Origin of the sequence: Rhodococcus sp. IEGM1339 (assembly GCF_050321925.1) — a bacterium.
Lineage (GTDB): Bacteria > Actinomycetota > Actinomycetes > Mycobacteriales > Mycobacteriaceae > Rhodococcus > Rhodococcus pyridinivorans.
Genome location: NZ_JBNQFT010000020.1, coordinates 1 through 94782, shown reverse-complemented (window position 1 = coordinate 94782; position 94782 = coordinate 1). Strand labels below are relative to the sequence as shown.

The 94782-nt window shown below is 66.8% G+C and carries 86 protein-coding genes and 9 pseudogenes; 48 read left to right on the top strand and 47 right to left on the bottom strand.

Features of this window, described 5'->3' with window-relative positions:
* Positions 1-102: 102 nt before the first annotated feature.
* The gene (locus ACQR3U_RS17685) at positions 103-366 is read right to left on the bottom strand and encodes a GlsB/YeaQ/YmgE family stress response membrane protein (protein WP_094980498.1); all 264 of its coding nucleotides are present in this window, start codon (positions 364-366) and stop codon (positions 103-105) included.
* Between the two features lie 193 nt (positions 367-559).
* On the opposite strand from ACQR3U_RS17685, the gene ACQR3U_RS17680 reads away from it, so the two are divergent.
* From ACQR3U_RS17680 to ACQR3U_RS17665, 4 genes are all read left to right on the top strand, one after another.
* Positions 560-1933, top strand: a complete 1374-nt coding sequence (locus ACQR3U_RS17680; protein WP_230811012.1) for a cytochrome P450 — start codon at positions 560-562, stop codon at positions 1931-1933.
* Positions 1934-1987: 54 nt separating this feature from the next.
* Positions 1988-2464, top strand: a complete 477-nt coding sequence (locus tag ACQR3U_RS17675; RefSeq protein WP_230811013.1) for an SRPBCC family protein — start codon at positions 1988-1990, stop codon at positions 2462-2464.
* A 115-nt stretch (positions 2465-2579) separates the two neighbouring features.
* Positions 2580-2720: a hypothetical protein gene (locus tag ACQR3U_RS17670; protein WP_006552001.1), complete on the top strand. Its 141-nt coding sequence runs from the start codon at positions 2580-2582 to the stop codon at positions 2718-2720.
* A 27-nt stretch (positions 2721-2747) separates the two neighbouring features.
* A complete protein-coding gene (locus tag ACQR3U_RS17665) occupies positions 2748-3152 on the top strand; it encodes a hypothetical protein (RefSeq protein WP_230811014.1) in 405 nt (134 codons plus the stop codon).
* Positions 3153-3281: 129 nt separating this feature from the next.
* Here the strand turns inward: ACQR3U_RS17665 and ACQR3U_RS17660 are convergent, their stop codons facing one another.
* From ACQR3U_RS17660 to ACQR3U_RS17645, 4 genes are all read right to left on the bottom strand, one after another.
* Positions 3282-4769, bottom strand: a complete 1488-nt coding sequence (locus ACQR3U_RS17660; RefSeq protein ID WP_230811015.1) for an NAD-dependent succinate-semialdehyde dehydrogenase — start codon at positions 4767-4769, stop codon at positions 3282-3284.
* Positions 4766-7774 carry an FAD-binding and (Fe-S)-binding domain-containing protein gene (locus ACQR3U_RS17655; protein WP_230811016.1) on the bottom strand — a complete coding sequence of 1003 codons (3009 nt, stop codon included), beginning with the start codon at positions 7772-7774 and terminating at the stop codon, positions 4766-4768. The genes ACQR3U_RS17660 and ACQR3U_RS17655 overlap by 4 nt, the downstream gene beginning before the upstream one ends.
* 273 nt (positions 7775-8047) lie before the next feature.
* Positions 8048-9526, bottom strand: a complete 1479-nt coding sequence (locus ACQR3U_RS17650) for an aldehyde dehydrogenase family protein (RefSeq protein WP_064060971.1) — start codon at positions 9524-9526, stop codon at positions 8048-8050.
* A gap of 400 nt (positions 9527-9926) precedes the next feature.
* Positions 9927-10844: a LysR substrate-binding domain-containing protein gene (locus ACQR3U_RS17645; RefSeq protein ID WP_230811017.1), complete on the bottom strand. Its 918-nt coding sequence runs from the start codon at positions 10842-10844 to the stop codon at positions 9927-9929.
* Between the two features lie 87 nt (positions 10845-10931).
* On the opposite strand from ACQR3U_RS17645, the gene mqo reads away from it, so the two are divergent.
* Positions 10932-12437, top strand: a complete 1506-nt coding sequence (gene mqo / locus ACQR3U_RS17640) for a malate dehydrogenase (quinone) (protein WP_372477684.1) — start codon at positions 10932-10934, stop codon at positions 12435-12437.
* Between the two features lie 9 nt (positions 12438-12446).
* On the opposite strand, the gene ACQR3U_RS17635 is transcribed toward mqo, so the two are convergent.
* The gene (locus tag ACQR3U_RS17635; protein WP_230811019.1) at positions 12447-13523 is read right to left on the bottom strand and encodes an alkene reductase; all 1077 of its coding nucleotides are present in this window, start codon (positions 13521-13523) and stop codon (positions 12447-12449) included.
* An 81-nt stretch (positions 13524-13604) separates the two neighbouring features.
* Complete coding sequence (locus ACQR3U_RS17630; RefSeq protein ID WP_217579813.1) at positions 13605-14567, bottom strand: helix-turn-helix transcriptional regulator; 963 nt, start codon at positions 14565-14567, stop codon at positions 13605-13607.
* Positions 14568-14667: 100 nt separating this feature from the next.
* Between ACQR3U_RS17630 and ACQR3U_RS17625 the strand changes: the two genes are divergently transcribed.
* Complete coding sequence (locus ACQR3U_RS17625; protein WP_230811020.1) at positions 14668-15216, top strand: DinB family protein; 549 nt, start codon at positions 14668-14670, stop codon at positions 15214-15216.
* Positions 15217-15229: 13 nt separating this feature from the next.
* On the opposite strand, the gene ACQR3U_RS17620 is transcribed toward ACQR3U_RS17625, so the two are convergent.
* The 6 genes and pseudogenes from ACQR3U_RS17620 to ACQR3U_RS17595 all read right to left on the bottom strand — a co-directional run.
* The gene (locus tag ACQR3U_RS17620; protein ID WP_230811021.1) at positions 15230-15610 is read right to left on the bottom strand and encodes a helix-turn-helix domain-containing protein; all 381 of its coding nucleotides are present in this window, start codon (positions 15608-15610) and stop codon (positions 15230-15232) included.
* 216 nt (positions 15611-15826) lie between these two features.
* A complete protein-coding gene (locus ACQR3U_RS17615) occupies positions 15827-17290 on the bottom strand; it encodes an Hsp70 family protein (RefSeq protein ID WP_230811022.1) in 1464 nt (487 codons plus the stop codon).
* 124 nt (positions 17291-17414) lie between these two features.
* Entirely contained in the window at positions 17415-17618 is a 204-nt protein-coding gene (locus ACQR3U_RS17610; RefSeq protein ID WP_024100896.1) for a zinc-ribbon domain-containing protein, read from the bottom strand.
* A gap of 133 nt (positions 17619-17751) precedes the next feature.
* Complete coding sequence (locus tag ACQR3U_RS17605; RefSeq protein ID WP_230811023.1) at positions 17752-19158, bottom strand: cytochrome P450; 1407 nt, start codon at positions 19156-19158, stop codon at positions 17752-17754.
* Between the two features lie 64 nt (positions 19159-19222).
* Positions 19223-19993, bottom strand: coding sequence for a hypothetical protein (locus ACQR3U_RS17600; RefSeq protein ID WP_019289378.1), 771 nt, complete (start codon positions 19991-19993; stop codon positions 19223-19225).
* Between the two features lie 295 nt (positions 19994-20288).
* A pseudogene (locus ACQR3U_RS17595) lies at positions 20289-20792 on the bottom strand (DUF2470 domain-containing protein); the annotation flags it as partial.
* 49 nt (positions 20793-20841) lie between these two features.
* Between ACQR3U_RS17595 and ACQR3U_RS17590 the strand changes: the two are divergent.
* Positions 20842-21291, top strand: a complete 450-nt coding sequence (locus tag ACQR3U_RS17590) for a cupin domain-containing protein (protein ID WP_033098208.1) — start codon at positions 20842-20844, stop codon at positions 21289-21291.
* 568 nt (positions 21292-21859) lie between these two features.
* Positions 21860-24118, top strand: coding sequence for an NADP-dependent isocitrate dehydrogenase (locus tag ACQR3U_RS17585; RefSeq protein ID WP_230811024.1), 2259 nt, complete (start codon positions 21860-21862; stop codon positions 24116-24118).
* Positions 24119-24194: 76 nt separating this feature from the next.
* Here ACQR3U_RS17585 and ACQR3U_RS17580 read toward each other — a convergent pair whose 3' ends face one another.
* The 3 genes from ACQR3U_RS17580 to ACQR3U_RS17570 form a co-directional block, all read right to left on the bottom strand.
* Positions 24195-24779 (bottom strand): PadR family transcriptional regulator, encoded by a 585-nt coding sequence (locus tag ACQR3U_RS17580; RefSeq protein ID WP_006552020.1) that lies wholly within the window; start codon positions 24777-24779, stop codon positions 24195-24197.
* Between the two features lie 19 nt (positions 24780-24798).
* Positions 24799-25788: an NAD(P)H-dependent flavin oxidoreductase gene (locus ACQR3U_RS17575; RefSeq protein ID WP_019289383.1), complete on the bottom strand. Its 990-nt coding sequence runs from the start codon at positions 25786-25788 to the stop codon at positions 24799-24801.
* A gap of 187 nt (positions 25789-25975) precedes the next feature.
* On the bottom strand, positions 25976-27064 hold the full coding sequence (locus tag ACQR3U_RS17570; protein WP_230811025.1) for a helix-turn-helix transcriptional regulator: 1089 nt from the start codon (positions 27062-27064) through the stop codon (positions 25976-25978).
* Between the two features lie 87 nt (positions 27065-27151).
* Here ACQR3U_RS17570 and ACQR3U_RS17565 point away from each other — a divergent pair, with 87 nt between their 5' ends.
* Together ACQR3U_RS17565 and ACQR3U_RS17560 are read left to right on the top strand one after the other, a co-directional pair.
* A complete protein-coding gene (locus ACQR3U_RS17565) occupies positions 27152-27610 on the top strand; it encodes a hypothetical protein (protein ID WP_039587265.1) in 459 nt (152 codons plus the stop codon).
* Entirely contained in the window at positions 27607-28011 is a 405-nt protein-coding gene (locus tag ACQR3U_RS17560) for a DUF1304 domain-containing protein (RefSeq protein ID WP_230811026.1), read from the top strand. Before ACQR3U_RS17565 ends, ACQR3U_RS17560 begins: the two co-directional genes overlap by 4 nt.
* 161 nt (positions 28012-28172) lie before the next feature.
* Here the strand turns inward: ACQR3U_RS17560 and ACQR3U_RS17555 are convergent, their stop codons facing one another.
* Positions 28173-29144 (bottom strand): pirin family protein, encoded by a 972-nt coding sequence (locus ACQR3U_RS17555; protein ID WP_230811027.1) that lies wholly within the window; start codon positions 29142-29144, stop codon positions 28173-28175.
* Between the two features lie 144 nt (positions 29145-29288).
* Here ACQR3U_RS17555 and ACQR3U_RS17550 point away from each other — a divergent pair, with 144 nt between their 5' ends.
* The 3 genes from ACQR3U_RS17550 to ACQR3U_RS17540 all read left to right on the top strand — a co-directional run bounded on the left by ACQR3U_RS17550 (position 29289) and on the right by ACQR3U_RS17540 (position 31710).
* Positions 29289-30128: a MerR family transcriptional regulator gene (locus ACQR3U_RS17550; RefSeq protein WP_039587267.1), complete on the top strand. Its 840-nt coding sequence runs from the start codon at positions 29289-29291 to the stop codon at positions 30126-30128.
* Positions 30125-30961, top strand: coding sequence for a hypothetical protein (locus tag ACQR3U_RS17545; protein WP_006552029.1), 837 nt, complete (start codon positions 30125-30127; stop codon positions 30959-30961). Before ACQR3U_RS17550 ends, ACQR3U_RS17545 begins: the two co-directional genes overlap by 4 nt.
* A gap of 152 nt (positions 30962-31113) precedes the next feature.
* Positions 31114-31710, top strand: coding sequence for an oxygenase MpaB family protein (locus tag ACQR3U_RS17540; RefSeq protein WP_332108758.1), 597 nt, complete (start codon positions 31114-31116; stop codon positions 31708-31710).
* A 7-nt stretch (positions 31711-31717) separates the two neighbouring features.
* Here the strand turns inward: ACQR3U_RS17540 and ACQR3U_RS17535 are convergent, their stop codons facing one another.
* Positions 31718-33025 carry an alpha-hydroxy-acid oxidizing protein gene (locus ACQR3U_RS17535; protein WP_230811029.1) on the bottom strand — a complete coding sequence of 436 codons (1308 nt, stop codon included), beginning with the start codon at positions 33023-33025 and terminating at the stop codon, positions 31718-31720.
* A gap of 129 nt (positions 33026-33154) precedes the next feature.
* On the opposite strand from ACQR3U_RS17535, the gene ACQR3U_RS17530 reads away from it, so the two are divergent.
* From ACQR3U_RS17530 to ACQR3U_RS17515, 4 genes and pseudogenes are all read left to right on the top strand, one after another.
* A complete protein-coding gene (locus ACQR3U_RS17530) occupies positions 33155-33820 on the top strand; it encodes a class I SAM-dependent methyltransferase (protein WP_230811030.1) in 666 nt (221 codons plus the stop codon).
* Between the two features lie 178 nt (positions 33821-33998).
* Positions 33999-34847: pseudogene (rsgA, locus tag ACQR3U_RS17525) on the top strand (ribosome small subunit-dependent GTPase A); the annotation flags it as partial.
* Positions 34848-35573: 726 nt separating this feature from the next.
* Complete coding sequence (locus ACQR3U_RS17520) at positions 35574-36383, top strand: glycoside hydrolase family 19 protein (RefSeq protein WP_230811032.1); 810 nt, start codon at positions 35574-35576, stop codon at positions 36381-36383.
* 58 nt (positions 36384-36441) lie between these two features.
* Positions 36442-36993: a dihydrofolate reductase family protein gene (locus tag ACQR3U_RS17515; protein WP_230811033.1), complete on the top strand. Its 552-nt coding sequence runs from the start codon at positions 36442-36444 to the stop codon at positions 36991-36993.
* A 69-nt stretch (positions 36994-37062) separates the two neighbouring features.
* Here ACQR3U_RS17515 and ACQR3U_RS17510 read toward each other — a convergent pair whose 3' ends face one another.
* The 11 genes from ACQR3U_RS17510 to ACQR3U_RS17460 form a co-directional block, all read right to left on the bottom strand.
* Complete coding sequence (locus tag ACQR3U_RS17510) at positions 37063-37767, bottom strand: DUF899 domain-containing protein (RefSeq protein ID WP_064852875.1); 705 nt, start codon at positions 37765-37767, stop codon at positions 37063-37065.
* A 123-nt stretch (positions 37768-37890) separates the two neighbouring features.
* A complete protein-coding gene (locus tag ACQR3U_RS17505) occupies positions 37891-38823 on the bottom strand; it encodes an energy-coupling factor ABC transporter permease (RefSeq protein WP_037216621.1) in 933 nt (310 codons plus the stop codon).
* Positions 38810-39541, bottom strand: coding sequence for an urease accessory protein UreD (locus tag ACQR3U_RS17500; RefSeq protein ID WP_230811034.1), 732 nt, complete (start codon positions 39539-39541; stop codon positions 38810-38812). The genes ACQR3U_RS17505 and ACQR3U_RS17500 overlap by 14 nt, the downstream gene beginning before the upstream one ends.
* Positions 39542-39543: 2 nt before the next feature.
* Entirely contained in the window at positions 39544-40302 is a 759-nt protein-coding gene (gene ureG / locus ACQR3U_RS17495) for an urease accessory protein UreG (RefSeq protein ID WP_230811035.1), read from the bottom strand.
* Positions 40295-40990, bottom strand: coding sequence for an urease accessory protein UreF (locus ACQR3U_RS17490; protein WP_230811036.1), 696 nt, complete (start codon positions 40988-40990; stop codon positions 40295-40297). Before ACQR3U_RS17490 ends, ureG begins: the two co-directional genes overlap by 8 nt.
* Complete coding sequence (locus ACQR3U_RS17485; RefSeq protein ID WP_230811037.1) at positions 40990-42690, bottom strand: urease subunit alpha; 1701 nt, start codon at positions 42688-42690, stop codon at positions 40990-40992. Before ACQR3U_RS17485 ends, ACQR3U_RS17490 begins: the two co-directional genes overlap by 1 nt.
* Positions 42691-42694: 4 nt before the next feature.
* Positions 42695-43024 carry an urease subunit beta gene (gene ureB, locus ACQR3U_RS17480; RefSeq protein WP_024100932.1) on the bottom strand — a complete coding sequence of 110 codons (330 nt, stop codon included), beginning with the start codon at positions 43022-43024 and terminating at the stop codon, positions 42695-42697.
* Between the two features lie 12 nt (positions 43025-43036).
* Positions 43037-43339, bottom strand: coding sequence for an urease subunit gamma (locus ACQR3U_RS17475; RefSeq protein WP_006552043.1), 303 nt, complete (start codon positions 43337-43339; stop codon positions 43037-43039).
* Positions 43340-43590: 251 nt separating this feature from the next.
* A complete protein-coding gene (locus ACQR3U_RS17470) occupies positions 43591-44769 on the bottom strand; it encodes a CaiB/BaiF CoA transferase family protein (protein ID WP_230811038.1) in 1179 nt (392 codons plus the stop codon).
* Positions 44766-46496 carry an acyl-CoA dehydrogenase family protein gene (locus tag ACQR3U_RS17465; RefSeq protein ID WP_230811039.1) on the bottom strand — a complete coding sequence of 577 codons (1731 nt, stop codon included), beginning with the start codon at positions 46494-46496 and terminating at the stop codon, positions 44766-44768. The genes ACQR3U_RS17470 and ACQR3U_RS17465 overlap by 4 nt, the downstream gene beginning before the upstream one ends.
* Before the next feature lie 15 nt (positions 46497-46511).
* A complete protein-coding gene (locus ACQR3U_RS17460; protein ID WP_230811070.1) occupies positions 46512-47831 on the bottom strand; it encodes an MFS transporter in 1320 nt (439 codons plus the stop codon).
* A 183-nt stretch (positions 47832-48014) separates the two neighbouring features.
* Here ACQR3U_RS17460 and ACQR3U_RS17455 point away from each other — a divergent pair, with 183 nt between their 5' ends.
* Positions 48015-48893, top strand: a complete 879-nt coding sequence (locus ACQR3U_RS17455; protein WP_230811040.1) for a LysR family transcriptional regulator — start codon at positions 48015-48017, stop codon at positions 48891-48893.
* 236 nt (positions 48894-49129) lie between these two features.
* Here the strand turns inward: ACQR3U_RS17455 and ACQR3U_RS17450 are convergent, their stop codons facing one another.
* On the bottom strand, positions 49130-49429 hold the full coding sequence (locus tag ACQR3U_RS17450) for a hypothetical protein (protein WP_006552048.1): 300 nt from the start codon (positions 49427-49429) through the stop codon (positions 49130-49132).
* Positions 49430-49728: 299 nt separating this feature from the next.
* Here ACQR3U_RS17450 and ACQR3U_RS17445 point away from each other — a divergent pair, with 299 nt between their 5' ends.
* Entirely contained in the window at positions 49729-50574 is an 846-nt protein-coding gene (locus ACQR3U_RS17445; protein ID WP_230811041.1) for an alpha/beta fold hydrolase, read from the top strand.
* A gap of 4 nt (positions 50575-50578) precedes the next feature.
* On the opposite strand, the gene ACQR3U_RS17440 is transcribed toward ACQR3U_RS17445, so the two are convergent.
* Positions 50579-50980: a TIGR03668 family PPOX class F420-dependent oxidoreductase gene (locus tag ACQR3U_RS17440; protein WP_024100938.1), complete on the bottom strand. Its 402-nt coding sequence runs from the start codon at positions 50978-50980 to the stop codon at positions 50579-50581.
* 5 nt (positions 50981-50985) lie between these two features.
* On the bottom strand, positions 50986-51972 hold the full coding sequence (ligD, locus tag ACQR3U_RS17435) for a non-homologous end-joining DNA ligase (protein WP_230811042.1): 987 nt from the start codon (positions 51970-51972) through the stop codon (positions 50986-50988).
* A gap of 105 nt (positions 51973-52077) precedes the next feature.
* On the opposite strand from ligD, the gene ACQR3U_RS17430 reads away from it, so the two are divergent.
* Together ACQR3U_RS17430 and ACQR3U_RS17425 are read left to right on the top strand one after the other, a co-directional pair.
* Positions 52078-53013 (top strand): formylglycine-generating enzyme family protein, encoded by a 936-nt coding sequence (locus ACQR3U_RS17430; RefSeq protein ID WP_230811043.1) that lies wholly within the window; start codon positions 52078-52080, stop codon positions 53011-53013.
* 88 nt (positions 53014-53101) lie between these two features.
* Positions 53102-53362 (top strand): annotated as a pseudogene (locus ACQR3U_RS17425) (arylsulfatase); the annotation flags it as partial.
* Between the two features lie 61 nt (positions 53363-53423).
* Here ACQR3U_RS17425 and tnpA read toward each other — a convergent pair.
* Positions 53424-53858, bottom strand: coding sequence for an IS200/IS605 family transposase (tnpA, locus tag ACQR3U_RS17420; RefSeq protein WP_230811044.1), 435 nt, complete (start codon positions 53856-53858; stop codon positions 53424-53426).
* Positions 53859-53874: 16 nt separating this feature from the next.
* On the opposite strand from tnpA, the gene ACQR3U_RS17415 reads away from it, so the two are divergent.
* Positions 53875-55029 carry an RNA-guided endonuclease TnpB family protein gene (locus tag ACQR3U_RS17415; RefSeq protein WP_317752419.1) on the top strand — a complete coding sequence of 385 codons (1155 nt, stop codon included), beginning with the start codon at positions 53875-53877 and terminating at the stop codon, positions 55027-55029.
* 91 nt (positions 55030-55120) lie between these two features.
* Positions 55121-55435 (top strand): annotated as a pseudogene (locus ACQR3U_RS17410) (arylsulfatase); the annotation flags it as partial.
* A 63-nt stretch (positions 55436-55498) separates the two neighbouring features.
* Here ACQR3U_RS17410 and ACQR3U_RS17405 read toward each other — a convergent pair.
* Together ACQR3U_RS17405 and ACQR3U_RS17400 are read right to left on the bottom strand one after the other, a co-directional pair.
* Entirely contained in the window at positions 55499-56329 is an 831-nt protein-coding gene (locus ACQR3U_RS17405; RefSeq protein WP_230811046.1) for an aldo/keto reductase, read from the bottom strand.
* A 39-nt stretch (positions 56330-56368) separates the two neighbouring features.
* Positions 56369-57595, bottom strand: coding sequence for an MFS transporter (locus tag ACQR3U_RS17400; RefSeq protein ID WP_230811047.1), 1227 nt, complete (start codon positions 57593-57595; stop codon positions 56369-56371).
* 162 nt (positions 57596-57757) lie between these two features.
* Here ACQR3U_RS17400 and ACQR3U_RS17395 point away from each other — a divergent pair, with 162 nt between their 5' ends.
* The 4 genes and pseudogenes from ACQR3U_RS17395 to ACQR3U_RS17380 all read left to right on the top strand — a co-directional run bounded on the left by ACQR3U_RS17395 (position 57758) and on the right by ACQR3U_RS17380 (position 62067).
* Positions 57758-58249 carry a MarR family winged helix-turn-helix transcriptional regulator gene (locus ACQR3U_RS17395; protein ID WP_006552056.1) on the top strand — a complete coding sequence of 164 codons (492 nt, stop codon included), beginning with the start codon at positions 57758-57760 and terminating at the stop codon, positions 58247-58249.
* 193 nt (positions 58250-58442) lie between these two features.
* A complete protein-coding gene (locus ACQR3U_RS17390) occupies positions 58443-59147 on the top strand; it encodes a universal stress protein (RefSeq protein WP_230811048.1) in 705 nt (234 codons plus the stop codon).
* 428 nt (positions 59148-59575) lie between these two features.
* Positions 59576-60802: a Na+/H+ antiporter NhaA gene (nhaA, locus tag ACQR3U_RS17385; protein WP_230811049.1), complete on the top strand. Its 1227-nt coding sequence runs from the start codon at positions 59576-59578 to the stop codon at positions 60800-60802.
* A pseudogene (locus ACQR3U_RS17380) lies at positions 60799-62067 on the top strand (glycosyltransferase family 87 protein). Before nhaA ends, ACQR3U_RS17380 begins: the two are co-directional and overlap by 4 nt.
* Here ACQR3U_RS17380 and ACQR3U_RS17375 read toward each other — a convergent pair.
* Together ACQR3U_RS17375 and ACQR3U_RS17370 are read right to left on the bottom strand one after the other, a co-directional pair.
* A complete protein-coding gene (locus ACQR3U_RS17375) occupies positions 62040-62750 on the bottom strand; it encodes a FadR/GntR family transcriptional regulator (protein ID WP_230811050.1) in 711 nt (236 codons plus the stop codon). The pseudogene ACQR3U_RS17380 and the gene ACQR3U_RS17375 sit on opposite strands and share 28 nt — an antisense overlap.
* A 26-nt stretch (positions 62751-62776) precedes the next feature.
* Positions 62777-64522: an L-lactate permease gene (locus ACQR3U_RS17370; RefSeq protein ID WP_230811051.1), complete on the bottom strand. Its 1746-nt coding sequence runs from the start codon at positions 64520-64522 to the stop codon at positions 62777-62779.
* A gap of 200 nt (positions 64523-64722) precedes the next feature.
* Between ACQR3U_RS17370 and ACQR3U_RS17365 the strand changes: the two genes are divergently transcribed.
* From ACQR3U_RS17365 to ACQR3U_RS17350, 4 genes are read left to right on the top strand one after another with little or no spacing between them, the layout of a single operon-like run.
* The gene (locus tag ACQR3U_RS17365) at positions 64723-65487 is read left to right on the top strand and encodes a (Fe-S)-binding protein (RefSeq protein ID WP_024100947.1); all 765 of its coding nucleotides are present in this window, start codon (positions 64723-64725) and stop codon (positions 65485-65487) included.
* Complete coding sequence (locus ACQR3U_RS17360; protein ID WP_230811052.1) at positions 65484-66986, top strand: LutB/LldF family L-lactate oxidation iron-sulfur protein; 1503 nt, start codon at positions 65484-65486, stop codon at positions 66984-66986. The genes ACQR3U_RS17365 and ACQR3U_RS17360 overlap by 4 nt, the downstream gene beginning before the upstream one ends.
* Positions 66983-67606 carry a LutC/YkgG family protein gene (locus tag ACQR3U_RS17355; RefSeq protein ID WP_230811053.1) on the top strand — a complete coding sequence of 208 codons (624 nt, stop codon included), beginning with the start codon at positions 66983-66985 and terminating at the stop codon, positions 67604-67606. The genes ACQR3U_RS17360 and ACQR3U_RS17355 overlap by 4 nt, the downstream gene beginning before the upstream one ends.
* Complete coding sequence (locus ACQR3U_RS17350; RefSeq protein WP_006552065.1) at positions 67603-67866, top strand: WhiB family transcriptional regulator; 264 nt, start codon at positions 67603-67605, stop codon at positions 67864-67866. Before ACQR3U_RS17355 ends, ACQR3U_RS17350 begins: the two co-directional genes overlap by 4 nt.
* A 502-nt stretch (positions 67867-68368) precedes the next feature.
* On the opposite strand, the gene ACQR3U_RS17345 is transcribed toward ACQR3U_RS17350, so the two are convergent.
* Entirely contained in the window at positions 68369-68971 is a 603-nt protein-coding gene (locus tag ACQR3U_RS17345) for a hypothetical protein (RefSeq protein WP_230811054.1), read from the bottom strand.
* Between ACQR3U_RS17345 and ACQR3U_RS17340 the strand changes: the two are divergent.
* The 3 genes and pseudogenes from ACQR3U_RS17340 to ACQR3U_RS17330 all read left to right on the top strand — a co-directional run.
* Positions 68878-69300 (top strand): annotated as a pseudogene (locus ACQR3U_RS17340) (PadR family transcriptional regulator); the annotation flags it as partial. The gene ACQR3U_RS17345 and the pseudogene ACQR3U_RS17340 sit on opposite strands and share 94 nt — an antisense overlap.
* Before the next feature lie 9 nt (positions 69301-69309).
* Positions 69310-69750, top strand: a complete 441-nt coding sequence (locus tag ACQR3U_RS17335) for a hypothetical protein (protein WP_230811072.1) — start codon at positions 69310-69312, stop codon at positions 69748-69750.
* Positions 69751-69827: 77 nt separating this feature from the next.
* Positions 69828-71316: pseudogene (locus ACQR3U_RS17330) on the top strand (DHA2 family efflux MFS transporter permease subunit).
* A gap of 97 nt (positions 71317-71413) precedes the next feature.
* Here the strand turns inward: ACQR3U_RS17330 and ACQR3U_RS17325 are convergent.
* The gene (locus ACQR3U_RS17325) at positions 71414-71737 is read right to left on the bottom strand and encodes a pyrimidine/purine nucleoside phosphorylase (protein WP_019289422.1); all 324 of its coding nucleotides are present in this window, start codon (positions 71735-71737) and stop codon (positions 71414-71416) included.
* A 230-nt stretch (positions 71738-71967) separates the two neighbouring features.
* Positions 71968-72618 (bottom strand): CGNR zinc finger domain-containing protein, encoded by a 651-nt coding sequence (locus tag ACQR3U_RS17320; protein ID WP_230811055.1) that lies wholly within the window; start codon positions 72616-72618, stop codon positions 71968-71970.
* Positions 72619-72724: 106 nt separating this feature from the next.
* Here ACQR3U_RS17320 and ACQR3U_RS17315 point away from each other — a divergent pair, with 106 nt between their 5' ends.
* Positions 72725-73291: an HPP family protein gene (locus tag ACQR3U_RS17315; protein WP_230811056.1), complete on the top strand. Its 567-nt coding sequence runs from the start codon at positions 72725-72727 to the stop codon at positions 73289-73291.
* Here ACQR3U_RS17315 and ACQR3U_RS17310 read toward each other — a convergent pair.
* A complete protein-coding gene (locus tag ACQR3U_RS17310; RefSeq protein WP_230811057.1) occupies positions 73245-74444 on the bottom strand; it encodes a zinc-binding dehydrogenase in 1200 nt (399 codons plus the stop codon). The two genes, ACQR3U_RS17315 and ACQR3U_RS17310, sit on opposite strands and share 47 nt — an antisense overlap.
* A 285-nt stretch (positions 74445-74729) precedes the next feature.
* The gene (locus ACQR3U_RS17305) at positions 74730-75167 is read right to left on the bottom strand and encodes an amphi-Trp domain-containing protein (protein ID WP_064061003.1); all 438 of its coding nucleotides are present in this window, start codon (positions 75165-75167) and stop codon (positions 74730-74732) included.
* A 667-nt stretch (positions 75168-75834) separates the two neighbouring features.
* Here ACQR3U_RS17305 and ACQR3U_RS17300 point away from each other — a divergent pair.
* The 11 genes and pseudogenes from ACQR3U_RS17300 to ACQR3U_RS17250 all read left to right on the top strand — a co-directional run bounded on the left by ACQR3U_RS17300 (position 75835) and on the right by ACQR3U_RS17250 (position 88520).
* On the top strand, positions 75835-77550 hold the full coding sequence (locus tag ACQR3U_RS17300; protein WP_269572359.1) for an acyclic terpene utilization AtuA family protein: 1716 nt from the start codon (positions 75835-75837) through the stop codon (positions 77548-77550).
* Entirely contained in the window at positions 77547-79145 is a 1599-nt protein-coding gene (locus tag ACQR3U_RS17295) for an acyl-CoA carboxylase subunit beta (RefSeq protein WP_230811058.1), read from the top strand. The genes ACQR3U_RS17300 and ACQR3U_RS17295 overlap by 4 nt, the downstream gene beginning before the upstream one ends.
* A 7-nt stretch (positions 79146-79152) precedes the next feature.
* Positions 79153-81189, top strand: a pseudogene (locus ACQR3U_RS17290) (acetyl/propionyl/methylcrotonyl-CoA carboxylase subunit alpha).
* Positions 81186-81962, top strand: coding sequence for an enoyl-CoA hydratase family protein (locus ACQR3U_RS17285; RefSeq protein ID WP_230811059.1), 777 nt, complete (start codon positions 81186-81188; stop codon positions 81960-81962). The pseudogene ACQR3U_RS17290 and the gene ACQR3U_RS17285 overlap by 4 nt, the downstream one beginning before the upstream one ends.
* Positions 81947-82294 carry a hypothetical protein gene (locus tag ACQR3U_RS17280; protein ID WP_230811060.1) on the top strand — a complete coding sequence of 116 codons (348 nt, stop codon included), beginning with the start codon at positions 81947-81949 and terminating at the stop codon, positions 82292-82294. The genes ACQR3U_RS17285 and ACQR3U_RS17280 overlap by 16 nt, the downstream gene beginning before the upstream one ends.
* Positions 82295-82327: 33 nt before the next feature.
* Positions 82328-82831, top strand: a complete 504-nt coding sequence (locus tag ACQR3U_RS17275) for a hypothetical protein (protein ID WP_230811061.1) — start codon at positions 82328-82330, stop codon at positions 82829-82831.
* 9 nt (positions 82832-82840) lie between these two features.
* Positions 82841-83221, top strand: coding sequence for a hypothetical protein (locus ACQR3U_RS17270; RefSeq protein ID WP_230811062.1), 381 nt, complete (start codon positions 82841-82843; stop codon positions 83219-83221).
* Positions 83222-83277: 56 nt separating this feature from the next.
* Positions 83278-83688: a LapA family protein gene (locus ACQR3U_RS17265; protein ID WP_072740514.1), complete on the top strand. Its 411-nt coding sequence runs from the start codon at positions 83278-83280 to the stop codon at positions 83686-83688.
* Between the two features lie 79 nt (positions 83689-83767).
* The gene (locus ACQR3U_RS17260; protein WP_230811063.1) at positions 83768-84922 is read left to right on the top strand and encodes a carboxylate-amine ligase; all 1155 of its coding nucleotides are present in this window, start codon (positions 83768-83770) and stop codon (positions 84920-84922) included.
* A gap of 73 nt (positions 84923-84995) precedes the next feature.
* Positions 84996-86309, top strand: a pseudogene (locus ACQR3U_RS17255) (IS1380 family transposase); the annotation flags it as partial.
* A 729-nt stretch (positions 86310-87038) separates the two neighbouring features.
* The gene (locus ACQR3U_RS17250) at positions 87039-88520 is read left to right on the top strand and encodes a glyceraldehyde-3-phosphate dehydrogenase (protein WP_230811064.1); all 1482 of its coding nucleotides are present in this window, start codon (positions 87039-87041) and stop codon (positions 88518-88520) included.
* A 248-nt stretch (positions 88521-88768) separates the two neighbouring features.
* Here the strand turns inward: ACQR3U_RS17250 and ACQR3U_RS17245 are convergent, their stop codons facing one another.
* The 3 genes from ACQR3U_RS17245 to ACQR3U_RS17235 form a co-directional block, all read right to left on the bottom strand.
* Positions 88769-89527 carry a cutinase family protein gene (locus ACQR3U_RS17245; RefSeq protein ID WP_019289445.1) on the bottom strand — a complete coding sequence of 253 codons (759 nt, stop codon included), beginning with the start codon at positions 89525-89527 and terminating at the stop codon, positions 88769-88771.
* A gap of 139 nt (positions 89528-89666) precedes the next feature.
* Positions 89667-90566, bottom strand: a complete 900-nt coding sequence (locus tag ACQR3U_RS17240) for an alpha/beta fold hydrolase (protein ID WP_230811065.1) — start codon at positions 90564-90566, stop codon at positions 89667-89669.
* Positions 90563-91246, bottom strand: a complete 684-nt coding sequence (locus tag ACQR3U_RS17235; RefSeq protein ID WP_006552081.1) for a TetR/AcrR family transcriptional regulator — start codon at positions 91244-91246, stop codon at positions 90563-90565. Before ACQR3U_RS17235 ends, ACQR3U_RS17240 begins: the two co-directional genes overlap by 4 nt.
* Positions 91247-91376: 130 nt before the next feature.
* Here ACQR3U_RS17235 and ACQR3U_RS17230 point away from each other — a divergent pair, with 130 nt between their 5' ends.
* On the top strand, positions 91377-92024 hold the full coding sequence (locus ACQR3U_RS17230; protein WP_230811066.1) for a pyridoxamine 5'-phosphate oxidase family protein: 648 nt from the start codon (positions 91377-91379) through the stop codon (positions 92022-92024).
* 27 nt (positions 92025-92051) lie between these two features.
* Here the strand turns inward: ACQR3U_RS17230 and ACQR3U_RS17225 are convergent, their stop codons facing one another.
* Positions 92052-93335, bottom strand: coding sequence for a competence/damage-inducible protein A (locus ACQR3U_RS17225; protein WP_230811067.1), 1284 nt, complete (start codon positions 93333-93335; stop codon positions 92052-92054).
* A gap of 76 nt (positions 93336-93411) precedes the next feature.
* Entirely contained in the window at positions 93412-94287 is an 876-nt protein-coding gene (locus ACQR3U_RS17220) for a hypothetical protein (RefSeq protein WP_230811068.1), read from the bottom strand.
* Positions 94288-94344: 57 nt separating this feature from the next.
* On the opposite strand from ACQR3U_RS17220, the gene ACQR3U_RS17215 reads away from it, so the two are divergent.
* The gene (locus ACQR3U_RS17215; RefSeq protein ID WP_230811069.1) at positions 94345-94707 is read left to right on the top strand and encodes a hypothetical protein; all 363 of its coding nucleotides are present in this window, start codon (positions 94345-94347) and stop codon (positions 94705-94707) included.
* The last annotated feature ends 75 nt before the right edge of the window (positions 94708-94782 follow it).

The following is a 94782-nucleotide window of genomic DNA, read 5'->3' as shown; positions in this document are numbered from 1 at the left end:
GACACCACATCCGACAACCGCCGATCCGAGACCGGCTTCACCCATCCACTCCGAGGCACACCTCATCGTAACGCAAACCCCCCTAACTGAACGGTATTGCAGCTAGGCCTGACGCGACCGGGACTTCCAGGCCGACCAGACAGCGGTCACGATGATCGCGCCGGCGAGGGAGCCGATGATCCCGCTGGGGCGTAATTCGAGTCCGTCACCTGCGAGAAGGCTGATGAGTAGACCGCCGATGAACGAACCCCCGACGCCCGCGACCAACGCGAGAGTCCAGTCGATCCCGGTCCCGGACCTGCCCACGACGAGCTGTGCCACCGCGCCGACGAGCAGCCCGAACAGAATGATTCCGATGATCAACATTGCGCGAGTACAAGTGGACATCCTCACGCGGACCCCGCTTTACGTCTCGAAAGTGCAATTCGAGATCCGGTCTTCCCACGGGTCAAACTGTTGTTACATGCGAGCCTGCCCTTCGAGTTCAGCAAGGTTGCGGTTGCGCAATGACTCGGTAGTGGGTCTGGTGTGACCGTCCGAGGCGGACCACACTCGGAGAATGGCCAGGACAAGCGCACAGGCCCAGGATTTTCCGATTGCGCCCGACGTGCCGATGCATTTGATCGACCGCATCCGGGCACTCCGACATCTCGATACCGGTCCCGAGAAATTCCGTGATGCAGGCGGGCCGGTCACCCTCGTACATATCGGTCCTGCCCGGTGGGCGCCGACCTTCGCTATCGTCACCTCACCGCAGGGCGCCCACGATGTTCTCGGCGGTTTCGACGGTTCCTTCGACAAGGAAATGACCGTCCACGTCGAGGGACGGGTGTGGGTCGGCGACAATCTCTTCAATCTTCCTCACGATTCGTGGGTGCCGCACCGTCGTGCGTTGCAGCCTTTGTTCACCAAGAAGCACGTAGCGGTCTACGCCGACCGGATCGCCGAGGTCGCCGACACGATGGCGGCAGTGTGGAGCGAGGGCGGGTCGATCGATCTCGACACCGAAACCCGGCGACTCACCCTGCGTGTCCTTGGCCGGTCACTCTTCGGAACGGATCTCAGCGAGAAATCCGAAGCTGTCGGAGTTCCACTCGGACAGGTGGTGCAATTCGTGGGACGACGTGCCCTGCAACCGATACGAACCCCGACATGGCTGCCGACACGTGCCCGTCATCGTTTCCGTGTTTCGTTGGCTGTTGTCACCGAAACGCTCGACGAGGCGATGGACGCCGCGCGGAGCGGTGCTGGCAATGGCGCCGAATTGATCAAGCTGTTCTTCGAGCTCACCGATCCGGTCACTGGCAGAGCGTTCAGCGACGAGAAGATCCGTGACGAGTTGCTCGCGTTTCTCTTCGCGGGTCACGACACCACCGCGACCACTCTCGCCTACAGCTTGTGGCAGCTCGGCCGCAATCGCGAGATGCAGGAGCGGGTGGCGCGGGAGGCTGCAGCCATCGGAGACCGCCTGTTGCGCGCGAGCGATATCGGGGATCTGCCCTACACCGTCCAGATAGTCCATGAGTCACTGAGGATGTGTCCGCCCGCAGCGACGGCCGCGCGAATGGCAATGCGCGACGTGGAGGTCGACGGTTACCGTATCCCTGCCGGGACGAATACGATCGTCGGCACCTACGCGCTCCACCATGATCCGTCGCTCTGGGACGAGCCGGAGAAATTCGACCCGGATCGGTTCGCCCCCGGGCAATCGGTAGACAGGTCGCGGTGGCAGTATCTGCCGTTCGGTGGTGGCCCACGCACCTGCATCGGAGATCATTTCGCCATGCTCGAAGCAATCCTGGGCCTCGCCAGTGTGGTGCGAAAACTCGAGGTGGAATCCCTTCACGACGATTTTCCGGTAAAGACGCCGTTCACCTTGGTCGCGGCCGGACCCGTGCCCGCGCGTGTGGGGACCAGAGCCGTCGCTGCGTAGTCGTCGGCAAAGGCAGGCAGGTGCGTCGCGCCGCACTGATCGGGACAGGGCAGGATGGTGGCCATGCAGACGACACCCCTGACCTTCGAGTCCTCCGTTGTCGTTTCCGCCACCCCCGACGAGGTGTACGCCCTCGTCTCCGACGTCACCCGCACGGGTGAATGGTCGCCCGTCTGCGCGGAGTGCTGGTGGGACGAAGGGCAGGGCCCCGAGGTCGGTTCCTTCTTCACCGGCCGGAACGTCACCCCCGAACGCATCTGGGAGGCCCGGTCGAAGGTCGTCGTCGCCTCCCCGGGCCGCGAATTCGCATGGTCGGTCGGCCCGGGCCTCGTGCGCTGGAGCTACGTCATCAAGCCCGCGGACGCCGGCACGGAACTCACGGAGACCTGGGAGTTCACCGAAGCCGGGCAGAAATTATTCCACGAGAAGTTGGGGGCGGAGGCACCTGCCCGGATCGCCGCGCGGGAGCAGGCCGCCCGCAGCGGAATTCCGGCGACCCTGGACGCGATCAAGCGCATCATCGAGGGCTGACCCGGGACGCTCGTCGATCATCGAGGGATCGCCGGGCGCCTCCGTGCCGAGGGGCGAACGGTGAACACCGCGACCTTCGGGTGCACCAGGCTCGGTACGTGGTGGGCGCAGTGTCGTGCGCTGCGAGGCCGGGATCGGATTCGAGGGGTCGGCTGCGACACGTAGCAGCCTGATCGCCGAAGTGCGGGTCACCGAGGAACTCCCCACCGGCGGACTGGGTGTCGGCCTGGGCATCCAGAAGGCCGATTCGCGCTAGGAGGCCCTGCGCGATCTGATCGACGAGGTGCTCCGCGTCGACGATGCCGGCTCACCGATCGCGGCGTTGATCTCCGGCCTCGACGTCGCCTGCGACCTCGGTGAGGGACACCCGCTGCTGGGACGACGCATGCCGGATCTCGACGTCATTGCCGAGGAGAAGCCGGTTCGAGTGTTCGGGCTCGCCCACTTCTGCTGCAATTCGACGGTCCACCAATCGATTCCGGGCATCGTCCTGAATGCGTCGACCTCGTGTGGGCGCGTTACGACGCCGCTTGGGGATTGTCGTTGCTCGGTGAGGGGACGCGCCGTCGGCTGTGCTCGTGCACCCGTATGGGCACGTGGCATGGGTGGGGGCTCGACGGACGGTCTCGACGCCGCGCTCGCGAAGTGGTTCGGCACTGCGGCCGGCCGACCAGGAACCGTTGCGTGAGCAGGTGATTCCTGACCTACGCGGGTAGACCGTACCGACCTTGCGCGCCGAACAGGGCTTCGCGCGCGTTGCAGTTGCGTCGAAACACGGTTCGGCGCGCAAGGATCGGCGGCGCAGTGAGACCATGCGTCACCGACGAGGAACAGCGACGTACTTGACCCCGAGGAACTCGTCGATACCGATGGTGCTTCCCTCACGTCCGAGACCCGATGCCTTGATGCCGCCGAACGGTGCCGCGGGGTTGGACACGATGCCGGTGTTCAGCCCGACCATGCCGACCTCGAGCGCTTCGCTGACACGGAAACTGCGGTCGACATCCTGGGTGAAGATGTATCCGGCCAGTCCCCAGGGCGTGTTGTTGGCGATCTCGACGACCTCGTCCTCGGTATCGAAGACGACGATGGGCGCGACCGGCCCGAAGATCTCCTCGCTCATCAACGCGGCGTCCTTCGACACGTCGGCGAGGACGGTGGGTGGGTAGAAGTAGCCGGGTCCCTCGGGCCGGCTGCCGCCACACACCACGCGCGCTCCACGTTCGACGGCATCGGCGACGAGACGTTCCACCTTCGTCAGAGCCTTCTCCTCGACCAGCGGACCGACTTGGGTGCCCTCGACCAGGCCGTCCCCGACGGCGAGGGCATCCATACGGGCAGCGAGCTTCTCGGTGAACCGATCGGCGACCGCGCGGTGCACGAAGATGCGGTTCGCGGCGGTGCAGGCCTCACCCATGTTGCGCATCTTCGCGGCGAGCGCGCCGTCGACGGCCCGGTCGAGATCGGCGTCCTCGAACACGATGAGCGGGGCATTTCCGCCCAGCTCCATCGAGCTGCGCATCACGTGCTGGGATGCCTGTTCGAGCAGCCGGATGCCCACCGCGGTCGAACCGGTGAAACTGATCTTGCGTGCGATACCGCTGGACATCCAGGTCGAGACGACCTCCCCGGGTGCGGTGGTGGGCACGACGTTCAGCACACCCTTGGGCACACCGGCCTCGACGAGCACGTCGACCAGGGCCAGCGAGGTCAACGGCGTCAGCTCCGAGGGTTTGAAGACGATGGTGCATCCGGCTGCGATGGCGGGTCCGATCTTGCGGGTACCCATGGCGAGCGGGAAGTTCCACGGCGTGACGAGGACGCACGGTCCCACCGGCTCCTTGGACACCAGGATGCGGGTCGCGCCGTCGCCGGTGCTGGTCACATCGCCGCCGATGCGGACGGCTTCCTCGGAGAACCACCGGAAGAACTCCGCGGCGTAGGCGACCTCGCCCTTCGCCTCGGCGAAGGGTTTGCCCATCTCGGTGGTCATGATGGTCGCGAACTCGTCCTGCCGTTCCAGGATGAGCTCGTAGGCCCGGCGAAGGATCACGCTGCGTTCGCGCGGAGCGGTCTTCGCCCAGTGCTTCTGCACGCGAGCACAGGTCTCGACGGCACGCCGGGCGTCGTCGGCGTTGCCGTTCGCGACGGTCGCGATGACCTCCTCGGTCGCCGGGGCGACGACCTCGAATCGTTCGCCGGTGGTCGACTCGACCCACTCACCGTCGATGAACAATTCTGTGCTGACGCGGGACACTGCGTCGGAGACGCCCACCCGTGTCCCGACGATCGTTGCATCGGTCATGCGCTTTCCTCCTCGGAGATGGCGTTGTTCATCGGCATTCGTGGCCCGGGGTCGAGAAGTTCTGCGAGATGTTGCCCCGGGGCGGACACGTCGATCTGCGCAACCTGCATCGCGCATGAGAAGCCGTCGGTGACCACCGCGGAGTCGTCGTCGGCCGCGCGCAGTGCCGGGGCGAGGGAGGTCTCGGCGACCTTCATGCTGATGTCGTGGTGTTGTTTCTCGAATCCGAAGTTTCCTGCCACGCCGCAGCATCCGACTGCGTCGCGGACGTCGTCGACTCCCGCTGCGGTCAGGATCCGGCGATGGCTTCCGGCGCCGAACACGGAGTACTCGTGGCAATGGGTCTGCAGCACTATCTCGTTCGGTAGCGGTTGTGCAGGGGCGGGTGTCCAGCCGTTGCGCACCATGGTGTCCAGATAGGACGCGAAGCTGTGGACCCGTGCGGCGACGCGACGCGCAGCCTCGGTGGGCACCAGCTCGGGCAGGTCCTTGCGCAGGGCGGCGGCGCAACTCGGCTCGACGACGACGATCGGCCGGTCGGTGCCGTCGTCCAGTGTGCGGGCGGCGTGGGAGAGCTTCTTCTTCGCGGTGTCGAGCTGGCCGGTGGAGATCCACGTCAGTCCGCAGCACGCGTCTGCGGAGCAGCTCATCACCTGCTGATCCGCCGAGGCGAGCACGCGGGCGGCGGCACCGGCGACCTCCGGCCGCAACCCGCGAGTGAAGGTGTCGACGAACAGCACCACCGGCGTCGAACCGGACCGGCCACGTAGTGCGCCGCGCACGGCCTTCTTCCAGGCCCGCCGGGAGGCGAAGGGCGGAAATACCCGGTCGGGGGAAATGCCGCCGAGCGCGGCGGCGCGCTTGGCGAGAGAAGTGCGCAGGACCGCGTTGACCAGCGGTGCTGCCAACCCCGTGAGGCGGAGCCAGCGTGGCAGCCACCCCAGCGAATAGTGCGACACCGGTCGTCGTGTGCCGTCGTAGTAGTGCGAGAAGAACTCGGATTTGTAGGTGGCCATGTCGACGCCGGCCGGGCAGTCGGTCGAGCAGGCCTTGCACGACAGGCACAGATCGAGTGCCTCACGCACTTCCTCGGATTTCCACCCTTGCTCGATTGTGCGGGCGCCGCGCACCATCTCCTGCAGGACCCGGGCCCGGCCCCGAGTGGAGTCCTTCTCGTCGCGGGTCGCGCGGTAGCTCGGGCACATCACGCCACCGGAGTCGGCCCGGCATCGTCCGACGCCGATGCAGCCCTGGACGGCGTGCACCCACGGGGCGGGGGTGTGTTGCGGCCGCGCGCCGTCGGGACGGACCGCCTCGATCGGGTGCAGGTCGTAGTGGGTACGCCAGGTGCGTTCGGGAACGTCCGCCAACGCCAGATCGTCATCGATCCGCGCCGGGTCGGTCAGCGATCCCGGGTTCAGGATGCCTTGCGGGTCCCAGATCGTGCGGAAGGCGCGGAATGCGCTCATCATCCGCGCGGAGTACATCACCGGCAGCAGTTCCGAGCGGGCACGGCCGTCTCCGTGTTCTCCGGAGAGCGATCCGCCGTGACGGACCACCAGCCGCGCGGCCTCGTGCGTGAACTCGCGGAAGACCTGTCGGCCTTCCTCGGTGCGCAGGTCGTAGGTGATGCGGATGTGCATGCAGCCGGCGCCGAAGTGCCCGTACATCACGCCCTGCAGGCCGTGCCGGTCGAGCAGTGCGCGGAAGTCCTCGAGGTAATCGGCGAGGTTCTCCGGCGCGACAGCGGAATCCTCCCAGCCCGGCCAGGATTCGCCGCCGGATGCCAGGCGGGAGGACAGTCCGGCGCCGTCCTCGCGCACCCGCCACAGGGAAGCACGCTCGGTGGTGTCGGCCGCGAGGCGGCCGTCGACGAGGCGGCCGTTCCGGCGAAGTTTGTCGAGCAGTGCGTCGGCGGCCGCGGCCACGGAGTCCGGGTCGTCACCGTCCAGGTCGACGTAGAGCCAGGCGTTTCCCACCGGGAGTCCGAGGACGGAGTTCTCGCCCCGACGCAGCCGCATGGTCTCGACGATCGCCGCGTCGACACCCTCGACTGCCGCAGGCGAGAACTCCAGGATGGTTCCGATGTCGCGGGCCGCGTCGACGACATCGTCGTAGCCGAGGCAGACCAGCAACGCGCTGGACGGGCGGGGAACCAGCTCGACGCGGGCACCGACGATCACCGCGCAGGTTCCCTCGGATCCGACGAGCGCACGGGCGACGTCGAACCGCTTCTCCGGCAACAGATGATCGAGGTGGTAACCCGAGACCTGCCGTTGGATCCTCCCGAGTTCGGTGCGGAACTCGAACAGGTGCTCGCCTGCCAGCGCGGTGAGCTCGGCGTCGAGCTGCTGCGCGCGCGCCGCAGCGGCCGCGTCGTCGGGATCGGTGGCACGCAGACCTTGCTGCGCCGCGGTGAGCCGGAACCCGTCGGCGGTGACGAGGTCGATCTCGTGGACGTGATCGGACATGCGGCCGTAGCGCACCGAGTGGTTGCCGCAGGCGTCGTTGCCCAGCGCGCCACCGACCGTGGCCCGGTTCTTCGAGGAGGGATCGGGGGCGAAGGTCGTCCGGCCCGAGGACGCGTCCTCGGCCACCCGCGTGAGGGTCGCGAGCACGACGCCCGGTTCGACGTCGGCGACACCGGCCGTCTCGTCGATCTCGAGGATGCGGTTCATGTGCCGGGAGAAGTCGACGATCACACCGGGGCCGACGGCATTGCCCGCCATCGAGGTCCCGCCCCCTCGGCTGACCAACGGAATCCCGGTGTCGCCGCAGACGGTCACCACCGCCACGACGTCGTCCACCGACCGAGGAAAGACCACGGCCGAAGGTGGCACCCGGTAGTTGGAGGCGTCGTAAGAGTACTCGGCCCGTCGACGCGTGGAGGTGTCGACCGGGACGCCCAGTGTCCGGAGTCTGTCGGCGAGGACACGAATCCGGACGTCCTCGTCCGTGCAGGAGACGCTGGGGCGCTGTCCTATGTCGAGCTGGTCGTCGTTCATCGCGTGCGCCGCGTCAGGATCGGGGACCGCAGAGAATATGGGCGCGTCGGTTCGGGAACTCCATCGGCCGCCTCCGGGTTTGTAGGATTGTCAACAATCCTGCCATGAACGGAGCCTACAAAGAGGAGGCAGCGAACGCAACGGCACGCCGGCCCGGGCGTTCTCACCGTCAACCGAGGAGGCTTCTGTGACAGCTTGCCGTCTGCACCCCGAGGCTGGGCAGGGTGCAGACGGCAGAATGCTGTATCGGAGTCGGAGGGCGCTGCGGCGTGCCTACACCAGCCGAGTCACGCCGATGGTGTGATCTGTGGTGAACTCCTCGATCGCCCACTCGCCGTTGAATCGTCCGAGACCGGAGTTGCGTTCGCCACCGAATGCCACGTGTGCCTCGTCCTGAACGGTCATCTCGTTGATGAACGTCATGCCCGCCTCGACCCGATGCGCGAATTGCAGTCCCCGGTCGATGTTCTGCGTGAAGACCGCGCTGGACAGACCGAATTCGTGGTCGTTGGCCAGTTCGAGGGCGTGTGCTTCGTCATCGGCGCGTAGGACCGCGACCATCGGGCCGAAGATCTCCTCGCGGGCGATCTCCATATCGGACGTGACGTCGACGAACACGTGCGGAGGCACGACCCGGCCGTCGATCTCCCCACCGAGCGCAACGCGTGCTCCGGCGTCCCGGGCCTGCTCGATCTTCTCCTCGAGGCCCTTCAACTGCGAATCGTTGATGACGGGCCCGACCAAAGTGCCGTCTGCGGACGGATCGCCGTAGGACACGGCCTGCGCGGCTCGGGTGAACCGATCGAGGAAATCGTCGTACACCGGCGCCTGCACGATGATGCGATTCACGGCCATGCAGATCTGTCCGGAATGCAGGAACGACCCGGTCACCGCTGCCTCGACGGCCGCGTCGAGATCGGCGTCGTCGAGGACCACCAGGGGTGCGTTGCCGCCCAATTCGAGTGCCACCTTCTTGAGGTGCTTACCGCCGGTGGCGACCGCACCGACCTGCTTGCCGACCGGTGTCGAGCCGGTGAAGGAGATCAACCGCGGGACGGGATGCTCGACGAAAGCATCGCCGATCTCAGAACCGGAGCCGATCACCACCGACAACACTCCCGCCGGGAGGCCTGCTTCCTCGAAGATCCGCGCGATCAACAGGCCGCCGGTCACCGGAGTGTCCGAGGCCGGCTTGATCACCGCGGCATTGCCCAACGCCAACGCCGGTGCCACCGATCGCTGCGACAGGTGCAGCGGGAAATTCCACGGGCTGATCACCCCGACCACTCCGATGGGCTTTCGGTACACCCGCATCTCACGGTTCGGGGTGTTCGAATCGAAGATCGATCCGTGGACCCGGGACGGGAACGACGCCGCCTCCTGCGTGATGCCGATGGCCAGGGAGACCTCGGTATCGGCCTTGATCCGCGTCGAGCCGGACTCGGCGACCAGCCAGTCGATGATCTCGGCTCGGCGCTGCTCGAGGATCTGTGCGGCGCGACGCAGGACCGTGGCGCGCTCGGCGGGAGCGGTCGCGGCCCACTCGGTCTGTGCTGCCCGGGCAGCGGTGTAGGCGGCGTCGACGTCTTGGGCGGAAGCGAGGCGGATCGTGGCGACCACGCTGTCGTCGAACGGGTTGGTGTCGGTCAGGACGCGGTCGGAGCGTCCCTCGCGCCACTGCCCATCGATGAACTGGGAGGCGACCGGTTGCCCGGCGAACGTGGCACTGGAACCGAGATCTGTTGCTGTCATGGAGAACTCCTCGACGGTAGGTAGGTCAGAGAAAGGCGACGACGGGCTCGGGGGTCGATGTGTCTGCCGAATCGTCGAATGTGGTGTCGATCTGCCCGAGCGGATCGGTCTTCACCGGCCGACCGAACGGGAACCGCCCCAGCGTCGGCCGGAGCACGTCGCAGATCGTTACCGGCTCCTGCCCGGATGGCGCAGATCGAACATGTTTTCACAGTGCGCCGCCTTGCTGGTGGTAGGCAGCGGCGTCGGGTACCACTGTTTGCGGGCGATCGCATCTGTGTGGCATACCCCGCCGGCGACCATTCGAACCCGGACTTGCGCCTTGTCGGGACCGGCGACGCAGGAGATGGCGCACGGCTCGCGAAGCTGTGCGCCATGTCTTGCGTTCGATGGACGATACCTACGAATCGAGCCGGCGACCGTCGAATCTATCGGCGTGCCCGGCGATGTGAGCGTGCAGTCGCGCGACCGCCGGGGACGGCGTCCTCGTCCCGGTCGTCAATCCGATGGTGCGATTCGCGATTCCGGCGACCGGCACGGTGACGATTCCGGGCACAGGCGTTTCCGAGCGAGGCAGCAGTGCGACACCGAGGCCCTGGGCGACCAGTGCCCGGATCGTTTCGAACTCGCTGATCTCGAACGCGATGTACGGTTCGAATTCTGCTTCGTCGCAAGCTGATTCGAGTTCTCTGCGGATGTGATAGTCGGGTGGGCTGGCGATGAAGTGATCGTCCGCGAGATCGCGCAGGTCGAGGCGGGCACGGCCGGCGAGTCGATGGCTGCTCGGGAGGTGGAGCAACAGTCGCTGTTGCGCGAGCACGGTGACCGGCAGATCCTCCGGTGGAGGGATGATGACGGCGAGATCGAGCCGGCCGTCGCGAACCATCTCCGCGAGCTCTTCACCGTGTGCCTGGACCAGATGCAACCGGACGCCGGGGGCCAGTCGGTGGAACTCGGCCAGCAACGACGGGATGCTCACCGGCCCGAGGGTGAGCGGGAACCCGAAGCGGACGAGGCCGTGGTCGGGATCGGCGTGCTCACGCACCGTGGTGATCGCACCGTCGAGTTCGCGGACCAGATGCCGGGTGCGTTCGTGCAACTCCCTCCCGGCAGTCGTCAGCACGACCCCTCGCCCGGACTGCTGGAACAACGTCACACCCACTGCCTTCTCGAGTGCCCGGATGCGGCGACTGACGGAAGACTGGGGAACGTCGAGCAGATCCGCCGCGCGCGTGATGTGACCTTCGCGCGCCGCGGCGTCGAAGGCGACGAGCAGCGGGGCGACCATTGCGGTCTCGGGCGTCACATACCAATCCACATCTGCATGGTACTGCCTGCAAGATCTCATTGGACGGATGAATCGGAAGGGGGCACGCTGAAGGTCGACAACGGCGAAAGCAGGTGAATGATGGTGGATCGGAGGCATTCTGCCGACGGAGCACAGTACGGCGACCAGGAGTACGACGCCGTCCTGATCGGCGGCGGCATCATGTCGGCAACACTGGGTGCACTGCTGACACGGCTCGAACCCGATCGGTCGATCCTCGTCCTGGAACGACTCGACGAGGTCGCGGCCGAGAGCAGCGCCCCATGGAACAACGCGGGCACCGGCCACGCAGGTCTGTGCGAACTGAACTACATGCCCGATCCCGCGGATTCGACCCGGTCCGAGGAGATCGGCGGACAGTTCCGGATCTCACGGCAGTTCTGGCAGTCCCTCGACGACCCGGGCGAGGCGACGTTCGTGAACGTGACACCGCATATGAACGTCGTCTTCGGCGAACGCGATGTGGACTATCTGCGACAGCGGCACGCCACCCTGCAACGCTCGCCGCTGTTCTCGGCCATGGAGTACAGCGAGGACCCCGACGCGATCGCGCGGTGGGCACCGCTGGTGATGGCCGGTCGCTCGGGCTCCGAACCGGTCGCCGCCACGCGCTACGAGGCGGGCACCGACGTCGACTTCGGTGCCCTGACACACCGACTGCTGTCGGACGCGCGTCGTCGTGGCGTCGAGCTTCGTACCGGACACGAGGTCACACGACTGCGCCGCGCCGCCAACGGGCGGTGGACCGTCTCCGGGCACACGAAGACGGGACGGTTCTCGGTCCGATCCCGGTTCGTGTTCGTCGGCGCCGGCGGGTACGCCCTGAAACTCTTGCAGAAGGCCAGGATCCCGGAGGTGCGAGGTTTCGCCGTCTTTCCCATCGGCGCGCAGTTCCTGCGCACCGGCGAGCCCGACGTGGTGTCCCAGCATGCAGCGAAGGTCTATAGCCAGGCCGACGTGGGAGCACCACCGATGTCGGTGCCGCATCTCGACAAGCGGGTCGTCGACGGCCGCGAGTGGTTGATGTTCGGGCCGTACGCCACGTTCAGCACGAGATTGCTCACACGCGGCCGGCTCACCGATCTGCTCACCACCCTGCGCCTGCACAACATCGCCCCGTTGGTGGCGGTGGGCCTGCAGAATCTGTCGCTGGTGCGCTATCTCGTCGGCCAGCTGCTCGCGTCCCGCGCGCGGAAGTTCCGGCAGCTGCAGCGATTCTGTCCCGAGGCGCGGGAGTCCGACTGGGAGTTGATCGACGCGGGGCAACGAGCTCAGCTCGTCAAACCCGATCGTCGCAGGGTCGGGGTCCTGACCTTCGGCACCGAGGTCGTGGCGAGCGCGGACGGCAGCATCGCCGGGTTGCTCGGGGCGTCGCCCGGCGCTTCGATCGCTCCGTCGGCGATGATCGAGCTGCTGAGCGCGTGTTTCCCGGATGATGTGGCGCGCTGGCGGCCGGTGCTCGAACGGATGATGCCCGACCTGTCTCGGGAGACCGAAACGACCTCGCGCGCCGAACCGAGGCTCGCCCGCGCTACAGCAGCGGCGAGAAACGGTTCGGCGCGCAAGGATCCGAGCGCCTCGTAGGGCTTACGCTCAGACGGTCTGCAGGAACGGGTAGTCGGTGTACCCCTCGGCTCCGGATGCATAGAACAGCTCCGGACGCGGTGCGTTCTCCGGATGCCCGTCCCGCCAGCGCTCGGCCAGGTCGGGATTGGCGATCAGCGCGCGGCCGACGGCCACGGCGTCGGCGTGCGAATCGTCGATCAGCTGCACGGCCTCGTCACGCGTGGTCGGCGAGCCGAAACCGCTGTTGGCGATCACCTTGCCGCCGAAACGCTTCCGGAGCTCCTGCGCCAGATCTCCGGTCGGCTCCTTGTGCAGGACCGACAGATACGCCAGGCCCAGGGGCTGCAGGGCGTCGACCAGAGAGCCGTAGACAGCACGCACATCGTCGCGATCGGTCTCGACTGCGTCCTGGATGTTGTGCTCGGGAGAGATCCGCAACCCGACACGTCCGGCGCCGACTGCCGCCGACACGGCCTTCACGACTTCGACGACGAGGCGGATCCGGTTCTCCACCGAACCGCCGTACTCGTCGACCCGCACATTCGATGCAGGGGAGAGGAATTCGTGCAACAGGTAGCCGTTGGCGCTGTGGACCTCGACGCCGTCGAATCCGGCATCGATCGCGCGGCGAGCCGAGGCGACGAAATCATCGACGACGGACGGGATCTCGTCGATGGTCAGCGCGTGCGGCGTAGGGTAGGGCTGCTTGCCCTGCTCGGTGTGCACCTGGCCGTCGATGGCGATCGCGCTCGGCCCGACGACACGCCGGCCACCGTTGACGTCGGGATGCGTGACGCGGCCGCCGTGCATCAACTGCAGCACGACGCGTCCGTCGCGCTCGTGCACGGCATCCGCGACGCGACGCCAGCCGGCGACCTGCTCGTCGGTGACGATGCCGGGCTGACCGACGAAGGCCTGCGATTCGAAGTTCACATAGGTTCCCTCGGTGATGATCAGGCCGGCACTCGCCCGCTGACGGTAGTGCTCGACGATCAGGTCTCCGGGTACACCGGCCGAACCACCACGCAGGCGGGTCAGCGGGGCCATGACGATGCGGTTCGCGAGTTCGAGGTCTCCGAGGGCTACGGGTGTGAACAGATCCATGGGTGGCGCAACCACCCCCACCCCCGACGGCATTCCGATGCCCGGCCGATTGTGGGATGTGTCATAGTGCCGGATGGATGGTCACTTCGAGTGTTCGTCGGCGGTGACCAGCCGATTCGACCAGTTCTCCAGGTACTCGACGAACTCCGGTGGCGACGCGCCGAGCAGCCGCCCACCGGACATACCCACGGCGAATACCGCCCAGTCCATGCTGTCGGCGTCCACCTCGATCCGGCACCGTTCGGAGTCGATCGCGATCACCTCCGCCCACTGACCGATCCGGCGGCGCACCTCGTGCTCCGACGCCTCCAGTTCGGCGCTGACCTTCACCTGGGAGCGGCTGCGGATGCCGCGTTCGACGAAGGCCGCGGCGTCGCCGCCGGGCAGCTCGCGTTGTCGGAAACGCATCCCGGTGGCCGTGGTCTCGGCCATGCGGTCGAGGCGGAAGCTGCGCCAGTCACCGCGGTCGAGGTCGTAGCCGACGAGATACCAGCGTCGCCCGAGGGAGACGAGCTGCCGGGGTTCGACGCGCCGGCCCGTCGCGGTGCCATCGGCGGCGGTGTACTCGAAGACGATGCGTTCGTCGTCGCGGCAGGCGCGCGCGACGGTGACGAGTTGCTGCGAATCGGTCGCGCGGGTCGCCCAGGGGATATCGGCGGAGACCGTCGCCCCATCGATCGCCTCCACCTGGCGTCGCAGTCGCGGCGGCATCACCTGGATGACCTTGGCCAGCGCGCGCACGGAGATCTCGGCGATCCCGGTGATCGAGGTCTGGGCCGCGGTGAGTAGGCCGACCGCGAGCGCGACCGCTTCGTCGTCGTCGAGAGCCAGTGGTGGCAACGACGCGCCCGGCGCGAGCTGATACCCACCGCCGACCCCGCGATCGGACCGCACCGGATATCCGAGATCGCGGAGCCGTTCGATGTCGCGGCGCAGGGTGCGCAACGAGACGCCCATCCGGTCGGCGAGTTCGGCGCCGAGCCAGTAGCGGTGGGTCTGCAACAGCGACAGAAGCCGCAGGATGCGGGAGCTCGTGTCGGACATGACCTCATTCTTCCGCACCTGCCGACCTATAAGTGACGGGAACTGGCACCAATGGCTCGTAGCGTAGATCTTGCCGGATCACGACGACGAGGAGCACCCGATGACCGAGAGCACCACCACCCGGAACGCCACCCCGACCCTCGACCAGGAACGCCGGGATCTGCTGTCGAGCCTCGCCCACGCTCGGCACTTCCTGCGGTTCACGGCCCGCGATCTCACCACCGAACAGGCGTCGCAGCGAACGACGGTGAGCAACTTGACGATCGGTGGTCTCATCAAGCACGTCACCGAGGTCGAGCAGGGTTGGGCGGATTTCCTCGTGGTCGGAGCCGACTACATGGAGAAGGATTTCACCGAGTGGACCGAAGAGGATTTCGCCGAACGCGACAAGGACTTCCAGCTGCAGCCCGGTGAGACCCTCGAAGGTGCGCTGCGCGCTTACGACGAGGTGGCGGCCCGAACCGACGAGTTGGTGCGCACGCTGCCGTCGCTGGACGTCGTCCACGAACTCCCCAAGGCCCCCTGGAACATCGAGGACGCCTGGTCGGTGCGTCGCGCGCTGCTGCACATCGTCGCCGAGACGACGCAGCACGCCGGACACGCCGACATCATCCGCGAGTCCCTCGACGGATCGAAGTCGATGGGATGAACCGGAGGTCGCGCTAGCGCCGGCCGGTGTCGCGCATCAACTCGGCGAGCTCCGTGCGGTCGGAGACGCCGAGTTCGGTGCACGCCCGGTAGATGTGCCCCTCGACGGTGCCGACCGGCGCCACGAGCCGGTCGGCGATCTGCCGGTTGGACAGCCCGGCGGTGACCATGGCGGCGAACTCCCGTTCCCGGCTGGTCAGGGGGAGTGGGCGGGCCGCTTCGTCCAGCGCAGGCGACGAGGCGTGATCGCATCGCGCAGCCAGTGCCGCGGCCGCGGCGGCGGCTTCGACGGACCGTTGGGTGTCGACGTGGTCGCGGTACGCGATCGGGGCCAGGACGTGGGCATCGGCCGCGTCGGCGAGTGCCCCCAGCGCCTCGAAGGTCTCCGCGGCCACGGTCGGCCCCCGGCCGTCCGCCTCCGCGGAAGCGGATCCTGCCGCCCGCGTCGCCGGTTCGCACCGGACCCGAGACGAACCGGTTCCATATCGCGCGACTGATTCATATCGCGCGACTGATTCCTAGTCCGCAGGTTGCCCGGTGGTGGCAGCGACTGCTGCCTCATCCGGAACCGGAGACGGCGCGCCGCACCGCGGCGGTCTCCGGCTGATTGATCAGAACCCGGGAATGCTGGGCAGCTGCGGGAGCTGGATCTGCGGAGGCGGCGGCAGCGTCGGCAGCTCGAACTGGGGGAGCCCGGGGACCATTGGGGCCGGCTCCGGTTCGAGTGACGGCACCGAGGTGTCGGCTGCCGCATCGTCCTGCGCGCCGGTGGTGATGGGGACCTGCGCGGAGGTCTCCGCCGTCGTCTGCGGCCGGTAGGTGGTGCGGGTCTCGCTGCGATCGATGGCCGTCGACTGCTCGTCCGACACTGCCGGGACGGTTTCCGGCGCGGGCGATGCGTCCGTGGTGGTCATGGGCCGCGGTTCCGCTGCCGGTGGCTCCTGCGTCTCCTGGTGCGTGGAGGTGGGCTGCGGATGGCGACCGGAATTCTGCAGCAGGTCGACACCGAGGCCGATCGCCGCTGCGACGACGACGGCACCACCGGCGAGCAGGAGGCGTCGACGGTTCCGCGGCTGCGCGGGCGTCTCGGTCTCCTGCCGGATGTCGGGGGCAGCGAAGCTTGCGGTCGGTGCGTCCGGCGCGACCAGCTGCGGGGCGAACTGTGCGGTCTCGGTGAACTCCGTCGGCGCAGCGAACTCCGCCGTCTCGACGACCTTCGCAGTGTCCGGGCGGGCGAGGAGCGCCGCGCCTTCCGCCGCCACGAGTTCGGGCTGCGAGGGCACGATCACCGAAATGTCGAGCCACGACTCCATCACGGCGGTGACCAGTGGAATGTTCGCTCCGCCTCCGATGAGCACCGCGGCGTCGGGAGTGCGTCCCGAGCGGCGGATGACGTCGAGGGTGAGGCGGGCCGAGGCCTTCACGGGTCCGTCGATGAGCGAATCGAAGCTGGCCTGCGAGAGCAGTAGCAGACCCCCCTCGCCGGGCATGCACACCGCGTCCTTCGAGGACAGCTGCTCCTTCGCGTCGCGGCACCGGGCGGTGAGGGCCCGCTGCGCCGCCATGTCGGCCGGCTCGGCGAAGCGCTGCAGTTCGACGTGGTGGTCGTAGATCAGGTGGTCGACGAGGTCGCCGCTGATCCGGTCCGAGCGTGCCGTGCTCAATGCGATGCGGGTGCCCCGATCGACGACGGTGACGGTGAGGCCCGAGCTGCCGAGGTCGTAGAACACGAGTGTCTCGTGGTCGTCGAGATCTCCTGTGGTTTCCAGCATTTCGAGCGCGGCGGTCACTTCCGGGACGAGCCGGAAGTTGTCGATGTCCAGGCGGCTCATCGCGCCCTGGACGAAATCGGCCTGCGTCTCGTTCTGGTAGGCGACGCCGATGGCGCGCACCTGCTCGATCTCGTCGGTTTCGGCGAGCATCGTCTCGATGGACTCCGCGGCCAGCTCGGCCGGCCGGTCGAGCAGGGCGGGCATCGAGCGGGATCCGAAGACGGGGCTGTCGAGGCTCCCGGTGTCACGTCGCGCAAAGCGCACCGCGCTGGCACCGACCGAGACACCGAGAACTGTAGTCACGACGCCGACTATAACGGTTCGGTCACGGTCTGCACGCAGGAGGCGGGCGGTGCCTGGATGACGGCACGTCTCCGAACGGCAGCCGAGGACGTTCGTGGCCTTCGCCGATCCCGACTGACCGGGCTCACATCTCCACGGCGGTACCGCAGATCCCGCACTGCTCCAACTGTCGGCGGCCCCACCGCGCGACCGGCACGAAGAACAGCGTGAACTGCTTGGACTCCCGGATCCGGAGCCACTGCGTGGTGTTGTGGCAGCGCGGACACGTCCGGTTCTGCCCTGGACCGAGATTCTGTCGCTTGGTGCCGAAGCCGAAGAGAAGGAACATCGTCCGAGCATAGAGCGATGACGTGTGGTCTTTCAGTGCATGATCGGAAGGGTCGCCGTGCTCGTCGCCACCGATCGGCCAGCCTCTGTCGACGACCCGACCGCCGGCCCGATTGCCGGGGCGACGCGACGGATCAGGCGGGGGAGAGCCGCACCCGTAGGTCACGGGGCTTCAATGTGATCGCCTCGTGAACGTCGAGTTCGTAGCCCGGTTCCGGAGCGAAGTCGTACCGCCGGATCAGCGACGCGAGCGTGAGCACCGCCTCGTGCAGCGCGAACTGCCGACCGATACAGGCCCGGATGCCGGTGCCCCACGGTTTGAAGATGTGCGCCGGCCGTTTGCGCACGGCCGCGGGCTCGAACCGGTCCGGGTCGAACCGCTCGGGATCGTCGCCCCACAGCGGGTCGCGGTGCAGTTGCGGCAACAGCACGAACACCCACGAACCCTTCGGCAGCGGCCGTCCGCCGAGGGTGGTCTCACCGCGTACCTTGCGGAAATAACCCGGGGCGGCCGGCCACAACCGCAGCGTCTCGTCCACCACCCGCCGCACATACCGCAGCTTGGCGACCTGCTCGTACCCGATCCGGCCGTCGGCACCTACGACCTCGGTGATCTCGTCGCGTGCCTTCGCCACCACCTCGGGATGTCGGCTCAGGAAATGGACCGCGAACCCCAGGGTGGCCGCGGTGGTCTCGTTACCCGCGACCAGGAAGGTCAGCACCTGATTGCGGATCGATTCACGGTCGAGCTGCTCGCCGGAGTCGGGATCGACGGTGTGCATCATCAGGTCCAGCAGATCGCCGTGCTGCTCGCCGGAGCGCATCCGCTCCTCGACGATGCGATCGACCGTCTCCTGCATCAGCGCGATGTCGTGTTCATGCTGCTCCCTGGCACTGCGGCCGAACAGTGTCCGGAGGATGGGGATGTCGTTCGACGAACGGTTGATGTACTCGAGCGCCCGGCTCATCGCCGCGATGAACGGATCGGGTTCAGTGCGGCCGAACGAGTCGAAGTCGTAGCTGAAGCCGCACCGGCCGATAACGTCGAAGGTCAGCGACGTCATGCTCTTCGGCACGTCCACATACTCGCCGTCGGCCGCTGCGCTGTCCCAGCTGTCGACCAGTCGGTCGACGACGGTGAGCATCGAGTCGTGATAGCCACGCATCGCGGCCTGGCTGAAGCCAGGCCCGAGGATGTTGTGGGCTTTGCTCCAGTTCGGTTCGGAGTTGAACGCGGTGAACAGTCCGTCGCCGGCGATGACGCGAAGCTTGCGCAGCGGCTTGCCGAGGAACTTCGCCCACTTCTCCTCGTCGTTGACCTCGCGCACCAGATCGGCGCCCGAGACCACGATCAACCGGTGCTGCAGGATCTTGCGTTCGAAGATCCCACCGAGTTCCTGTGCCATCTGCATCTCACGCTGAACCGGCTTGGCCACGTCGATGCTGAGCAGATCACCCACCAGCGGCAGTCTCCATCGCGGCTGTGGAATCGGCTGCGCGCCGGTCGTCATGGTGATGCTCGTCGTAGTCGGTGACCCCATTCTGCGAGTGTGCATCAGCCTCCACGGGACGATTCGGGCGGCCTCACCGCGACGCCCAAGAGGATCAGAACAATCGCGGAGTCGCGTGCGACCCGTCCCGGGCTTCGCAGATTCGGGCGTGCCACCGGTCGACGAGCCACATCTCGACCATCTCCGGACGCGTGGCGATCAACGACGCCCACATGTTGAGGAGTTCGAGGTACCGGTGATAGCGCCGCAGCGTGAAGTCGGCGACCGACGGATCCTCGAGCCACCCTTCGTGGATGAGCGTCGACACCGCGTGCTGATCGAGAAGTTGCGCCGGGCCCGCCTCGGTCCGCACCTCGACCGCCCACAGATAGGTCGCCAGGAGCGATACGCCGACGCCGGGGGTGTCCGGCCATCCGGACCAGGTCTGCCGCGCGGTGTCGGGTAGCGACTTGGTCTTCGCGCAGTAGTCGAGGACTCCCTTGATCTTGGTGAACCGGTCCCGGTCCTTCGGGGCGTGTGCGTCGCGGACGTCCGGAAAACGTCGGGCACCGCGTCGTCGCGGATGTGCGCTGCGCCAGGCCGCGCACAGGAACAACAGCCCCAGACCGGCGTGGTCGGCTTCGATCAGTTCACTGTCGAGGCGGAGGTCGTTGCGTTGGACGATCGCGTCGCCGTCGTCGATGATCCGTCCGTCGAGATTCCGTCCCCGGAGGCGGATATCGTGCCCGGTCCGTTCGAGGTGGCTGTTCCACCATTTGAGGTCGACAGTGACGCCCTCGTCGAGCACCTGCAGGTCGAACGAGCGTGCCCGGCACCACTCGGAGCACGCTTGCGGAGGCTCGAACCCCTGGTCGTACGGATGCATTCTGTGGACATTGCCACGAGTGGGCGGCGATTCCCGGGCAGGACACGCGTGTGGGGCCGACCTGTTCCCCGCCTGTAGCAGCACGTGGGCCGCCACGACCGTCCGAGGATATCGGTAGACCGGAACGACGCGGCGAAGAGAGCGTGAACCGCATGAGACCCTTCGATGTCACCGACGCCCTCGCGCTCGCCGCCCGGCACGACCTGCACCTGTCGGCGTCACGGTGAACGAGGCGGGACTCGACTACCGTGTCGCCCTCGCCGCCGACGTCGATGCAGACGGACGTGTCCACGACGGTCTGGCGGTGCGCCGCGCGAGCAAAAGCAACTGTTGCTGAGCGCAATTCGTAGTCGGAGTCGGGCGGTGACAGATAGCCGGCATGCGTCATGGCTCGCCCACGCGGCGTGGTGACATCGAGGTCGAGGCCGTATCGGTCGGCTCCGACACAGGTTGCCGCCTCCGCATCCGGGAACCCGCCGAGCTTCCGGGCCATCGCCAGCAGCGCGTCGGCGTGATCGTCGTTGAGATGCGCGATCGCACGAGCTGCCGACGGGGTCACAGAATCCGGCAATGCTTCGGCATAGTCCTCGGCGGTGGCCGGATCCATCCGCCCGTACCCACCGACCCAGCGCACGCGCCGAACCCGAAGAACCCAGAGCGTGAAGTCGCTGAAATCGATGTACACGCGGGTCCCGGGGACAGCGGCCAGGTGGGCTTCGCGCGCGGCGGCCAGTTCCTCGCCTTCGGGCCGCTCGACGTACCCGGCGACAGTGACGCGGGTGCAGGCGAGCGGGTCGCAATGCGAGCTGTCCTGCAGCAGTGTCGTGTAGACGGTAGCGTCCGTGCGCATGAAGCGCTCTGTGCAGGGTGTACTCGCGGCGACGGCATGTGCAGTAGCGGTGGCGATACCCGGGTGGGCCTACGCCACTCCGAGCGAGGGCATCTCAGGGGTGACATGGGTGGACATCGAGGTGCCACCGGGACTGCTGCCGTTCGTACCCGACGGCGTGCACGCCGTGGCTCGGGAGATCACCATCGAACCGGGCGGTAGCACCGGTTGGCACTATCACGATGGTCCCGTGCTCGGCATCGTGCGGGCCGGCACCTTGACGCATCCTGAAGGAGACTGCGAGCCTGTCACGTTCGAGACCGGTGATTTCATCAACGAACCCTCGGGTCCGGACCATCTGCACGTCGGTCGCAATCTCGGCACGGAACCGGTGATCCTCGACGTGGTGTACCTCGTGCCGATCGGGTCGCCGCTGTTCGAGGATGTTCCCGCGCCCGCCTGCGATTGATGTCGGAGTAGTGGCGGGCTCCTGTCGGTAAACGCTCGGGTCGAGTCGTCGGCGAGAAATGTGAAGTACTTCATCGGGACGCAGGCGTGCGGTTCCCTCTCGGGTCCGCGGTCGTCTCCCCCAAGCAACGATCGACGAACCTCGATTCTCGACGGAACGATCGTCCTCGCCGACAGCATCTTCCGGCGTCGGCATTCGAGCCGCGATCGGGCGGACGAGGGATCGCAGTCCGGTTCGACAACGGAATCGCTTGTGACAGTAGTCTTCCCACTGCTTGTGAAGACTTCTTTCCTGACGGCGATGCTGTGCGCCGGTCGCACCCGCGTTACGACAGGTCGAGGGGCCATCGAAGCGGTGGCTCGCAGGACTGCGGCGTTCTCGGTCGCGAGCGGACATGAGGTCGACGGTTGGGCGCCCGAGGGGCCGTCGAAGCCTGTCGGCGGAGTTCGAGTTACCGGCGAGTAAATGTCGTTCTCGAGTTCTCGCACGTAGCCTGATACCCGATGCAATCCCGCACGCGGAGCATTTCGTGAGGCGGACCGGACCGACGTAGGGAGTCGAGACAAGAATGAGCGCCGACAAGCAGTCGACCATTATCTATACGTTGACCGACGAGGCGCCGTTGCTTGCGACCTACGCCTTCCTGCCGATCGTGCGTACCTTCGCTGGAGCCGCGGGCATCGAGGTCGAGACCAGCGACATCTCGGTGCCGGCGCGGATCCTGGCCGAGTTCCCCGAGCACCTCACGGAAGAGCAGCGCGTCCCGGACAACCTGGCCGAGCTGGGTCGTCTGACGCAACTGCCCGAGACCAACATCATCAAGCTGCCCAACATCAGTGCGTCCGTGCCGCAGCTCCTGGCTGCCATCAAGGAACTGCAGAGCAAGGGCTACCAGGTCCCGGATTTCCCGGACGCCCCGAAGACGGACGAAGAGCGTGCCATCCGGGAGCGCTACGGCAAGATTCTCGGCAGTGCGGTCAACCCTGTCCTGCGTGAGGGCAACTCCGATCGGCGCGCACCCCGGGCGGTGAAGGAGTACGCCCGTAAACACCCGCACAGCATGGGCGAGTGGTCGATGGCCTCACGCAGCCACGTCGCGCACATGCGGCACGGCGACTTCTACCACGGCGAGAAGTCGATGACGCTGGACCGGGCGCGCAAGGTCCGGATGGAGCTGGTCACCAAGGAGGGCGAGACGATCGTCCTCAAACCCGAAGTGGAGCTGGGTGAGGGCGACATCATGGACAGCATGTTCATGAGCAAGAAGGCGTTGCTCGAGTTCTACGAGGAGCAGATGGAGGATGCGCGCAAGACGGGCGTGATGTTCTCCCTTCACGTCAAGGCGACGATGATGAAGGTCTCGCACCCCATTGTCTTCGGCCACGCGGTGAAGACCTTCTACAAGGACGCCTTCGCCAAGCATCAGAAGCTGTTCGACGAATTGGGCGTCAACGTCAACAACGGTCTCGGCGACCTGTACGACAAGATCGAGACGCTGCCCAGTACGCAGCGCGACGAAATCAAGCAGGACCTGCACAACTGCCATGAGCACCGTCCCGAATTGGCCATGGTCGATTCCGCACGCGGCATCTCCAACTTCCATTCCCCCAGCGATGTCATCGTGGATGCCTCGATGCCCGCAATGATTCGCTCGGGCGGCAAGATGTACGGCGCCGACGGACGACCCAAGGACGTCAAGGCGGTCATGCCGGAGTCCACGTTCGCGCGCATCTACCAGGAGATCATCAACTTCTGTAAGACCAACGGCGCGTTCGACCCGACGACCATGGGTACCGTTCCCAACGTCGGTCTCATGGCGCAGAAGGCCGAGGAGTACGGCTCGCACGACAAGACCTTCGAAGTTCCGGAGGCGGGCGAGGCCAACTTCGTCGATGCCGAGACCGGTGAGGTGCTGCTCACCCAGCACGTCGAGGCGGGTGACATCTGGCGCATGTGCACCGTCAAGGACGCGCCGATCCGCGACTGGGTCAAGCTCGCGGTCACCCGGGCACGCAACTCCGGTATGCCGGTCCTGTTCTGGCTCGACCCGTACCGCCCCCACGAGAACGAGTTGATCAAGAAGGTCGAGCTGTACCTGCAGGATCATGACACCGATGGCCTCGACATCCACATCATGTCGCAGGTGCGCTCGATGCGGTACACGCTGGAGCGGCTGAACCGCGGAATGGACACCATCGCCGCGACCGGCAACATCCTGCGTGACTACCTCACCGACCTGTTCCCCATCCTCGAGCTCGGTACGAGCGCCAAGATGCTGTCGATCGTGCCGCTGATGGCGGGTGGCGGCCTCTACGAGACGGGCGCCGGCGGGTCGGCGCCCAAGCACGTCAAGCAGTTGGTGGAGGAGAACCACCTGCGCTGGGATTCGCTCGGTGAGTTCCTGGCGTTGGCCGTAAGCCTGGAGGACCTCGGCATCAAGACCGGCAACGAGCGCGCCAAGATCGTGGCGAACGCGCTCGATGCAGCGACCGGCAAGCTGCTGGAGACGAACAAGAGCCCGTCGCGCAAGGTCGGCGAGCTCGACAACCGGGGCAGCCAGTTCTACCTCGCGATGTACTGGGCACAGGAGCTTGCCGCGCAGACCGAGGATCCGGAACTCGCAGAACAGTTCGCCCCGCTGGCCGAGGCACTGGCCAGGGACGAGGGCACGATCGTGCGAGAGTTGAACGAGGTGCAGGGCGCGCCGGTCGACATCGGCGGCTACTACCGGCCGGACAGGGACAAGACCGTGGCCGTGATGCGGCCGAGTCGGACCTTGATCACCGCGCTGACGGCAGTCGACCCTGAGGCCGGAAACGCACCGTGACAGGTAGACCTGCCTCCGTGTAGACAAGCCGACCTCCCTCGCGTGGTACGCCTCGGCCCGGTTCTCGTGTTCCGGTCTACGGGACCGTTCCGCTGCGGTCGGCGGAGGAATCCGGTGTCGGGTCGAGCCGGTCGATCGTGTCGAGCGCCTCGTCCAGCCAGGTCAGCCACGTTTCTTCGAGGAGGATGCCGAGGCGGAGCACGAGATGTTGCAGGGTGCTCCGCGCGTCGCCCCGGACCTCGACGAAGTCGCGTTGCTCGATGGCGCGATACTGCTCGAGCATCGCCGTCCGGTAGGCGCGTTGATGTTCCAGCGCGGGACGCGCGGCGTCGGGATCGTCGAGCGCCGCGGCCGCGCGCAGGCGCACGGAGACACCGGAGCGCACCACGTCCGGATCCTCGATCTCGGAGATCCAGCCGCGCAGCAGTCGGCGACCGTCCGCTGTGATGGTGAAACGTCGGGGCTGACCGCGACCGGGTTTTCCGTCCGTCGGGACTTCACGGATCAGGTCGCCCGCCCGCATCCGGTCCAGTTCTCGGTAGATCTGCTGGTGGGTCGCGGGCCAGAAGTACCCGATCGACCGGTCGAAGCGCCGCGTCAGTTCCAGTCCGGTGCTGTCGCGCTCGACCAGTGCGGTGAGGATGGCGAACCTGAGAGACACCGCGTCAGCCTAGGTCACGCTATCCGGCGTCGATCATGGCGACTCGGCGTCGTTCGAGGGACGTCCACGCCAGCTCGTACTCGTCGCGGAGTCGTTGGACGAGCTCGCGGGCGGGGACGACGGACTCGATCGCGCCGAGGCCCTGGCCGGCGCCCCAGATGTCGCGCCAGGCCTTGGCGCCGGTGTTGCCACCGGACCCGAAGTTCATGGCGGACGGATCGGACTCGGGGAGGTCGTCGGGGTCGAGTCCGGCGGCGACGATGCTTCCCCGCAGGTAGTTGCCGTGCACGCCGGTGAACAGGTTGCTGTAGACGATGTCCTTGGCGGTGCTGTCGACGATCATGTTCTTGTAGTCGTCGGCGCTGCGGGCCTCCTCGGTGGCGAGGAAGGCTGTGCCGGCGTAGGCGAGGTCGGCACCGGCGGCCTGGGCAGCGAGGATCGAGCGGCCGTGGGCGATGGAGCCGGACAGCAGCAGGGGGCCGTCGAACCACCGGCGGATCTCCTGGAGCAATGCGAACGGTGACTGCGTCCCGGCGTGGCCGCCGGCGCCTGCGGCGACGGCGACGATGCCGTCCGCGCCCTTGTCGATCGCCTTGTGCGCGAACTCGTTCGAGATCACGTCGTGGAGGACGATGCCGCCGTAGGAGTGAACAGCCTCGTTGACCTCCTCTCGGGCACCGAGCGAGGTGATCACAATGGGGACCCGATGCTCGACGATCACCTCGAGGTCCTGCTCGAGTCGCTCGTTGGAGCGGTGCACGATCTGGTTGACGGCGAACGGCGCGACGTACTCCTCGGGGTGGCGCACCGCGTAGTCGGCGTTGCTCTCGGTGATCTGCTGCAGCCAGTCGACAAGCATCGACTGGGGACGGGCGTTGAGTGCCGGGAACGATCCGACGACTCCGGCCTGGCACTGGGCGGACACCAGTTCCGGTCCCGACGCGATGAACATCGGGGAAGCGACCAGGGGCAGGCTCAGCGGGCCGGACAGGATCGGTGGCAGCGTCATGGTGTGTTCCTTCTTCGTCTAGGGCGGTCCCTCTCACGCCAGACTATGTGCAACAAGGTGCAAAAAACAACGGGCCGACGTCACCTGCTCTGGAACAGAGGGATTTCGGGCGTGGCGGCTGCATGCACCGAGTGGCACTGTGGCATACAACGAGCAACCCCGCTCAATGTGTAGTGAGCGTGATCGCTCAGTGCGCGGACCTGATCGTCGGCGTGTATGGGGGCGACAGGGACGGTCGGGGCATCTGCCGGCCGGCCAACCGAGCGACGAGTTCCGCGCGACTACCCGCCCCCGTCTTCGCATAGACGGATCTGAGATGGTCGTGCACCGTGTTCGGCGTGATGCCCCGGTGTCGAGCGATCTCGGCCGTCGACAGTCCGTTCAGCACGTCGGTGCACACTTCGCACTCGCGGGCGGTCAGCGCGTACGCGGCGAACAGCATGTCTGTGAGTTCACTGTCGGCCGCGGGTTCGATGGTGACCGCCGTGCGGGCCTCGTCGCCGTCGGCGCTCAACGGCGCCGCACGGACGACGATCCAGCCTCCGCCGTCGTTGCGGATACGTGCCCGGAACACCCCGGTCGTACTCGCCCGAGCCCCGAATGTTGCCGCCCGCAACAGCAGCGCCAGTCGCACCGGACCGGCGAGCCGATCCTCCCAGATCCGCGCCGCGACCGTCGATGCGACCGGCTCACCCGCGGGATCCGTCACGATCACGGCAGGACCGGGATCGGCTCCGGGGCGTGCGTGCAGGGTGTGGACGGCGGCCACCCGGGTCGCAACCGCCACCGCCGGTGCGGTCATTGTCAGGAACTCCAGTTCCCGATCCGTGAAGTCCGGACCCGAGCGGACGAAACCGGCCGCTCCCCAACACAACCCGTCCACTGTGAAGACGACTCGCACCTCGCGGTCGAGTCCGAGTGGACGCCATACCGCAGCGTTCCGGAGGCTGTGGGCGACTTCGGTCGACGGTAGATCCGAGGCCCGCACCACTGTTCGTCCACTGCGGGCGATGTCTGCGAAGGTTGCGGGATCGTGTCCACCGCATTCCGATTCCGCGAGCAGTGGCTCGTACTCACCGGGAATGCGGTTGCGCCCACTGGTCATCGAACCGAACGCCAGGGTCAGGGGATCGAACAGTGCCCAGCACGTCAAGTCGCTGCGTACGGTGCGATCGACCAGTTCGATGGCACGCTGGTGCAGTGCGGTGACGCCGACGCCGGTGCCCGCGAACTCCAGGATCTCGCGGCGTAGGCGCTCCGCCCGCACTTCGAGCATGAACCCAGTATGCGCTGGATCCGGAAGACGGAGCATCCCCGATTCAGGGGATGGTCCGGCTGTTTCCGGATCCATAGCGTCGCAGTTGTGTCCACGATCGATCTCCAACGTGCCAGTACGGGCGGGCAATTGTCGGTGCCGGATGCCGTCGTCACCGTGCTGTCGTCCGGTGAACAGACCGGCGACGCCTACGAGCTCATGCTGGTCGAGGCGCCCTGCAGCAGCCCACCGCCGCTGCACTCCGAGCCCTGGCCCAAGACCTACCACCTCCTGCGCGGCCGGATCCTCGTCCTCCTCGACGGCGAGGGCTGCGAACTCGCCGCCGGTGACACGCTCACCATCGCGGCGGGAACGATGAACAGCTTCTCGGTGCTCACCGACGACGCGGCCTTTCTCCTCGTCTGCTCCGGGACCGGGATGAGCGGTTTCTTCACCGACCTCGACGCGCTGGGGGAGGAGCACCTGCCCGAGGATGCACTGATGAGCAGGTTCGGGCAGATCGCCACCCGTTACGGAATCCGATTCGCCGAGGAGGTCTCGCCATGATCGTCGTTGCGCAACTCGCGGCCCTGGTCGCTGCCGCGGTGCACCTGATGGTCTTCGTGTGGGAGACGATCCTGTTTCGCCGTCCGAGCATCCACTGGGGCGTGTTCCGCGTCCCCGCTGCGGATGTTCCACCGGTGCGGATGTGGGCGTTCAACGTCGGCTTCTACAACCTCTTCCTCGGATCCGGAGCGCTCGCCGGCATGATCCTGTGGTGGACCGGGCACGAAACCCCGGGCCGCACCCTCGTCGTCTACACGTGCGCGTTCATGTTCCTGGCCGGCATGGCATTGTTCGCCTCGGACCGGATGGCGATGAGCCGTCGACGAGGTACCGGGGTGGTGGGGTCGCTGTGTCAGAGCGTGCCGTCGCTGGTCGCGCTCGTAGCGCTGGCGCTGGCGTAGAAGCGGCGCGGCCGACGATTTGGTGTTCTCGACCTCGCTCAGCGCGGTCGAGAACACCGGATTCGTGGCATGCGTGAGGATGAACCCGGTGCACGGTAGCCGACTTGGGTGGCTTCAACCCCGATCTCCGGGGTCGAAGCCACCCTAACGCAACTACCCATCTAGGCATTTTCGTCCGACGGGCGCACGGCGGGAATGGAACCGAATCGCCCGGCCTGGAAGTCCTCCATCGCCTCGATGATCTCGGCGCGGGTGTTCATGACGAACGGACCCGCCATGACGACGCGTTCACGAATCGGCTTGCCACCGAGCACGAACACCTCGAGGGCGTCGGTGCGCGAATCCTGTGTCGCGGCAGCAGAGATGGTCAGGCTTTCACCCCTACCGAAGACGGCGGTCTGTCCGGTCCGGATCGGGCGGTGTTCCGGTCCGACCGCGCCATCACCGGCGAGCACGTATGTCAGGGCGTTGAATTCGGGGTTCCACGGCAGGGTGACGCTTGCTCCCGGCGCCACGGTCGCGTGCAGCAGGGTGATCGGTGTGTGCGTCGAACCGGGGCCACGGTGCCCGTCGAGTTCTCCGGCGATCACCCGGATGAGCGCGCCGCCGTCGGCCGAGGACAGCAGGGCGACCGCGCCGCCGCCGATGTCCTGATACCGCGGGGCGACGAACTTCTCGGCCTTGGGCAGGTTCACCCACAGCTGCACGCCGTGGAACAGTCCACCGCTGACCACGAGATGTTCCGGTGGTGCTTCGATGTGCAGAATGCCGCTGCCGGCGGTCATCCACTGGGTGTCGCCGCCACCGATCGTGCCGCCGCCTCCGTGGGAGTCGCGGTGCTGCATGATGCCGTCGATCATGTAGGTGACGGTCTCGAAACCGCGGTGCGGATGCCAGGGGGTGCCCTTCGGTTCGCCGGGCGCGTAGTTCACCTCACCCATCTGATCCATGTGGATGAAAGGATCGAGGTACTTCGTCTCGATGCCCGCGAACGCACGGCGGACCGGGAAGCCTTCGCCTTCGAAGCCGCGCGGTGCAATGGTCACGGACAGGACGGGGCGCGAGAGTGCGTCGGGTGCGGGCTCTTCGACGCGAGGAAGAGCGAGAACGTTGTCGACGGTTACGGCAGGCACGGTAACCCCTCTCGGTCATGTAGTTGATCTGTCAACTATCTTACTGCACTCAACCGCAGTCCTTCTCGGGTTGTTCCCACCCCGATGTGCGCCGCCGCATTCATGGCTTGACCCTGACGTAGCGTCAGGGTCGATGCTGAAGCCATGAGGATCAGCGACTTGGCCCAGGCCGCGGGAACCACCGTTCGCGCCGTTCGGCACTACCACCGGCTCGGGCTCATGCCCGAACCCCCACGGGCACCCAACGGATACCGAGACTACGAACTCGCCGACCTGGTGCGTCTGCTGCGCATCCGCTGGCTCGCCCAGTCGGGTGTTCCACTGGGTGCGGTGGCGACCGTCCTCGGCGGCCACTTCACCGACGGCAGCGACCGAGATGCCGAGTCCGATCTCACCGCAGACCTCGAATCGCTGCTCGAGGCGGCAGACAATCAGATCCGGACGCTGCAGGTCAAACGTGAGGCACTCGCCGCGATTCTCGAGCGTCACCGCGCCGGCGACCGGCTCTCGCCCCTGCCGTCACCGATCGTCGACGCGTTCGACGAACTCATCGACGGCGAAGACGACCCGCACACCCGGACGCTGTTCGTCCGCGAACGCGACAGCTGGGAGATGCTCGCACTCACCGGGCAGGCCTCACCGGAGTATCTCGACGCCATGCGAACCCTGCTCGACGACCCCGAACAACGGCACGCCATGGTCGCCGTCTACCGACGCTTCGGTGCACTTGCCGGACAAGATCCCACCGCGGCAGCCGACGAGGTCAGCGCCGTCATCGACGGCATGACCGCCTTGCTCGACGACATCCCGATCATGGCGGAGGTGCTCGGTTCGTGGGCAGCCGAGGCGGCAACTGCCCTCGAATCGAACACCGAGGTGCTCGCCGAGTTCCTTCCGGACCCGGCCCAGCAGGCCGTCGCGATCGGGTTCGTCCGGCGCGTCGCCGCACAGTCGGGACCGCAGCAGGACGGAGCGCGGGCATGACTGAGCGCACCGTCCGGCTCGTCCACCGAGCCGCTCTCGTCCTCACCGTGGTGGTGGCCTGTACGAACGCCCTCCTCGTTGCACTGGGCATCCTCACACCGGTGACAGCACTGAAGGTCTGGCTCGGATTCGAGCTACCTCTGGGAATCCTGGTGCTGATCGTCGGCGCACTGCGGGTTCGAATCCTGCGCCGATCCGGAACACCGTGGGCGGGGGTGCTCGACGAACTCGTCGGCCGCGTGCCCGGGGCCCTGATCCGCGCAGAGTTGAGAAGCTACCGCGCATTGTGGTTCCTGATACGAGGACGTCGGGTCGGCGCCGGACCTGAGGTGACGACGATCGGTTACACCCGCGGCACGATGAGCGTGCCGATCGCGTGGCTCGTGGCGTCGGTCATCGAAATCGCGGTGGTCCACATACTCGTGCCGTGGGAATGGCTGCGCTGGACGTTGCTGATCGTCTCGGTGTACTCGCTTCTTCCTCTCGCAGGGTGGCTCGCGGATCGTGTCGTCAACCCGCATCTTCTGACACGGGACGGCCTCGTCCTGCGCTCCGGACATCAGGTCGTGGCACGTATCGACGCCGACAACCTGCAGCGATGTATCCCGCGCCATCGCTTCCAGCCGGCGGAGACGGGTGTGGACGGCGAGGTGCTGTTCCTGCCCGGTCCCGACGGCACCAATCTCGATCTCGTCCTCGCGGAACCCGTCGAGGCCCTCTTGCCGGCCTTCTTCGAACATCGCCGCCGTCCAGCGCTCGTGAACCGGTTCGCGATCCATGTCGACGATCCCGCAGCGGCGCGCCGAGTGCTCGACGCCGCGCTCCTCGCCTGACGAGACGAGGGTGAAATCGCGGTGCTGGCACGTGACTTCGCGACGACCACGCGTTTGTCGCCGATACGCTGGGCCGGCTCGCGATCGACAGCCCGGCCGCGGAGCGGTTACGGGACACGACGGGGGTGTTCCTGCGAACCGGCGGAAGTTATGTGCAGACCTCCGAGGAACTCGTCCTCCACCGCAACACCGTGAAGTACCGGCTGCACACCGGCACGACGTTGCGCGCAGACGAGCCCGTATGGATCGACTGGACTCACAACGCTCTCGCGTTCGCGCTGCTGCGTGGTGCGGAGGCTTTCGGCCTCGACCTGGCCCCCGCCGAACAGGACAAGTTCGTCGTCGAACAGCACATCGCCGCAGAGCTCGTCGGCGCAGACCCGGCCCGTCTTCCCGCCACCCGCGCCGACCTCGAGGCGTACGTCGACGAGCAGCGCCACTGGTTGTCGCTGTCGCTCGCCGCCGCCGAGGTGACGCACGCGCTCCGGAAGCCGAACCTGTGGGGCAATCCGGTGAAGGTGTTCACCTTCGTCGTCATGCAGGACGACATGTTGTCGCTGCTGCCGGAGTGGGCGCGCCTGATGTACGGCATCGAGGGCCGCCCGATGAACCTGGGCGCCGCCGCGCGCACCACCAAGCGGCTCATCGGCATCGCCCGCAAGAACGAGTCGTACGACAGGATGGTCGCCGAGATCACCACGCGCATCGACGAGACCCCGTACCGCAAGGTGCGTGCGCGCAAGGCCTGACCCTGTTTCAGAAGGAGGGATTCGGCCGGACGAACCGTTCGTCGATATCGGCGACCGAACGGGCACCGGTCAATGCCATGGTGAGGTCGAACTCGGCGATCACGTTGCGGACCACCTCCTCGACGCCCTGCCGACCCGCGATCGCCAGTCCGTACATGTAGGGCCGGCCGAGGAGTACGGCGTCCGCGCCGAGCGCGAGCGCGACGAAGACATCGGCGCCGCTTCGGATCCCGCTGTCCAGCAACACGGTCGGCTCCCGGCCGATCGCGGCACGGATGTCGAGCAGAGCATCGAGTGAGGCGATCGATCCGTCGACCTGGCGTCCACCGTGGTTCGACACGACGAGGGCGTCGACGTCGAGGTCGACGGCGCGACGCGCGTCGTCCGGATGCAGAATTCCCTTGAGTACGATGGGAAGTCGCGTCCGATCCCGCAACGTCGCCAGATGCTCCCAGCTCAGTCCCGGATTGGAGTAGATGTCGAGGAAGGTCTCCGCGGCGGCGCGCGGTGCGGGGGAGCGGAGATTGTCGAGGAATCGACCCGGATGGTTGCGGGTCATCGACAGCAGTGTGCGGATCGCGCCGAACGTGACATCGGGTCGCTCCGTCAGCGTGTCGCGGGCGGCGTCGATCCGCTGCCGGACGATGTCGAGGAAGCGGGGATCCGAGGTGTACTGGGCGATGCCCTCGCCGCGTGCGAACGGCAACGACCCGAGATTCAGGTCCTGCGGACGCCATCCCAGCATCGTCGTGTCGAGGGTGACAACGACGGCCTCGGCGCCCGCCGCTTCGGCCCGCCGCAGCAGGCTGTCGACGAGATCCTCGTCGGAACTCCAGTACAGCTGGAACCAGCGGGACGCAGAGCCCATTGCGGCAGCGCAGTCCTCCATGGAATTGCAGCCCTGATTGGAGAAGATGTACGGCACGCCGGTCGCGGCGGCCGCCCGCGCGATCGCCAGGTCGCTGTCCGCGGCGATCAATGCTCCCGCGCCGATCGGTGCCAGCAACAGCGGTGAGGACAGCGACGTGCCTGCCGCGGTCGTACTCAGGTCGCGTTCGGTGACTCCGTGGGCCATGCGCGGGACGATCGCCCATCGGTCGAACGCACGCCGATTGTTGCGCATCGTGCGTCCCTCGCCGGCGCCGCCCGCGACATACGCCCAGGCCCGCTTCGAACTCGCGCGTCGCGCGGCGTGTTCGAGATCGCCGAAGGACGTCGGGACGGCCGGACGCCGGCCCAGCGCGCCGTTGCGGTACACGGCCCCCTGACGTTCCCGGCCGGGGCCGGCGGGTGCAGATGCGGCAGTTTCGGTCACGAGTGAGTTCCCCTCTCGAACGGTGGCGCTTGTCGATCCTTCCTCACGAACCCGGCCGAGTGAACCGGTTACCGGTGTCGAATTCGGAATCGGTGCGGTGGATCCGGCGGCGGGCGTACCGTCGGATCCATGACCGAGGACGGCCAGGTTGCACCGTGGGACGACATCTACCGGGGCGTCGCCGAAGGGTTTTCGGGCCCCGTACCCTGGAACATCGGCGAACCCCAGCCCGAGATCGCCCGATTGATCGACGAGGGCGGATTCCGTAGCGACGTGCTGGACGCAGGCTGTGGGCATGCCGAGACCTCCCTCCGTCTGGCGGCACAGGGATACACCGTGGTCGGTCTCGACCTGTCGCCCACAGCCATCGAGGCCGCTCGGGCCGCGGCGGCGGAGCGGGGCCTGACGACCGCGACCTTCCAGGTGGCCGACATCAGCTCGTTCACGGGTTTCGACGGCCGGTTCGCGACGATCGTCGACAGCACCCTGTTCCATTCGCTGCCCGTGGACCGGCGCCGTGCCTACCTGAGCGCCGTCACCCGTGCCACTGCTCCGAACGCGTCCTTCTTCGTCCTTGCCTTTTCGAAGGACGCCTTCCCCGAAGAGGGCCAGGGACCCAATCCCGTGACGGACGACGAGCTACGCGACGTGGTTGCCGAGTTCTGGACCGTTGACGACGTGCGGCCGGCCTTCATCCACGCATTTCTCGGCGACGAAGAGGCTGCCGCGTGGCAACGCGACGACAAGGGCCGTTCGATGCTCCCGGCCTGGTTGCTGTCGGCCCACCGCGATTGAGCGGTGCACGCGGAAGTTCGATTGCATTGCCGGGGTGCGAAGTTCACCATCGGATCTGTCGGAGCGGACCACCCGCGCCTCGTCATGATCCAGGAGTCACCGTGCACCCCGATGTCCCACCCGGAACCGATCCGCTGGTCGGGTACGGACAGCGCGCCACCACGTCTGCACCGGCGACTGGGTGATCGTGCGCGAACCGGCCACCGAAGGCGATATGACCGGCGGGGTCTGTGCGGTGATGCCGCGTACCGGCGCGATTCGTCGTGCCGACGCGTCGGGGCGTTCGGAAGAGCAGGTTCTCGCTGCCAACGTCGACACCGTCGTGGTGACGGTCGCATCCGACAACCTCGATCTCGATCGCATGGAACGTCTGCTGGCGCTGGCCTGGGACAGCGGCGCGCAACCGGTAGTCGCCCTGACGAAGGTCGACATCGCCACCGAAGCAGTATTCGAGCAGGTCGCCGTGGTCGCACCCGGAGCGAGCGTGGTCGAGGTCTGTGCGCCGAATCGATCCGGCCTGAATGAACTGCGCGAGGTGCTCCACGGCACCGTCGTGTTCGTCGGAGCGTCCGGCGCCGGGAAATCGACGCTGGTCAACGCGCTGTGCGGTCGCGACATCCAGGCGACGGCACCGGTGCGCCAGGGCGACGGCAAGGGCCGGCACACCACGACCGATCGGGAGATGTTCCCTTTGGGCGGCGGCGTGACCCTCATCGACACTCCGGGGTTGCGGGGTATCGGGATGTGGGACGCCGGTGCCGGCATCGCCTCCGCCTTCCCCGAGATCGATGAGCTCGCTCAGTACTGCCGCTTCGCGGACTGTGCGCACGAGACCGAACCGGGATGCGCGGTTCGTGCCGCTGTCGACCGCGGCGACCTCGATGCCCGGCGAGTGGAGAGTCATCGCAAACTGCGACGTGAGAACGAATGGATCGCGGCCCGGTCCGATGCCCGATTGCGGCACGAGCGAACCCGTGAGATCAAGGTGATGAGCCGCGCGATCCGGGCGTACTACCGCGACCGCTGAGTGTTCTCGGCGCGGCATACAGGGCGGTCGGTACCGCTCCGCGCAGTTCGCGCGATGAACCGGGGCTTGCTACTGCAGCACGCCGCGCCGACCCGCTTCAGCGCGCTGATCATGGAAGACCCGACCGAACGGTCGGGGTCTTCGACCTGTGTGAACATACCAATCGGTACTTCCTGCTCGGGTCGTCGTATTGTGAACGCGGACGGTCTCGGTCGGCGTGCAGCTACGCGTTATCGAGGTGTGTCGTCGGACACGAAATGATTACGACCCGGCTCGGGGGTGTACACCTCCTCGGTCGAATCGAACCGGTCTGTTCCCGAGGGGGGCGACCCATCGCGGCCTCGATTCGACCATCTGCGGGACGAACCTTCGGCGCGTGCGGTTTCGTGATCGAAGGTGCTGCTGCGCAACTAATTCGGTGAGAGTGCAGCGATCCTCGGTGGACAAGGGGCAGGATCGGCCAGGTACCGCTCCGGCAGGTTCTCGCTGGGCCGGCCGGATGCGATCGCCGCAATGATCGACTTCCGAGTATGGCACGCACCACTTTTATTGGTTCGGATGGCGTCGGCCACGATCGCTTGAAAACCTCTCGACCTGCGACGTTACCTGGTTGTGACCTGATGGTCGCGTGTTGGCCCTCCGTGCGGTGGTAACGATCCCGCCGGTGATGCCCGCGGCCCCGTTCGAAGGCCGAACCCAGCTTCGGCGAATCTTGGAGCACGACCCTTGTCCGTTTCATCATTGCGCCGTTTCCGTGCCGCGGTCGCCGCCGCGGCCGTCCTCACCGCCGCGCTCGGCGTCGGTACCTCCGTCGCCCACGCCGACACCGCACCCACCACCCCTGCACCTACCCGTTTCCAGGAGCCCCGCGGCCTGCTCCGGGCGCTCGACTTCGACGCCCTGGCCGCCGACGGCTGGACCGTGACCGACGACGAGGAAGAGGCCGAATCCGCAGAGGCGACCGAGGTGGTCGAACTCGTCGCCGAGACGACTCCTGCGCCGCTCCCCGCCGTCACACCCGAGGAACTGACCCGCATCGTGCCGGGCATCCCGGCGGAGAAAGTCGAGCAGTTCATCGCGCCGCTGAACGACGCGATGGCGCGCAGCGGCATCGACAACCCGGTCCGTCAGGCGGCGTTCATCGCCCAGCTGGCCGTCGAATCGGACTCCTTCCGCACCTTCGAGGAGTACGCGTCCGGTCGCGCATACGAGGGTCGCGCCGATCTCGGAAACACCCATCCCGGCGACGGTGAGCGCTACAAGGGTCGCGGCGCGATCCAGATCACGGGCCGTCACAACTATGAGAAGGTCAGCGAGCACATCGGCGTCGACTTCGTCGCGCACCCCGAGCTGCTCGCCGCGCCGGAGAACGCCTTCACCACCGCCGCCTGGTACTGGACGTCGCGCAACCTCAACGAGATCGCGGACACCGCAGGGATCGTCCGTGTGTCCGAGCTGGTCAACGGCGGTCACCATGCCCTCGGTCGCCGCATCGACGAGTTCGAGCGTGGTCTGGACGTGCTGCTCCAGCCGTAAGCCCGACACGGTCGCACCGGGCCGATGAGTTCGGGGTGCGCCGACGGTCTATCGGAGCATGAGAACACTGATCTACGACTTCGGCGTGTCCCTCGACGGTTACATCAACGACCGCGACGGCAATATCGACTGGACCGACCCCGACGACGAACTGCACCAGTTCCACAACGACCGGTTCCGCCGGCTCGAGCTCTCGTTGCACGGCCGGCGGATGTACGAGCTGATGGCCGAGTACTGGCCGCACCTGCCCGAGGACGCCTCGCCCATCGAACGCGACTTCGCCGAGTTGTGGACGACTACGCCCAAGGTCGTCTTCTCCCGCACCCTCACCGAGGTCCACTGGAACAGTCGCCTCGTCAGCGACGACGCGGTGGAGGAGGTGCGCAGGCTCAAGGCCGAGGGAGACGGCGTCATGGAGGTCGGTGGGGCGAACCTCGCCGCGTCGCTGATCCCACACGGTCTCATCGACGAGTACCAGGTGTTCGTCTCACCCGTCCTGCTCGGTGGTGGCACACCGATGTTCCCGCTCCTGGAGAAGCGCGTGGATCTGCGCCTGGTCGAGACCCGACAGTTCACCACCGCCGTGATGCTGCGCTACCTTGCCGACTGAATTCCTGTGACACACCGGTTCGCACGTACCAGGCGCGTGACGGGGTCGCGTCCACCATGTCATCCGCTTTCACCGCGCGCCGGTGCCCGGACCGTAGAGTCGCGCCACATCGGGGGAATCGAGCCACCCCGAATAGGTCGGCGACTGCGGCCAGCCCTCGGGCGAATCCTGCCATTCCTCCTGACGACCCCACGGAAGGATGTCGATCAGCGCGAAGGTGTAGCTGAGCTGCTCGGTGCCGCGGCCGGTGGTGTGCCAGGTGCGGTAGACCGTGTCGCCGTCGCGCAGGAACACGTTGACCGCGAACCCTCCACTGGGAGGTGCGTCGACGTCGGCGCCGAACGAACTCTCCGACGACGAGTACCACTCCATCGTGTTGCCCACCTTCACCTTGTAGGTGAGGGCTTCGTCGATCGGCCCGTTGGTGACGACGACCATGCGGGCGTCGTAGTTGTCGAGGATGCCGAGCCGGGTCCACTGCGTCGTGAGACTCGTGCATCCACCGCACTGCCATTCGGCACCGTCGGACCACATGTGGTGATAGGTGATGAGCTGCGAGCGGCCCTGGAACACATCGACGAGCCGGGTCGGGCCGTCGGCGCCGATCAGCGTGTAGTCGGGCAGTTCGATCATCGGCAGCCGGCGGCGCTGCGCTGCGATGGCGTCGAGCTCGCGAGTGGCGGCCTTCTCCCGTCGCCGTAGGTCGTCGAGCGCCGACCGCCATGTCTGCTCGTCGACGATCGGTGGAAGGGCGCGGGTGGTCTGCTGGGTCATGACGTCTCCCGGAGTCGGACGGATCCGTTCGCGAATGTTGACCGGGGGCATGCCCGAAACTCATCGAGCCCCTCGATCGGAGTGTTCCGACAGAGGGGCTCGATGCGGCGCGTCCCGTGACGGTTACGCGCCCTGGCGGACCGGCGTGCGGCCCATCGCGGCGAGAGCGGCGCCGAGCACCGCGGTGGCGGCGAGCCCGGCCAGTGCCGCGAGGAACTCGGTGCCGCTGAGCGTGCCGTAGTCGGCGAGGCCGGGAAGACCGGCGAAGGCAGCGTCACCGACCGGCAGCGAATAGGCACCGACGATGTGCTCGAGACCGTCCGGGTTGCCGGACGCGACGAGCGCCAGCGCGCAGGCGCTGACCACGCCCAGACCGCCGATCGCCGCGAGACCACGTCGGACGGCAACGGGAGTGACGGAAGGCCGTGCGTCCCACGCGGCGACGCCGGGCGCGAACGCCATCACGGTGCTCAGCACGGCGGCGGTGATGAGGGCTTCACCGAGACCGATGGTCAGGTGGACCGCGGTCAGTTCGCCGATGAACGCTGCTGCGGCGCCGGTTCCGACGGTCGACGAATACGCGACGCCGAGAACCGCGGCACTCACCGGCACGGACAGACCGGCGCTGACGGCGGCGGTGGTCCGCGCCAGCTTCCCGAGGCCGAGTCGCTCGGCGCCGATGCGGACGGCCGCGGTGACGAGGACGGGCAGCACCGCCATCAGCAGCACGTTCACTCCGAGCGCGTTGATGCCGCCGTCTGCGAATAGCAACGCCTGCACGCCGACCACGGCGGTCATCGCGAGAAGGGCGAGCCGGGGCCCGAGGAGCGCGGTCGCGAGTGCGCCGCCGATGAGATGGCCGCTGACGCCACCGGCGATGGGGTAGTTGACCATCTGGGCGCCGAAGATCATCGCTGCGGTCGTGCCCGCGAGAAGGGTGTCCCGGGTCGTGATGCGCGGGCGCCCGGCGGTGGCGGCGAGGACGACCGCACCGGTGGCGATCGCCGCAGCGGGCGCGGTGACGCTCATGGGGAGGAAATGGTCAGGGACGTGCATGGGTGAGACTCCCTTCGAGGGTGGACGGGTGAACGTGTGTAGAGCGCCAGGAGCGCCAGGTCGACTCGAGAGGCGAGGAGTGGGCGTCGGCGCCGAGGAATCGCAGCAGGCTGCCGGGCCTTTCGAGTTGGACGACGCCGTCGCCCTCGGCGCGTCGCCCGTAGGTCGCGATGACGTCGTGCACCCGCGCCGAACCGAGGATCCCGGGTTCGGGGAACGCGCCGTGCGTGTTCAACTCCTCGACGAAGAGGGGACGACGATCGAGAGTGACCGAGGTACGGCTGCGGATCGCACCTCCGGTTTCTCCGTGGCGCCCGAGGACGAGGGTCTCCCGCATGCTCGCGGCGGCGTCGGAGGCGAGTTCGATCCGGGTGTCGCGGAGCACGCGGGCGCCGGTGGCGATCACGAACGGGTAGGTGTCCCATACGAGGGTGCCGCCCTCGGCGACGGTGATCCGCACGTCCCACCGGGACAGCCGGTTGTCGGCGTCGTAGGCGACGGTGCCACCGATGTCCTGTAGTTCGAGTGTGCATCCGGCGTCGATGTGGACGTCGACGGTCACCGAGTCACCACCGAGCAACAACGCGCCGGCGGCGACGAGGGCGACCCGCGCGTGGTCCGGACCGACCTCGACCGTGCGGGGGACGAGCATGCCCGCCCGCAGGGTCAGTCGTGCCCGGCCTGGTGCGCGGTCGATACGGATCGTGGTGCGGGACATGATCAGTCGTGCGTGCGCGCGACGACGTGATCGTGGCTGTGACCGTGACCGTGCCCATGGCTGTGATCGTGGTCGTCGTCCTCGTCGGCGTGGAAGTGCGGAGCCATCGGACCGGGATCGACAGGAGTGTGCGACCCGGTTCGGTGGGCTGCCAGCATCTCGCGCACCCAGTCACCGAGCGCCTGCACCGATGCGGCGTCGGTCCGGGACAGCGCCAGCACCGGTCCGCCCTCGCGGGCCTTCTCGGCGTCGGCGACCATCTGGGGCACGTCGACACCCACATAGGGTGACAGATCGGTCTTGTTCACCACGAGCAGGTCGGCGCGGCTGATGCCCGGACCGCCCTTGCGGGCGACGTCGCCACCGCCCGCGACATCGAGCACGAAGATCTGCGCGTCGACGAGCGCGGGGGAGAAGGTCGCGGTGAGATTGTCGCCGCCGCTCTCCACCAGCACCACGTCGAGCGGCGCGAAGTCGCGTTCGAGATCCTCGACGGCCAGCAGGTTCATGGTCACGTCGTCGCGGATTGCGGTGTGCGGGCACGCACCGGTCTCCACCGCGCGGATGCGCTCGGGATCGAGCACGCCGGCCGAGCGGAGGAATCGGGCGTCCTCGTCGGTGTAGATGTCGTTGGTGATCACGCCGAGCTGCAGCTCGGACGCGAGGGTGCGGCAGATGGTCGCGATCAGCGAGCTCTTGCCCGTGCCGACGGGACCGGCAACGCCGAGACGGAGCGAACGGGTGGTGATGTGTTCAGGCACGGAACAGCCTTTCTGGAGCGGATGCGTGGGCTTCGGCCCACAGTTCGGTCTGGGGACCACCGGTGGCCGGGATGTCCGCCGGATCGGTGAGAGCGGACAGCTCGGCGATGAGAGGTTCGAGATGAGCGCAGGTCTCGAGCGCCCATCGCGAACCGATGGCCGGGTCGGTGGGGTGCAGTTTGAGGAAGGCCGCGACGATCGCCTGCGCCTCCTCGTACAACACCAGTCGGGCGGTGTCGATCGCCGGGATGCGCGCGAGCGCCGCGATGGCCCCGACGACCAGTCCCCGCGACGGTCGCGGGGTCCGGGCGTCGAGGTCGTCGAGAACGGTGGAGGGCCACAGGTTCCGGGCCAGTCGCAGGTAACCGCGGGCCAGCAACCGGGACGCGTCGCGCTGGGCCGGGCCCGGAGTGCGCGCCGCCCAGTGGTCCTCGATCTCGTCGATCCGGAGCGCCGGGGCGGTTCCGGCATCGGAGTCCACGGCGTGCCGGGTGACCACGGCGACGCCGGCCTCGACTGCCGCCGAGGTGCGCAACCGCGCGACGAGGAAGCGACGCACCTCGGCCGGCGACATCCCACCCTGGAGCGCCGGTTCGAGCCCGCCCGAGTTGACGTTCCCGCCGACCGGCGCGCGCCCGTCTGCGAGGAGGAGCAGCACTGTGGTGGGGGACAGAGTATCGGGCAACATCAGAACATCGAATACAGCTGCGCGAGCGGCAGTTCGGTGGCCGGAGCCGGAACGACCCGCTCGCCGTCGATGTCGATGTCGAAGGTGTCGGGACGGATCTCGATGCACGGCAACACGTCGTTCTGCTTCATGTCGGCCTTGCCGATGTGCCGGGTCGGCCGCAGTGGTAACAGTCTGCGGCGCAACCCGAGTCGTTCTTCCAGACCGTCGTCGAGGGCGGCGGGGGAGACGAACGACACCGATGTGTGCGGGGCGAGCGCATCGCCGAACGCCGGTCGCTGCAGCACCGGCTGCGGTGTCGGGATGGATGCGTTGGGGTCGCCGAGTGCGGCCCAGGCGATCGATCCGCCCTTGATGACCAGCGACGGCCGGATACCGAAGAACTTCGGATCCCACAGCACCAGATCGGCCATCTTGTCGACCTCGATCGAACCGAGTTCGTGGTCGACACCATGCGCGATCGCAGGGTTGATCGTGTACTTCGCGATGTAGCGGCGGGCCCGTTCGTTGTCGGCGGGCATGCTGCCGTCGAGCGCCCCGCGCCGATTCTTCATCACGTGCGCGACCTGCCAGGTGCGGGTGACGACCTCACCGATGCGACCCATCGCCTGGGCGTCGGACGAGGTGATCGACAGCGCGCCCATGTCGTGCAGGATGTCCTCGGCCGCGATGGTGGTGGCCCGGATCCGGGACTCGGCGAACGCGAGGTCCTCCGGGACGGCGGGGTTGAGGTGATGGCAGACCATCAGCATGTCGAGGTGCTCGTCGACGGTGTTGATCGTGTGCGGCAACGTCGGGTTGGTCGAGCCCGGGATGATGTGCGGCAATCCGGCGATGCTCAGGATGTCCGGGGCGTGCCCACCTCCGGCGCCTTCGACGTGGAAGGCGTGGATCGAGCGGCCACCGATCGCGGCCAAGGTGCTCTCCACGAAGCCCGCCTCGTTGAGCGAGTCCGAGTGCAGCGCGACCTGCAGTCCGTGCTCGTCGGCCGCGCGCAAAGCCGCATCGATCGCGGCCGGTGTGGAGCCCCAGTCCTCGTGCACCTTGTACCCGGCGGCTCCGCCGAGGGCCTGCTCGCGCAGCCCCGCAGCGGAGACGGTGTTGCCCTTGCCGAGCAACAGCACGTTCACCGGCAGCACGTCGAGCGCGCGGTGCATCTGCATCAGATGCCACGGACCCGGCGTGACGGTGGTGGCCTTCGATCCCTCGGACGGGCCGGTTCCGCCGCCGGCGATGGTGGTGATGCCGGTGGCGAGCGCCTCGACGATCTGCGACGGCGACAGCAGGTGCACGTGCGAGTCGAAGGCGCCCGCGGTAAGGATGCGACCTTCACCGGAGATGACGTCGGTGGACGGGCCGATCTGAAGCTTCGGGTGCACGCCGTCGGCGATGTCCGGGTTCCCGGCGCGGCCGAGGGCGACGATGCGACCGTCGCGGATGCCCACGTCGGCGCGCACGATGCCCCACCAGTCCAGCACGATCACGTTCGTGATGACGGTGTCGGGAGCACCCTCGGCCCAGGTCGTCACACCTTGGGCCATCGATTCGCGGATGGACTTGCCGCCACCGAAGACGGCTTCCTCACCACCGAAGGTGCGGTCCTCCTCGATCTGGATCCACAGGTCGGTGTCACCCAGACGTACCTGGTCGCCCACCGTCGGTCCGTACAGTGCCGCGTACTCGGCGCGTGTGATCTCCACGTTCTCAGTCCTCCTGCTTCCGCACCTGGATGCCGGGTACGACGCGTCGCCCGCGCAGGGCGACGGCGTCCAGTTCGCGGCTGCTGCCGGGTTCGAATCGCTGCGAGGTCCCCGACGGGATGTCCAGGCGGAAGCCCTGCGCGCGTTCGCGGTCGAATTCGAGGGCTGCGTTCGCGTCCGGCAGGTGGATGTGCGATCCGATCTGGATGGGACGGTCACCGGTGTTGAGGAAGACAAGGGTGATGCGCTCGTCGTCGGAGCGATCCGCGTTGAGGGTGAGGGAGCCCTCGGCGACGCGAATCGCTCCGGGTCCCGAAGTCGGTCCGGATGCCATGTCGGGCTCCTTTCAGGAAATCGGGTGGTGGATCGTGACGAGCTTGCGTCCGTCCGGGAAAGTGGCCTCGACCTGCACGTCGGTCAACATCTCGGCGACACCGCCCATGACCTCGTCGCGGGCGAGGACCTCGCGGCCCTTCACCATGAGGTCGGCGACATCGGCGCCTTCGCGTGCCCGTTCGATCACCCAGGTGGACAACAGGGCAACGGCTTCGGGATAGTTCAGTCGGACGCCGCGGTCCCGCCGGTCGCGCGCCACCATGCCGGCGACGGCCAGAAGGAGTTTCTCGGTGTCGGCGGGAGTCAGCTGCATGTATCGTTCTTTCGTGCGAGTCGGCGGTCGTGCAATCGATGCCGATCATGCGCGGCTCTTGTTTCGCGGACGTTACCCCCGCGTATCGCGGAGAAATCCGGACGCGTCGACCTCAGAAGTGCTGCCGCACTGCGTGACCCCGGCAACACCGCAGTGGGATGCCGCCATCGCCGTCCCTGGCCAACAGGCCTACGGCCGTTCCCGATCGATCGGAAACGGCCGTAGGCCAGCGATATTCGAGACGTTCGTCGCTAGGACGGAACGGAGACCTCCTGATATCCCGCGAGGATCTCGTCGGTATGTTCCCCGTGCAGCGGCGGCGCCGACCGCAGCGGCGGTCGTACCCCTCCGAAATTGACCGGGAACGCGATCTGTTCGAGAGGCCCGGACGCATGGTCGACGGTGCCGACCATGCCGATCGCGGCGGTGTGCGGGTCGCTGTAGATCTCGTCGAGATGCCGGATGGGGGAGACCGGCACGCCGTGGTCTTCCAGGATGCGGCACCAGTGCTGCACCGTCCCGGTCGCGAACGCCGCGGTGAGGACCTCGTCGAGTTCGCTGCGATGCTCGATGCGATCACGATTGCGGAGGAACCGCAGATCGGTCGCAAGTTCCGGTCTTTCCAGTGCCGTGCACAGCTTCTCCCACAATCCGTCGTTCCCGACCGCGACGACGAAATAACCGTCGTTCGCCGGATACGCCTGGTAGGGCGCGAGATTGGGGTGCGCGGAGCCCAGGGCGTGCGGGCGCTCCCGGGTGGCGAAGTAGTTCGTGGCCCAGTTGACGTGCATCGCCAGCTGGCATTCGAACAACGACGTGGTGACGTACTGGCCGCGACCGGTGCGAGTGCGTTCGACCAGCGCGGCGAGCACCCCGATGACCCCGAACAGTGCCGCACCGAGATCACCCATCGCGTACCCGGCCTTCATCGGCGCTCCGTTCGGTTCCCCGGTCAGCGACATCAGACCACCGGCGGCCTGGGCGACCATGTCGTAGCCGGGCTGGTCGGCCAACGGCCCCTCGTCACCGAAGGCCGAGATGTGCAGCACGATCAGGTGCGGATACTGCTCGGACAGGGCGCGGTAGTCGAAGATCTTCTGCAGACCGCTGCCGGGCTTGAAATTCTCGACCACGACGTCGGCGTCGGCGAGCATTCGCTGCACGATCCGCTGCCCTTCCTCGGATTTGAGGTCGATGGTCACCGACTTCTTGCCGCGGTTGACCGCGAGGTAGTAGGTGGCGTCGTCGCCGACGAAGGGCGGCCCCCACACCCGGGTGGGGTCGCCACCCTCGGGGTGCTCGACCTTGGTGACATCGGCGCCGAGGTCGGCGAACGACATGGTCGCGTACGGTCCGGCGAGGATCTTCGACAGGTCGAGGACCTTGACGCCGGCGAGCGGGGCGGGGCCGGTAGCGGGCTTCGTAGTCATCTTAGTGCTCCTGTCAGTGCAGTCGGTGCCGCATCGGCGGCGGTGCTCGGTGCCGCAGCGGCGGCGACGGACGGGTCGACGTCGGTGCCGTCGGCGATCGCGGCGAGGTGGACGAGAGCGACGGCATTCGGCTCATCGGCCAGGCCGTCCAGGTAGGCGTGGGCGACGAGCAACGACCGGTGGCCGAAACCGTGTTCGATGCGGTGCGACGCCAGGTCCACGAGCAGGGTGGCCATCACCGTCTGTGCGAGATCGTCGGTGTAGGCGGCGCAGCGGGTCTGCGCGTGCGCGTCGTCGCCGGCGAGCAGGTCTTCGCCGCGCGCCTCGAGCACGTCCCACCGTTCCCGCAGTGCCGCGACGACCGGGGCGCATTCCGGATGCGCCGCGTCGAGCAGTGTGCGCTGCGCGTCGGCGAGGACCCGGTGCGCGCCGTTCTTGCGCATGGACCGGAGTACGTCGAGCGCGATGACGTTGCTCGAACCCTCCCAGATCGATCCGAGATGCGAGTCGCGGACGAGGCGGGCGAAAACGCGGTCCTCGATATAGCCGCTGCCCCCCCGGATCTCCATCGCCTCACCGGTGACGGTGCGGGCACGTTTGCAGATGTAGTGCTTGGCGACGGGCGTGAGGATCCGGACGACACCGCGGGCCTGCTCGTCGCCCTTGTCGGCACGGTCGAGGGTCGCACCGCTGTAGGCGACGAGCGCGAGCGCGGCCTCGGCGTCGAGCAGCAGCGGCAGCAGGGTGGCGCGCATGAGCGGCTGATCGAACAGGGACTTCCCGAAGACCTCCCGCTCCCTCGTGTGAGCGACGGCGTCGCGCACGGCGCGCCGGATCAGGGCACTCGAGCGCATCGCGTTCGACAGGCGGGAGGTGTTGAGCATCTCCGTCATCTGCCGGAATCCACGGTCGAGGTCGCCGACCTGCAGCGCGTACGCGCTGTGCAGGGTGATCTCACCACTGGGCATCGATCGCGTGCCGAGCTTGTCCTTGAGCCGGTCGATCGTGTACGAGTTCCGGCTGCCGTCGGGAAGTTGCTTGGGCAGCATGAACATTCCCACCCCGCGGGTCGAGTTCTCGCCGCCGCCGGGGAACCGGGCCAGGGTGATCACGACGTCGGCGTCCGGGTTGGAGGCGAACCACTTTCGACCGGTCAATCTCCATGCGGTGCCGTCGAATTCGGCGCGGGTCTCGGTCTTCGCGATGTCCGTTCCGGCCTGGGTCTCGGTCATGAACATCGCCCCGGTCAGGGCGGTGGCCGGATCGGTGGAGGTCAGGCCGTCGATCCACGGACCGAACACCTCGGGGTCGCCGAACATCCGCAGGGTGCGCGCGGCGGCATCGGTCATCGACACCGGGCAGGCGAGGCCGAACTCGGCCTGCACGAACAGATACGACGCCAGGTACTTGACGAGATGCGGGGGTGTGTCCGTCCAACCGTGGATCGGGCGGTGCGACAGTGCCGAGAGGCCGTATTCGCTGTAGGCGGCGCGGCACAGTTCGAGATAGGCGGGGTGGTATTCGATGCGGTCGATCCGCTCGCCTTCGGGGTCGTACTGGTGCAGCACCGGCGGATGGGCGTTCGCTGTGGCCGCGAGCGCGTCGAGACGGTCGGCGGCATCGGCACCCAGACGCTCGAGGAGGCGGTCGGTGAGCGGCCGGTCGGAGTCGGAGATCCAGCGGTCGAGTACCGCGTGCAGGGCCGGGTCGGTGTGGGCGTAGTTCATGGTCGTCCGTTCGTGTCAGGAGGCGTCGGCCGTCGTCCGGGCGGGTGCGGGGCGTGGTTCGTCGGGCTCGGTGCCGGTCGGTGAGCGTTTGAGCAGGGCGGTCATGCAGACCAGGGAGAGCAGCACGTATCCGGGCCCGAGTCCGACGACCGGCCGGATCGAGTCGGTGCGCTCGAGGAGGAACTGGCTCGCCATCGGTGCGGTGCCGGCGAAGATCGCCGTCGAGATCTGGTACGACAGCGAGATGCCGGTGTAGCGCACGTGGGTGGAGAAGACCTGCGCGAGGATGCCGGCCAGCGCCGAGTAATACATCGCGTGCGGCGCGGTGGCGAGCACCATGCCGATGATCGCCCATGTGAGTGAGCCGGTGCGGATCAGCACGAACATCAGTGGCAGGACGACGAGCTCGGGTCCGAGCATCCACAGCACGGCCCGTCGCGCGTCGATCCTGGTGGCGAGAACCGCCCCGAAGGGTTGGACGAGCACCTGCGCGGCCAGCGCGAGGGTGATCACGAGCAGGAAGTCCGATCGGGTGAACCCGAGATCGGTGGTGGCCCACGCGAGGGCGAAGGTCGTCTTGACGTAGGTGATCGCGACACCCGCCACTACGGCACCGACACCGAGGAGCAGCGACGCCGGATGGGAGCGCAGGACCTCGACGAGCGGCAGCTTCGTGCGTTCCTGAGTGGCCGCGGCCACGCGCATCTCGGGTGTCTCCTGGATCCGCACGCGGATGTAGAGGGCGACGATCACCAGCGCGGCGGACGCCAGGAACGGAATACGCCAGCCCCAGCCCTCGAAGGTCGCGTCGGACATCGCGGTGAGACCGAGGAAGGCAAGGGTGGCGAGGAGATTGCCCACCGGCGAACCCTGCTGCGCGAACGCGCCGTAGAGAACCTTCTTGCCGGGTGGGGCGAATTCGGTGGCGATGAGGACCGCTCCGCCCCATTCGCCGCCCATCGCGATGCCCTGCAGCACGCGAAGGAGAACGAGGAGGACGGGTGCCCAGATCCCGATCTGATCGTAGGTGGGCAGCAGGCCGACGCCGATGGTGCCGGCTCCCATGAAGGCGAGGGTGATGATGACGGCATTCTTGTGTCCGAAGCGGTCGCCGAAGTGGCCGAAGACGATGCCGCCGAGCGGGCGGGCGATGAAACCGACGGCGAAGGTCGCGAAGGCGGCGAGCGTGCCGACCGCGGGGGAGGCGTCGGGGAAGAACAGTGCGCCGAGGACGAGTGCCGAGGCCGTGCCGTAGATGTAGAAGTCGAACCATTCGATGGTGGTGCCGACGAAGGCGGTCACACCGGCGCGGCGCGCTGCCCGGGTGTCGTGCATCGGGCGCGGCGGCGGGGTCGCGGTGTGCTCTGGAGAAGTATTCACGCTGCACTTCCGAGGGCGTCGAGCGGACTCGGTCCGCGGATGAATGAGTCGTGGATCACTATCACCGGCGCAACCGTGTAAAGTCCAAGACCTAATCGAGCACGATTGTGTAGATAAACCGACAAAATCGAGGTCGGCATGGAACTTCGGCAACTGCAGGCCTTCCTGGCGGTGGCCGAGGAGTTGCACTTCGGACGCGCAGCGGAGCGACTGCACATCGCCCAGTCGCCGCTCAGCCAGACGATCCGCGCCCTCGAACGCGACCTCGGCGCCGAGCTGTTCGCCCGCACCACCCGTTCGGTGCAGCTCACCGCCGCCGGTGAATCGCTGCTCGGTCCCGCGCGCGTCATCGCCGCCCAGATCGAGATCGCCCGGACGGTCGTGCGGTCGACGGCCTCGGGTGTCACCGGCGTGGTGAGCCTCGGATTCGGCGGCGCAAGCGGTTACACGGTGATCTCACAGCTGGCCCGGCGCCTCGAGGAGCGTTGTCCCGGGATCGAGCTGGATCTGCGTCCGCAGACCTATACGGGGGAAGTGCTCGATCTCGTCTCGCAGGGACTGCTCGACATGGGGATCGTCGGCCTCCCGGTGCCCCGGGACGTCGCCACCGAGACGGTGCGGCAGGAATCGCTCATGGTTGCGCTGCCGGCGGATCATCGATTGGCGACCCGGGAGGAACTCGACGCCGCCGATCTGACCGGCGAGCGGTTCGTCGTCTATCCCGCCGCCCACGGGTCGAGCGTGCGGGAGATGACCTTCACGGTGTGCCACTCCGCCGGATTCACCCCCGTGATCGCCCGGGAGGCACCGGACCCCTATAGCCTGCTGGCCCTCGTGGGTGCCGGGGTGGGGGTTGCGGTCGTCGTCGCGTCGACCACCGACATCACTGTGACGGGCGTTCGGTACGTCCCGCTGCGGAACAGTCCGGTGCTGCCGATCGCGCTCGCGTGGCGTCGTGACAACCCGGCGCCGGCGGTCCGCCGGGTGGTGGATGTGCTGCGCGCACATGTGAACTGACCGCTGTCGCACCCCGGTATGTGCCCTCCGGGTAGGTCGGGCGTGTCAAGGTGGAAGACACCCTCGAAAGGTCCGACGCTCGAACGGAGGAGGTGAACCATTGCCGGACACCGACGACCGACAACAGCACACCCAGGACGATCTCGATCGTGGCTCTCGACGTCGACGAGCCGTCCTGCAAACTCGTCGAGAAGGTGCCTCGCTCGCGGCAATCGACAGGACTGATGCGCTGACAACTACCGACTCACAAGGACCGCTCGGGCACGGTCGAGCACAGTGTTCAGCGCACGTTCCGCGGCGACACGGTCGGCCGGATAGACGGCCTCCCAGATACCGGACGTCAGCTCCTCGATGCGATGTTCGATCCTTGCCACGGTTTCTCGTCCGGATTCGCTGAGCCGGTCGTAGCGGATCAGGCCCCGAGCGATCAGGGAATCGACGACCTCCGCAGTGTCCGGTGCGTAGGTGGTGTCGTGGAGCAGAGCGTTGAGAGTCTTCTCGGTGGGGCCGATGAGTTGTGGTCCGAGAGCGATCACGGTTCCTCCAGGAGTGTCGGTGTGCGGACAGCACCTCGAGTCGACTCGAGGTCGATACGCGATGCCATATGGCCGGTCGGTTCTGTAGACCTCGACGGCCGGACCGATGAGATCGAGGAGTTGCTCCGGTCTGTCCTTTCAACGCCACCACTCGTGGCCACTGTCGTGGACTTCGTTCACGCAAATTCGGACAAGACGGAACCCGATCGAGAAGGAGACGAGACCATGGGACATCGACCGCGGCTCGACGGCACCCGCTACGAGGACTCGACCTTGCACACCGGAAGCTCGAGCGAGTCATGACCACCATCAGCGCCAACGGGGTCGACCTCGGCGTCGAGTTCTTCGGCGACGATGACGCACCACTCGTCCTGCTCGTCGGCGGCACGACGATGCTCTCGTGGCCCGACGAACTGTGCACACGGCTCGCCGCGGGTGGGCGTCGTGTCGTGCGATACGACCTGCGGGATTGTGGGGAGTCGACGACGAAGGACCCGGACGCGCCCGGCTACACCCTGCGCGACCTCGCCGACGATGCGGCAGCCCTCGTCGACGCGCTCGATGGCAGGCCGGCGCATCTCGCGGGTATCGGCGTCGGCGGCATGGTCGCCCAAGTCGCCGTGCTCGACCATCCCGACGCATTCCGGGCACTGACTTTGGTCGGGACACGTCCGGTAGCACCGGGCCCGTGCGATCCCGACCTTCCCGATCACGACGCGGCGACGATGAAGCGGGTGTTCGCGCTCCCGATGCCCGACTGGGCCGATCGCACGGCCGTGGCGGAGTTCGCGGCTAACGGCGCCGCGGTCCTCGGCAACGATCCGGACGCCGCGCGCGTGGTTGCCGGGCGCATCTGGGACCGCACCCCGAACGACGAACCGTCGGTCCAGGCCGCGAATCAGCTCGGAACGGTCTTCGCCGGACTCGATTGCACGCCCCGCTGGCGGGAACGCTTGCCCCAGGTCGACGTCCCGACCCTCGTCGTGCACGGTCGCCGGGATCCGTTCTTCCCCGTCGGCAACGGAGAAGCCATCGCACGCGAGATCCTGGGAGCGCGGTTGCTCGTCCTGGACGATGCCGGCACCGCGGTCCCCGTTGCGGCGGTCGACGAGATCGCCGAGGCGATGCTCACGCTGGACCGGTAGTTGCTCACGCCGACCAGGACCGCCAGCGCAGCCTGTCGATGGTGATCACCGGTCCGGGTGGTCGTTTCGCCTGGTACTGCGAGTATTTGCGGACGAGAGCGTCGATGCCCGCAGTTCCTTCGGGCGTATCGGCGTCGTGGACCGTGGCGATGCCGTCGATGCGGACCCACCACAGCTGCGACCAGTCGTCGCTGTAGTGGTCGACGAGCACGCACACCCGCGGGTTCTCGGCGATGTCGGCGAGTCGACGGAGGCGCCGGGTGGATTTCGGCTTGTCGTCGACGCAGGTGTGGATCACGTCGCCGTCGATGGCGAACACGATGGGGACGAGGTGTGGCTCGCCGGACCCGTCGGCGGTGGCGAGGCGGGCCACTCGGGCATCGGCGACACTGCGACGGACGTCCATGCGCCTCACGGTAACCGGACGGTCAGTGTCGGCCCGGGCAGATCGACCTCCGGCACCGTCTTGTCGGTGCGTAGTCCTCGCCAGCTCGGATGCCGGAGGCTTCCGCCCGCGTACTCCCGGTACTCGACCTCTCCGACGAGGATGGGCTCCACCCAGTGGGCGCCGTGGGTCTCCCGTGCCGGCGGCGCGACCGCCAGCGGGGTCGTCGGTCGTTCCAGGGGACGCAGCTGCGATCGCAACTCACGTCTGGTCGCGGCGGCGAACCCCGTCCCGACCCGGCCGATGAACACCAACCGTTCCTCGTCGTCGTGGGCGCCGAGCAGCAACGAACCGATGCCGCCGGCCGCTTTGCCGGATCCGGGGAGCCACCCGACGACGACCACCTCGGTGTTCCGACGCAGCGGCGTCTTGATCCAGCCGTCGCTGCGGGTCCCGGGTAGATACGGTGCGTCCGGGTCCTTGGCGACGATCCCTTCGAGGCCGTGTTCGCGCGCGACCGTGAGCATGGTCGGTGCGTCGACATCGGTCCAGTAGGGCGACAGCTGAACCCGAGGTCCGGGGGCGATCAGATCGTCGAGGACGGCCCGGCGATGCCGATAGGACAACTTCGTCGTGGACTCACCGTCGAGAGCGAGGACGTCGAACAGGTAGATCAGCACCGGTAGCTCGGCGCGTAGCTCCTCGGTGGGACGGTGGACGTGCATGCGGCGCTGCAACCGGGCGAAGGACGGCCGACCCTCGGAATCGAGGGTGACGATCTCGCCGTCGACGATGCAGTCCCGGCCGCCCGTCGCGGTGGTGAGCAGGTGGGGGAGTTCGGGGAAGCTCCGGGTGATGTCGTTCCCGGTGCGGCTGGTCAGCCGGCACTGTGCGTCGGTCACCGTGGCGAGGGTGCGCTGGCCGTCCCATTTCATCTCGAACGCCCAGTTCCCTGTCGGCGGCGGACCGAGGGTCGCCAGCATCGGGGACAGTTCCGTCGTCGTGGAGGGCATATCCCGAGTCTGCGGTACGGGGCAGGGACGGGACCGGTGAATGCGCGGTCTCGTCGCGTCGGTGCGTCCCTCGCGCCCCGACCCGGGCCGTGCGAGGCTGACGTCATGACGCGTGCTGCGACACAGAACATGACCCTCATCGCCGGAGGCATGTTCTGGATGGGGTCGGAGGATTTCTATCCGGAGGAGCGACCGGTCCACCAGGTGACGGTCGACGGGTTCTGGATGGACACGCACCCGGTGACCGTCGCCGAGTTCCGGCACTTCGTGAAGGACACCGGATACGTCACCACCGCGGAGGTCGCGCCCGACCCCGCCGATTATCCCGGCGCCGATCCGTCCCTGCTCGCACCCGGCTCGCTCGTGTTCACGCCGCCTCCGGGGCCGGTACCGCTCGATGACTACACGAGGTGGTGGTCGTTCGTCCCGGGCGCGAACTGGTGTCATCCCGAAGGGACGGGGAGCACCGTCGGCGGGCGGGAACGCCATCCCGTCACCCACGTGTCGTGGTTCGATGCCCGCGCCTACGCCGAGTGGGCCGGCAAGGAACTGCCGACCGAGGTCGAATGGGAGTTCGCCGCCCGCGGCGGACTCGACCGCAAGGCCTTCACATGGGGCGACGAGCACGAACCGAAGGGCCGGCCCGGCGGGAACGTCTGGCAGGGCGAATTCCCGTGGCAGAACCTCGAAACGGACGGATTTGCCGGAACCTCACCTGTCGGACACTTCCGGCCGAACGGGTACGGTCTCCACGACACGGCGGGCAACGTGTGGGAGTGGACCGCCGACTACTTCACCGCCAACCATGCTTCGAGCGGCAAGAACGTCGCGCCGGCGTCGTCGTGTTGTATCCCGACGAACCCCCGCGTCGACACGGCCGAACACGATCCGCGCGAAGCGTATCCGCGCCGTGTCATCAAGGGCGGATCGCATCTCTGCGCCCCGAACTACTGCCTGCGGTACCGACCCGCGGCCCGCCAGGGTGACACCGAGGAGACCGCGACGTGCCATATCGGATTCCGCTGCATCATTCGCCCGTGAGACGGCAGGTTTCGCCCTGGTCAGGGGTGTATGCAACCTGATACCGGTGGCGTACTGGGAACGGATGGGGTGAAAAGAGGAATCCACGATGTGCCAGGATCTGCGTCCGGGTCCGATCCCGGGCGGAGAAACGCTGCCGTTCCCACCGGTGCCGTCGGGAAGCATCGCAGGACGGACCATGCAGGAATCGGTCTACAGGCCACGCATACAGCACCGTCGCCATCCCGATGACGACCCGAACATCCTCGTCGTCCTCATCGACGACGCGGGCCCCGGTCTGCCGAGCGCATTCGGCGGTGAGGTGAACACGCCCACGCTCGACCGCTTGCTCGACGAAGGCATCAACTACCGGAGTGTGGGCTGGTGCTCCGCCCTTCAGGGCGGGGGTGAAGGTCCACGCGGGAGGGCTGTCAAAGCCCGAGCGTGCTCTGGGCGGGACGGTTCTGCTGTTCGATGTACTGGCGCAGGATCGACAGTGGAGCACCACCGACAGAGCCCGCGAAGTAGGAACCCGACCACAAGCGTTGTGCCCGCCAGTAGTGCTCGACGAGTTCGGGGAACTCTTGCCGCATCCGCCGAGACGAAACCCCCTTGAGAGAGTTGACCAGTTTCGACAGGGCAACTTTCGGGGGGAAATTGACGAGCAGGTGGACGTGACTGCCTTCGCCGTTGAACTCGACCAGTTCGCATTCGAAGTCGGCGCACACCGCGCGCATGATCTCTTCCATCCGCTCGAGGTGGCGTGCGGTGAACACCCGATGCTGATACTTCGTGACGAAAACCAAGTGTGTATGGAGGGCAAAAATGCAATGCCTGCCAGTGCGTATATCAATGATTTTATCCATAAACCAACTGTAGTTTGTGGGTGTGCAGCTCAGGTACAACTTCCGCGTCTATCCGACGCCCGGTCAGCAAATTGCGCTGGCTCAGGCGTTCGGGTGTGCGCGTGTGGTGTACAACGATGCGCTCGCGGCGCGAAGGGCGGCGTTCGAGAAGGGTGAACGGATCAGTGACGCCGAGTTGTCGAAGCGGCTCACCGCAGCGAAGGCCACCCCGGAACGGGCGTGGCTGGGCGACGTGTCCTCGGTGGTGTTGCAGCAGGCGCTGGCCGATCTGAACACCGCGTATCGGAACTTCTTCGCCTCGGTCACGGGAAAGCGGAGGGGCGCACGGGTCGGGGCACCTCGGTTCCGGTCGCGGCGGGACAACAGGCAAGCGATCAGATTCACAAGGAACGCCCGGTTCGCGATCACCGCCGGCGGCGCTGTGCGGTTGCCGAAGATCGGGGACGTGAAAGTCGTGTGGTCGCGGGATCTGCCGTCGGAGCCGTCGAGTGTGTCGATCATCAAGGACGCCGCTGGCCGGTACTTCGCGTCGTTCGTGGTGGAGACCACCGACGAGCCGTTGCCCGAGTGCGCTGCGGAGGTGGGTATCGATCTGGGGCTCGCGGCGTTCGCGGTGTTCTCGGATGGGAAGGTCATCGATTCGCCGAAGTTCTTCCGTCGTGCCGAGCGGCGGTTGAAGAAGGCGCAACAGGGGCTGTCCCGCAAGGAGAAGGGTTCGAAGAATCGAGCGAAGGCGCGTATCCTTGTCGCCAAGGCTCACGCCGACGTGGCCGATGCCCGTAAGGACTGGGCGCACAAGCAGTCCACGGCGATCATCCGCGAGAACCAAGCGGTGTTCGTCGAGAATTTGTGTGTCGCCGGGCTGGCGCGGACGCGGTTGGCGAAGTCGGTTCACGATGCTGGTTGGTCGATGTTCGTCACCATGCTCGACGAGAAGACCCGGAGGTATGGTCGGGTGCTGGTGAAGGTGGACCGTTGGTTCCCGTCGAGTCAATTGTGTTCGACGTGCGGTCGGATCGACGGTCGGAAACCGTTGTCGGTGCGACAGTGGGAGTGCACGGGGTGTGGGGTGGTTCACGACCGAGATGTGAATGCCGCGAGAAACATCCACGCCGCAGGACGTGCGGAGTGGTTAAACGCCTGTGGAGAGACCGTAAATCCTTTCGCCTAGCGGGAGGTACGTCCCTGTGAAGCAGGAACCCACCGGAGAACCGTAAGGTTCAGGAGGAATCCCGGTCTCTTCAGGACCGGGAGGACGTCAAGAGTACAACTTGTTCATCCTGATGCGGACGAAGATGCGTTCGGCGACCCGCATCGCACCCGGGCACCACCTCGTCGAGGTGGTCACCAAGTACGCCGAAGCGCGCCCCGGTGGTCCGTTGAACGTCCGGATGTCAGTCGACGGGCAGTCGGTGGGGGAGACCGTCGTGCCGGTCAGTGCGCCGTTGCTGTTCACGGCCAACGACTGCCTGGACATCGGCACCTGCCTGGGTTCACCGGTTTCGCTCGACTACTTCGACCGGGCACCGTTCCCGTTCGACGGGAGCATCGACCGGATGACCGTCGAATACACCTGAACGCAGCTCTTCGAGCGCCTTACAGGCTCCGGGCGGTGGATCCGCCCGGAGCCGCGAGGTCTGTCAGTTGAACTCGTCCGGATGAGGTCCGGTGCGCAGATCGCGATCGGCACCGGCGATGGTCGACATGTCCTCGTCGGTCAGCTCGAAGTCGAAGACCTCGAAGTTCTCCCGGATCCGGGACGGCGTGACCGACTTCGGGATGACGACGTTGCCGAGCTGCAGATGCCAGCGCAGCACCACCTGGGCCGGCGAATTGCCGGTGCGTTCGGCGATCGACGTGATCGCCTCGTCGTTCAGCACGGCGCCCTGGGCGAGCGGGCTCCATGCCTCGGTGGCGATTCCGTGTTCGGCGTGGAAGGCGCGCAGTTCGCTCTGCTGCAGACCGGGGTGCAATTCGATCTGGTTGATCGTCGGGACGAGCGAGCTGCCGTCCAGCAGGCGCTGCAGGTGGGCGGGCTGAAAGTTCGACACGCCCGCGGCGCGGAGGCGTCCTTCTTCGACGAGGCGTTCGAGGGCACGCCAGGTGTCGGCATAGCGGTCGCGGGCCGGGGTCGGCCAGTGGATCAGGTAGAGGTCGAGACGATCGAGGCCGAGCGCGGCGAGGCTCGTGTCGAAGGCACGGAGGGTGGCGTCGTAGCCCTGATCGGAGTTCCACACCTTCGTCGTGATGAACAGCTCGTCGCGGGACAGTCCGGAGTCCGCCAGCGCGCGGCCGACGCCGGCCTCGTTGCCGTAGATCGCGGCCGTGTCGATGTGGCGGTAGCCGGTCTCGAGTGCGGAACTGACGGCCGCAGTGGTCTCGTCCTCGGGGATCTGGAAGACGCCGAAGCCGAGCTGGGGGATCTCGACGCCGTTGTTCAGGGTGACGGTGGGGATCGTGGACGATGTCACGAGATGGTGCTCCTTCGGGGGTGTTCGCGTAGTTCGGGATCAGAGTCGGACGGGGTCGACGGCAGTACGGGAGGTGTTGTGGAGGTCGGGTTCTGCGGATGGGCGAGTTGCGTTGGCGTGATCGTCCTTTCGCTGTAGTCGGTGGGACAGGACCGCCGGGATCAGTGCGGACGCGGCCAAAACGGCCCCGACGGCGTTGGGTGCCGTGTACCCGAATCCGGCGGATATCACCATGCCGCCGAGCCAGGCGGCCAGAGCGTTGCCGAGATTGAAGGCACCGATGTTGGCGGCGGACGCCAGGGTCGGGGCGTCGTGCGCATGGTCGAGCACGTGCTTCTGCAGGGGCGGGACGGTCGCGAAACCGAGAGCGCCGATCAGGAAGACCGCCGCGACGGACACGGTTTTGTCGGAGGCCAGGAAGGTGAACAGACCGAGCACCACGGCCAGGCCGGCCAGGGCGGTGTAGAGCATCGGCATGAGATTGCGGTCGGCGAAATGTCCCCCGACGAGGTTGCCGACCACCATGCCGGTTCCGAACACGGCCATCAGCCGGGGGACGGAGGACTCGGCGAAACCGCCGACATCGGTCAGGATCGGTGCGATGTAGGTGATCGCGGCGAACACGCCCCCGAAGCCGAGGACGGTCATGGTCATGGCCAGCACGACCTGGACGTTCTTGAACGCCGCGATCTCGTGGCGCAGCCGGACGCCCTCGGGTCGGGGGACGTCGGGGACGAGCTTCGTGACGCCCACGAGACCGACGACGCCGAGCGCGGCGACGACCAGGAACGTCGCCCGCCAGCCCGCGGTGTGGCCGACGAAGGTACCCAGTGGGACGCCGACGACATTGGCAACCGTCAGTCCGGTGAACATCAGGGAGATGGCAGCGGCTTTCTTCTGCGGTGCCACCAGCTCCGCAGCGACCACTGAGCCGATGCCGAAGAACGCTCCATGAGCGAGGGAGGCGACGACGCGGCCGATCAGCATGACGGCGAAGGTGGGCGCGAGGGCAGAGACGGCATTGCCCAGGACGAACAGGCCCATGAGCAGCATCAACATGTTCTTACGGGAGATCCTGGTGCCGAGCGCCGTCATGATCGGGGCGCCGATCATGACGCCGAGGGCGTAGCCGGTGACGAGATATCCGGCGGTGGGGATCGACACTCCGAGATCCGATCCGACCTGGGGGAGCAACCCCATGATCACGAATTCGGTGGTGCCGATTCCGAAGGCGCCGATGGCCAGGGCCAGCAGGGCGAGTGGCATGAGAACGATCCTTCGATCGAGAAGAGACGCAGACGCGCTTTACTGGCGTAGACAATAATTGCAGACGCCGACTAACTGCAAGCGCGGGTATAGTGAGCGATGTGGCGACGTCGGCATGCCGTCCGCGTCACCTGTTCGTACGAGCCGACCCAGGAGCCGACCATGACCGCCACGGACCCGTCGATGACCGCGTTGGCCAACAGTTGGTCGGCGCTGTCGCTCCTGCACGGGCGAATCGAGAACCGGATCGAGAGCGCTCTGCAGTCCGGCCACGAATTGAGCGTGCGCGAATATTCGCTGCTGGACGTGCTCAACCGTCAGCACGACGGGGAGGGCGGGCACCTGCAGATGCGCCAGGTCGCCGACGCTGTGGTCCTCAGTCAGAGCGCGACGACGCGGCTGGTCACCCGGCTCGAGGATCGTGGGTTGCTCGCGCGCTATCTGTGTCCCACCGATCGCCGCGGCATCTACACCGACGTCACTGACGCCGGTCGGCGCCTGCTCGAAGAGGCCCGGCCCACCCACAACGCCGCCCTCCGGGAGGCGCTCGACGAGGCCGCAACCGAACCCGTCCTGGCGCCGCTGGTCGATGCCATCCGGCAGTTGCAGGACAGTGATCGGGCGGATACCGCCGGGGGTCCGACTCGACGCTGACGGGGCGACCTCGCGGCGACGTCCTCCGCGCGCAGACCTGTCGGAACAACGGGTGAGATCACGCGGTCGGGTATCGTCTCCCCTGGTGTGCCGGGAAGACTGGTCGGCGGGAACAGGTTTCTTCGACGACCCCGGAGGATGACATGAACGCAGCGGTACACCTCTTCTCGGCGCACGCATCTGGGGGCACGCCATGAACTGGGCAGTCTTCGTCGCCTTCCTCGTCGTATGGGTGCTGTCAGGACTCGTGACCGGTCTGTGGATGGCACGTCGAGGCCACGACCCTCGCTGGACGATCATCGCCGTCATCCTCGGACCGCTGTTCGTCCCCATCGCCTTCGAGCGCGTCGAGCGTGTTCCCCGGTCCGTCGAAGTGACGAGGGTGGCCCGGCAGCACGCCGGAGAGGTCGACAAGGGCGGACTTCGCGTGATGGTCGGCTACGACGGATCCACCGAGGCCAAGCATGCGCTGGATGCGGCGCGACGACTGTTCGGCCCCGCCGGTGGAGTGCTCGAACTCGTCGTCGTGATCTCCTACGACGACGCCGGCGATCCGGACTCCGAACTTCTCGCCACGGTGCGACGACGACTCGAGCAGGCCGTCGAATCGATGGGTGATATTTCGGTGGGATATGCCGTCCTCGCCGGCCCGGCCGGTCGATGCCTGGGTTGGTTCGCCGAGGAACATCACGCCGACGTTCTCGTCGTGGGGCGCCGCGGACGAGGCATGTCCTCCCGGATGCTCGGTAGCGTCGCCGAATACCTCATCGGGCACTCTCATGTGCCTGTGCTCGTCGTCGATCCCACCGTCGTCTCGCCGGATGCGGGTACGAACGAACCCACGGTCGCCGTTCGGGTCGCTCCCGAGGAGAACGTGACGGGCACCGCGTCGAACTGACCCGATGCGGTATGGTCGATCTCGGTGCGCCGGGAAGTCTGGTCGGCAGAAGGAATTACGTCGTCGAACCGGAGGACCCGTGTCCGTACCCGTCTGTCCCGTCGCCACCCGTCGCGCCCGAGCTCTGCAGCCGGCGCAGTGAGTGGCACTCTCGCGAGGCATGCCCACCGCAGCGCCGGAGGTCGCATCGGCCTCCCTGCTGTGTGTCGGCGTCCGACACCGAAATCGCAGGGATGCCCTAGTTTTCGGTATCCGATTCCACTCCGGGGCTCGGAACCTACTGCCGCCCATGCGGATCGGGCGCATCCGACACAGCAGGTCCACGTTCGCGTACCGCGTGCCGTCGAGAATTCCGAGGACCTGTGATGCCGAACATCTTCTCGGGAGTCCCTTTCCTCTCTCGCGGAACATGGCAGGACACACGCCGTGTGACGGAGATCCTCCGCAAGGAGACCGTCGGCGGTGTCCTGCTGCTCATCGGTGCCGTCATCGCATTGATCTGGGCGAACACCGGATGGTCGGATTCCTACCACGCCCTGCGGGAGACCCGTATCGGTCCGGCGTCATGGCACCTGAACCTGTCCCTGGGCACCTGGGCGGCCGACGGACTGCTCGCCGTGTTCTTCTTCGTCGTCGGCGTCGAGCTCAAACGGGAATTCGTCGAAGGCAGTCTGCGGGACCTGCGGCGTGCCGCCATGCCGGTGACCGCCGCCCTGGGAGGCATGATCGTCCCGGCCGTGATCTTCGCTTTCATCAATCTTCGTGGTGGCGCCGACGCGTTGAACGGATGGGCGGTCCCGACGGCCACCGACATCGCGTTCGCCGTAGCGATTCTCGCCGTCATCGGTAGTCATCTCCCATCGGCGCTGCGAACGTTCCTGCTCACCCTCGCCGTGGTCGACGACCTGCTCGCCGTGACCGTGATCGCGGTCTTCTACACCGACGAGGTGAACCTGCTCTACCTGGGCGGGGCGCTGATCCCGTTGACGCTGTTCGGCATCGCGCTCCGACGCGGCTTCGGTGCCTGGTGGCTCCTGGCGTCGTTGGCGGCAGTGACCTGGTGGCTGGTCCACGAATCCGGTGTGCACGCGACCATCGCCGGTGTACTGCTCGGCTTCGCGGTTCCCGTCGCCCGGCAGGTGGGGGACCGCACGATTCCGGTCGCCGAGCACGTCGAACACCGGATCCGGCCGCTGTCCGCCGGAATTGCCGTGCCGGTCTTCGCCTTCTTCGCCGCCGGCGTCACCGTTGGCGGATTCACCGGCCTGGCGAACGCCCTCGCCGATCCCATCTCCGCCGGGGTGATCGCCGGTCTGGTCGTCGGCAAGGTCGTCGGAATCTTCGGAGTCAGCTACCTGGTGGCGCGCTTCACCCGAGCACATCTCGACGACGAGCTGAGTTGGGTGGACGTGCTGGGTGTGTCCCTGCTCGGCGGTATCGGCTTCACGGTGTCCCTGCTCATCGGCGACCTCGCTTACGGTGCAGGCACCGTCGCAGCCGATCACGTGAAGGTGGCCGTGCTGTGCGGATCGTTGCTCAGCGCCGCTCTGGCCTCGACTGTTCTCGTCGCCCGTAACCGTGCCTACCGCAGGATCACGGCAGCCGAGCGGGTCGACGAGGACGGCGACGGGATTCCCGACGTTTATCAGCGATGAGCGAGAGTTCGGATCGCGGTCGGGACGGTGGGCCGTGGTGGGTCCAGCCGACCGTGCGGTCACCGCAGGCTCTGCTGAAGTGTGTCTTCTGGCCGGTCGCCGTGATGCTCGTCGTCCATCGCACGGTGATCCGCGCCGTGGACGGTGCGCGCACGGACGACTTCACTGGCGTCTACCGCGCAGCCGTCGCCTTCTGGAACCGTGAACCGGTCTACACAGCGACGTACGAACACGTCGACCCGCACTACCTCTACCCGCCGTCGGGTTCGCTGCTGATCACACCGTTCGCGGTCCTCGAACACGAACTCTCGCGATGGGCGTTCATCGGGGTCAACGCGGCGGCCGTCCTCGTCGCCGTGTAACTCGTCGTGCGGATGTTCGGGTACACGGCGCGATCGGCGGTGTTCCCGATCGCGGTGACGGTCGCCTTCGCGTCCGAATCGGTGATCAACACCCTGGTGTTCACCAACATCAACGGGGTGATCCTGCTCGGCCAGGTGGCGTTCCTGACGCTGTTGCTGGCGCGGCGGGACCTCTGGGCGGGCGCGGCGATCGGGGTGACCTTCGCGATCAAACCGATTCTCGCGCCGTTGCTGTTGCTTCCCGTGCTGCGCCGCCAGAGCAAGGTTCTCCTGACCGCCGCATTGGTGCCGGTCGGGCTCACCGCATTGGCGTGGCCGTGGGCTGCGGATCCGTGGCAGGTCGTCGAACGCACCGTTCCGTATCTGTTGCAGTCCCGCGACTACTTCAACAGTTCGATCACCGGCAATGGCACCTACTACGGTCTGCCCGAACCACTGATCCTCGCGCTGCGCATCGGTTTCGCGTTCCTCGCCGCGGCCACGATGTATCTGCTCCACCGCTACCACCGGCACGACGAGGTGTTCTTCGTCGTCACCGGTGCCGGCGTGCTGATGACCGCGTCGTCCCTGCTCGGTTCGCTCGGGCAGATGTACTACTCGATGCTCCTGTTCCCGTTGCTCATGAGCGTGGTCCTCCCACAGTCCGTGATGCGGAACTGGCCGGCCTGGCTGGCGGTGTACGGCTTCCTCAGTGCCGACGAATGGTACTCGGGCAGATGGGTGGAGGCGGGACGGTATGCCGAGTACATGCGCCCTACCTGGGGGTGGTCGCTGCTGCTCATCGTGGTATTCGCGGTGCTGGTCGATCGCCGACGATCCACACGCGTCCCCGAACCGGTCACAGACCCTTCGGTGGACATCGCCCGAGTCGGACGTCAGAACGCGTCGGCGCCGAAACTCTGAGTGTAGTAACCGCGGATGTGCTCGACGATGCGCTTGCGGGCGAGCGTGGCATCGCCGGCGCGGACCGCGTCGACGAGACCACGGTGCTCGTGACGCAGCCGCACGCAGGTCATGGGCCAGTCGGTACTTGGTGCGCCCGCGAGGACGTAGCTCTCGATGGAGTCGCGCAGACCGGCCATCATCGCCGCGACGACGAGGTCGCCCGCCGCGTCGGCCATCGCGACGTGGAACTGGGCATCGAGAACCAGGAACTCGGGTGCGGCCAACTCCGGATCGTCCATCGCGTCCAAGAGTTCCTCGGCCTGGATGAGTTCCGGTGCCGGGGTCCGGTCGGCCAGAGTCTGCATCACTTCCGTCTCGAGCACCAGGCGCGTGCGGACGATGTCGGAGACCGGGAAGTTCTGCGCGGCGACCTGCAGGCGCATGAGCATCGACATCCCGCCGGTGGGTCGCGAGACGATCATCGCGCCGGCGTTCGGCCCGGATCCGGTGTGGGTGCTGAGCAGACCGAGGGCTTCCATCACCCGCAGCGCCTCACGAACAGAGGACCGGCCGACGCCGAGTTGTGCGGCGAGCGTGCGCTCCGGGGGCAGACGCTGGCCCGGGCCGAGTTCTCCCGTGACCAGCATCTGCTCCAAGTGGTTGAGCACCTGCTCCCACGCACGACCCTCGGACGACGACATGACTTCAGAGCCTAGTCGATTCCGGATCAGGGAAGCATCCAGGACAACACCGGGGTGGACTGCAGGTAGACCAGCACACAGAGGATGACGAGCATCGCGACGCTGTAGCCGATCACCTTGCGCAGCAACACCGATTCGCTGCCCGGCCGATCGACTGCGGTGGCAGCGATGGTGAGATTCTGCGGGCTGATCAGCTTGCCGACCACACCACCGGAGGTGTTCGCCGCGACCAGCAGAGTCGGGTCGATGCCGGCGGTCTGCCCGGCGGCCTGCTGCAGGCGGGCGAACAGGGCGTTGGCGGAGGTGTCCGAGCCTGTGACGGCGGTGCCGAGCCAACCGAGGATCGGAGAGAACAGGGCGAAGATCGCGCCGGTTCCGGCGAGCCACGTGCCGATCGCGACGGTTTGGCCGGACTGATTCATCACGTAGCTCAGACCCAGGACGGTGGCCACCGTGGCGATGGCGAGCTTCATCCTCACGACGGTGGTGCCGAAGGTGGCTGCGGCCCGGCGGACGGTCAGCGGGAACATGCCACCGCTGTCCCACCGTGCGTAGACGAGGGTGACGATCGCGCCGCTGAGCAGCAGCAGTGTTCCCGGCGACGACAGCCACGAGAACGTGTAGACCGCGCTGCTCGACGCGTCGCCGTTGCCTGTGATCAGATTGCCGTACAGGCCGGGCCACTCGATCTTGACGTCGGTGGCGGCGAGACGCTCCGGCAGATCGACACCGACGGTCCACAGCTTCGCGATACCGAACACCGTGATGACCAGTAGATACGGGAACAGGGCCATGACGACGCGCGAAGCGGTCAGCGATTCGTCGGCGACGGGACGCTGCGGAGCGTGAGCGCCTCCGGGGCCCTTCTTGCCGGCCTGGACCGCGACGGCATCGGTGCGGGTGCGGGTGCGTGATAGTTGGTCCTCGGGGGTCCGCGGCTTCCAGACCTGGAGCATGAGCACGGCTGCGGTGAGGCCGGCGAGCGAGGCGACGACATCGGTGAGTTCGTACGAGAAGTGGCTCGAGCACCAGAACTGGGCGAGTGCGAAGGTCGTGCCGGTGACCAGTGCGATCGGCCAGGCCTGCCGGACACCGCGACGACCGTCGACGAGGAAGAGCAGCAACAGCGGCACGACGAGCGCCAGGACGGGTGTCTGACGGCCGACGACGGCAGCGATCTCGGTGGCGGGGATGTCGGTCAGGGCGCCGGCGGTGGTGATCGGGATGGCCATGGCGCCGAAGGCGACCGGTGCGGTGTTGGCGATCAGGACCGTGACCGCGGCCCGCAGGGCGGGCATACCGAGGGTGACGAGCATGGCGCCGGTGATCGCGACGGGTGCGCCGAATCCGGCGAGTGCTTCGAGCATGCCGCCGAAACAGAAAGCGATGAGCATCGCCTGGACCCGCATGTCGCCGTGACCGATCGAGTTGAAGATGCGCCGCAGATCCTCGAACCGGCCACTGACGACGGTGAGTTCGTAGAACCAGATCGCGGTGATCACGATCCACATCACCGGGAAGAGCCCGAAGGTGATGCCCTGCAGGGCGGACAGGCCGGCCAGCGGCGCGGGCATGTCGAAACCGATGATCGCGACGACGAGCGCGACGACGAGGGCACCGAGTCCGGAATACCAGGCCTTGAGTTTGAAGCCGGCGAGCAGGACGAAGAAGGTCAGCAGCGGCGCAAGGCCCACGAGAGCCGATGCGGTGAGGCTGCCTGCGATGGCGTCAGTGGCGGGAGTGAATGTCACCGCCGATATACGGGTTGCCACACGAAACTCCTGTGGTTGCGCCGCTGTCGGCGGCGGATGTGATTTCGACCGATGTGGTCAGACCACGTGAAGGTACACCATGGTCCGCGTCACAGTCGACCCCCTGGCGGAATGTGCGGTCGATATCCGAAAATGTGCGGCGCATTTTCGGAACGTGTGGTTCAATGTGGTCAGACCACACCCCCGATGCGGAGACCTTCATGCGAATCGCCCTGTTCGCGACGTGCCTCGGCGACACGATGTTCCCGAAGGCCGTTTCGGCCACCGCCCTGCTCCTCACCCGGCTCGGGCACGACGTCGTCTTCCCCGAACGCCAGACCTGCTGCGGCCAGATGCACGTCAACACCGGTTACCAACCCGACGCGCTGCCGCTCGTCGAGAACTACGTCGACGCCTTCGACGACACCAGTATCGACGCCGTCGTCGCCCCTTCCGGATCATGCGTCGGATCCGTTCGCCACCAGCACGAAATCGTCGCTTCCCGTTACGGTTCCGCGTCGTTGTGCGGGCGGGTCGACACCGTCAAGGCCAAGACGTACGAGTTGTCCGAATTCCTCGTCGACGTCCTCGGCGTCACCGACGTCGGCGCCTACTTCCCCCACCGGGTGACCTATCACCCCACCTGCCACTCGCTGCGGATGCTGCGAGTGGGGGAGAAGCCGCTCCAGCTGTTGCGGGCCGTGCGCGAGATCGACCTCGTCGAACTGCCCGAGGCCGATTCGTGCTGCGGATTCGGCGGCACCTTCGCGATCAAGAACGCCGAGACCTCCACCGCGATGCTCGCCGACAAGCTGAACAATGTCGCCGCCACCGGTGCCGAATACTGCAGCGCCGGCGACTCGTCGTGCCTGATGCACATCGGTGGCGGTCTCACACGACTGCGCACCGGTACCCGCACCATCCACCTCGCCGAGATCCTCGCCTCCGTGGAACCGGCCGTCGCCCCCAAGGGAGTGCCCGCGTGACCGCACTCGGTATGCCCGTCGTCCCGCCGCGTGGATCCGGAAATCTGCGCGGCATCAGGAAGTTTCCCGACGCGGCGCACCAGGAACTCGCGAACCCGCAGTTGCGCCGCAACATCGGCAAGGCCACCCACACGATCCGTGCCAAGCGACTGGACGTCACCGGGGAACTGCCCGACTGGGAGCAACTGCGCGACGCCGGCGCCGCCATCAAGACCGACGTGCTCAACCGCCTCCCGGAGTTGCTCACCCAGCTCGAGGAGGCGGTGACCGCGCGCGGCGGCGTGGTGCACTGGGCGGCCGACGCCGCCGAGGCCAACGCCATCGTCACCGACCTGATCCGGAAGACGGGGTCCGACGAGGTCATCAAGGTCAAATCGATGGCCACCCAGGAGATCGGACTCAACGAGCACCTCGAGGAACAAGGGATCGCGGCCTACGAGACCGACCTCGCCGAGCTCATCGTCCAGCTCGGCCACGACAAGCCCTCGCACATCCTCGTGCCTGCCATCCACCGCAACCGCGCCGAGATCCGCGAGATCTTCCTGCGTGAGATGCCGGACGTCGACCCCGACCTCGACGACAACCCCCGCCATCTCGCAGCCGCGGCACGAAAATTCTTGCGACACAAGTTCATGACGGTGCCGGTTGCGGTGTCGGGCGCGAACTTCGGCATCGCCGAGACCGGCACCCTCGCCGTCGTCGAATCCGAGGGCAACGGCCGCATGTGCCTGACGCTGCCGCAGACGCTCATCACCGTCATGGGTATCGAGAAGCTGCTGCCCACCTTCCGCGACCTCGAGGTGTTCCTGCAGCTGCTGCCGCGCTCGTCGACGGGAGAGCGCATGAATCCCTACACGTCGATGTGGACCGGTGTCACCCCCGGCGACGGCCCGCAGGAATTCCACCTCGTACTGCTGGACAACGGCCGCACCGCCGCGCTCGCCGACGAGATCGGACGTGAAGCACTGCACTGCATCCGTTGCTCGGCCTGCCTGAACGTGTGCCCGGTCTACGAGCGCACCGGAGGCCACGCCTACGGCTCGACCTATCCGGGCCCGATCGGCGCCGTCCTCAGCCCGCAATTGGCCGGGATGGACGAACCCGACGACCCCAACGCCAGCCTGCCGTTCGCATCGAGCCTGTGCGGTGCCTGCTACGACGCCTGCCCCGTCAAGATCGACATCCCCTCGTTGCTGGTGGAACTGCGCCACCAGAAGGTCGAACACGCCCGCTTCGGACCCGAGGCCGCGGCGATGAAGGCCGCCTCGCTGGCCATGTCGACCTCACGACGCTGGACGGCCGCGCAGAAGGCCGCCGGGCTCGGCCGCGTCCTCGCCGGCAAGAAGGGAAAGATCACCCATCTTCCCGGTCCACTGGCCGGCTGGACAGAGGCCCGCGACATGCCGGCCCCGCCGAAACAGACCTTCCGGCAATGGTGGGCATCCGACGAAGGACGTGCCGCGCTCGCGAAGGCACGCGAGGAAGGACAGCAGCGATGAGCAGTCGCGACGCGATTCTCGGCCGGATCCGTTCGGCGCAGACCCTGGCACCGCCGGCACCGGTCGAGGTACCGCGCGACTACCGTCTCGGACGCACCCTGCCGGACGCCGAACGCCGTGAGCTGTTGGTCGACCGACTGGTCGACTACAAGGCCCACGTGCACCAGAGCACGCCGGAGGATCTACCCGTCGTGCTGGCGAAGATTCTCACGGATCGCAGGGTGCGCCGCGTCGGGATCCCAGAGGGCCTGAAACGCTCGTGGATGGCGGAGTTCGGTGGCGAGGTGGTGGTCGACTCCACCGACCGACCTGCAGCCGACCTCGGTGATCTCGACGGGGTCGTCACCGGCTCTGCGGTCACCTGCGCCGAGACGGGCACGATCTTCCTCGACGGCAACCCCGACCAGGGGCGACGCGCGCTGACACTGGTCCCCGACCTGCACGTGTGTGTGGTGGCGATGGGCGACGTCGAGGTGGGAGTGCCCGAAGCGCTGGCCCGGCTCGTCCCGGAGCGGCCGATCACGATGATCAGCGGACCGTCCGCGACGTCGGACATCGAACTCGAACGCGTCGAGGGCGTGCACGGCCCCCGCACACTGGAGGTGGTGATGGTCGGATGACCATGCTGACCGAGCGTGTCCGGCCGCGACTCGGATGGCAACAGCATGCCAACTGCCGGACCTCCGACGAGTACTTCTTCTTCGCCCCGGAGGGCGAACCACCGAACATCCGCAGGCGGCGCGAGGTCGTCGCGAAGCGCATCTGCGCGAACTGCCCGGTGCTGGCCGAGTGCCGCACCCACGCGATACTCAGCGGCGAACCGCACGGAGTGTGGGGTGGACTGTCGGAACACGAACGGCTGCAACATCTCAACCACTGACCGCACACGATCTTCGGTGTTTCCGACCTCGAGAACTGCGCGGCCGCAGGTGGCGTCCCGTGCCTGATGAAGGGCAACACGTTCACTGTCTGCGGCTTCACTCGCGGGCACCTCGTATGGGTGCCGCAGCTCGCCGTCAACATTTTCGGGTACAACGCCGGATCGTGGCGCATCGATCGGCATCCCCGCGGTTCCTGGTGGATACAACCGGGGACGGTCGCGCGGACACATGGGGTTCGGCAGCGTCGATGTGTGGCTGCACAGATCGTGACCGTATTCGAACGACGGGTTCCGGCCGGTGCGTCGCATCGGCCTGAACCGCTCATCTCAGGTTCATGGTTGCCCCGATTCGAACGTGAGGACCTCGTGAGCGAGGAAACGGAAACCCGCGAGGGCGGTAGACCCTCGCGGTGTCGGTGTCCTCCTCGTAGGAATGGAACCAGGTACCGATGATCGACGACGGTTCGCTCACAGTGCGTCCTGACGGGTCCGTGGTGGGTGATCAGCCGACGCGGTCCAGGATTGCGCCGATCTGATCGAGAAGCGACCGGAGCGAGGCGATCTGACGTCGCAGCTCGTCCACCTCGCCGTCGAGTGACACAAGTGCCGAGGTATCGGCTCGTGTCCCGCCGTTGCCGGACGGACCGAGCGCGAGTGGGGCCGTCTGGGCCGGGTCCATCGCCCCGAGCAGGAACGGCGCACGCGGTCCTTCCAGGTACGCCCGCATGCGGAGCGACTGCCCGGCGGTGAACATGAGCATCGTATCGCCGTCGTCGCCCCAGATGGGGCGTAGGCTCAACCAGCGACCGATCTCGTATGTCGCGGTGCGACCGAGATGGAAGGGAGGTCGCGCTGTGCCGGTGGTCCCGAAGCACGAGTGGGCGATGACGACACCGTCGGTGGCTGCCGGTCCGCCGGGGAACTGGGCGTAGTTGAGGATCTGGGACGGCGACGCGGGATCATGCGCGACGTGAAGGACGACCGGAATGCTCCCGACACCTGTCGGGGCCGGTGCGCTGTCCTGTCCGGCGTTCCGCAGACCTCGCGGGTCGATGGGGAGTCCAGGTCGGCCATGACGGATCCTCTCCTGCTCCGGAAGCGGCATCGAATGAAGCATCACCCTCGGTGCTGCGGAATCATGCGTATCGGACTACTCGAAAGTCCTTCCTTCGGCCGTGTGCGTCGGCGAATCGGCCTCCGCCCCCAGGCAGTCTGCCACCCGGACGCGCCGATTTCGGGGTCGCTCGAGCGTGCCGATGTCGAGCGACCCAGTTTCTGCTCAGGCGCCGCGAGGACAACCTGATCAAGCTCCGGCCGAGCTCGCTGTACCACACCGTTTCCCGTCTCGCGGAAAGCGGACTGATCCGGCAGGAGGGCACCGAACGCGCAGGTAATTGGCCGGAGCGCACCACCTACAGCATCACCGAGGCCGGTGCCGCGACCGTGCGGGCCCGCCTCGCCGCGATCATCCGACGCCCGGTGCGGGAGTATCCGATCTTTCCCCTCGGCCTCGCCGAATCGCACAACCTTCCGGCCGACGAGGTCGTCGTCCTCCTCGGCGAGCGCATCGACAGGCTCGAGGAGGAACTTGTCGAGTTCGACGCGATCCGCACGTGGGCCGCGTACAACGGCGTGCCGCGTCGCTACTGGGTGGCCGTCGACTTCCTCCGGGACAGGACCGCCCACGAATCGGAGTGGCTTCGTGGACTGATCGAGGAGATCCGCGACGGCTCCCTGGTGTGGCAGAGCGTCGATGCCGCCGATCGACGACTTCCGGACCCGCCCCGTGATCTCGGCCGCGACTGGGGTGCGGCGCTGACGGACGAGACTCTCGCCGAACTGCGGAGGAGCAGTGCGGAAAGTAGCGGTCCCGGTCGGTCGTAACGCAACGACCGAACCGGGACACCTCGACCCAATAGATCGCCGGTCGTGCTCGACCGGTACGAACAGGAACGAAATCGATGCAAACCGAACGTAATCCGTGGTGGGGCCTGTCGGCCCTGGTGGTCGGGTTCTTCATGATCCTGCTGGATCTGACCATCGTCGCGGTGGCCAACCCGGCGATCATGGCCGACCTGCAGGCCGACATCAATCAGGTCGTCTGGGTGACCAGCGCCTATCTGCTCACCTATGCGGTGCCTCCGCTGTTCACCGGTCGTCTCGGCGACCGGTTCGGACCCAAGCACATCTACCTCGCAGGCCTGGTGGTGTTCACCGCGGCATCGCTGTGGTGCGCGACCTCCGGCACCATCGAGATGCTCATCGCCGCCCGCGCCGTCCAGGGACTCGGCGCGGCGCTGATGACGCCGCAGACGATGGCGACCATCACCCGCACCTTCGCGCCCGACAAGCGCGGCGCGGCCATGGGTCTGTGGGGCGCGGTCGCCGGTCTGGCCTCTCTGCTCGGGCCCCTGGTCGGCGGTGTGCTGGTCGACTGGCAGGGCTGGAACTGGATCTTCTACATCAACGTCCCGGTCGGCATCATCGCCTTCGTGCTGGCGGCATGGCTGGTGCCCAGCCTCGAGACCCAACCGCACAAGTTCGACGTCGTCGGCGTGATCCTCAGCGGCGTCGGACTGTTCCTGCTGGTCTTCGGAATCCAGGAAGGTTCCAGCCGCGACTGGGACGTCTGGACCTGGACGATGATCGTCGCGGGTATCGCGGTGATGGTGCTGTTCGTGTTCAACCAGGCGCGCAACAAGGGCGAACCTTTGGTGCCCCTGGCCCTGTTCCGCGACCGGAACTTCTCGATGTCGAACATCGCGATCTCGTCGATGGGCGCAGCCATGACGGCCCTGATGGTTCCGGCCTACTTCTATCTCGAGACGGTCCGCGGATTCTCACCCACGAAAGCCGCCCTGATCTTCGCCCCGATGGCGATCGTCACCGGTCCGACGGCACCGCTCATCGGCAGGTTCTCCGACCGGATGCCGCCCCGGGTGCTTGCCCACCGTCGGCTTCACGCTCTTCTCCGCGACGATCTTCGGGTTCGCGGTGCTTATGACGCCGGACAGCCCCATCGTGCTGTTCCTGCTCATCGCCGGTATCGCCGGCCTGTCCAATTCGTGCATCTGGGCGCCGCTGGCCTCCACCGCAACGCACAACCTGCCGATCCACCAGGCGGGCGCCGGTGCCGGCATCTACAACACCACCCGCCAGGTCGGTTCGGTGCTGGGCAGCGCCGCGATCGGTGCTCTGATCTCGTCGCGGATGGCCGCCCAAGGATTGGGTGAGGTGCAGGCCGGTGAGGGCGGCGGAGCCGCGATGGGAGCCGGTCTCCCGGAGCAGATCGCCGAGAAGTTCAGCATCGTGCTGAGCCAGTCGATGCTCCTGCCCGCCTCGGTCCTGATCATCGGGATCGTGGCGTCGGCGATGTTCGTCGGCCACGCCTCGTCGCAGCGGAAGGCGCAGGCCGGCACTTCGGCCGACCGCGCAGAGGTCACCGGCTGAGTCGGGTTCGTATGTAGTGGCCCGGTCGCCACGAACGGAAGAACGCTCCCACCGAGCAGGACTCGGTGGGAGCGTTCTCGTTCGCTGGGGAGTGTGGTCAGCCGTAGTGGCAGACGTAGCTGACGGCTTCGGTGACCTCGATGTCGAACGACGAGTCGCCGGGCACCGAGAAGGAGTCGCCTGCGCCGTAGGAGGTCCAGTCCTCGCTGCCGGCGAGCCGGACGCGGCACGCGCCGCTGTGCAGCTCCATGACCTCGGGATCAGCGGTGCCGAAGTTCAGGGTCGCGGGCAGGATCACGCCGGCCGACTTGCGGGTTCCATCTGCCAGATGGAAGTTGTGGCTGACGCACTTGCCGTCGAAGTAGACGTTGGCACGCGGGTCGAGCGTCACGTTGGCGTAGGTCGAAGTCGGCTCACTCATGAGCTGGAGCGTAGCGAGGCGGGTGCAGGTCGCCGGTCGCCGGGGTCGGTGTGGGCCCGTCCGTCGCGAGGTGTATCTCAGGGGACCTTCACGGAGTCGACGATGTCGAGGTCCTCGAGCTGGTCTCGGTGCAGGAGGAACTGGCGCGGATCGGAGCCGAGCTCGCCGACCGCTACGCCCGCTGACCGCAGATGGCGTTCGACGGGAGGCTCACAATGCAGAAGTGAGGCTCACAACCCGGAGGGTCGACCACCAGGGTTGTGAGCCTCGCTTCTCGGTTGTGAGCCTTCTGCGGGATGCGATTTCCGGCGCGTCCTCGCGACGCGAGCGACACGTGCGCGATTGCCGCACACGTCACTGCACCAGTGCTGACGTGCGTTGAGTCGGGTGAAGTACAGCACGCACCGTGGTGCCTCGCACTTGCACAGCAAGGTTGCCGCGTGACCGGTTACCGCTGTGATTGCGGATACGGCGATTTCGGCGACCAATTCCTCGAACGGGTCGTGGGAGTCCGTGGTCCAGCGGACGTGGAGGCGATCGTCACCGACAACGATGCCGGGAGTGATGCGTGTGCGATCGAGCACCGTGCGCAGGTGGGCCGCTGCCTGGGCCGGATCACCGTCGAGCGTGTCGCGGTAGACGGAGCCGAGCGTGTCGCGGAGTTGTCGGAGTTGCGCGAGCTGGTCCTCGGTCGGTGTGAAAGGTGATCGAGGGAAGCTGATCTCTTCATTCAGTGTCTGCATCCACGCGTGGGCCCGGTCGGGCGAGTCGAACAGGTCGGTGATGCCGCGACCGTCGTAGTAGCGGCTGCTCAGAAAATTGGTGGACGGTGGTTCGAGCGGCCGGACCAGGACGCCGTTCTCGATGTACTGCGTCCGCATGGTCGGTCCTCTCCCGATCGGGTTCTGCGTGCATTCGTGCTTGCGATGTACTTCAATCTACCCCTATAGTCCCGGCTAATGTGTTAACCATTAGTTAGGAGTTCGGATGTTCTCCCAGCAGGCCCCAGTCGCCTATTCGTCGCCGTCCATGTCGTCCCCTCCCGTCCTCGACGCGGCTCGTCGTCCCTGGTGGAGGTCCTCCGCGTCGCCACGACCGGCCCTGCGCACGGTCGCACTCGCACTGATTGCTGCGGCCCTCGGGCTTCTGGGGCTCGCCGCACTGACCGAGGTGACAGGAAGTCCGTTCCTCATCCCCTCGATGGCGGCCAGCATGGCCCTGGTCGTGGGGGCGCCGAAACTTCCGTTGTCCCAACCTCGCAACGTGGTCGGCGGCCAAATCATCTCTGCCGCAGTCGGCGCTTCGGTCGGACTGCTGGGCCAATCGTTGTGGCTCGGCGCGCTCGCCGGCGCCCTGGCTCTGGCTGCGATGATGCTCGCTCGTGTGCCACATTCCCCGGCCGCGGCGACTGCGGTCATCGGGACCACCGCGACAACAGTCCCCGGCTGGGAGTTCATTCTCCTTGCAGGATCCGCTGCCGCGGTGCTCGTACTCGTCGGCCTTGTCGTCAACCGCCTGAACGGCGCTCCCGAGTACCCGCTGTACATCTGGTAGACGGACGGTGCCGGGGCCGACCCAGGGACGGGTCGATCAGTACTTTGGCTTGGTCCTGGGGAGTGCGCAGGGCCTCGAATGTGGAGGGCACATCGTGTAAGCCGACAGTCCCGGTGACCATCGCTGTTGCGTCGACTTTGCCCTCGGCGAGCAGATGCAAGGTATCGCGGAACTCCAGAGGCGTGTAGGCGAAGACGAAGCGCAGATCGATCTCTTTGCCGGTGGCCAACATCGGCCGGAACCGGTCGGTGCCCATGCACACCCCGGCCACTACGACACGGGAATGGAACGGTGCCGATGTCAGGACCGAGTCGAGCATGCCCGGGGTGCCGACGCATTCGAAAATGACCGGACGCTTCGGTGTGGTCGTGCCGAGCTTCTCAGCGATGCGGTAGAGCGGCACCCATCCGGGTAGACGCCGTAACTTCTCCATGGAAGTCATACCCAGCTCGTAGAGTTCGGTACCTGACGTCACTCCGGGTGCTGCCGCATACGGCGAATTTTGCGTGGGGTCGACGACGAGGGTCGCGCCGCATCGTCGGGCGAGTTCTCGGCGGCCCGGAGACGGGTCGCTAGCGACGATCGTTTCCACCCCTTGCGCCTTCAGGTGGCACACGATCGCTAGACCTACCGGACCGCAACCGACCACGATGGCGGTATCACGACGCGAGATGTCGCTGCGCCGTACGGAGTGGAGCGCGACAGCCATGGGTTCGGTCAGTGCCGCGATGTCGGAACTCAGACCATTGGGTACCACGAAACTAAGTGCAGCCTCTGCCAATACCTGTTCTGCGTAGGCTCCCGGCGCTGCCGGGGACAGACCTGTCATGTGCACACCGATGCGGTCCCGCAGCAGCGGGAACGATACGACCCTGGAGCCCGGTTTGAACCGTCCACTTACGCCGCGGCCACGCTCGGCCACCTCACCGCAGAACTCATGCCCGAAGACGAACGGCATGTCGCTGCCGGCAGCATGTTTGACACCGAGTGCAGACATCGCCTCTGTCAGCTCGTCGATGTGGTCTCTTGCGTGCAGATCCGATCCACAGATGCCGCAACGCACAATGTCGAGGAGCAATTGTCCTCGGTTGGGTCCGGGGGTAGGGATGTCGACGACCGACAGCGTCGCGCGATGGCAACTGACGGCCTTCATCGGTGCAACCTGGACTCTGCGATGGTTCCGCGATGCGGCATAAGGACGGCGGTCCGGAATGCATCCGGGCGACTTCTGCGTGGCGCAAAGGCGTCCGATACTTCGGCGGACTCCAGGGCACGCGCGAGAAGTTTCCCTCCCTCGACCGCCACATCCATCACCTACCTGATGCGCATCATGATTCTGAAGTATCAAATGAGATGAAGTAGCTGTCAATGGTGACTCTGCGCTGCATCGTCCCTACGGTGACGAGAGAGGAGGAACGGCGCAGGGGCTGTGCATCGATCAGTCGGCGACGCGTTTACGTGGCCGGCCACGCCGCGCCGTCTTCTTGACCGGGGCTCTTCGTCGCGGCTCGGTTTGCTGCGGCTCGCCTTCGTCCTCGTCTTCACCCGGGTCCTCATCCGAACCTTCGGCGGTGTCCGCTTCCTCGTCCGGCTCCTCGTCCGGTTCCTCGTCCTCCTCCTCGTCCGCATCGGCTTTTGGGCTGTCGGATGGTGCGTCGCGCCAACTGAATTCGACCTCGATCTCGACCTGGTCGCCGTCCACCTCGATCTCGAGTTCCCATTCGAGTCGGTCGGCGACGACGAGCGAAATGGTGTCACCGCCCGAGTCCAGTTCCACTTCGGATCCCGTCGCCAAGGCGCGGCCGAGTGCGATCAACCGCTCGGATGCCTGCTTGCGGGAAAGTTCGGCCTTCTGCTTGATCTCCAGCTTCGGCACGGCGACTCCTGCCCTCGGTGAAGTATGCATCCACGGTATCTGCCGCGGGGTAGGCAGGAGTCGTGAACGAGGAGTCGTGACGATTTCGAGGTTCGCCGTCCTGGCAAGTTACGTGCGCGCGACCGATCGCGGCGAAAGTACTTCCGGGCGCGATTAGACTTGCCGGTGTCGCAGGCCTGACGATGATGTCGGGCCCGGTGCCTTGCCGGTGCCGGTTCGTGTGGCGATGGTTCTGTTCGTGTTGCGACGGCCGACGGTGCGGTCGGTGGTTCTTCTGTCAGGAGTTGTCATGGCCCGTTCCGTTCGAGATGAAGAAGGCCGTTCGTCGGCAGATGAGGTGACGCTGCACGACCTCGAGATGGTGGTGCAGGCACTGACCGGCCGAGGTGCGGACGCAGATGCCGTCGAGTTCGGGAGCAGTCGAGGAGCCGCAGAGCCGGCCGGGCAATCCGACGTGCCGGATGGGAGGCGTCGTCGCCGCGCACAGCGGTGAGCCCGTTATCGGCGGTGAGGGGTACGACCAGGGCCGCGTGAAACAGTCATGAGTGCTTGCTCCGAGAGCAGCGACATGTGACGCTGACCACATGGTGGAGTCGCGTGAGCTTCTCGACGATCTCTGTCCGCTCGTTACTCAGCGGACAGGACGCCCGGTCCAGGAGTGGATCGCGTGAGCCGCGTCGTGCGAATCGGCAACTGCTCCGGTTTCTACGGTGACCGTCTGTCGGCGATGCGCGAGATGCTCGAAGGCGGCGAACTCGACTATGTGACCGGTGACTACCTCGCCGAACTGACGATGCTCATCCTCGGTCGCGATCGTCTGAAGAATCCGGATCTCGGTTACGCCAAGACGTTCCTGCGGCAGGCCGAGGACTGCATGGGTCTTTCCCTCGACAAGGGGGTGCGGATCGTCGCGAACGCCGGGGGTCTCAATCCTGCGGGTCTGGCCGCGGCGCTGCGCACGGTTGCGGATCGGCTCGGTCTGTCCCCGCGCATCGCCCACGTCGAAGGCGACGATCTCCTTGCTCGCATCGACGAGTTCGGTTTCGACGCCGACCGGCGCCCGCTGACCGCCAACGCGTATCTCGGTGCGTGGGGCATTACGCGGTGCCTCGATGCCGGAGCCGATATCGTCGTGACCGGGCGCGTCACCGACGCTTCGGTGATCGTCGGTCCCGCCGCCGCCTACTTCGGTTGGGCTCCTGATGACTTCGATGCACTCGCGGGTGCTGTTGTCGCAGGGCACGTCATCGAATGCGGTACCCAGGCGACCGGCGGAAACTATGCGTTCTTCACCGAACTCGACGACCTCGTCCGCCCCGGATTCCCCATTGCCGAGATCGAGGCCGATGGCGCGGCGACCATCACGAAGCACCCGGGCACGGGAGGAGCCGTCACCGTCGGTACGGTCACCGCACAACTGCTGTACGAGGTGACGGGCGGACGCTACGCGAACCCCGATGTCACCGCGCGCATCGACACCGCCACGCTGAGCCGGGAAGCACCCGATCGTGTCCGCATCACCGGCGTGAAGGGCGAGCCGCCCCCACCGACCCTGAAGGTGTGCCTCAACGCGCTCGCCGGGTTCTACAACGAGGTCGTCTTCGTCCTCACCGGACTGGACATCGACGCGAAGGCCCAGTTGGTGCGATCTCAGATGGAATCGAATCTGCCGAGGCGGCCTGCCGAACTCGAATGGACTCTCGCTCGCACCGACCATGCCGATGCCGATACGGAGGAAACCGCGAGCGCTCTGCTGCGCTGCACTGCGCGCGATCCCGATCCCGACGTCGTCGGACGCGCATTCACCTCCACGGCGGTCGAGTTCGCCCTTGCAAGCTCTCCCGGGTTCTTCGTCACCGCTCCGCCCGGCCCGGGCACCGCCTACGGTGTCTACACGGCCGAGTACGTCGAGGCGACCCGCGTGCCGCACATTGCAGTGTTGCCAGACGGCACCCGCGTCGACATCCCGGCCGCGGCGACCACCCGGACCCTCGAACCGTTGCCGGAGCCGAGTGTGCCCGCGCCGCTGTCGCCCGGACAGACTCGTCGCGTTCCGCTCGGCACGATCGCCGGTGCCCGCAGCGGCGACAAGGGCGGTGACGCCAACATCGGGTTGTGGGTCCGATCCGACGACGAATGGCAATGGCTTGCAAATACTCTCACCGTCGACACGCTGAAGGACCTGCTCCCCGAGATCGAACCCTTGCCTGTCACACGTCATCTGCTCCCGAACCTGCGGGCCGTGAACTTCGTAATCGAGGGAATCCTCGGTCGTGGCGTCGCCTCCCGTGCCCGCTTCGACCCCCAGGCCAAGGGCCTCGGTGAATGGTTGCGCGCCCGATACCTCGACATCCCTACCGTCCTGCTGGAGAAGCACACGTGAGCACCTTGATCTCGACCCTGGATGCCGGCTCCACCGAATACGGCGCAGCCGCCGATACAATGCGTGCTCGCCTGGCCGAACTCGACACAGAACACGGCAAGGCCCTCGCCGGCGGGGGAGAAAAGTACGTCCGGCGACACCACGACCGAGGCAAGTTGCTTGCGCGGGAGAGGATCGAACTGCTCCTCGACCCCGACTCGCCGTTCCTCGAGCTCTCACCGCTCGCGGCCTGGGGCACCGAGTTTCCCGTCGGCGGCAGCGTCGTCACGGGCATCGGTGTGGTCGAAGGCGTCGAATGTGTCATCGTGGCCACCGACCCCACCGTGCGCGGGGGAACCAGTAACCCGTGGACGCTCCGCAAGACGTTGCGTGCCGACGACATCGCCCTGCAGAACCGGATGCCGCTGATCTCCCTCGTCGAATCCGGCGGCGCGGATCTGCCCACGCAGAAAGAAGTGTTCATTCCCGGTGGCCGGCTCTTCCGCGATCTGACCCGGTTGTCGGCGGCAGGTATCCCCACGATCGCGGTGGTCTTCGGCAATTCGACCGCCGGCGGCGCATACATCCCCGGCATGTCCGACCACGTCGTGATGATCGAGAAGCGGTCGAAGGTGTTCCTCGCCGGCCCGCCGCTGGTGAAGATGGCCACTGGTGAGGAATCCGACGACGAGTCGCTCGGCGGCGCCGAGATGCACGCGCGTATCTCGGGTCTGGCCGACCACTTCGCCGTCGACGAACAGGACGCGGTGCGCATCGGCCGCAGCATCGTGCGGCGTCTCAACCACCGCAAGGCCGGCCCTGCACCTCGGACGGACGTACGCGAACCGCGGTACGACGCCGAGGAGCTGCTCGGGATCGTCCCCGAGGATCTTCGGCAGCCCTTCGATCCGCGTGAGGTCATCGCCCGCGTCGTCGACGATTCCGACTTCGACGAGTTCAAACCGCTCTACGGGTCGTCGCTCGTGACCGGCTGGGCACAGGTGCACGGCTATCCGGTCGGGATTCTCGCCAACGCGCGCGGCGTGCTGTTCAACGAGGAATCGCAGAAGGCAGCCCAGTTCATCCAACTCGCGAACCGTGCCGATACGCCGCTGTTGTTCCTGCACAACACCACCGGGTACATGGTCGGTCGGGAATATGAGGAACGCGGCATGATCAAGCACGGGGCGATGATGATCAACGCGGTCGCCAACTCCACGGTGCCGCACATCTCCATCCTCATCGGCGCGTCCTACGGCGCCGGTCACTACGGCATGTGCGGACGTGCCTTCGATCCGCGGTTCCTGTTCGCGTGGCCCAGCGCCAAGTCTGCGGTCATGGGCGGTGCCCAACTGGCCGGGGTCATCTCTCTCGTCGGACGCGCTGCCGCGCAGGCACGCGGCCAGGACTTCGACGAGGCCGCCGACGAGGCGATGCGCGCGGCCGTCGAGAACCAGATCGAAGCCGAATCGCTGCCGATGTTCCTGTCCGGTCGTCTCTACGACGACGGCATCATCGACCCCCGCGATACCCGCACTGTGCTGGGACTGTGCTTGTCGGCTGTTGCCACCGCCCCGATCACAGGTGCCGAATCCTTCGGCGTCTTCCGGATGTGAGGTTCCCGTGACCGAATCGACCATCACCACGGTGCTCGTGGCGAATCGCGGGGAGATCGCCCGTCGCGTGTTCGCGTCGTGCCGTCGGGCCGGACTGGGGGCGATCGCGGTGTTCTCCGATGCCGACGCGAACAGTCCGCATGTCGGCGACGCCGATGCCGCCGTGCGACTTGCGGGAGTCACCCCTTCCGAGACCTACCTCGACGGGAAGAAGATCGTCGTGGCAGCGTTGGCGACGGGCGCCGACGCGGTCCATCCGGGTTACGGATTCCTTTCCGAGAACGCACGATTCGCGCGCGAAGTGCTCGAGGCGGGGTTGATCTGGATCGGACCGCGCCCGGAGTCGATCGAACGGATGGGCTCGAAGGTCGAGGCCAAGAAGATCATGGCCGACACCGGTGTCCCTGTTCTTGCCGAACTCGACCCTGCCGACATCACCGACGCCGACCTCCCGGTGCTCGTCAAGGCCTCCGCAGGCGGCGGTGGGCGCGGAATGCGGGTGGTGCGGACATTGGCCGACCTGCCTGGGCAACTCGACGCGGCCCGCCGGGAGGCCGCGTCGGCGTTCGGCGACCCGACGGTGTTCTGCGAGCGGTATCTCGAGAACGGGCGGCACATCGAGGTCCAGATCCTCGCGGACCGCCACGGCACGGTGTGGGCGGTGGGCGAACGCGAATGCTCGATCCAACGTCGCCACCAGAAGGTGATCGAGGAAGCCCCCTCGCCGCTCGTCGACGCGATCGAGGGGATGCGCCCACGCCTGTTCGACGCCGCCCGGCGCGCCGCTCAGGCCATCGGGTACGAGGGCGCCGGCACCGTCGAGTTTCTCGCGGACCGCTCGGGGCGGTTCCACTTCCTGGAGATGAACACGCGCCTGCAGGTCGAGCATCCCGTCACCGAATGCACGACCGGGCTCGATCTCGTCGATCTCCAGTTCCGCATCGCCGACGGTGACCTCCTCGACCCCGAACCACCCCCGGTACACGGCCATTCCGTGGAGGCCAGGCTCTACGCCGAGGACCCGGCCCGGGACTGGCAACCGCAGTCCGGCACCGTGCACCGTTTCGCGCTGCCGCAGGAGGCACGCGAGTTCGACGTGCTCCGGCACACCGGTGTGCGCGTCGATTCCGGTGTCCTCGCGGGATCGGAGGTCGGGGTCCACTACGACGCGATGCTCGCCAAGATCATCTCGTACGCACCGACCCGCGACCGCGCGGTGCGGCTGCTGGCATCGACGTTGACGCGCACCGAGATCCACGGCATCGTCACCAACCGCGACCTCCTCGTCGCGGTGCTGAAACATCCCGCCTTCCGTGCGGGGGAGACCGACACCGCCTTCTTCGACACCCACGGACTCACGGAACTGTCGGCACCGCTCGCCTCAGCGCACGCGGAAGCGGTGTCCGCGATCGCCGCTGCTCTGGCGGATTCGGCCACCAATCGCACCGCTGCCACGGTGAATGCGGGACTGCCCTCGGGATGGCGGAATCTGCCCTCGCAGCCGCAGGCCACACGATTCACGGGCGTCCACAATGACCACGTGGTGCGTTACCGAGTCACCCGCGACGGTGTCCACGTCGACGGCCGTGACGACCTCGGTGTCGTCGGGTTCGCCCCGGATCGCGTGGTTCTGGACGTCGACGGTGTCCGCCGGCATTTTGTGGTGGCGTGATACGGCGACGCGGTGCACGTCGACTCGTCGCTCGGACCGGTGCACTTGACCGCGGTGCCGCGTTTCGTGGACCCCACCGCCCGAATTGCTGCAGGATCACTGCTCGCACCCATTCCGGGATCGGTGATCCGGCTCGGCGCTGCCGTCGGCGATGTGGTGGAAGCGGGGAGGCCGCTCGTGTGGCTCGAAGCGATGAAGATGGAGCACACCGTCACCGCACCCACTGCCGGCACGCTCACGACGCTCGCCGTCGAAGTCGGCGATCAGGTCGCCGTCGGCACCGTCCTCGCTGTCCTCACCCCGCACGACGTGTCCGCACCGGTCGAGAGCCCCGACAGCGAAGGGGGCCACCACATCGAGGAGTTGTCATGACCGAACCCGATCCGGTGGTGCGCTACGTCGTCGACCACGGCGCTGCGACACTGACCCTCGACTCCCCGCACAACCGCAACGCCCTGTCCGTACCGCTGCTGACCCAACTGAGCCGCGGACTCGTCGACGCGGCCGCCGACCCCGCCGTCCGCGCGGTCATCCTCACCCATACCGGTGGAACATTCTGTGCCGGAGCGGATCTGAGCGGCTCTTCCGGATCCGCGCAGGAAACGGCTGCCGCACGCACCCGCGACATGACGGCCTTGCTCCGGCAGATCCTGGAGCTCCCCAAGCCGGTCTTGGCCCGCATCGACGGGCACGTCCGCGCCGGCGGCATGGGTCTGATCGGGGCCTGCGACATCGTCGTCGCCGGGCCGGCGTCGACGTTCGCACTTACCGAGGCACGGCTCGGTCTGGCCGCGTCGATCATCTCCTTGACCGTGCTCCCGCGATTGTCGCCGCGCGCAGCGGCACGGTACTTCCTGACCGGCGAACGGTTCGGTCCCGAGGAGGCGTCCTCCGAGGGTCTCGTCACCCTCTCGGTGGCCGATACCGGAGCTGTCCTGGTGGAATTGCTCGCGGAGATCCGTGCATGCTCACCGCAGGGTCTGGCCGAATCGAAACGCCTCGTCACGCAGCGGATCCTCGAGGACTTCGATCGTTACGGAGACGACCTGGCAGCACGTTCGGCGCGGATGTTCGGTTCCGAGGAAGCCGCGGAGGGGATGACGGCGTTCCTACAGAAGCGGCGCCCGTGGTGGGACATTCGGTGAGAGGGTGTCACCTGAGGCCCTGCGTCATTTTGTGCGGAGCGAATACCGATCCTGCCGATCTCGTCACCGGGCGCCCGGTGCGCGAAACGACCGTCTCCACCCTGCTCGGCGACGCGGTGCTGAAAGTTCGTGGCACGCCGGGGCATCGGGTGGTCTCGATCGCATCGGATCTTGCCGGAGAGAACGGGTTCGAAATCGACGGCGACTCGGTGCTGCTGGATCTGCCGCCCGATCGCGGCCCGACGTCGTCCGCGCGCTCGTCGCCGACGGCGTGGATGTGTTGTCGGTCGGACCGGCCGAACGCATCCTCGAGGACGTGTTCCTCGAAATGACCACTCGTTCCACACCCACGAAGGGGGCATGACATGTCCGCCTCGACACTCCGCTCGCACTCCGATTCCACCTCACTTGCCGCACGGCACAACACCGTTGCTCGGAGCTTGCGTGCCGAGTTGTACCGGTTGCGTTCGTGGCCGGCGATGTGGACGACGGTCGGCACGTGGTTCCTGCTCGCGATGGTTTTCGGCTACGTATTCCCGTACGTCTCCTACACGACCGGAACGGCCGGCTTCTCCACGGAAGGGGAGCCGACCGAAGCGTTGCTGCAGAGCGTCCTGCCCGAATCGATCCCTGACATCCTGGTCCAGGGCACACCGTTGTTCGGTGGTGCGCTCGTGCTCGTCCTGGGTGCTCTCATCGCCGGGAACGGGTACAGCTGGGGAACGTGGAAGACCGTGTTCACTCACGGCCGTCTGCGCCCGACAATCGGTGCCCTGCTCGCTCTTGCGGTGATCGTTGCCGCGATGGTGGTCGTCACCGCTGTGCTGTGCACGGTCGTGTCCGTCTCGCTCGCCACGATCGAAACATAACCGCTCACGATGCCGTCGGCCGGCGCACTTCTTCGCTCCGCGGGTGCGGCGTACCTCGTGTTCATGATGTGGGGAACGATCGGCTTCGCCCTCGGCACCTACGCCCGCAGTGCGGCGCTGTCGGTCGGCCTGGGGCTGGTATGGACGGTTGTCGTCGAGAATCTGCTGCGAGGCGTCGGCTCCGCGCTGCAGTTCGTCGAGGACGTGACGGCCTTCCTGTCGGGAACCGCAGCCGGATCGCTCGTCGGCGCGGTGACCGGGGGAGGGGAGGGCACACCCGGGGTGGTGGATGTGATCTCGGGACCGAGGGCGCTCATCACCGTCGCCGCCTACATTGCCGTCGCAGTGGTCGCCACCGGGATTCTGGTGCGGAGCCGGGACGTGAACTGACCGCAAAGATTCTGCCGGTGGGATAACCTGAACAGGGCCGGGGTACCCGATCGCACATGACGACCAGCTCGAGGGGCCCTGACGATTCGAACCCCGATTTCTCGGCGCCCGCGCGACGTAGCGATACTCCGGTACCGCCATCCGGGGCGACACCGGATCCGGACGCTCCCAGCAGGCTGCATCCCGACGTCGCCCGGGGCAAAGGCATCAGAGGCACCCGCACCGGGGCGTTGTGGACTGCCCTGATCGTCGGTGTGTTGATCCTGCTGTTGCTGTTGGTGTTCATCCTGCAGAACCTGGACAGCGTCACCCTCGAACTGTTCGCGTGGGACTTCTCGTTGCCGCTGGGTGTGGCACTGCTGTTCGCTGCGATCGCCGGAGCGGTGATCGTCGGCCTCGCCGGGGGTCTGCGGATTCTGCAGCTCCGCCACGCCGCCAACCGGCAACGCGCACGCACTGTCCGGTAAGACAGATCTCCGACTGCAGTACACCCACGCCGGCCGCTCTTCCTTCGTAGAGTGAAAGATCTCGAGTGGGGAGAACGCCATGGCCGCCACAGGACCGACCGACACCTCTCCTGTGCGCGGCGGGGCGGCGGCCACGATCGGCGTCGAAGAGGAATTCGTCCTGGTCGATCCCCGTACCGGTCGTCCCCTCCTGCGCAGTCTCGACGTGCTCGCGGCCGGACTTACACTCGGCATCGAGCTCGAGGTCGAGCTCTCCCCGTGTCAGGTCGAGACCGCCACCACGGTATGTACACACCTGCAGGACCTACGCGAAGAGCTGCGCCGCTCCCGCGCGACGGCCGCCGACGCCGCAGCGCGCGCAGGATGCCGGCTCGTAGCGGTCGGCACACCGATCTTCGAACCTCCGAGCGGATCGGTCACCGCCACGCCTCGCTACCAACGCATGGCACAGCACTATCGTGGCGTCGCCGACGGCGTGATCTGCGGATGCCACGTGCATATCGGTGTCGACGATCGTGACCGCGCGGCCCAGCTCATCAACCATCTGCGCCCATGGCTTCCCGCCCTGCTGGCGCTGACCGCCAACTCGTCGATCACCGACGGCCGGGACACCGGATATGCCAGCTGGCGATACCTGCGGTGGGGGCGCTGGCCGAGCGCGGGACTGCCCCCGCAGTGCGCCTCGGCCGCGGAATACGACGCGGCGGTCGAATCGCTGCTCACCACCGGCACGATCCTGGATCCTCGAATGGTCTATTGGGATGTGCGGATCTCCGCGCATCATCCGACCCTCGAGATCCGCATCGCGGACGTGCCCGCGACCGTCGAGGAGACCGTCACGCTGGCCACCTTGGTGTATGCATTGGTCGCCCAGGCGACGGCATCGATCGAACGCGGCGAGCCGACGCCCTCGGTCGATCAGGAGCTGCTGCGCGCGGCGTGCTGGAGAGCGGCCCGGGACGGTCTGGCCGGGCGCGGTGTCGATCTCGGCTCTGGGCAGTTGGTTCCGGCAGTCGACTTGATCTGGCGACTGCTCGCTCAGGTCCGGCCGATCCTGGAGGAACTCGACGTCTACCGCTCCGTGCACGACACTCTGTCGGGAACCCTGGATCGAGGTAATGGGGCGATCAGGCAGCGTCGCATTCTCGAGAGCGGGGGTTCCTTCACCGATGTGGTTGCCGACGCGGCGCGACGCACTGTGGAGGGCTACGGGCCGGATCTGCGTCCGTCATGACCGACACGACAGCCGGGGTGCCGCGCTTGCGGACCGACGCTCATCGGGGAGCGGATCGTCCTAACCTCGGGCCGAGCTCGCACCGTATCGAAAACCGCTGACCCGACACGATCCCGGCAAGATCGTGCCCGATCTCGCGACGGCATTGGCGAGCGGTGGGGACTGCCTCGCCGACATCAGCCAACTGCGGGCTCACCCGGAGATCTTCGGTGCGGTGGCCTCCGACCCCACCGTCTCCCGCCTGATCAGCGTGTTGGCCGTCGACGCCGACACCGCGCTCGCCGCGATCGACCGGGCCCGCGCCACAGCCCGTCGCCACGCCTGGACCGCCGCCGGTGCGTCGGCTCCCGAGCACGCCATCGACGAAGCGCATCCGCTGGTCCTCGACATCGATGCCACCGAAGGTCACCGCGCATTACGAGAAGGAACAGGCCGCCCCGACGTTCACGCGAGGCTTCGGTTTCCATCTGCTGTGCGCGTTCGCTGACCACGGCGTGGGCGGCACCGGTGAACCCGTCGCGATGCTGCTGCGGCCGGGCAACTCGGGATCGAACACCGCCGCCGATCCTCCCCCAAGCACTACGTGCAGGGCGGTACCCCCATCACCGTCGTGCAGGACGCACTCGCGCAGCTGCCGCTCGACCCGGGATACCGGGTCGGGAAGAAGGTGCTGGTGCGCATCGACGGTGCCGGCGACACCCACCAACTGATCGAGTATCTGACCAAGCGGCGCCTGTCGTACGCCCCCGCGAGCGGGAGGGACCCCCAGGTCGGATTGGGGTTGACCGACGCCCACGCCGAAGCGATCGACCTGGTTCCTGATCGGGCCTGGACCCCGGCCTACGACGCCGACGGACAGGTCCGCGACGGCGCCTGGGTGACGGAGTTGACCGGCCTGCTCGATCTGTCGTCGTGTCGACAGGCATGCGGGTGATCGTCCGGAAAGAGAGGCCGCATCCGGGTGCGCAGTTGCGGTTCACCGACCGGGACGGCCTACGCCTGACCGCGTTCGTCACCAACCCCCGGCGCGGGCAACTCCCGGACTTGGAGCTGCGGCACCGGCGTCGGGCCCGGTGCGAGGACCGGATCCGAGCAGCGAAAGTCACTGGGCTGCAGAATATTCCGCTGCACGGTTTCGATCAGAACCGGATCTGGCTCGCGCTCGTGCAGCTCGCATGCGAGCTGACCGCGTGGATGCAGATGCTCGCATTCACCGAGGTTACGGCACGCAGGTGGGAGCCGAAACGACTGAGGCTGCTGTCGACCGCGGGGAGGATCGCCCGACACGTCCGCCGTGTTCGTCTGCCGTTGGCCATCACAGCTCCGGATGTCGATGTCCTTCGTGGTCGGCCTGAATCGGCTCGCAGCGCTTCCTGCGCCTGCGTGACCTGCACGTACCTGCTCCATCGAGAGGAAGGAACTGTTTCCGGGGCCGTGGACCTCGGCGTCACCCGACCGTGTCGGGCAGTCGACCGTGGATGCACACCGCATCCACGGTCTCCCCACCGAATCCGAAGCTGCTCAGTCCGACACGTGATCCGCGCGAAAGATCGAGGCTAAGCAAGTATTCCTCGGCCTCGTCATTTCTCACGGGTTTGCCACGTGCAGCACGGTCTTGGCATCGGAACGCGCAAGCCGCGGATTCTCGCAGCTCGGAGTAAGTCCTGGGCTCTGCCCCGGTTGTGTGAAATGACAAGTAGATCTGTTGGCGGTTCGAAGGTTTCGAAATAGGATGTGACCCGGATTCATTTGCGCGCCGGAATATTGATGACGCAATACCCGCCGATGGACTCTTGATACCATCCGGCATGCCGCCACAATTGTTGTGACTGGCGACACACGCAGCTCGCCGGTTCATCGACAGCTCCAGGGTCGACGACGCCTTCCTATCCGGGGAGGGACGATCAGCTTCACGCACGCGCGCGCACGATTCGCCTACCGGGCGTCGAACCGTGAGAGCTCTTTCATATGCTTGGCGGTACGCACGCCGTAATCGGCGTCGGTCGCGTACGGTTCCACCGATCCGGACACCGACCGGCGAGTGACGTGCGTCTCGTCTGGGCTGCACCCAACAGCCTGCGACGTGTCAGACGAGCCGGAAAGGCAGAGGAGCGCAGTGAGCACCCCGGAATTGGCACAGTGGAACTCGCAAGAGGCTATTGCGGAAGCAATGATCCCGATCATCGGCGGTCTGCACCGCCGGCATTCGGTCACGATCTTGCTTCACAGCCGCTCCCTCGTGAACAAGTCGGTGATCGGTATCCTGCGGACGCACCGTTTCGCGCGTCAGATCCGCGGCGACGAGCTGTCGGTCGAGGCAACCTTCCCGTTCCTCCAGGCATTGACCGACCTCGACCTGCAGCCGTCGAAGATCGACCTCGGCCTGCTGGTGACGGATTATCAGGCCCAGGGTGCCGGACGATCCATCCCGGATTTCGTCGCTGAGAGCCTCGCGGATCTGGTCGGCGGCGCGCAGACGAGCCCCGCGAAACCGCAGGACGTGGTCCTGTACGGGTTCGGGCGAATCGGCCGGCTCGTCGCCCGTCTGCTCATCGAGAAGGCAGGCTCGGGCAATGGGCTGAACCTGCGTGCTGTGGTGGTCCGTAAGGGAGGTGACGACGACCTGACCAAGCGTGCCTCTCTGCTGCGTCGCGACTCCGTCCACGGACAGTTCAACGGCACGATCAAGGTCGACACCGAGAACAACGCCTTGGTCGCCAACGGCAATGTCATCAAGTTCATCTACAGCAACGATCCGGAAAGTGTCGACTACACCGAGTACGGCATCGACAAGGCCATCCTGGTCGACAACACCGGAATCTGGCGCGACCGCGACGGTCTGTCGAAGCATCTCCGCCCCGGTATCGCCAAGGTGGTGCTCACCGCACCGGGTAAGGGTGATCTCCCGAACATCGTGCACGGTGTCAACCACCGCGACCTCGACCCGGACGAGACGATCGTGTCGTGCGCGTCCTGCACCACCAATGCCATCGTTCCGCCGCTGAAGACCATCGACGACAAATTCGGTGTGGTGCGTGGTCACGTCGAGACGGTGCACTCGTTCACAAACGACCAGAACCTGCTGGACAACTACCACAAGGCCGACCGTCGCGGACGTTCCGCGCCGTTCAACCTGGTGCTCACCGAGACCGGCGCCGCTTCGGCGGTCGCGAAGGCGCTTCCCGATCTGAAGGCGAAGATCACCGGCAACTCGATCCGCGTTCCTACGCCGGATGTGTCCGTCGCGATCCTTCACCTTCAGCTGACTCGTGAGACCACCAAGGAAGAGGTGCTCGAGCACCTGCACCAGGAGTCGCTCACCGGTGCGCTGCGCCGCAACCTCGACTACACCTCGGCCACCGACGCAGTGTCGAGCGACTTCATCGGCTCGCGCGCGGCGTGCATCATCGATGCCAATGCAGCGATCGTCGACGGCGACACCGCCATCCTCTACGTCTGGTACGACAACGAGTTCGGTTACTCGTGCCAGGTGGTGCGTACCGTCCAGTACCTGTCGGGTGTGGAATACCCCGTCTACCCCATCACGGAAGCCGGCCCCGTGGAGCATGTCGAGGAACCTGCCACTGCACAGGCATAACAGTCCTGCACGGATAGCAGTAACGACAGTCCGCTAGGGACCCGCCGACGAGGGAACCCATCCTTACCTGAGGATGGGTTCCCTTTTGCGTGGGGCCATTGGTGGCGTCGAGGAGGAGTAGCGGCCGTCGAAACTCGGGGGAGGTTGTGTGCGGTCCCGGCGAAGAACACGCACACAACCTCCCCCGAGTTCGTCACTCTGGAACTGATGCACACTGCGCGGTCGGCGAACTCTCCGGCCCGACTCGGTCAGGGCTGGTAGTCGGGGTACTTCGTGTGCAGCTGGAAGTACCCCGTCACGTTCTCGCGGAGCCAGTCCTTGCCGTCCTCGGGTGTGCGACCGTCGCAGATCGCGTCGCCTTCGATGCAGACTCGTTCGACGTGGATCTCACCGAAGTCGTTCCGGCCGCCGCCGAGCGTCACACCGGGAGCGACGGGACCCGGGAACAGGGTCTCGACGCCGCGGTCGTCGCGGGGGTCGGAATAGAGGACGCCCGAGATCCGTTCGGGGGGAACGGACCCGTCGGCTGCGATCTCGGCGAGAACATCGCCCGCGATCGAGGCGCCCTGCGAGTAGCCGAGCACCAACAGGTCCGAGTCGGGGCAGGTGCTGTGTCGGACGGTGATGGTCTGGCGGAGTCGCTGATGCCCGATCTGCTTCGACCTGTCGTAGGCGATGGTGCCGTCGTCGTCGATGCCGTCGAAATCGTCGTGCGAGCCGGTCCCGGGCAACGGCACAACCACTGCGGGGTAGCGGATGTGTTCGACCACGGTGCCGGGAGACTCGAACCGAGCGGAGATCTTCGCCAAGGGGGATGCCGGGTCGATCGAGTCGCGGGTTTCGAAGCCGCGGGTTCCGTCGACGGCGAGGACGTACCGTTCAGGGCAATTGCGGACCGGGTCAGCGGACGCGGAACCGACCGGACCCGCGACGCTCAGACCTGCGGTGAGCAGACCTGCGGCGAGCAGGCCGACGGTGCGTGTGCGTCTGCGATCGATCCGGGACATGCGCGATTCTCCTCGTGTGCCCCCGACAGACAAAAACTGCGGTCGATGATATCGATGTCCCGTTTGTTCGTCATGTTAAGGATGCGTGCTTTTCGGTGATCGTGGTCACCCCCGACCGGTGACTCCGGTGGCATGTCCGTCAGGGCTGGTCGGCCGGGATTCGGGCGGCCAGCTCGGTGATGAAGCCGGCGATCTCGTCGGGGTTCTCTTCGGCCATGAAGCGGCCGCTGGTGGTGCCCTGGTAGGTGAGATCGGGTGCCCACGCCTGCCAGAGGGCCGAGGCGTCGAAGCCCAGTTGCGAGCCCCAGTCCTGGGAGATGACCGCGACGGGCATGGTGAGCCGAGCCCCGCCTTCGCGGTCGGCGAGGTCCATGTCGAGATCGATGCCGGCGGTGGCGCGGTAGTCGGCCACGATCGAGTCGACAGAGTTGATCGAGCTGGTGACGTAGTGATCGCGCTCCTCGGGCGTGAAGGTGGTTCCGGTGGGGTCCCACGCATCGAGGAACGAGCCGAAGAATTCCGGGGCGACAGCGGCGATCATCTTCTCGGGCATCCCTGCGGGCTGGGCCATGAGGTAGAGGTGCCAGGCAACCTTGGCGTTCACGCCCTGAAGTACGGCCCCGGTGTCCATCGTGGGAAGGACGTCGAGGATGCCGAGGTAGTCGACGGCGTCGGGGTGGTCGAGTCCCGCACGGGCGGCGACGAGCGCACCGCGGTCGTGACCGACGAGCCCGAAGTGGTCGAAACCGATCTCGCGGGCGACCGCGACGATGTCGTTCGCCATGGTGCGCTTGGAATACGACTCGGGATTGTCGGCCGGGGGTTGGTCGCTGGCGCCGTAGCCGCGCAGGTCGGGCACGATCACGGTGTGGTCCTCAGCGAGTGCGTGGGCGACGTGGCGCCACATGTAGTGGGTCTGCGGGAAACCGTGCAGCAGGACGACGGCCGGACCTTGCCCACCGACGGCGACGTTGAGCCTCACGCCGCCGTCCACGGTGATCGTGCGGTAGGTGAAGTCCTCGATGGTGCAGCGGGTCATGGGGTCTCCGTAGTCGTAGTCGTGGTGGAGGTTTCGGGGTGGCCGGAGAAGATCCCGGCGGGCAGGTCCGTTCGGCCGGCGGACGCGGTGAGCGCGGGAATGATGACGGTGTCGACGAGGGCTTCGAGGTAGGTGTCGTCGACGGTGAGACCGTTCGCTCGTCGCAGGAGCAGGACGGTTCCCACGACCTCCTCGTATGCGAATGATTGAGCGCCCGAAGGGAGTTCGCCTCGCGCAACGGCATCGTCGAGGACCGCCTGGGGGAGACGTGCGCCTGTCGGGCCGACGGTCTCCTCGATGGCGTCGCACAACTCCGGGTCTTCGAGTCCCGCGTGGAGCAGCATGAAGGCGGCGTTGCTGTCGGTTGCGGACATGGTGAGGCTGAGGCGTTGCGCAAGCATCAGCAGATCGTCGCGGAGTGTGTCGCCGCGCCGGAGTGGAACCGCCGAGGGATGCGCAGGGGCGTCCTTCACTGCTGCGAGCACCATGTCGCGCTTGGACGGCCAACGTCGATACAGCGTTGCCTTCGACGCCTGGCAACGTCGAGCGACTGCTTCGAACGTCACGCCCTCGTAGCCTTGTTCGGCCAGTAGTTCGAGAACGGTGGTGGTGATCCGACGCTCGAGTTCGGCGTCGCGTGGACGTCCGCGTTGCGCAGGCGGCTCATTCAGATACGACACGTTCCGTATCGTAAACCAGGCGGCCGCTGTTCGGCGAACTGCAGGGTCGACACCCGCGTCTTTCCGGTCGCGGTCGATTGTGATGCACTGTCTCGCTGTCGGCATAACGGACATCGGCGAGGAGATCGGTATGGGATTGAGGTATCACCATCTGGCGTTCGGCCCGGAGGCGGTCGCTCGTCAGGAAGCTGCGGGCAGCATCGTTGCCTATGGTGCCGACCTCGACGAACCCGACCGAGGACCTCAGCCGTTGGGTGACCGGGAACTCGCTCTCGTACGCGAAAGCTTCCAGTTCCACATGGCGACGGTGACCCCGAGCGGATGGCCCTATGTCCAGTACCGCAGCGGACCCGTCGGGTTCCTGCACCACCTCGGTGGGCAGACGATCGGGTTTGCGGATCACCGAGGCAACCAGCAGTTCGTCTCGGTCGGGAACATCGCGGACAACGGGAGGGTCGCGCTGTTCCTCGCCGACTTTCCGCTGAAGAGGCGGTTGAAGGTCTTCGGTACCGCGCGGGTGGTCGATGCGGACGACGACCCGCAGCTTCTCGACCGGCTGCGCGATCTCGGTGACGGGCGGAGAATCTCGGCGCGATGTGAGCGAAGCATCGTCATCGATGTCGAGGCCTTCGACTGGAACTGCTCGCGGAGCTTGATCCCGCAGTACACCGACGAAGCGGTCCGCGCCCGGATCCGTCCCTACATCGACGAGATCAACGACCTCCGAGCCGAAGTGGATTCTCTTCGGGCACAGCTGAAGGCGGTGGGGGAGAACTGACGGCCGCCGAGGGGCGCGCGTGCAGGCTCAATCCCGGCCGAGCTGTCCGACAACCAGATGCAGTGCCGCCGTGGTGGTGAGAGTCCGGACCCGTTCGCGGTCTCCGGGGAAGCGGCGGGTGACCGTGTACGTCGGCCGTCCCTCGATCGCGACGCCGAAGCACACCGTGCCCACAGGCTTGGCCTCGGTTCCCCCGTCGGGGCCGGCGACCCCGGTGGTGGAGACCGCGACGTCGACCTTCAGGCGCCGTCGGGCACCCTCGGCCATGGCTGCGGCGACCTGCTCGCTCACCGCCCCGTGTTCCGCGATCATCTCGGCCGGTACGTCGGTCAGATCGGACTTCGCGTCGTTGGAGTACGAGACGACGCCACCCATGACATAGGCCGACGACCCGGGACGGTCGGTGAGCCGCGCGGCGACGAGTCCGCCGGTGCACGACTCCGCAGTCGCGATCGTGCGGCCGTCGAGGACGGCGATCAGCTGGTCGTCGATGGTAGAACCGTCGGTCGAGAAGATCTCGCGTCCATGGTGTTCGGTGAGGACGTCGAGAAGGCGATGGTAGATGTCCGCGTCACCGGAGGCGACTCGCGTCACCATGTCGAGTTCGCCGTGTCGGAGACAGGTGGTGATCTCGAGGCGTTCGAGGCCGGCGATCTCTGATTCGGCCCGGCGCAGCGTCTCGGCGAGTTGTGCCTCGTGCAATCCGTAGGCGCGCACGGTGTGCTGCTGCAGGTCGTCGGCTCGCGTCAACACGTCGGCGACCGCGGGGGAGGCGACCGCGCTCGGCCACATCGCCTGCAGCTCACCGGGCGGGCCGGGCAGGATGACGATGGTCGGTACCGGCCGTTCGCCGGTGACCGCGGGGATGACCACGCCCGGCGCTGTACCGGTGGGCGGCAGGGCGGTGGCACCGGCGGGCACGTGCGCCTGCTTCCGGATCCCGATACGCGTCGGCCCGGTGTCGAGATCGGGGGTGTCCGGGCGGAACCGGCGGATGACACCTGCGATGTGTTCTTCGAGTTCGGGGTCGAGCAGCAGTTCGCGATCGCAGTACTCGGCGACGGTGGGGACGGTGAGGTCGTCGGCGGTGGGACCGAGACCCCCGCTGGTGACGATGAGATCGACGCCCTGCTCGGTGAGGAACCGTAACTGTGCGGTCAGGTCGGCGGGCCGGTCACCGCAGATCGTGATGTGGGCGACGTCGACGCCGAGTTTCAGGAGTTGGTCGGACAACCACGGTCCGTTCAGGTCGGAGATCCTCCCCGTCAGCACTTCGGTCCCGGTCACGATGATTCCTGCACGCACGCTCACGGAGCCGAGCCTAGTCGGCGACGATCATCGTGGACGCCTCACTGCCTTGTTGCGACGGTCTGCGAGGCGGGCGAGCTCACGAAGCATGCCGGGAGCCCGGCGCGCCATGGTCAATACTGCCCGGTCCGAGACGGTCGGGCGTGGTGGCAGCGCAGGCTGTGCAGGACGGGCCCCGACCGTCGCCCTGAACACCTGGACCTGACCGGGCACACCCTTGAGCCGATGCCTGCCCAGGTCGGTGAAATCGAAATCTCCGCCGACCGCAAGCTCGCGCACCGCCTGTGAGCATCGCACCTCGCCAGGCCCGGAGGAGGCAGCGATCCGCTCCGATATGGACCGTCATTCCGGTCAACCCGGGACCGGCGCGGGTCACCGACCCGACATGCACGCCGGAGCGCACAGTAAATCCGAGAGTCGATGTCGATCGGATGATCCGGTGCGCGCACTGCAGTGCGGCCACTGGACCGTCGAAGACACTGAGGGTCCCATCGCCCGCGATGCCCACCAGCATGCCTCCGCCGGCCTCGACCTCCGCACGCACGAGTCGGTCGTGCGCGCCCAGCAACCTCGCGAACCGGTTGTCACCGACCTCCGCGAGCAGGTCGGTGGAGCGGACGACATCGGTGAACAGAACCGCGCCCAGGAACCGATCGGCCTCGACCGGATGGTCCGTGCCGCTGACGAGTTCCTCCACGTGGTCGAGAACAGGAATCAGCACTTCACCCAGGGTTGCGCCGAGGGCGATCGGTGGCAGCTCGTAGAAGCGGCCGTTCGGAATCTGCGCGGCCATCCTGCGGCCGGCCTCTCGAGCGAACAGAGTGTCCGGCTGATGCAACACCTTCGTCGGGCATTGGATTGCCGGCAGAATCAAGGAGTAGTTCGCGCGGAGAGCCCACTCGAGATGTTTCTGGGCAGTTCTCGGTGTGGCGGAGCAGCGTTCGAGCAGCGCCATGATCCGTCGATTGTGTGGGACATCGAGGGTCGGGTGCGCCAGGGACGTGAGCTTCCCTTGACCCCAGCATGCGTACGCATCCCGATACGAATCGACGAACCGGTCTCGCTCGTCAGCAGTCCATCCTGGTGGCGGATCACCGTCGGACAGCAGGGTATCGGACCAGGGTTCGGCGAGGACCAGCCCGGAAACGCGGTCGGGGTGCCGAGCGGCTACCAGGGCAAGGGGCCCGCAGGTGCTGGCTGCGCCGACGAGCGTGGCGCGATCGACCTCGGCGTCGTCGAGCACCGCGACGACGTCGTCGGCCTGCTCCTCGAGCGTGGGGACGTGCTCGACGGGATCGGACAGTCCGAATCCGCGTCGCTGGAAGAACAGCGAACGCGCGAAGCGGGCACAAGGGACTGCTGCACGATCCGGTGACAGATTCGGTCACGCAGCCTGTGTGGCTGGTGTGGTCATGATGGTCTCGAACTCGACAGGCGTCAATCTGCCGAG

Bases quoted from the DNA above. Each gene is read 5' to 3' on its own strand.
- ACQR3U_RS17285 (WP_230811059.1), top strand. From the start codon at position 81,186: ATGACCGAACCCGATCCGGTGGTGCGCTACGTCGTCGACCACGGCGCT.
- ACQR3U_RS17605 (WP_230811023.1), bottom strand. From the start codon at position 19,158: ATGGGGTCACCGACTACGACGAGCATCACCATGACGACCGGCGCGCAG.
- ACQR3U_RS17610 (WP_024100896.1), bottom strand. From the start codon at position 17,618: ATGTTCCTTCTCTTCGGCTTCGGCACCAAGCGACAGAATCTCGGTCCA.
- ACQR3U_RS17500 (WP_230811034.1), bottom strand. From the start codon at position 39,541: ATGTCCCGCACCACGATCCGTATCGACCGCGCACCAGGCCGGGCACGA.
- ACQR3U_RS17345 (WP_230811054.1), bottom strand. From the start codon at position 68,971: ATGCCGCTTCCGGAGCAGGAGAGGATCCGTCATGGCCGACCTGGACTC.
- ACQR3U_RS17475 (WP_006552043.1), bottom strand. From the start codon at position 43,339: ATGCAGCTGACTCCCGCCGACACCGAGAAACTCCTTCTGGCCGTCGCC.
- ACQR3U_RS17375 (WP_230811050.1), bottom strand. From the start codon at position 62,750: ATGTCGTCGTCCGAGGGTCGTGCGTGGGAGCAGGTGCTCAACCACTTG.
- ACQR3U_RS17230 (WP_230811066.1), top strand. From the start codon at position 91,377: ATGGGATTGAGGTATCACCATCTGGCGTTCGGCCCGGAGGCGGTCGCT.
- ACQR3U_RS17465 (WP_230811039.1), bottom strand. From the start codon at position 46,496: ATGAACTACGCCCACACCGACCCGGCCCTGCACGCGGTACTCGACCGC.
- ACQR3U_RS17430 (WP_230811043.1), top strand. From the start codon at position 52,078: ATGACGCGTGCTGCGACACAGAACATGACCCTCATCGCCGGAGGCATG.
- ACQR3U_RS17365 (WP_024100947.1), top strand. From the start codon at position 64,723: ATGCGAATCGCCCTGTTCGCGACGTGCCTCGGCGACACGATGTTCCCG.
- mqo (WP_372477684.1), top strand. From the start codon at position 10,932: ATGATGGTGGATCGGAGGCATTCTGCCGACGGAGCACAGTACGGCGAC.
- ACQR3U_RS17395 (WP_006552056.1), top strand. From the start codon at position 57,758: ATGACCGCCACGGACCCGTCGATGACCGCGTTGGCCAACAGTTGGTCG.
- ACQR3U_RS17505 (WP_037216621.1), bottom strand. From the start codon at position 38,823: ATGCACGTCCCTGACCATTTCCTCCCCATGAGCGTCACCGCGCCCGCT.
- ACQR3U_RS17600 (WP_019289378.1), bottom strand. From the start codon at position 19,993: ATGCATCCGTACGACCAGGGGTTCGAGCCTCCGCAAGCGTGCTCCGAG.
- ACQR3U_RS17390 (WP_230811048.1), top strand. From the start codon at position 58,443: ATGAACTGGGCAGTCTTCGTCGCCTTCCTCGTCGTATGGGTGCTGTCA.
- ACQR3U_RS17570 (WP_230811025.1), bottom strand. From the start codon at position 27,064: ATGCTCGAAGTGCGGGCGGAGCGCCTACGCCGCGAGATCCTGGAGTTC.
- ACQR3U_RS17445 (WP_230811041.1), top strand. From the start codon at position 49,729: ATGACCACCATCAGCGCCAACGGGGTCGACCTCGGCGTCGAGTTCTTC.
- ACQR3U_RS17550 (WP_039587267.1), top strand. From the start codon at position 29,289: ATGAGGATCAGCGACTTGGCCCAGGCCGCGGGAACCACCGTTCGCGCC.
- ACQR3U_RS17660 (WP_230811015.1), bottom strand. From the start codon at position 4,769: ATGACCGATGCAACGATCGTCGGGACACGGGTGGGCGTCTCCGACGCA.
- ACQR3U_RS17310 (WP_230811057.1), bottom strand. From the start codon at position 74,444: ATGAAGGCCGTCAGTTGCCATCGCGCGACGCTGTCGGTCGTCGACATC.
- ACQR3U_RS17260 (WP_230811063.1), top strand. From the start codon at position 83,768: ATGGCCGCCACAGGACCGACCGACACCTCTCCTGTGCGCGGCGGGGCG.
- ACQR3U_RS17655 (WP_230811016.1), bottom strand. From the start codon at position 7,774: ATGAACGACGACCAGCTCGACATAGGACAGCGCCCCAGCGTCTCCTGC.
- ACQR3U_RS17510 (WP_064852875.1), bottom strand. From the start codon at position 37,767: ATGACCCAGCAGACCACCCGCGCCCTTCCACCGATCGTCGACGAGCAG.
- ACQR3U_RS17530 (WP_230811030.1), top strand. From the start codon at position 33,155: ATGACCGAGGACGGCCAGGTTGCACCGTGGGACGACATCTACCGGGGC.
- ACQR3U_RS17630 (WP_217579813.1), bottom strand. From the start codon at position 14,567: ATGTCCGACACGAGCTCCCGCATCCTGCGGCTTCTGTCGCTGTTGCAG.
- ACQR3U_RS17560 (WP_230811026.1), top strand. From the start codon at position 27,607: ATGATCGTCGTTGCGCAACTCGCGGCCCTGGTCGCTGCCGCGGTGCAC.
- ACQR3U_RS17470 (WP_230811038.1), bottom strand. From the start codon at position 44,769: ATGACTACGAAGCCCGCTACCGGCCCCGCCCCGCTCGCCGGCGTCAAG.
- ACQR3U_RS17270 (WP_230811062.1), top strand. From the start codon at position 82,841: ATGCCGTCGGCCGGCGCACTTCTTCGCTCCGCGGGTGCGGCGTACCTC.
- tnpA (WP_230811044.1), bottom strand. From the start codon at position 53,858: ATGGATAAAATCATTGATATACGCACTGGCAGGCATTGCATTTTTGCC.
- ACQR3U_RS17315 (WP_230811056.1), top strand. From the start codon at position 72,725: ATGTTCTCCCAGCAGGCCCCAGTCGCCTATTCGTCGCCGTCCATGTCG.
- ACQR3U_RS17325 (WP_019289422.1), bottom strand. From the start codon at position 71,737: ATGAGTGAGCCGACTTCGACCTACGCCAACGTGACGCTCGACCCGCGT.
- ACQR3U_RS17515 (WP_230811033.1), top strand. From the start codon at position 36,442: ATGAGAACACTGATCTACGACTTCGGCGTGTCCCTCGACGGTTACATC.
- ACQR3U_RS17320 (WP_230811055.1), bottom strand. From the start codon at position 72,618: ATGCGGACGCAGTACATCGAGAACGGCGTCCTGGTCCGGCCGCTCGAA.
- ACQR3U_RS17575 (WP_019289383.1), bottom strand. From the start codon at position 25,788: ATGACGCTGCCACCGATCCTGTCCGGCCCGCTGAGCCTGCCCCTGGTC.
- ACQR3U_RS17355 (WP_230811053.1), top strand. From the start codon at position 66,983: ATGAGCAGTCGCGACGCGATTCTCGGCCGGATCCGTTCGGCGCAGACC.
- ACQR3U_RS17490 (WP_230811036.1), bottom strand. From the start codon at position 40,990: ATGTTGCCCGATACTCTGTCCCCCACCACAGTGCTGCTCCTCCTCGCA.
- ACQR3U_RS17455 (WP_230811040.1), top strand. From the start codon at position 48,015: ATGGAACTTCGGCAACTGCAGGCCTTCCTGGCGGTGGCCGAGGAGTTG.
- ACQR3U_RS17275 (WP_230811061.1), top strand. From the start codon at position 82,328: ATGTCCGCCTCGACACTCCGCTCGCACTCCGATTCCACCTCACTTGCC.
- ACQR3U_RS17400 (WP_230811047.1), bottom strand. From the start codon at position 57,595: ATGCCACTCGCCCTGCTGGCCCTGGCCATCGGCGCCTTCGGAATCGGC.
- ligD (WP_230811042.1), bottom strand. From the start codon at position 51,972: ATGCCCTCCACGACGACGGAACTGTCCCCGATGCTGGCGACCCTCGGT.
- ACQR3U_RS17585 (WP_230811024.1), top strand. From the start codon at position 21,860: ATGAGCGCCGACAAGCAGTCGACCATTATCTATACGTTGACCGACGAG.
- ureB (WP_024100932.1), bottom strand. From the start codon at position 43,024: ATGGCATCCGGACCGACTTCGGGACCCGGAGCGATTCGCGTCGCCGAG.
- ACQR3U_RS17350 (WP_006552065.1), top strand. From the start codon at position 67,603: ATGACCATGCTGACCGAGCGTGTCCGGCCGCGACTCGGATGGCAACAG.
- ACQR3U_RS17675 (WP_230811013.1), top strand. From the start codon at position 1,988: ATGGTGGCCATGCAGACGACACCCCTGACCTTCGAGTCCTCCGTTGTC.
- ACQR3U_RS17220 (WP_230811068.1), bottom strand. From the start codon at position 94,287: ATGGCGCTGCTCGAACGCTGCTCCGCCACACCGAGAACTGCCCAGAAA.
- ACQR3U_RS17265 (WP_072740514.1), top strand. From the start codon at position 83,278: ATGACGACCAGCTCGAGGGGCCCTGACGATTCGAACCCCGATTTCTCG.
- ACQR3U_RS17545 (WP_006552029.1), top strand. From the start codon at position 30,125: ATGACTGAGCGCACCGTCCGGCTCGTCCACCGAGCCGCTCTCGTCCTC.
- ACQR3U_RS17635 (WP_230811019.1), bottom strand. From the start codon at position 13,523: ATGGATCTGTTCACACCCGTAGCCCTCGGAGACCTCGAACTCGCGAAC.
- ACQR3U_RS17245 (WP_019289445.1), bottom strand. From the start codon at position 89,527: ATGTCCCGGATCGATCGCAGACGCACACGCACCGTCGGCCTGCTCGCC.
- ACQR3U_RS17590 (WP_033098208.1), top strand. From the start codon at position 20,842: ATGAAGCGCTCTGTGCAGGGTGTACTCGCGGCGACGGCATGTGCAGTA.
- ACQR3U_RS17440 (WP_024100938.1), bottom strand. From the start codon at position 50,980: ATGGACGTCCGTCGCAGTGTCGCCGATGCCCGAGTGGCCCGCCTCGCC.
- ACQR3U_RS17625 (WP_230811020.1), top strand. From the start codon at position 14,668: ATGACCGAGAGCACCACCACCCGGAACGCCACCCCGACCCTCGACCAG.
- ACQR3U_RS17650 (WP_064060971.1), bottom strand. From the start codon at position 9,526: ATGACAGCAACAGATCTCGGTTCCAGTGCCACGTTCGCCGGGCAACCG.
- ACQR3U_RS17680 (WP_230811012.1), top strand. From the start codon at position 560: ATGGCCAGGACAAGCGCACAGGCCCAGGATTTTCCGATTGCGCCCGAC.
- ACQR3U_RS17460 (WP_230811070.1), bottom strand. From the start codon at position 47,831: ATGCACGACACCCGGGCAGCGCGCCGCGCCGGTGTGACCGCCTTCGTC.
- ACQR3U_RS17240 (WP_230811065.1), bottom strand. From the start codon at position 90,566: ATGACCCGCTGCACCATCGAGGACTTCACCTACCGCACGATCACCGTG.
- ACQR3U_RS17685 (WP_094980498.1), bottom strand. From the start codon at position 366: ATGTTGATCATCGGAATCATTCTGTTCGGGCTGCTCGTCGGCGCGGTG.